The sequence below is a fragment of the Bradyrhizobium sp. AT1 genome, from assembly GCF_001590795.1.
GTDB lineage: Bacteria > Pseudomonadota > Alphaproteobacteria > Rhizobiales > Xanthobacteraceae > Bradyrhizobium.
The window spans coordinates 3,426,524-3,518,737 of the sequence record NZ_JXDL01000001.1 but is presented as its reverse complement, the minus strand read 5'-3'; the positions used below and the strand labels follow the sequence as shown (position 1 = coordinate 3,518,737).

At 62.5% G+C, this 92,214-nt stretch carries 63 protein-coding genes; 37 read left to right on the top strand and 26 right to left on the bottom strand.

What is annotated here, in order from left to right:
* The 4 genes from SE92_RS16415 to SE92_RS16400 form a co-directional block, all read left to right on the top strand.
* On the top strand, positions 1-358 hold a 358-nt coding region (locus SE92_RS16415; RefSeq protein WP_502686764.1), incomplete at its 5' end, for a beta-barrel domain-containing protein.
* Positions 359-796: 438 nt separating this feature from the next.
* Positions 797-1,330 (top strand): toxin-activating lysine-acyltransferase, encoded by a 534-nt coding sequence (locus tag SE92_RS16410; RefSeq protein ID WP_084251827.1) that lies wholly within the window; start codon positions 797-799, stop codon positions 1,328-1,330.
* Between the two features lie 107 nt (positions 1,331-1,437).
* Positions 1,438-1,869: a hypothetical protein gene (locus tag SE92_RS35875; protein ID WP_157095500.1), complete on the top strand. Its 432-nt coding sequence runs from the start codon at positions 1,438-1,440 to the stop codon at positions 1,867-1,869.
* A gap of 167 nt (positions 1,870-2,036) precedes the next feature.
* Positions 2,037-12,758, top strand: a complete 10,722-nt coding sequence (locus SE92_RS16400) for an SPM autocatalytic domain-containing protein (RefSeq protein WP_157095499.1) — start codon at positions 2,037-2,039, stop codon at positions 12,756-12,758.
* 301 nt (positions 12,759-13,059) lie between these two features.
* Here the strand turns inward: SE92_RS16400 and SE92_RS16395 are convergent, their stop codons facing one another.
* Complete coding sequence (locus tag SE92_RS16395; protein WP_063196698.1) at positions 13,060-13,305, bottom strand: helix-turn-helix domain-containing protein; 246 nt, start codon at positions 13,303-13,305, stop codon at positions 13,060-13,062.
* Positions 13,306-13,487: 182 nt separating this feature from the next.
* On the opposite strand from SE92_RS16395, the gene SE92_RS16390 reads away from it, so the two are divergent.
* The 10 genes from SE92_RS16390 to SE92_RS16350 all read left to right on the top strand — a co-directional run bounded on the left by SE92_RS16390 (position 13,488) and on the right by SE92_RS16350 (position 20,981).
* Positions 13,488-14,003, top strand: a complete 516-nt coding sequence (locus SE92_RS16390; RefSeq protein WP_063196697.1) for a hypothetical protein — start codon at positions 13,488-13,490, stop codon at positions 14,001-14,003.
* Between the two features lie 434 nt (positions 14,004-14,437).
* The gene (locus tag SE92_RS16385; RefSeq protein WP_063196696.1) at positions 14,438-15,085 is read left to right on the top strand and encodes a TetR/AcrR family transcriptional regulator; all 648 of its coding nucleotides are present in this window, start codon (positions 14,438-14,440) and stop codon (positions 15,083-15,085) included.
* An 8-nt stretch (positions 15,086-15,093) separates the two neighbouring features.
* Positions 15,094-15,606: a hypothetical protein gene (locus tag SE92_RS16380; protein WP_063196695.1), complete on the top strand. Its 513-nt coding sequence runs from the start codon at positions 15,094-15,096 to the stop codon at positions 15,604-15,606.
* A gap of 68 nt (positions 15,607-15,674) precedes the next feature.
* On the top strand, positions 15,675-17,024 hold the full coding sequence (locus tag SE92_RS16375) for a site-specific DNA-methyltransferase (protein ID WP_349510041.1): 1,350 nt from the start codon (positions 15,675-15,677) through the stop codon (positions 17,022-17,024).
* Positions 17,021-17,194, top strand: coding sequence for a hypothetical protein (locus tag SE92_RS36670; protein ID WP_198172656.1), 174 nt, complete (start codon positions 17,021-17,023; stop codon positions 17,192-17,194). Before SE92_RS16375 ends, SE92_RS36670 begins: the two co-directional genes overlap by 4 nt.
* A 178-nt stretch (positions 17,195-17,372) precedes the next feature.
* Positions 17,373-17,798, top strand: a complete 426-nt coding sequence (locus tag SE92_RS16370) for a hypothetical protein (protein WP_157095498.1) — start codon at positions 17,373-17,375, stop codon at positions 17,796-17,798.
* Between the two features lie 34 nt (positions 17,799-17,832).
* Positions 17,833-18,084, top strand: a complete 252-nt coding sequence (locus tag SE92_RS35020) for a type II toxin-antitoxin system VapB family antitoxin (RefSeq protein WP_084251826.1) — start codon at positions 17,833-17,835, stop codon at positions 18,082-18,084.
* A gap of 416 nt (positions 18,085-18,500) precedes the next feature.
* Positions 18,501-18,920, top strand: a complete 420-nt coding sequence (locus SE92_RS16360; RefSeq protein WP_063196691.1) for a DUF5681 domain-containing protein — start codon at positions 18,501-18,503, stop codon at positions 18,918-18,920.
* A 431-nt stretch (positions 18,921-19,351) separates the two neighbouring features.
* Positions 19,352-19,606 (top strand): AbrB/MazE/SpoVT family DNA-binding domain-containing protein, encoded by a 255-nt coding sequence (locus tag SE92_RS16355; RefSeq protein ID WP_063196690.1) that lies wholly within the window; start codon positions 19,352-19,354, stop codon positions 19,604-19,606.
* Positions 19,607-20,201: 595 nt separating this feature from the next.
* The gene (locus tag SE92_RS16350; RefSeq protein ID WP_157095497.1) at positions 20,202-20,981 is read left to right on the top strand and encodes a hypothetical protein; all 780 of its coding nucleotides are present in this window, start codon (positions 20,202-20,204) and stop codon (positions 20,979-20,981) included.
* A gap of 1,030 nt (positions 20,982-22,011) precedes the next feature.
* Here SE92_RS16350 and SE92_RS16340 read toward each other — a convergent pair.
* Positions 22,012-23,112, bottom strand: a complete 1,101-nt coding sequence (locus SE92_RS16340) for a helix-turn-helix transcriptional regulator (RefSeq protein ID WP_063196687.1) — start codon at positions 23,110-23,112, stop codon at positions 22,012-22,014.
* A gap of 1,021 nt (positions 23,113-24,133) precedes the next feature.
* On the opposite strand from SE92_RS16340, the gene SE92_RS16335 reads away from it, so the two are divergent.
* Positions 24,134-37,237 carry a VCBS domain-containing protein gene (locus SE92_RS16335; RefSeq protein WP_063196686.1) on the top strand — a complete coding sequence of 4,368 codons (13,104 nt, stop codon included), beginning with the start codon at positions 24,134-24,136 and terminating at the stop codon, positions 37,235-37,237.
* A 147-nt stretch (positions 37,238-37,384) separates the two neighbouring features.
* Here the strand turns inward: SE92_RS16335 and SE92_RS16330 are convergent, their stop codons facing one another.
* Positions 37,385-37,648 carry a hypothetical protein gene (locus SE92_RS16330; RefSeq protein WP_063196685.1) on the bottom strand — a complete coding sequence of 88 codons (264 nt, stop codon included), beginning with the start codon at positions 37,646-37,648 and terminating at the stop codon, positions 37,385-37,387.
* Between the two features lie 511 nt (positions 37,649-38,159).
* Here SE92_RS16330 and SE92_RS16325 point away from each other — a divergent pair.
* The gene (locus SE92_RS16325; protein WP_349510040.1) at positions 38,160-38,483 is read left to right on the top strand and encodes a hypothetical protein; all 324 of its coding nucleotides are present in this window, start codon (positions 38,160-38,162) and stop codon (positions 38,481-38,483) included.
* Between the two features lie 80 nt (positions 38,484-38,563).
* On the opposite strand, the gene SE92_RS16320 is transcribed toward SE92_RS16325, so the two are convergent.
* Both SE92_RS16320 and SE92_RS35870 read right to left on the bottom strand, forming a co-directional pair.
* Positions 38,564-39,301, bottom strand: coding sequence for a metallophosphoesterase family protein (locus SE92_RS16320; RefSeq protein ID WP_063196684.1), 738 nt, complete (start codon positions 39,299-39,301; stop codon positions 38,564-38,566).
* 102 nt (positions 39,302-39,403) lie between these two features.
* Entirely contained in the window at positions 39,404-39,814 is a 411-nt protein-coding gene (locus tag SE92_RS35870; RefSeq protein ID WP_157095495.1) for a hypothetical protein, read from the bottom strand.
* 83 nt (positions 39,815-39,897) lie between these two features.
* On the opposite strand from SE92_RS35870, the gene SE92_RS16315 reads away from it, so the two are divergent.
* A complete protein-coding gene (locus SE92_RS16315) occupies positions 39,898-41,328 on the top strand; it encodes an undecaprenyl-phosphate glucose phosphotransferase (protein WP_063196683.1) in 1,431 nt (476 codons plus the stop codon).
* 37 nt (positions 41,329-41,365) lie between these two features.
* On the opposite strand, the gene SE92_RS16310 is transcribed toward SE92_RS16315, so the two are convergent.
* From SE92_RS16310 to SE92_RS16300, 3 genes are all read right to left on the bottom strand, one after another.
* Positions 41,366-41,653 carry a hypothetical protein gene (locus SE92_RS16310; protein WP_063196682.1) on the bottom strand — a complete coding sequence of 96 codons (288 nt, stop codon included), beginning with the start codon at positions 41,651-41,653 and terminating at the stop codon, positions 41,366-41,368.
* Between the two features lie 403 nt (positions 41,654-42,056).
* Positions 42,057-44,288, bottom strand: a complete 2,232-nt coding sequence (locus tag SE92_RS16305; protein WP_063196681.1) for a Wzz/FepE/Etk N-terminal domain-containing protein — start codon at positions 44,286-44,288, stop codon at positions 42,057-42,059.
* A gap of 32 nt (positions 44,289-44,320) precedes the next feature.
* Positions 44,321-44,833: a hypothetical protein gene (locus SE92_RS16300; RefSeq protein ID WP_245324605.1), complete on the bottom strand. Its 513-nt coding sequence runs from the start codon at positions 44,831-44,833 to the stop codon at positions 44,321-44,323.
* Between the two features lie 671 nt (positions 44,834-45,504).
* Here SE92_RS16300 and SE92_RS16295 point away from each other — a divergent pair.
* From SE92_RS16295 to SE92_RS16280, 4 genes are read left to right on the top strand one after another with little or no spacing between them, the layout of a single operon-like run.
* The gene (locus tag SE92_RS16295; protein WP_245324603.1) at positions 45,505-46,707 is read left to right on the top strand and encodes an acyltransferase family protein; all 1,203 of its coding nucleotides are present in this window, start codon (positions 45,505-45,507) and stop codon (positions 46,705-46,707) included.
* 7 nt (positions 46,708-46,714) lie between these two features.
* Complete coding sequence (locus SE92_RS16290; protein ID WP_063196679.1) at positions 46,715-48,052, top strand: hypothetical protein; 1,338 nt, start codon at positions 46,715-46,717, stop codon at positions 48,050-48,052.
* A gap of 9 nt (positions 48,053-48,061) precedes the next feature.
* Positions 48,062-49,168 (top strand): acyltransferase family protein, encoded by a 1,107-nt coding sequence (locus SE92_RS16285; protein ID WP_063196678.1) that lies wholly within the window; start codon positions 48,062-48,064, stop codon positions 49,166-49,168.
* Entirely contained in the window at positions 49,165-50,253 is a 1,089-nt protein-coding gene (locus SE92_RS16280; RefSeq protein ID WP_063196677.1) for an acyltransferase family protein, read from the top strand. Before SE92_RS16285 ends, SE92_RS16280 begins: the two co-directional genes overlap by 4 nt.
* Positions 50,254-50,271: 18 nt before the next feature.
* On the opposite strand, the gene SE92_RS16275 is transcribed toward SE92_RS16280, so the two are convergent.
* On the bottom strand, positions 50,272-51,369 hold the full coding sequence (locus SE92_RS16275; RefSeq protein WP_245324601.1) for a glycosyltransferase family 4 protein: 1,098 nt from the start codon (positions 51,367-51,369) through the stop codon (positions 50,272-50,274).
* Positions 51,370-51,657: 288 nt separating this feature from the next.
* Between SE92_RS16275 and SE92_RS16270 the strand changes: the two genes are divergently transcribed.
* A complete protein-coding gene (locus SE92_RS16270) occupies positions 51,658-53,115 on the top strand; it encodes a lipopolysaccharide biosynthesis protein (protein WP_063196675.1) in 1,458 nt (485 codons plus the stop codon).
* 19 nt (positions 53,116-53,134) lie between these two features.
* A complete protein-coding gene (locus SE92_RS16265) occupies positions 53,135-54,496 on the top strand; it encodes a polysaccharide pyruvyl transferase family protein (RefSeq protein WP_245324599.1) in 1,362 nt (453 codons plus the stop codon).
* 24 nt (positions 54,497-54,520) lie between these two features.
* Here the strand turns inward: SE92_RS16265 and SE92_RS16260 are convergent, their stop codons facing one another.
* The 7 genes from SE92_RS16260 to SE92_RS16230 all read right to left on the bottom strand — a co-directional run bounded on the left by SE92_RS16260 (position 54,521) and on the right by SE92_RS16230 (position 66,806).
* Positions 54,521-55,648: an acyltransferase family protein gene (locus SE92_RS16260; protein ID WP_063196673.1), complete on the bottom strand. Its 1,128-nt coding sequence runs from the start codon at positions 55,646-55,648 to the stop codon at positions 54,521-54,523.
* A 238-nt stretch (positions 55,649-55,886) separates the two neighbouring features.
* Positions 55,887-59,795 (bottom strand): RHS repeat domain-containing protein, encoded by a 3,909-nt coding sequence (locus tag SE92_RS16255; RefSeq protein WP_063196672.1) that lies wholly within the window; start codon positions 59,793-59,795, stop codon positions 55,887-55,889.
* 488 nt (positions 59,796-60,283) lie between these two features.
* Positions 60,284-61,675 carry a hypothetical protein gene (locus tag SE92_RS16250; RefSeq protein ID WP_063196671.1) on the bottom strand — a complete coding sequence of 464 codons (1,392 nt, stop codon included), beginning with the start codon at positions 61,673-61,675 and terminating at the stop codon, positions 60,284-60,286.
* Positions 61,672-62,949, bottom strand: coding sequence for a glycosyltransferase family 4 protein (locus SE92_RS16245; RefSeq protein WP_063196670.1), 1,278 nt, complete (start codon positions 62,947-62,949; stop codon positions 61,672-61,674). Before SE92_RS16245 ends, SE92_RS16250 begins: the two co-directional genes overlap by 4 nt.
* Before the next feature lie 32 nt (positions 62,950-62,981).
* Positions 62,982-64,319: a hypothetical protein gene (locus SE92_RS16240; RefSeq protein WP_063196669.1), complete on the bottom strand. Its 1,338-nt coding sequence runs from the start codon at positions 64,317-64,319 to the stop codon at positions 62,982-62,984.
* On the bottom strand, positions 64,319-65,458 hold the full coding sequence (locus SE92_RS16235) for a glycosyltransferase (RefSeq protein WP_063203567.1): 1,140 nt from the start codon (positions 65,456-65,458) through the stop codon (positions 64,319-64,321). The genes SE92_RS16240 and SE92_RS16235 overlap by 1 nt, the downstream gene beginning before the upstream one ends.
* A 244-nt stretch (positions 65,459-65,702) precedes the next feature.
* Positions 65,703-66,806 carry a glycosyltransferase family 4 protein gene (locus SE92_RS16230; RefSeq protein WP_063196668.1) on the bottom strand — a complete coding sequence of 368 codons (1,104 nt, stop codon included), beginning with the start codon at positions 66,804-66,806 and terminating at the stop codon, positions 65,703-65,705.
* 182 nt (positions 66,807-66,988) lie between these two features.
* Between SE92_RS16230 and SE92_RS16225 the strand changes: the two genes are divergently transcribed.
* Entirely contained in the window at positions 66,989-67,864 is an 876-nt protein-coding gene (locus SE92_RS16225; RefSeq protein WP_063203566.1) for an aldose 1-epimerase family protein, read from the top strand.
* Positions 67,865-67,870: 6 nt separating this feature from the next.
* On the opposite strand, the gene SE92_RS16220 is transcribed toward SE92_RS16225, so the two are convergent.
* Together SE92_RS16220 and SE92_RS16215 are read right to left on the bottom strand one after the other, a co-directional pair.
* A complete protein-coding gene (locus SE92_RS16220) occupies positions 67,871-68,719 on the bottom strand; it encodes an MBL fold metallo-hydrolase (protein WP_063196667.1) in 849 nt (282 codons plus the stop codon).
* Positions 68,720-68,812: 93 nt separating this feature from the next.
* On the bottom strand, positions 68,813-69,973 hold the full coding sequence (locus SE92_RS16215; RefSeq protein ID WP_063196666.1) for an acyltransferase family protein: 1,161 nt from the start codon (positions 69,971-69,973) through the stop codon (positions 68,813-68,815).
* 284 nt (positions 69,974-70,257) lie between these two features.
* Here SE92_RS16215 and SE92_RS16210 point away from each other — a divergent pair, with 284 nt between their 5' ends.
* Complete coding sequence (locus SE92_RS16210; RefSeq protein ID WP_063196665.1) at positions 70,258-71,073, top strand: response regulator transcription factor; 816 nt, start codon at positions 70,258-70,260, stop codon at positions 71,071-71,073.
* A gap of 9 nt (positions 71,074-71,082) precedes the next feature.
* Here the strand turns inward: SE92_RS16210 and SE92_RS16205 are convergent, their stop codons facing one another.
* The 3 genes from SE92_RS16205 to SE92_RS16195 form a co-directional block, all read right to left on the bottom strand.
* Positions 71,083-71,841, bottom strand: coding sequence for a transglycosylase SLT domain-containing protein (locus SE92_RS16205; RefSeq protein ID WP_063196664.1), 759 nt, complete (start codon positions 71,839-71,841; stop codon positions 71,083-71,085).
* Between the two features lie 46 nt (positions 71,842-71,887).
* Positions 71,888-73,036 carry an alpha/beta hydrolase family protein gene (locus SE92_RS16200; protein WP_063196663.1) on the bottom strand — a complete coding sequence of 383 codons (1,149 nt, stop codon included), beginning with the start codon at positions 73,034-73,036 and terminating at the stop codon, positions 71,888-71,890.
* A gap of 85 nt (positions 73,037-73,121) precedes the next feature.
* Positions 73,122-73,325 (bottom strand): hypothetical protein, encoded by a 204-nt coding sequence (locus SE92_RS16195; RefSeq protein ID WP_157095494.1) that lies wholly within the window; start codon positions 73,323-73,325, stop codon positions 73,122-73,124.
* Positions 73,326-73,453: 128 nt separating this feature from the next.
* On the opposite strand from SE92_RS16195, the gene pgm reads away from it, so the two are divergent.
* From pgm to SE92_RS16175, 4 genes are all read left to right on the top strand, one after another.
* A complete protein-coding gene (pgm, locus tag SE92_RS16190) occupies positions 73,454-75,100 on the top strand; it encodes a phosphoglucomutase (alpha-D-glucose-1,6-bisphosphate-dependent) (RefSeq protein ID WP_063196661.1) in 1,647 nt (548 codons plus the stop codon).
* Between the two features lie 320 nt (positions 75,101-75,420).
* Complete coding sequence (locus SE92_RS16185; RefSeq protein WP_063196660.1) at positions 75,421-76,470, top strand: aromatic ring-hydroxylating dioxygenase subunit alpha; 1,050 nt, start codon at positions 75,421-75,423, stop codon at positions 76,468-76,470.
* A 6-nt stretch (positions 76,471-76,476) separates the two neighbouring features.
* Positions 76,477-77,229 carry a GntR family transcriptional regulator gene (locus tag SE92_RS16180; RefSeq protein ID WP_063196659.1) on the top strand — a complete coding sequence of 251 codons (753 nt, stop codon included), beginning with the start codon at positions 76,477-76,479 and terminating at the stop codon, positions 77,227-77,229.
* Positions 77,230-77,238: 9 nt separating this feature from the next.
* On the top strand, positions 77,239-78,219 hold the full coding sequence (locus tag SE92_RS16175; RefSeq protein WP_063196658.1) for a PDR/VanB family oxidoreductase: 981 nt from the start codon (positions 77,239-77,241) through the stop codon (positions 78,217-78,219).
* A gap of 132 nt (positions 78,220-78,351) precedes the next feature.
* Here SE92_RS16175 and SE92_RS16170 read toward each other — a convergent pair whose 3' ends face one another.
* Both SE92_RS16170 and SE92_RS16165 read right to left on the bottom strand, forming a co-directional pair.
* Complete coding sequence (locus SE92_RS16170; RefSeq protein ID WP_063196657.1) at positions 78,352-80,313, bottom strand: putative bifunctional diguanylate cyclase/phosphodiesterase; 1,962 nt, start codon at positions 80,311-80,313, stop codon at positions 78,352-78,354.
* 258 nt (positions 80,314-80,571) lie between these two features.
* Positions 80,572-80,937, bottom strand: coding sequence for a YybH family protein (locus tag SE92_RS16165; RefSeq protein ID WP_063196656.1), 366 nt, complete (start codon positions 80,935-80,937; stop codon positions 80,572-80,574).
* A gap of 100 nt (positions 80,938-81,037) precedes the next feature.
* On the opposite strand from SE92_RS16165, the gene SE92_RS16160 reads away from it, so the two are divergent.
* From SE92_RS16160 to hemC, 3 genes are read left to right on the top strand one after another with little or no spacing between them, the layout of a single operon-like run.
* A complete protein-coding gene (locus SE92_RS16160) occupies positions 81,038-81,628 on the top strand; it encodes a TetR/AcrR family transcriptional regulator (RefSeq protein WP_063196655.1) in 591 nt (196 codons plus the stop codon).
* 53 nt (positions 81,629-81,681) lie between these two features.
* Complete coding sequence (locus SE92_RS16155; protein WP_063196654.1) at positions 81,682-83,307, top strand: GMC family oxidoreductase; 1,626 nt, start codon at positions 81,682-81,684, stop codon at positions 83,305-83,307.
* A 26-nt stretch (positions 83,308-83,333) separates the two neighbouring features.
* Complete coding sequence (hemC, locus tag SE92_RS16150; RefSeq protein WP_063196653.1) at positions 83,334-84,314, top strand: hydroxymethylbilane synthase; 981 nt, start codon at positions 83,334-83,336, stop codon at positions 84,312-84,314.
* Between the two features lie 141 nt (positions 84,315-84,455).
* Here hemC and hemE read toward each other — a convergent pair whose 3' ends face one another.
* Positions 84,456-85,490, bottom strand: coding sequence for a uroporphyrinogen decarboxylase (hemE, locus tag SE92_RS16145; protein ID WP_063196652.1), 1,035 nt, complete (start codon positions 85,488-85,490; stop codon positions 84,456-84,458).
* Positions 85,491-85,597: 107 nt separating this feature from the next.
* Between hemE and SE92_RS16140 the strand changes: the two genes are divergently transcribed.
* Both SE92_RS16140 and SE92_RS16135 read left to right on the top strand, forming a co-directional pair.
* Complete coding sequence (locus SE92_RS16140; protein WP_063203565.1) at positions 85,598-85,813, top strand: hypothetical protein; 216 nt, start codon at positions 85,598-85,600, stop codon at positions 85,811-85,813.
* Positions 85,814-85,986: 173 nt separating this feature from the next.
* Positions 85,987-87,891 carry a sensor domain-containing diguanylate cyclase gene (locus SE92_RS16135; protein WP_063196651.1) on the top strand — a complete coding sequence of 635 codons (1,905 nt, stop codon included), beginning with the start codon at positions 85,987-85,989 and terminating at the stop codon, positions 87,889-87,891.
* A 6-nt stretch (positions 87,892-87,897) separates the two neighbouring features.
* Here SE92_RS16135 and SE92_RS16130 read toward each other — a convergent pair whose 3' ends face one another.
* Together SE92_RS16130 and trhO are read right to left on the bottom strand one after the other, a co-directional pair.
* Positions 87,898-88,116, bottom strand: coding sequence for a SlyX family protein (locus SE92_RS16130; protein WP_063196650.1), 219 nt, complete (start codon positions 88,114-88,116; stop codon positions 87,898-87,900).
* Complete coding sequence (trhO, locus tag SE92_RS16125; protein ID WP_063196649.1) at positions 88,106-88,873, bottom strand: oxygen-dependent tRNA uridine(34) hydroxylase TrhO; 768 nt, start codon at positions 88,871-88,873, stop codon at positions 88,106-88,108. The genes SE92_RS16130 and trhO overlap by 11 nt, the downstream gene beginning before the upstream one ends.
* 210 nt (positions 88,874-89,083) lie before the next feature.
* Here trhO and ggt point away from each other — a divergent pair, with 210 nt between their 5' ends.
* The 3 genes from ggt to SE92_RS16110 all read left to right on the top strand — a co-directional run.
* Positions 89,084-90,670 carry a gamma-glutamyltransferase gene (gene ggt / locus SE92_RS16120; RefSeq protein WP_063196648.1) on the top strand — a complete coding sequence of 529 codons (1,587 nt, stop codon included), beginning with the start codon at positions 89,084-89,086 and terminating at the stop codon, positions 90,668-90,670.
* Positions 90,671-90,887: 217 nt separating this feature from the next.
* Positions 90,888-91,451 (top strand): (2Fe-2S)-binding protein, encoded by a 564-nt coding sequence (locus SE92_RS16115; RefSeq protein WP_245324597.1) that lies wholly within the window; start codon positions 90,888-90,890, stop codon positions 91,449-91,451.
* Positions 91,452-91,455: 4 nt separating this feature from the next.
* Positions 91,456-92,214, top strand: a 759-nt coding sequence (locus SE92_RS16110) for an FAD binding domain-containing protein (RefSeq protein WP_063196646.1), incomplete at its 3' end; no start/stop codon positions are given.

The following is a 92,214-nucleotide window of genomic DNA, read 5'->3' as shown; positions in this document are numbered from 1 at the left end:
GGGCCAGGACGCCGAGATCAAGATCGATACGTTCAACTTCACCCGCTACGGCCTGTTGCACGGCAAGGTCATCAGCGTGTCGCGCGATGCGATCATCAAGGACAAGCCGCCCGGCGGGATGGGTACTACCAAGCAGGGCGGTGCGCTGTCGGAATCGAGCGAGCCCGTGGGCCAGGAATTGCTCTACGCCGCGCGCGTGTCACTCGACGGTACGAAGATGCAGGTCGAAGACAAGATGGTGAACCTTGCACCCGGCATGGCGGTGACGGTGGAGATCAAGACGGGACAGCGGCGGATCATCGAGTACGTGATGTCGCCGGTGTTGCGCTACAAGCAGGAGAGCCTGCGGGAGCGATAGGGGATGGTCGCGACATCGAGGTCCGTAGCGAGATAGTTTGACGGTTGAAACGCTTCGCTAGAACGGGACCGGTGCGGGACGCACCGACGGCATCATGCGACTTTCACTCCGCGGAGCAGATTCGCTTTGTCGGATAGTGCAACTCACGTTGCGACATGCACAGCATGGCTATGGAAGAATTTTCAACGTGGTTTGTTGCCATCGATTCATTTTTCGCTTGCGTCCGTATTGCGGCAGTCTAGGGTGCAACCTTAAGGGGTAGGCGATCGCAATGGCGGTCGTGGGGTGGATGGCATGTTACAGCGGGGCCTCTCGCTGATTGTCAGAGTTCAATCCCGGTATCGAGCGAAGCGGCGCGTCTCGCAAGTGAGCGGGGTACGCCGTGCATTGGGGAAGGTGTTGCTCTAGTATCTGCCGGGTACAGGCGGAGAGCGAGCAATGTCGAAAACGAGCAAGACTGGGCAGGGGGCAGGACCCATGGGCAAGACGGGAGCTGCGAAGCAGGCGGAGCAGCCGCTGCTTGGCGAGGCCGCGTTGACGGCGGCGATGGCGGATCTAGCCGCGGCAGCGAAGGCGTCCGGCACGACGCAAGGTGCCGTCGGCACGGCCGGCGCAGCTGCGGCTGAACCCGCGCCGAAGACCATCTCCCAGCTGCTGGGCGAGATCACCTGGCTGATGACGCAGAGCCCGCGCCACAAGCAGATCCCGATCGGCGATCTCGAATGGCTGGTGATGCCCGCTATCCTACTGCGACAATTTCGCATGTTCTACAAGGGCGAGCAGCCCGTCGGCGTCGCGGTGTGGGCCATGGCCGACGACATCGTCGCCAAGCGCATCGACGGCGGCGAGAAGCGCCTGACCGCGGTGGAATGGAAGAGCGGCCCCAACCTGCGCATCGTCGAACTGGTCGCACCGTTCGGCGCGGAAGGCGAGATGCGCGAGCAGGTCGCGGCGGCGAAGCCGATTTTGTGAAAACCCGGGCTGTGTGGATTGCAGGCCTCTGGTATTCGATGAAGCAATGTATAGAGGGCTCGCCATGGAAAGCTTGTTTCCTCAGGCGCTGGGTGGGCCTCTTTGCGATGCTGGTTACTCTCTTGCCCAATGGAGAACTATTTGCCGGTGTGCATGATTTTGCTTCACCGCAAAGACTTATTCGAATTTTGACGAACGCTGATGGAGATGGAATTGGCTGTCGAAGTGAAGGAACGTCAGAGTACAGTGCGGCCTCGTACTCTATGTTGATGGATTTCCTCGCCTACGATCGCAGCCCTGACTGGATACATGCCTCGGTAATGCGAGCCAAGGTTCAACGCTTTGTGGACAACACGCCTTACCAGTCGGTTAAGTCTGTGTTGAAAGCTTGCGCTCCTCAATTTCGTGAAAAATATCTCGATGCTCAGCCTCTAGGCTCACTAGATGCTCAGTTAACTAGATCGCGCGTCATCATCTATGACCAGCGAGACAAACAGCAGTTCACCCGCGTGATCGTCATGCTTACGGGTCTTCCCTAGATGGATGGTAGATAATTGTGGCAGATAGAATCGTTGTTGCCTTTACTCCGATCCCAGAAACGAGAGTGGCGGTAGGCCCTTGGGAGCTATTCCCTGCATCGTATCATGCGTCAATGCACTACATACATTCCGTTGATGGAGTGGAGCGGCACGATGTTCTCGAGGTAATGCCAGAAATTCGTGCTCCCGATAATGCTGCATTTGAGGTCATACGTTGGGCCAACACTCCGCCGACATCTCAGACGCCATGGGGCCGCCTTGAGGTACACAATCGTCAGGTTTTCGATTCAGAGTTTGATAACGCGCCTCAGCAGGTGTTGCTGGAAGGCACGGATCTGCAAGCGACCTGGAATAACCTCGTCTCGTGCGGACAAACAGTTTCCCTCTTGGGATATTGGTACAATCCGCTAGTTCAAAATTCAAACGCCTTTGTTGGGCAGTGTCTAACATTGGCCGGCCTACCTATTTTGAAGCTCGATGCCCCGGTTACCAACGGGACTGGCGAGCCGATGCTGATCCCGGCGTTGTTGAACGGATTGCATAGCCCGATTTATCCGGATCTAGCGGGCTTGAAGGTCGGCTCCTATACGGTTGGGAGCCCGCGGGTCGAAGGTATCGAATATCTTGACCGGCAAGGCGCAGCCAACCAAGCGGGCGGCAGCAACGGCGTTGGGCGCGGATGGAACGATCCGTTGAATCTCCAAGTGAGTACCATCACTAATCAGTTGACTGGCCAGCCCTTGAATCAAGGCACAATCGGCGCGCCGACGGTTCCCGGGATTGACTTTGTTGATCCCACCAACCCGCTGACCGCCAACGGCGTGATGGAGGGCTACAGCTCCATCAATGAAATGCTTCTCAATACCCAGAGCGGTCAAATCGCCTTCGGAACCACGACAACGAGCGCAAACTGGAGTGAGTTTTCGATCAACAACAACGCTGGCTCCCTCGACTTCAGCAGCCTGAATCAGACGACTTCATCGTCCTGGTACGCCCCATTCATCCAACCCTCCAACGACTACAGCTACAATCCCGGCTTCGGCGCGAACGACTTCGACTACCTCACCGCCAACCCTGTCGTCCTCGATCTCACCGGCGCCGGCATCAACATCACCGAGCTGGGCTCGTCCGCCCAATACATGGACATGACCGGCGACGGCTACAAGAACCGCACGGCATGGGCCGGAGCCGGCAATGGTGTCCTGGTGTTCGATGTCAACGCCAATGGCCTCGTTGATTCCGCGAACGAGTTCCAGTTCACCGCATGGGATCCGACGGCGGCGACGGACATGCAGGCGCTGCGCGACGTCTTCGACACCAACCATGACGGCAAGCTCGATTCGAGCGACACCAATTTCTCCGCCTTCAAGGTGCTGGTCACCAATGCCGACGGCACGACCACGCTGAAGACGCTGGCCGAGCTCGGCATCGCATCGATCAACCTCACGACCGACAATTACCAGAACGTGCTGGCCGACGGCTCGACGATTTCGGGCCGGACCACCTATACCCGCACCGATGGCTCGACCGGCACCGCGGCTGACGTGTCGCTGGCCTATGATGCCAACGGCTACGCGATGCAGCGTGTCGTCACCGTCAATGCCGACGGCTCGACCACCATCGACGTCAAGGCGCTCAATGCCAATGGCAGCCTCGCCAATGAAACCGTCAGTACAACCAGTGCGGACGGGCTTTCGCGTGTCGTGAAGTTCGACCACAACGGGAACGGAATCTTCGATCAAACCCAGACGATTGTGAATGCGGTCGACGGCAGCGGCAACCGCAGCAACACGATCTCAAATTTCGACGTCACCGGCGCACTGCGCGACCGCACCGCCACCACCACCAGCGCCAATGGCCTGACGGTGACGATCGCGCGCGATACCGACGGCAATGGCCTGGATGACCAGACCGAGCAGCGCGTCACCAACGCCAATGGCGGCCGGACCATCACGCTGACCGATCGCAATCCAGATGGATCGGCACGTAGCACCACGGTTTCGACCACCAGCCAGGACGGGCTGACCAAGTCGGTCCAGACGGACCTCGACGGTGTCGGCGGCATTGACCGGACGCGTAGCGATATCACCATCGTCGCCGGAGACGGCAGCCGGGCTGAGACCATCGTCGACAAGAACGGGACCCAGACGGTAGCTACGTCGGTGCTGGCAACCAGCGCGGACGGCCGCGCCAAGACCACCACCAGTGACCTCGACGGCGACGGCGATCTCGATCGCATCACGCAGTCCTCGATCGTGGTGGCCGCCGACGGAAGCTCGGTGACGACGCAGACCGATCGTAACGGCACCGGCACCGTGTTGATCGACAGGATGGTTACGGAATTGTCGGCCGACGGCCTGTCCAGGACCCAGCGGCGCGATGTCGATGGCAATGGCGTCGATGATCTCGTGACGCGCGACGTCACCGTTCGGAATGCCGACGGCAGCGTGACGCAGACCATCACCAGCCGCAGTGGCAACGAGACCGTGCTGCTCGGCCGGACGGTGGAACAGCGCAGCGCCGGTGGCCGCACGCGCACCGTGCAGGCCGACAGCAATGGCGACGGCGTCAACGATCGCGTTGAAACCATCGTTGTGGCGGCTGACGGATCGAGCACCGACACCGTCAGCAATTTCAATGCCGACGGCTCGCTGCGCAGCCGCAGCGTCAGCACGGTCAGCGCCGACGGCCTTTCGACCACGGTGCAACAGGACCTGACCGGCTCCGGCACCGGCTTCGACCACACCCGCATCGACGCCATCGTCGTTAATGCCGACGGCAGCCGCACCGAAACCATCATCGACAACAGCGCCAACGGCACCGTGCTCGGGACAGTGGAGACCGTCACCACCGCCGACGGATTGTCGACCACCACGCACAGCGTGACCACTGGTGGCGACAATGTTACCCGCGCCGACGTCACCGTTCTCAATGCCAATGGCGGCCGGACGGAAACGATCACCGACAGGAATGCCGACGGTTCGAAGCGCGCCGAGACGATCGTTGCGACCAGCGCCGACCGCCTGACGGTATCTACCTCCGTCGATGCCAATGGCGATGGTCATGTCGACCGCATCAGCGGCCAGTCCGTCAATGCCGCTGGCGTTTCGGTCACCGACGTCGCTGACTACAGCGCCAGCGGCGCTATGTTGAATCACTCCGTCACCACCACCAGCGCCAATGGCCTGTCGGTCACGTCGCAGCTCGATGTCAATGGCGATGGCTCCATCGACCGCACGCATAGTGACGTCATCGCCCTCAATGCCGACGGCAGCCGCACCGAGACCGTCACGGACCGCAGCCGTAACGGCGCGCTGCTGAGCAGTGTGGTCAGCATCGTCAGCGCCAATGGTATGTCCGTCGCCACGCAGAGCGACCTCAACGGCGATGGCCTGATTGATCGCTCGCATAGCGACATCACTGTGCTTGACTCCGATGGAGGTCGCACCGAGACCATCGACGATTTGGCTCGCAACGGCGCGCTGCTCAACCGCACCGTCAGTATGGTCAGCGCCACCGGCCTTTCCGTCACAACGAAGCGCGACATCGATGGTGATGGTCTGTTCGACCTGATCCGGACCGACGTTACCCAGCTCAACACCGACGGCGGCCGCACCGAGACCGTGAGCGATCTGGCGCGCAACAGCGCGCTGCTGGGCCGCATCGTCACGACCACTAGCGCCAGCGGTACCAGCGTTTCGACCGCCCGCGATATCAACGGCGATGGCACGACCGACCAGACCGAAACGGTCGCGGTCGATGCCGCCGGCAGCACGGTCGATATCGTCTCCGACCTTAACGCCAATGGTACGCTGAGGGATCGCCTCGTCACCACCAGGAGTGCTAGCGGTCTCATTATCACGACGCAGTTCGATACCAACGGCGACGGCACGATCGACCAGACGCATCGCGACGAGACCGCGGTCAATGCCAATGGCAGCCGGACCCGGACGGTCACCGACCGCAACGGCAGCGCCGCCCTGATCGACCGGACCATCGTCAATACCAGCGCCAACGGTCTGTCGCAGACCACCCAGTGGGACAATACAGGGGCCGGCGTATTCGACCTCACCGAAACGCGCACCGTCACTCTCAACGCCGACGGCAGCCGCGTCGAAATGGTCAGCGAGGTCAACGCCGACAACTCGCTGCGATCGCGCCTGACCACGACGACCAGTGCCGACGGCAAGGCCGTCACGGTGGAACGCGTCCAAGGCGGCACCACCAGCACGCTGGTGACGCAGACCAATGCCAACGGCAGCGTCACCGCCACCGCAACGGACTACAACGCCGACAATTCGCTGCGCGATAAGGTCACCACCACCACCAGCGCCGACGGCTTGACGATCACGACCACACGCGACAGCAATGGCGACGGCCTAGCTGAGGCGACGCGGAGCGATGTCACCTTGCTTAGCACCGACGGCGGCCGTGTCGAGACCGTCACGAACAGCCTGTCCGGGACCGTCGTTGATCGCGTCGTCAGCACGACCAGCGCAACGGGCCTGTCGACCACAGTGGAGTACGACAACAACGGCGACGGAATCTTCGACAAGTTGCGGACGGATGTCGCCGTCCTTAACGCTGACGGCAGCCGCACCGAAACGGTGAGCTACACCAGCGGGAGCGGCGCTCTAATCTCGCGCTTCGCCACGACCACCAGCGCCGATGGCCTGTCGATCACCAAGCAATGGGATACGGCCGGCTCCGGCAGCTACGACCAGACCGCGACCGATACCACGGCGATCAACGCCGATGGCAGCCGTACCGAGACGGTGCGCTCGCTCAACGCCAGCGGCGGCCTGATTTCCGAAGCCATCATCACTACCAGCGCCGATGGATTGACCGAGACAAAGCAGATTTCGGTCCCCGGCAGCCGGTTGCTCAACCAGTCCCAGACCATCGTCAGGCAGCGCAATGCCGACGGCAGTACCAAGGAGACCTTGACCGACTTCGATTCCAGTAACGCGATAAGGGATCGCGCCGTAACCGTCACGAGCGCTGACGGAATGACAGTGACGACGACGCGCGACAACAATGGCGACGGCGTCACCGACCAGGTCGACGTGATCAAGCGGAACGTTGACGGCTCGAGTGTCGAGATCGTCACGGACTATTCCGGCGCCAACATCACCGGCAAGACCATCATCACCACCGCGACCGACGGCCTTACCAAGGTCACACAGCAATATCTGTCCGGCGGGACTACGCTCAAGCTCACCCGCACCGACGTCATCGTCGTCAATCTCGACGGTAGCCGCACGCAAACTGTGACCGATCGGAATCCCAGCGGTAGTTTGCGCCAGCTTGGCGTCATGACGACGAGCGCCGACGGACGCACCCGGACGTTGGTCAAGGACACCGACGGCGACGGATTCAACGATCACACCGAGACCACCAGCTTTGCCGCCGACGGCAGCTCGACCACCATCGCCAGGGACTTCAAGGCTCCCAACATCAAGACCAGCGAGACAATCACGCAGGTCAGCGCCGACGGCCGCAGCAAGACGGCGAGCGTGGATTCCGATGCCAATGGCAGCACCGATCGCACGGAGACCACCCGGACCAATGTCGACGGCACCACGGCGACTACCGTGACAGACCTCAACGGCGACGGCACGGTGAAGGATCACCGGACCATTACGACCAGCGCCGACGGGCGTATCACGGTGACGCTCACCGACACCAAGAATGCCGGTACCTACGACCTGATCGAGACCGACACGACCAATATCGACGGCACCCGCGTGGTGCTCGCCATGGACGCGACCGGCAATTCCGGCCGGCAGGCTTACGATGCTGGTGGCAATCTCGTCAGCGAAGTCTTCACGGCGCCGAACGGCAGCAGCTTGACCCGTACCTATGTCGACGGCGTCGAGTCGCAGGTAGTGTTGCGCAATACGCAGGGCCAGCTCGTGACGGCCAACGGCGACAATATGAAATCGAGCTTCGGTTCGTCGGGCCGTCCGATCGAGGGTGGCTTGAGCGCTTCGACCATGGCAGGCATGTTCTCTTCGCTGTTGTCCAGCGCCGTGAGGGCGGCCTTTCCTCAAGACGGCTCACCGCCCGGCTCCGTCGCTGTCGACCTGGCCCTGACCTTCGGCTCTGCCATAGGTCGTGCGATTGCCGGCAACAACCAGTTTGCGCAACTCGCAGCCGGAACCGTGCTAGGAGCCATCGGCAAGACGTTGGGTCAGGTTCTCAATAGTAACTTGTCTGGAGATGCCGCGACAGCGCTACAGCTCACTTCGGTCTTCAATACGTTTGGCATCAATGTCGCCTCGGCGGGAGCGGGAGCGGTTGCATCGTTCTTGGTGGCGGAATTGGGCACGGCGCTCGGCTTGGACGGCTACGGGGCGCAATTGTTCAACGCCAGCGTCGGCGCATTTGCCGGGAACATCGCCAGTCAGGCAGTCCAGTATGGTTTTGGAATAATCGAGACGATCAATTGGAGCGGTGCATTCAGTTCCGCGGGGGCAGGCCTCGGAGGTGCGCTCGGATCTCTCCTGGCGACCCAGATCGTGCATGCGCAAACCGAGGCGGGTGCGATCGGAGGGCAGATCGCCGGCGCGGTCGGTGCGGCGATCGGTACGGTCCTCGCCCAAGGACTCGGCCTGGCGCTGAACTTCTTGCTTCCCGGCATCGGCTCGCTTTTGGGGACGATCCTGGGAACGTTCCTCGGTGACCTGTTTGGCAGTAAACCGCACCCGTACGCTACAGATTTGATTGCTCCTACCAGCGGAGGTTACGTCAGTAGCGTTTATATCACGCAAGACCAGGGGAATATCGATGTCTCGAACGCGATGGCATCGGCTGTTACCAGCCAAGTCAACGCCTACCTCACGGCAGTCAACGGAGCATCCATTGCTCAGAATGCGGGTCAGTTGATCATTGGGTACAGCGCCACCGATAACGTCGCTACGTACAATTGGTCGTTTCAGACCCACACGCCGACCTTCGGCGAATTCGGTTTGCCGGTCGTGCTCGACGAGTGGGTCTATCAAAATGGTGCCAATGCTCAAAGCATCGTGGACGCAGCTACGGTCCACATGCTACGCGAAACCGAAGTCGTTGGCGGCAATATGCTCTTGAAGCGCGCACACCAACGATCGGCCTATTCCGATGTGATGAGGCTGGCCGGCGATCTGCAGGTGGCGCTAGATTACGAGCGCTATCTCAATAATCGTGAGATCATCAATGCCTTGATGGAAGCGAACCCGAATTCGGCGTTCACGGCTGGCTGGGCGGCGACCTTCGCACGGGTTCAGGAGCTCGGCCTCAACCGATATGGCTCCAGCGATTTCATCGGCGGCCTGGCCGGCTATCTCGACTCGGTCAGGAAGGCAGGTCTGGTTTTTGATCCCGCCAACGTGTCGATCGCGCATCACGCCGACGGCAGCATCACGTTGGAGATCAGGGTTGCCGGCAACGCCGCCGTGCCCGGCGAGTTATCTGCGTTCGCGAGCAAGACTAATGTGATCGATGACGCGACTGGCCGAACCGTCCAGTTCGTGTTTGCCGACGGCCTGGTTGCCGGGGGCGTGAATGCCGACTATCTGCGGGTCGCAGGCAATGACACCTATATGTTCAATCGCGGCGATGGCGTCGCCACGTATTCCGACCATTATGAGTATCAACAGCAGGTCGTTGTTGCGACGTCGGATGAACTCGGCAATATCAGCCATCACTATGAGTATCCGTATCTTCATGGCAACGGCGGTTCAGACACCCTGCTGTTCGGCGCCGGGATCCGCGCCTCCGATGTTACGGTCCGGCTTTCGGGAAGCGATTTAATCGTCGGGCTTAGGGACGCGACGAATGCCAATGTGACGTTCGCGCAGATTGCTGACAAGGTTACGCTGAAGAACTGGACGGACACGCTCGACCGCATCGAGACCTTCCGCTTTGCCGACGGCACTGTTTGGAGCGCTTCCGCCATGATTTTCGGCGGTGTCGGCAACGACACGTTCACCGGTACAGCGGGTGCAGATCTCTTTGTCGGCGGCCTCGGCAACGACACCTACACCGTCAACAATGCCAGTGATGTCGTGATGGAGAACGCGGGTGAAGGCATCGACACGATGCAGACCTCGCTTGCCTCCTATTCGTTGATGGCCAATGTGGAAAATCTGATCGGCACGGCTGTGACCGGACAGTCACTTACGGGCAACGCGCTCGACAACGTCATCAAGGGTGGAAGCGGCAACGACGTTTTGGAGGGCGGCGCCGGCAATGATACCCTGGTGGGGGGCGTTGGAACTGACACGGCTGTGTTTAGCGGTGCGCGTGCCAATTACGTCGTCACCTACAACTCCGGCACGCAAACTTACACTGTAGCCGACCAGCGTGGAGGTGCACCGGACGGCACAGATGCCCTCACCGAGGTCGAATATTTTCGATTTGCGGACGGTACCATGGCCGCTTTCTCGCTGTCGTTCGCGACCGTGATAGAGATGTTTGGAACTACCAGCCTAGTTTCAACAGGTGGCAATTACTATCTCATGTCAGTCGCAAGCGGCACCGGACCCGCCCTAAAGAGGGACGGCGCGGCTGTGGTGGCTGGCAGCTCCGGTGCTTGGTCTCCGGTCGCTGTGGAACAGCTGTCGGGCGGCGGTTATGACGTTGCCTGGAGAAACTCCTCGACAGGTTATGTGTCGATCTGGAGCACGGACAGCAACGGCAACTTCACATCGAATCTTACGGCCGATTTGCCTGGGACCGACATCGCCATTGAGATGCTGGAGTTTACATTCCATCAGGATCTCAATGGTGACGGTAGCGTCGGCGTATCCTTCATCGAATCTTTCGGGTCGACTAATACAGTGTTGTCCGGCGGGAATTATTACCTAGTCAGCAACAGCGCCGGCGCGGGGCCTGTTCTTAAGTATCAAGGCTCTCCTGTCATTGCCGCCGATTGGGGATCGTGGACAGTCATTGCCGCAGAGCAGGTGTCTGGTGGCGGCTACAATGTCGTCTGGAAGAGTTCCGCGAACGCGCATTACTCGGTCTGGAGCACAGACAGTAACGGCAACTTCCTGAACACTCTGGCCGCGGCTCCTGAAGTGCTTGGCAACGATGCATCGCTGGAAGCGCTGGAGTCGGTGCTCCACCAAGACCTCAATGGCGACAAGACGGTCGGTGTTCCCACCACCATCGAGTCGCTGGGATCGACCAGCCTAGTTCTCTCGGCAAACAACTATTATCTGATTAGTCTGAACACGGGAACTGGACCGACCCTGAAGTACCAGGGGTCTCCCGTGCTTGCTGCGGATTGGGGAGCTTGGACCGTCATTGCTGCCGAGCAAGTCGCAGGCGGCGGATACGATGTCGTCTGGAAGCATTCAAGCGGACAATTCTCGGTCTGGAGCACGGATAGTAATGGTGCATACCTGACAACTCTCGCGGCCGCCCCGCAAGTTGCGGGAACGGATCCGTCACTTCAGGCGCTAGAACCAACATTCCATCAAGATCTCAATGGCGATGGCATCATCGGGGTCCCCCCAATTGAATCCTACGGATCGACCAGCCTGGTCCTCTCCGGCGGCAATTATTACCTGAACAGCATCAGCAGTGGTAACGGACCGGTTTTGAAGTACCAAGGTTCTCCGGTCATCGCGGCCAACTACGGAGCGTACAAGGTAATTGCCGCCGAGCAATTGTCAGATGGCGGCTATAACGTTGCCTGGAAGAATAGCTCGACGGGTCTTTTTTCAATTTGGAACACGGATAGCAATGGCAACTTCGTGAAGACTGTTGCCGCGGCACCGGAATTGGGCGGGACAGAAATGTCCCTGAAGGCGCTAGAGCCAATGTTTCATCAAGACCTCAACGGTGATGGTGCGATCGGCCTGCCTTCAGTTGAGCTGAACGGCTCGACCATTACGGTTCTGGATAGCGGCTACTACTTCATGCTGAGCGCCAGCACCGGCACGGGCCAAAGCCTGAAATATCAGGGCTCGCCGGTGATCGCCGCCAACTATGGAGCCTACAAGGTCATTGCCGCCGAGCAGGTGTCGGGTGGCGGCTACGATGTCGTATGGAGGAATTCTTCTACGGGGTATTATTCGGTCTGGAGCACGGACAGCGCTGGTAATTTCGTCACCACCCTCGCTGCCGCTCCTGAAGTGCTGGGGAGCGATCCGTCTTTGAAGGCGCTCGAGCCGGTCCTTCATCAAGATCTCAACGGCGATGGCGTGATCGGAGCGTCTCCCGTCGTTCTTGACCTTGACGGTAACGGCATCGATCTCGTGCCGTTGTCCAGCTCTTCTGCGGCGTTTGACATGGATGGACAGGGACGAGAGCGTACAGCGTGGATATCCGGAGCGGACGGTCTGTTAGCTATCGACCTCGGCGCAAACGGCAGTGCCGCTCCCGACGGGATCATCGATCAGACCAACGAGATCGTGTTTACGGCGTGGGCGCCCGGCACCACATCCGATATGGATGCGCTCGCGCAAGTTTTCGACACCAATCACGATGGTGAACTTTCTGCCGCCGATGCGCGTTGGGACGACTTCCGAATTTGGCAAGATCTTGACGCGGACGGTTTTTCTCGGTTCGACGAGGTTCATAGGCTTTCAGATTTTGGAATCTCGTCCATCGATCTCCACCCGGTCGGTGGCCCATCGGTCCTGTCCGATGGATCAGTCATTCAGGGCTTGTCAAGTTATACGCGAACGGACGGCACGACGGGCATCGCAGGCGATGTTGCCTTTGCAATTGATCCAAGTTCGCGTTTGTCCAATGCGTTTAGCCAATTGGTGCAAGCAATGGCAAGTTATTCGGGTGACCGTGGGTTCGTAACATCACCGGAACCTCTGTCATCTCAGTACGATCATGCGGCTCAAGGAGCGCTGGCGGCGACATGGCGGCCGGCTGCGGCAGGCTGATGGTCGTCAAGACCCTTGTGTTCGAGGTTTCGCGCTTTTTCTGAGGTCTAATCTCGGGAAGCTTGGTTGCACGATTATCTTCGAGGGACCGGTCGGGCTCCAGCCTAGTATGCTGGTGCTGGATGCGCCCAACTGCCAAGAGGCCAAGGCGCTTGGCTTTCTCAAGCCAACGGTTACGTGCCAAGCGGAAGTGCGACCTCATCAAGCCTACCGCTGACAGGCCTTCGCGCCGCTTCGCGTTCCCGGTCGCCGACCGAGATCATAAGTCAGGCCAGGAGGCTCGCCGGATCGCCTTTGAGGGCTATTTCGTCTTCTCTCGCACGAAGCGCCGGAACAGCTTCAGCGGATCGGCCGCTAGTGCCTCCGCGATGGCGATGAACTCAACGACATCCAACCGGCGTTCGCCGCCCTCGTATTTGGCCACAAAGGATTGCGGCTTGCGCAGCTTCTTGGCGAGGGCGTGTTGGCGGATGCCAGCCTTTTGTCGCGTTGCGACAAGAAGGGCGATGAGGCGGGTATATTCGGCGGATTTGAGGGATTTTTCCATGGGCCGCCGGGCAGTTTCGATTCGGCGGCAGTCAATCTGATCCCGGAACGGGATTATCCCAAAAGAGGATCATATTAACTCTCATCTGCGAAGCTGGCTGGCGAGGCGCTCGGTTGTGCTGGACTTGCGCGGCCAGCGGAGCGCAATGGCGGGGTATGACTGCCCCCAAAAGGAGACTTACCATGCTGGTTGAACTGCATCAGGATCCGCTTATTTCGCACTCACACGCGTCGCATATTCGGGAGCAGGCGCTGCTCCATCTCTGGCTCGGTGAGCTGATGTCCGCGCGCTGGCGGCAGGGCCGCCACGATATCGAGGTTCTCAAGAGCGAGGTTGATCGCGGCGGGTACGACCTCGTACTGGAGGCCAACGGGGTCATCCGGCACGTCCAGTTGAAGTCGACCTTTACCGGCTCAAGCGTCCGCCACGTCACCGTGAGCACCAGGTTGTTGGACAAGCCCAGCGGCTGTGTCGTATGGCTCGAGGTCGACCAGAGTACGCTGGCCCTCGGGCGCTATTTCTGGTTCGGCGGCGAGCCGGGGGCGCGGTTGCCTGATCTGGGCTCAAAGGTCACGCGGCATACCCGCGGGGACAGCAGCGGTCAGAAGCTCGAACGTCCCATGCACCGTGACCTCGGCAAGGCCTGCTTCGAACAGGTCGATAATGCAGAGGACTTGCTCGTCAGATTGTTCGGGTAGCTCCCTCCAAGAGAGCAAGCGGCCTGCCAGCCGACGTGTGGTTGGCAAGGCCGCGTGCTCTCGATGCACGCCTGGGCCTCGCGTTTAGCCCCGTGGTCCGGCCGCCCCTCGCGCGAGGGCGGAAAGTTCAAAAAAGCCATAGCCTCGCCAAGCCTCAGGGAAGGCCGTGGAGAGGATTTGTCTACTCCCTGCACCCTGAGAGGTCCGGAATCCTTTAAATCACGCTCTAAGTGAGGCCTTTTGGGGCTGCCCACGTTGGAGAGCGTTGGAAATACCAAATGAAAACAACGTCTTACTGTGTGGCTCAGTGGCCTCAAGGGCCTTCTTTCGGGCTCGCCGGCCAAACGCGAGCCGGTCGCGCCGACTGCCTGACATAGGAGAATTGGCACAAGTCATGCTATAGTTATCTGATACATCATTGCGGAGCCAATTCGATGCACCAGCTTCCCAAAAAGGTACAGCCGCCTTCCCAGTTCGAAAAGCCCGCCAAGGAGCGCATGATTGAGGTCGCCGACACATTATTCCGTATTCTCGGCATCAGGGTCGCAGACGGCTTGATCGCCAAAGAGGCGCATTCAAGCGTGGAGATCTTTTACAAGTATTTTGGCAATGGTGAGCCGCTGATCGGCCGCTTCGTCAAGTCTTTGATTGCGGAAAGCGAAAGTTATTGGCGCGGTCTTGCCGCGGAAGACGAAAACGATCCCGTGGCACAGCTGCGCAAGTGGCTTGCCTACGAAGGACATCAGATTGGTTACATGATGGAACCGCGGGTTTTGCTGTCGCGCACGGCGGCGGAATTGTTCGAGATTCGCAAACACCAGCATCCGTTTTTGAGGGAGATCGAAGAACATTGGCAGGCGGAGCGGCGGCGGGTGGTCGGGCTTTGCAAGGCCGCAAAGCTGCGCGATCCGGTAGAGCTCGCAGATAAACTGCTTCTGCTGGTGCACGGCGCGCGCAACGAGCGAGGGGCTTACGGGTCCTTGAAACCGAGCCGCTTGCTGCAGCAGGCTGGAAACGAGATGATGCTGGCCCATGGAGCCGCCGATAGGCCCGCGATCGACCCCATTACCGGCCAGGATTGAGACTGAGCATGACCAAGACCAACGACGCCGCAGCGGTCGTCTTTACCTCTGAGACGCGGAAAGAGATTCTGCAGCAAGGCGGGTCACGCGGCTGGGTCCTCAGCAAGAAAAGTGTGGAGCAATGTGACTATCTTGTCTGCTGCCGAAGGCAGGATTGGAATAACAAGGCAGAGGGCATTCCGGCCCGAGCTGCATTTTTGGTCGGCCGGATTTCAACGCTGACAGAGATTGACGATTCCGTAAATTCCAGGGGGCAGGCGCGCTTCCGGATTGGAATCTCGGAGTTTGCGGACGTCTTGGTCGCAGATATCTGGCGCAAAGAGCTGCGCAATCCGGTTGCCTATGCCAGCCTGACGGAGCTCGGCATCGTGCATCGAAAGCTGAAGTTTCAACCGATCCCTGACGCCCCGATCGCGAGCCCGGGGGAGGGGGCAGGTCTGACCATTGCGGATGCGAAGAAAGGCTTGGCGGCCACGTTCGGCGTGCGGCCTGAAGATGTCGAGATCACGATCAAGGGATGATCGCGATTAACCAGAGCTCGCTCCCGAGCTGATGTATACGCAAAGTATACTTGAAGTAAGCGGGAGCGATGCGGTATCGTTGTGACCTGTCCCCGAGGAGAGGTCTCATGAGTGATTTCCGCGTTGACCATCTGCCCCTTGCCGAGCTGAAGCCGAACCCTGCCAACGCCAGGCGGCATTCCCGCAAGCAGCTGCATCAGATCGCTGCCTCGATCCGCGAGTTCGGCTTCAACAGCATCGTGGTGGCGGACGAGGAGGGCATGATCCTCGTTGGCCATGGCCGGGTCGAGGGCGCTCGGATGGCCGGGTTGGAGCGGGTGCCGGTGCTGCGGGTCGGCCATTTGACGGCCGAGCAGAAGATCGCGTTTTCGCTGGCTGACAATAAGATTGCGTTGAACTCGGACTGGGACATGGACCAGCTGCGCGTGCTGTGGCGCGAGCTGATGGGAGTCGAGGTCAATTTCGACGTGGAGGTGACCGGTTTTGAGACCGCCGAGATCGACCTGTTAGTGGACGGCGAAACGAGCCGCGGAACGCCTGACCGAAGCGATCTTGTCCCCGCGGTTGGGGCGGAGCCGGTCTCGCGGCTCGGTGATCTCTGGGTTCTGGGGGAGCATCGCTTGCTGTGCGGCGATGCCTGCGATGCCGCCGCCTTTGCGGATCTGATGGACGGCGAACAGGCGCGCCTGGTGTTCACCGACCCACCTTACAATGTACCGATCGACGGCCATGTCAGTGGGCTCGGCGCCGTCAAGCATCGTGAATTCAAGATGGCCTCCGGCGAGATGAGCTCGAGCGAATTCATGGGCTTCTTGGGCGTGGTATTCGGCAATATGGCGCAGGTGAGTGTGGACGGCGCGATCCATTTTGTGTGCATGGATTGGCGGCACATGGACGAGGTGCTGAAGGCGGCCAGCGGCATCTATTCCGAGCTGAAGAATTTGTGCGTCTGGAACAAGAGCAATGGCGGCATGGGCTCGTTCTATCGCTCCAAGCATGAGCTGGTATTCGTCTACAAGGTGGGGCAGGGGCCGCATGTGAACACGATCGAGCTCGGCAAGCACGGTCGCTACCGCACCAACGTCTGGGACTACGCCGGCGCTAACAGCTTTCGTTCGGGACGGGACGCCGAGCTTGAAATGCACCCGACGGTGAAGCCGACCGCGCTCGTGATCGACGCCATCAAGGATTGCTCGCGTCGCGGCGACATCGTGCTCGACCCCTTCTCCGGATCAGGCACGACCATCATGGCCGCACAGAAGTCCCGCCGGCGGGCGCGCGCCATTGAGCTGGATCCGCTCTATGTCGACGTCGCGATCCGCCGCTGGCAGGCTTATTCCGGGCAGGCTGCGACCATGGCTTTGACGGGGGAAACCTTCGCGGAGGTCGAGCAGCGCCGCGCCGACCCGTTGCAATGAGGCCGCTGGGGCGAGGGGCAGGTCACGAGCGGAAATACCTCAACGATGCGCTCATCTATCTTCAGGCGCGGCGCATCGGTGCCAGCCTGTTGACAGGGAATGTCGGCGACTTCGACTTCCTGAATCAACTCCTTCTCGGCGTTCCGATCATTCCGTATCGGCAGGCGTAAAGAAGTATTCCCTTTCGCCAAAGATGCTCGCGGTAGTGCAAGCCCTCCGAGCAAAAAGAAATCAGAAGCATGTCCAGCCCTCACTTGCCGACGCCCGAAGCGATGCTACATTGTCCCCATGGCTCTATGGCAGTTCGTTGTCGACCTTATTCCCGCGTCAGCCGCTACCGGGAATGGCATGGTTGCCGTGCGTATGAACCGCAATCAGCTTGATGCGATCGAACTGAACTTTTCTCAGGCGACCATTGACGCGATTGTCGAAAGCGTCGGAAAGATGTTACCTGAGAAGCAATCTTGGGCACCAAGCTTGCGCATTTGGGGGAATGAGAAAAGCCACGATATTCAGATCGGCTTCCAGGGAACAGCAATCGAGGATGTCCAGTTCCGTATAAACGTCGCCGATTTTTCGTTGACATTGGTAGGTGAGATATGCGCCCTCGCGCGCACCTTCGACTGTGTTCTCGCGACGAGGAGCGGCACTATTATCCGCCCGTATGGCGAGGCTCTCGTTCGCGCGATCACGCAATCCGACGCGGCCCGCTTTGTGAGTGATCCAGAGCGCTATCTGCAGAAAGCCATCCAAAATGACCCAGCGCCTCAATGAGGTGTACGGTCGTCCCCGCGGCTGACGGTCGTTTATGAGTTCACGCCCTCGGAGCCTGGAGCCGCGCGAACTGGCGGCCGAGCTGGCGCGGCTGACCGAGGACTCGCTCACCGTACCGGTTATTGCTATTCGCGAGCGCCTTGACCGGGTTCGTCGCGAGCAGGAAGGCAGCCTTGCGGACCGTCTGTTGACGATCGGCCAAGATTGCGCAAAGCGCTTGAAGGAACCGCGCGGCTCTGTCGATTGCGACGATCTGCTCTACAACGAGCGCGGACTTCCTCGATGACGATCGATGCCTCTGCCCATAGTCGATCTTGCAAGACGAAATTGAGGTAATGCTCCGTGCTGGTGATAAGGTCATACGTTGTTCGAACTTGTCGAGACGGCTTTCGTGATCGATATCGGTCTCGATCCGATAGTAGAGAATTCGTAGGCTGAATCTCGTAGCGGGCACGCTACGCCGATTCGGCCGCTTTGCTTGCTCAATACCGTAAATTGTAGTACAAAGCTCTCGCCTCGCGCGAGAGCCAGGTTGGGTCCTTTTGGGACTTTGCGTGATGCACAAACCCGGCATGTAGAGCGTAGATGACGGCGTGACGCCTGATGGGTCCGAATTCCTGCTTGCAGGGATCTGGTCACCGGAGGCCACGCCATTCTCATTTTGGGTGACCTCCTCGAAGCCACTTTTGAGGAGTTTGAAACATGGATCGTAATCCCAAGGGACAGTTCCCGAAGGGCACCTCCGGCAATCCGAAGGGACGCCCGCGTAAGCAGCCGCACCCCATCTGCGACGATCAGGTTCGCCGCGACTTCTTCGAGGCCGAGGAGGCGTTGGTGCCTATCGTGATCGGAAATAAGCGCGAAATGATCCCAGCGCGTGTGGCAATTGACAAGCAGCTGATCTTTAAGGCGGTATCGGGCGATCCGCGCGCCATGGCACAGTATTATAAGCGCAAGGATCGATTTGTTTTCGAGTACGTCAATCAGCAGCTCGAGAATTTGCGCATCATTGTCGAAGGCGATGATCGTTTGCGTCAGTTCCCAGAAGATGTCACAGACGAATTTAAGAAGGCACTGAGCCTGCTGAAGCAGAGTATAGATAGGCATTACTATCCCCTTTAGCCGTTCCTGACGCAAACCATAGCGCTTAAGGCTGACGGGAAGAGGAGTGCATCACCGCACTCCTCTTTCCTGTTTCGGGTTTGAGCAGATGGTGTCACCAGCCAAACGCTGGTTGGGTTGTCCAGCCCCTCGACGGGAGCACCACGCGCACACTTCTCTATCCTTAAAGGAAAAGCGCTACCGGCGGTGCGGCGATCTCGGCGGCCGATCTTACGTCCCGCTTTCGAGGCGGGGGAATGCGAAGACACACTCAGACCGTTGCGGGCGTGTACTGGAGTTATCGATTGTCGGACCAGTTGCAGTGCATTCATAGAAAGATGTGGCAGCACTCTCCGTGTTAGGTGCAAGGCCTATCGATCGGCCCCCTGACGGCTGTCCTTGACGACCGCCCAACCGGATGTATCTAGTTTGTGTCATTATGTGAGGCGAAGATGAAGGTGGCCTTTCAGAAGTGGGGCGATAGTCTGGCCTTGCGGGTGCCCAAGGCATTTGCCGAAGAGATCGGCGCGCGTGACGGCGAACCTGCAGAGATGACCGTGCGTGACGGCAAGCTGGTTATCGAGATCGCGGCGCGGCGTCGTCGCGGGCGTCGCTATGATCTTAAAAGGCTGGTCGCCGGCATTACGGCAGACAATCGCCATGGCGAAATCGATTGGGGAGCGCCGGTTGGCCGCGAAGTCTGGTAGCTACCGTCCGGATTCGAGGCCGTATTGACGGAGGGCGAAGACCTAAGCGGTGCCGTGCTCGCCGACCCGCCGCGCAGCATTTTCATGGGAAAGGCGGCCGATCCGGCATGGAGGGCGGGCGCCAGATATCGTGGTCACCGACGTGCGTGAACGTTTGGCCGCATTGCTCGGGATCGAGTGAAAGCTTTGAGTGAGTTCCGAGATGCACTTGCTCTGTGGGCAAGCTGTCCATCGGGTGGACGAAAGCTCTGAATGGCGGCTCGTTTCTCGCGGCTATCATTGGACTCTTGAAAGCTGCGAGACGCGCTCAGTCCGTTAGGCGAGCCGGTCAATCATCAGAACTTATCCAGCAAACAGGACTGACGACCGCTTCTGGCCCATCAGCGAAGTAGCAGCGCACCTCGTTGAGGTCCGCTCAGTGAGGCATGGCGGACCAGATTTGCTCAGGTTGAGTTCTTCGCATTTTGACCCATTGCGGACGTCTAGATGGCTTAATCCTAAATTGAGCACATTATCCCCCGTCAGTTGACGAAAATTGTGATTGCAACCAACTTCCAGCTTATAGACCTATGACACATGAAGTCTGAGTGGATCGATGGCCCCGCGAGCGAAGGCAGCAATTTCGGGCCTCTTGGGGATTTGGGTTACCCTGTTCGTCGTGTCGGTGATTTTGGTGTTCGGCTGGTTTGTCCTTGATGGCAGCACGACCCGGTCCCGCGTCGTTCGTTCACGGCTCACAATTGTAGTCGAAACTCCTGAAGGTGAGCGATCAGGTTCTTCCGTTACACAAAGCACCATTAGTTTCCCTGGTGGTCTCACCAAGGCGCAGGGATGGGGAGTGACCGAACAACTCGTGGGCGAGGCAGTTGCAGTTGATCTCGGCGATCGCGGGGTGTTGTTTTCCACCTTTGAAAGACCGTCTGTCCTCTCTCGCAGAGGAGGTGACGCCTATAATGCGGCGTTGGCGCCGTTTCCGCAGGAAAGATTTCGGGGCAATTATGCCTCCAACGCTACCGAAAATGAAAAATACGCGGCTTACCTCGACGAGCTAAACCGTCTCAAGCCGAAGTCGGCGTTGTTGCCTGAAGCCATGCCCGCGTTGGTCCGGTTCGGTGATCGGAACGAGCCGACCAGTATCGCGCTAATCGATCCACACGATCTCGCTGCGAGCTTTGGTAGAGGTGTGATCCTCAAGGGCGCGACTGTCGAAATCACGGACGATTCAGTGACCCAACGAATCGAAGCGCTTTTGCCTTGGCTCAAGTCCAGCAAGCTTGCGGAGTATCTTTTTCCGAATCCGACCCATCAGCCGCCGCCAGATGTTCGAGAAGTCAGACATCTCACTTATGACGATTTCAGGAGACTGCCCCGATGACCGATATCCGCCGGGTGCGTGATGGAGCGTTTTTGGACGTCCGCATGTGGCCCGAAGCCGACTGGCTTGGGGCGAACTAACCGTGTCCGGTCTTGAAGACTGAACGGACAGGGCTCCATCCCCGGGCGGCCTAATCGCGCTTATAGGGTGCAGGGCCAAGTCGGCGCTCTCGAACACCTTCGTCGCATCGAATCCGATGCACCCGTTTCTTTCCGCATCTCCTATCCCGCCCCCCGCTGCACGATGGACCCCTGCTGCAGCCCTGTTCGCCCCCTGTAACGACCCTGATCATCTCCTGTTCTTGCTCCTGTTTCTGGCGTCCCCGCGCGCTGCGGAAGGCTCGTAAGCCGCTTATGTGTCGACGTTTTTCCCGCAAGGTGCTCGTCGGCGACGCCATCGCGCGTATTTATCAGGCCGATCAGGTTTATTAGGGAGCGCAACTCATGCTTCTTGTCCGGACCATTTCGCCAACTCGGCGATTTTCCTCGGCGCGAAGCTCGGGGTCGTAGATGGCGGCTGGGGCACGCAGCGTACCTGCCCGCGCTGATTTTCTTGGCCCCGGCCTAGCCCATTTGGGGGAGGCGCAGCCGGTCCGCTTTGGCATATCGCTTCCAGCGACCGCCCATTGCGTCCAGCGTTCTTGCGTTCGTATGGGACGAGGGTGCCGGCAGATCGTCAAGTAGCGAAATGACGTCAAACACGTTGGGAGACAGTCTAGTGGGCCTGGACGGCTTCTCGTTCTTCGAGCTTGAGATGCGTAAGCGTTCGCGGAGCTGGGAGTGGAGCATCGGCTCCCGCGGCCGAAAGGCTATCATGCGAGGACGCGCGAGGAAGCGCGTGGTGGCGAGATATCAGGCGACCAGCGCGTTGTTTCTCTTGCTGATGAATGTATCCGTGGCGGCTCGGGGCCGAAAATAGAAAGCGGACCGCAAACACGAGGCCGCGCCTTCAGCTGAAACACCTGAAGGCTTGAGGCCTTTCGTTCCTGCTCAGACGAAACATGCGGTCGCCGACGGGCATAAGCCAAATGTCACCCCAACTGCGAAACCAGCGTGACCAGTTCCGACTGCCGATGCGCTCCCGTCTTCGAGAAGATCGACTTCAGATGGTTGCGTGCCGTTTCGCGCGAGATGCGCAAATGTTCGGCGGCGCTGGCGAGCGATGCGCCGGTTGCGAGCAGCGCGGCCAGTCGGGATTCCGCCGGTGTGAGATCGAAGGCCTGGCCGATCAGCGCGGGGTCCGGCGCTGCACGCGGGACGAGGTTGGACAGGATCACCATGGCGCGCGCGCCGAGGAAGACCGAGCGCGCCGCGCCGTCCACCGGCAATGTGCGCAAGACCACCGGTGGCTTGGTCGTCCGACGGATAAGGATCGGAGAGGCGGGAATGGCGGCGGCGTCCGGCGTCGAGCGGATCATGCTGATCAGCTGATCGAACCTCGTCATCGCCTGCTTGTCGCGGAGAACGAGACGCCGATCCCTGATCCGGATCTCGTCGTCGAACCCGCGGTCCGCCACCGCGTTCGTGCGCAGGACCATTCCGTCCCGATCGAGGACCAGTGCGGGTTGTCGAACCCGATCCAGGACGTCGGTCATCGAGGTCAGCGCGGCCCGTCCAACCACAGTCGCGAGCGTGGCAGTCTCGGTCAGGCGGGGCGCCAATTGCACCAGCAATTGCTTGTCGCGCGCCTCGAATGCGCCTTCGCGGCCTGTTCGTTGCAGCGTCAGCGCCCAGGCCGCGCTGTCGGCCCAGAAGCCGATGCCGGCAAACCAGCGGTATCCAAATGGAAACAGCACCTCGTTGTACATGGGATCGGCGCGAATCTGCTCGGGGCTCATCACGTCGAGGTCGGTCACGACCTCGCCCGCCATCATGCGCGGAAAAGCCTTGGCCCGCGGGTCCTTCAAATGCCAGTTGTTCCTGAAATAGAAGTCGGTCGCCTCGGCGATCGATGCCGTGCGGGGAACGTCCGGGGTCCTGACGTCGCTCTGAAGCAGCAGGGCCGCCGACGCTCCGACCGCCCTGCAGATGTCATCCATGATGGCACGCCATGCTTCCGGATTCACGGCGGCCTCGCCAAGTCGATTGAGGACCTTCGACAGCTCCTCATCGTCGATTCTATTGGTCCTCAAGCGCGGTCCCCCTCCGCTGAGCCCCGGGCATTCGCTGCAAGCTGGCCGGCATCTGTGCTGCAAGCCATGCAGAAACACCCCTGACATTGGGGCCTTCCAACGCGTTTCCCTGACCGGTGATGCTTCGTGAGGAGGCGGCTCGACGCAAGCCCTCTTGCCTGTTTTTCCTGGTACGGGGCGTTCGACGAAAGTCTAGCAGGATCGTCCCGGTAGAGGTGGCGCGACCAGGACCCGGATGACCCATTCGGGTCATGCGTCAGGACGCACGCGCGCTATTCCATGGAGGAGGAATAGGCTTCATTCCGGGATTGAGATGACGTTGCCCTGCGCGAGCCCAGTTGGTTTTGGTGCTAGCTCTCCGCTGCCGATATCCGGCAGCGAGACCCGGATGCGTCAGAGTGTCGCAGTCTGCGCAACGGGCCGGGGCGCGAATGGCACGCCGGCGCTATCAGCGGTGGTAGCCCATTTGCTCGGCAGCTTAAGCGATGTCGTGACATCAGGTCGGGCAGGGAAGGCGCTCGCTCCGTTCCACCCCATATTGTGCAGCAGTCCGGCAAAGCGTCGCTCCTTCGGAATGCTCAGGTCGCGCGCGATCACCGATCGGCGACGCGGGCCTTCGCAGCTGCACCGGTCGGTTCACAGCCTGCTTAAGGTTAGCAGCTGTGCTGTCTTGACGCAGTCATGTAACAGTGGAAACAATTTGCAATTATCAGAAAAGTTTTTTCGACGGTCGGAGATTTGCGACTTCGAGAATTCAGGCGATGCCGAGCAACGGCGCTAGGCGTCGAACAATAACAAGACCACGTCATTTCAAACTCGCGCCGTTGGGCTAACGGCGAACCTGGAAAAATCGGGAAGGTTACGGGAGGGGGCTCACCATGAGCGACCGCACGACGTCATGCGTCGCGTCCATATCGCGTTCTGCTTTCGACGATTGAAGATTTCTCCATCCGTATAACGCAAGCCGCTTCCGCGCGCTCGCGAGCGATGCCTGTTGCCATATCGAGAAAGATGAATCGCCATGATCATTAACGGCACCAATGCAAACGATCAGATCACCGGCTCCAGCTCGGCTGACATCATCAATGCAAGGAATGGCGACGACACCGTCGGCGCCGGAGCGGGCAATGATCTCGTTCAAGGCGGCAACGGCAACGACATCATCAATGCCGGTGCGGGCAACGACATCATCGACGCCGGCAACGGCAACGACACGGTGGATGGCGGCACCGGCAACGACATAGTTCTCGGCGGCAACGGCAACGATACGCTGCTCGGTGGTGCGGGCAACGACCTGATCTCCGGCGACAACGGCGACGATGTCATCGACGGCGGCGCCGGCACCGACATCGCCAGCGGCGGCAACGGCAACGACATCCTGATCTATCGTGCTTCAGAGAATGTGGGCTCCGTCGATATCTACGACGGCGGCAAGGGCCAGGACACGCTCCGCCTCGTGGTCACGCAAACGATGGCGAACTCGGCCTCGTTCAGGTCTGATGTTGCGGCCATCCAGGCCCTCATCGCGCGCTATGGCAGCGCGGACTACGCGTTCAGGAGCTTCGACCTCGCCGTCGCCTCGATCGAAAAGGTCGAAATCGTCATCGAGGGCCCGACCAATCACGCGCCGGTCGCGGTCGCGGATACCGCTTCCGTCAAGGAGGACGTGACGACCGTTGCCAGCGGCAATCTGCTCGCAAACGACACGGACGCCGATGCCAGCGATACCCATACCATATCGGCCGTGGCAGGAGGCGCGGACAACGGCACCACGATCACCGTGGTCGGCACCTATGGAACGCTGGTGGTCACCAAGGCGACCGGCGCCTACACCTACACGCTCAACAATTCCAGCTCCTCCGTGCAAGCGCTCGCCGCAGGCCAGCAGGTGACGGAGCAGTTCACTTATACGAATGCCGACAACCACGGTGGAACGGGCTCGTCGACGCTCGCGGTGACCATCACCGGCAACAACGACGCGGCCACGATCACGGTGTCGGGGAGCCAGGACATTTCCGTGACCGAGGCCGGAACCGTGGCCGGCGACCCCAACGCGTCGGGCAAGCTTGTGGTGGCTGATGCCGACACCGGCCAGGATCATTTCGCAGTCCCGCCCTCGCTTGCCGGCACCTACGGTAATTTCACTTTCAATGCGGCGACGGGCGCCTGGACCTATACGCTCGATCCCGTGAAGTCGAACCCGCTCATCGCAGGGCAACAGGTCACCGACACCCTGACGGTCGCTTCAGTCGACGGTACCGCTACCCGCGACATCGTGGTGAACATCACGGGCACCAACGACGCAGCCGTGATCGGCAATCTTGGTCAGCACGATGTCACCGAGGACGGCGTCCTGACGGCGTCCGGCACGCTGTCGATCAACGATGTCGACCTGAATCAGAATTCGTTCCAGACCGTCGTCGCCTCGGCGCCCGGCAATCTCGGGACGCTGACGATCGGCACCGATGGCGCCTACAGCTATGCTGTCGCCAACAACCTCGTTCAATATCTCGGCCAGGGCGAAACCCGCGACGAGACCTTCACCGTCAAGGCCGTGGACGGCACGACCAAGGACGTGACCTTCACGGTCCATGGCGTCAACGACGCCGCCGCCATCGGCGATCCCGACCAGCACGACGTCACCGAGGACGGCCAGCTGACGGCATCCGGCCAGCTGACCATCAGTGATGCCGACCAGAACCAGGCCGCGTTCCAGGCCGGCCAGGTCACGGCATCCGCGAATCTCGGAACGGTGACGCTGCAGGCCGATGGCCATTACACCTATGCTGTCGACAACGCTGCTGTTCAATATCTCGGTGCCAACGACGTCAAGACGGAGGCGTTTACGGTCGCGTCGGTCGACGGCACGACCAAGACCATCAGCTTCGACATTCACGGCTCGCAGGACGCGCCTAGTCTGAACGTTCAAAACTCGTCGGGCGCCGCGGACAGCAACATCACGTTGAATATTGCGGCGACCAAGATCGACCACAGCAGCACCTTGTCGGTGAAGATCGAGGGGGTGCCGTCGAGCTTCACGGTCCAGAATGGCGCGGCGATCGGAGACGGCACCTGGCTGGTGACGGGGGACTCGATTCAGAACGTCGTCCTGATTCCGAATCATGCCGTCGGCAGCCCGGATCCGTTCACCCTGCATGTGACTGCCATCTCCGACGACGGTGTTCATCAGGCGGTGAGCACGGGCTCCCTTCAACTGACCGTGCAATCCGGCGCCAACGAGATCAACGCGCTGGATATCGACGGCTATATCGGCGGTGCGACCGTCTTTGCCGATGCCAACAACAACGGAATACTCGACGCGGGCGAAGCCTACACCACGACGCGGGCCGACGGCAGCTTCACGCTGGCGGGCGGATCCGGTCCGCTCGTGAGCATCGGCGGCGTCGATATCTCGACGGGCTTGCAGGTCGCGGGCGTGCTGAGGGCGCCGGAGGGCTCCACAGTCATCACGCCGCTGACGACGTTGATCGTCGCACTGGTCGACAGTACGGCAAATGACGAGCACCCGCTGACGGTGGACCAGGCCATCGGCGCCATCGCCGCCGCGTTCAACGTAAATCTTGCCTCCGATCCCCAAAACCCCATCGACCTGCTGTCGTACGATCCGGTGCCCGCGGCGGTGAGTGGCGATGCGACCGCGACCGCGGTGCTTGCGGCGGCCATCCAGGTCCAAAGCACGGTCGCGCAGGTGTCGGCAGTCGGCGTGGCGCCCGATGCCGTCATTTCAGCGATTGCAGGGGCCATTACCGCATCGCAGACCGTTCCCAACGCGCCGGCCTTCGATCTGGCGTCTTCGGATACGGTTCAGAGTGTTGTCACGCTGTCCGGTGTCAGCACGGCCGCTGCCGCGACGGTCATCGAGGTCGTTGCTGCCGCGAACGACAGCATCCAGACGGCCACGAACGTCACCGAGCTGGCGCAAGCCGGCCAGGTCGCCCAAGGCGCAGCCGCCGACAAATTGGCGACGACTGACTTTACGGATCAAAGTTCCATCGACCAGCTGACCGACCAATTCGTCGATCATCTCGACACCCAGGTTGCGAATGCCGTGCTGACCCCGATCGGGAGCACCTTGTTCGGCACGCTCGGTGATGACGTGCTGGCTGGCGGAAGCGGCAACGATCTGATCGATGGCCAGGACGGCAACGATCGCATCAGCGGCGGTGACGGGAACGACATCCTGTTCGGCGGGGCCGGCAAGGACTATCTGACCGGCGGCTCCGGCGACGATATTCTCGACGGTGGCCCGGGCTTCGACCGCGCCGTCTATACCGACGCGACCGGCGGCGTCACGATCAACCTCGCGCTGGGAACGGCGTCCGGCGCAGGCGTGGGCACGGACACGCTCGTCAACATCGAAGCTGCCATCGGCAGCAACTTTGCCGATACGTTCAACGCAGCCGGCTTCACCGGCGACGCGCATGTCCCCGGGAGCCCGGTCGGCTATAACGAGTTCGAAGGCAAGGGCGGCGACGACACCATCATCAGCAACACCAACAGCCAGGGAGCGGAGCTGACGCGCGTCTCCTATGTCAGCGCCACCGGGGCGGTGACGGTGGATCTCGCCGCCGGTTATGCGCAGGGTGATGCGTCGGTGGGCCATGACACCCTCGTCGGCTCCGGCTTTAACGGTGCCTGGGGCTCCGCCTACAACGACACGATTCTGGGCAGCAACAACCCGATGTTCACCGCGGAGGTGTATTCGGGCTTTGCGGGCAACGACTACATCGACGGTCGCGGTGGTTATGACCGCGTGGACTACAACGTAGATCCGACCACGACGACGGGAATCACGGTCAATCTGGCCGGCGGCGTCGTGACCGGCGATTCGACCATCGGAACCGACACGTTGCGCGGGATCGAGGCGATCCGCGGTACCAATTTTGCCGATACGTACAATGCCACCGGCTTCGGCTCGGGCAGCGTCAATGCCGGCTCGAACGGGACGTTCAACGAGTTCACCGGCAACGGTGGCAACGATTTCATCACCGGCAACGGCTTCACGCGGCTCGGTTTCAACAACGCGACCGGCGGCGTCCACGTCGACTTCGTCACCGGCATTGCCAGCGGCGATTCATCCGTCGGCACTGATCAATTCACCGGCGTCAATGCCGTCCAGGCGTCGATGTTCGACGACACGCTGCTGGGCGGTGCGACCAACGACACCTTCACCGGCCTTGCCGGCAACGATTACATCGACGGCCGTGGCGGCTTCGATGTCTCGTCCTACAACAACATCTTCTTCACCACAGGAAGCATCACCGTCGATATGGCGGACGGCATCGTCACCGGCGATGCGTCGAACGGCACGGATACGCTGCGTTCGATCGAGGGCGTTCAGGGCACCAATTTCGACGATACTTACGATGCGACCGGTTACGGCGCGGGCGGAGCCAACATCGGTAACAACGGGACGTTCAACCAGTTCGAAGGCCTCGGCGGTGACGACCAGATCACCGGCAACGGCAACACGCGCCTGATCTTCGTCAACGCGACCGGCGGGGTGACCATCAATCTCGCGGGTGGTACCGCCACCGGCGACGGCTCGACCGGCCAGGATGCCTTCACGGGCGTCAACAGTGCGTTCGGCAGCAATTTTGCCGACATTTACGATGCGACGGGCTTCACCGGTCCCAACGCGAATTTCAACTCATTCCAGGGCAATGCCGGGAGCGACATCGTCACCGGCAACGGCAATACACAGATCCAGTTCGGCAACGCGACCGGCGGCGTGAGCGTCAATCTCACCGCGGGCACGGTCGACGGCGACGGCTCGGTCGGCCATGACACCATCACCGGTGGCGTGTTCAACGTGGCGGGATCCAATTTCAACGACACCATCATCGGCAGCGCGGGCAATGACATTCTCTCAGGCAATGTCGGCAACGACATCCTGGATGGTCGTGCCGGCAACGACTCCCTCAACGGCGGCGCCGGCACGGACACTTTCGTCTATGCGACCGGCGGCGGCTTCGACTTCGTCCAGGACTTCGTCCATGGCCAGGACAAGATCGATCTGACCGGCGTCTACGGCATCTACAGCCTCGCCGATCTGCAATCGCATGCCGTGCAGAGCGGTTCCAACACCATCATCACGTTCAGCCCGAGTGAAGGCCTCACCCTTCAGAACGTCACTCTGAGCAGCTTGACGGCGAGCGACTTCCTATTCGGCACGCCCGCGGCGCCGATCGTCGGCGACGGCAATGCGAATACGCTCGTTGGCACGGCGAACGCCGAAACCATCAGCGGCCTCGGAGGCAATGATCGGCTGCAGGGTCTGGGTGGCAGTGATTATCTGGATGGCGGTCTGGGCTTCGACCGAGCGGTCTATACCGACGCGACCGGTGGTGTTTCCGTCAATCTTACAGCGGGCACGGCATCTGGACCGGGCATCGGAACGGACACGCTCGTCAACATCGAAGGCGCGGTCGGCAGCGACTTTGCTGATACGTTTGATGCTACCGGGTTTGCCGGTGACAGCGGAATCCCGGGAGCCGCGATCGGCTTGGCCGAGTTCGAGGGCAGGGGCGGGAACGACACCATCATCGGCTCAGTCAATGCTTCCGGTGAAATCCTGGGTCGGGTATCCTATGCCAGTGCCACGGCGGCCGTGACGGTCGACATCGCTGCGGGAATCGCAGATGGCAATGCTTCGGTCGGACACGATACGTTCAGCGCCGTCAACGCGATCGTCGGCTCCGTCTATGCCGACACTCTGCTCGGCAGCGACAATCCCAGCGGCACTTACGAGCAGTACGATGCACGCGGCGGCGATGATCTGATCGATGGCCGCGGCGGCTACGATTTTGCGAGCTATAATAACGACGCGGCGACGACATCTGGCATAACGGTCAACCTCGCCGCCGGCATTGTCACGGGTGATAGCTCGGTCGGTACCGACACGTTGCGTTCGGTCGAGGCAGTGCGCGGCACCAATTTCGCCGACACCTACAGCGCCGTCGGTTTCAGCGGCGTGAGCACCAATGCCGGCTCGTTCGGCACCTTCAATAACTTCGAAGGTATGGGCGGCGACGATACGATCAGCGGAAATGGCGCGACCCGGGTTCAGTACACCCTGGCGCTCGATGGCGTGACGGTCGATCTTGCCCTGGGAATGGCCCACGGTACCGCGGCCGGCGACATCGCGCAGGTCGGCACCGATCATTTCACGGGTGTCAATGCGGTGATGGGATCGCTGTTTGGCGACGTCATCAATGGAAGCAGTGCCAGCGAAGTCTTTATGGGGCTCGCCGGAAACGATCAGATCGACGGTGGCGCCGGGTTCGACACCGCTCAATACAGCAACCTGACCTTCGTCACGGGTGGCGTCAACGTCAATATGGCGAGCGGCACGGTCACCGGCGATGCCTCGACGGGGACCGATAGTTTGCGTTCGATCGAGGGCGTTCAGGGCACAATATTCGCCGATACCTATGATGCGACAGGCTTTGGTCAGGCTGGCGCACTCAACGTCGGGAACAACGGCGCTTCCAACAATTTCGAAGGCCTTGGCGGAGATGATGTCGTAACCGGCAATGGCAGCACGAGGCTAATCTACGGCAGCGCTACGGGTGGTGTGACCATCAACATGAGTGCCGGCACGGTCACGGGTGATGTGTCCGTCGGTCACGATAGCTTCACCAACGTCAACGCCGTCAACGGCAGCAATTTCGCCGATCTTTACGACGCGACCGGATTCGTCGGCCCGAACAACAATTTCAATATATTCCAGGGCCTGGGTGGCGACGATCAGATCATCGGAAATGGCAACACTCAAATTCAGTATGGCAATGCCACTACCTCGGGCGTGACGGTCAATTTGGCGGCGGGCACCGCGAGCGGTGACGGTAGCGTCGGCCATGACACCTTCACCGGCGTCAACCAGGTTGTCGGCAGCAACTTTGCCGACGTTTACGACGCAACCGGCTTCAACAGCGTCTACGGAACGTTCAACAACTTCATGGGCGGTGCCGGCAACGACATCATCACCGGCAACGGCGATACGCAGATCACATTCGGCAATCCGACAGGTGGTGTTGTCGTCAACCTTGCGGCGGGAACCGTCGACGGCGATGCGTCGGTGGGGCATGACACGATCACGGGCGGCGTCAGGGCCGTCCAGGGCACGATATTCAATGACATCCTCACCAGCGGCGATGGCGACAACACTCTGTTCGGCAATGCCGGCAACGACGTCCTCGATGGAGGTGCCGGGAACGACTATTTGAGCGGCGGTACCGGTGCCGATACTTTCATCTACGCGACCGGCGACGGTGCGGACTATGTCCAGGACTTCCTCCATAGCGATGGTGACAAGGTAGATCTGACGGGCGTCAACGGAGTGTTCAGCCTTGCCGACGTGCAGGCTCACGCGACGCAAAATGGTTTGGACACCAGCCTGGACTTCGGGGGCGGCAATACCCTGTATTTGCAGAACGTCAATCTCGGCTCTCTCACCGCGAGCGACTTCGTGTTCGGAACGCCGATCGTGGGAGACGACAATCCCAATACGCTGGTCGGTACGTCGCACAATGACACGATCGTTGCCCTCGGGGGCAACGACATGCTCGAGGGCGGCGGCGGTCTCGACCTTCTCGACGGTGGATCTGGCTTCGACCGAGCCATCTATGCCGCGGCAACGGGCAGCATCATCGCCAACCTCGCCGCTGGCACCGCCTCGGGGCCGGGCGTCGGAACGGACACGCTCGTCAACATCGAGGGGGTGATCGGCAGCGATTTTGCCGACACGTTCGACGCGGCCGGCTTTACCGGCTCGACCGGTCTGCCCGGCGTCGCCATCGGCCAGAGCGAGTTTGAAGGGCGTGGCGGCGACGACATCGTCGTCGGCAACATCAACGCCCTGGGGCAGATCGTGACCCGGATGTCCTATCTGGGAGCAACCAGCGCTATCACGGCGGACATCGGGGCAGGGACCGCGGACGGCGATGCCTCCGTCGGCCATGACACCTTCTCCAACGTCTCGACGGTCTGGGGCTCGGCGTACAACGACACGATCTACGGCAGCAACAATGCGTCCTTCACTTACGAGACCTATGAAGGTCGCGGCGGTGACGACTATATCGACGGCCGCGGCGGCTACGACCAGGTCACTTACAATTCGGATACGACCACCACGTCAGGCATCTATGTTCACCTCGCCGCGGGCACCGTGAATGGCGATGCGACTGTTGGTACCGACACGATTCGCAGCGTCGAGGCCGCGCGCGGCACCAATTTCGACGACACGTTCGATGCGACCGGCTTCGGCCAGGCTGGCGCGACCAATGTCGGTTCCTCCGGGACCTTCAACGATTTCGCCGGCGCCGGCGGGAACGACACCATCATCGGCAACGGCTCTACCCGCCTGAACTACCAGATCGCGGCCGCGAGCGTCAGCGTCGACCTCGAGACCAGCGTCATCGGAACCACGAATGCGGTCACGGTGGTCGGCAGCGCCACCGGTGCGACAGAGGGCACGGATACTTTCACCGGCGTCAATGCGGTGCAGGGCTCGACCTTCTCGGACACATTGCTCGGGAGCAGCTTCAACAACAACTTCACGGGGCTCGGCGGCGACGATTACATCGACGGCCGCGGCGGCTTCGACACCGCAATCTACAACAGCCTCAGCACGGTCACGAGCGGCGTGACCGTCGACATGGCCGCTGGCACGGCGACCGGTGATGCGTCGATCGGCACGGATACGCTGCGGTCGATCGAAGGCATTCAGGGCACGGGCTATGCCGACACCTATGTGGCGACGGGCTTCAACGGCGTCAGCGCCAACGCCGGCTCGTTCGGCAATTTCAACCAGTTCGAAGGCCTCGGCGGCGACGACCAGGTCACCGGTAACGGCAACACGCGGCTGCTCTACTCGAATGCCACGGGCGGCGTCACCGTCAACCTGATCGCCGGCTCGGTCACGGGCGACGCTTCGGTCGGACATGACAGCTTCACCGGCGTCAACAGCGCCTATGGCAGCAATTATGCCGACACTTACGATGCGACGGCCTTCATTGGGCTCAATTCCTTCCAGGGCCAAGGCGGCAACGACCTCATCACCGGCAACGGCAGCACGCAGCTGATGTTCGCCAACGCCACCTCTGGCGTGATCGTCAACCTCGCGAACGGCACCGTGGATGGCGACGGCTCGGTAGGCCACGACACCATTACGGGAGGCGTGACCAACGTTTCGGGCTCGAACTTCGACGACACCATCACCGGTTCTACCGGCAACGACCAGCTGTTCGGCAACAGCGGCAACGACCTGCTCGGCGGCGGTGCCGGCAACGATAGCCTGAACGGCGGCACTGGCGCTGACACCTTCGCCTATGCCACCGGCGGCGGCGCCGACACCATCGTCGACTTCCTGCAGGCGGACGCCGACAAGATCGATCTCACGGGCGTCCCCGGTGTCTCGAGCCGTGCCGACATTCAGGCACTTGCGACCCAACAGGGGTCGAACACGGTCATCGACTTCGGCAATGGCGACACCCTCACGCTGCTGAACGTGACGCTGTCGAACCTCACGGCTGCCGACTTCGTCCTGGGGCAGGGCGTGCATCTCGTCGGCGACGGCAACGCAAATACGCTGGTCGGCACCGCCTACGCGGACAATCTGAGTGGCCTTGCGGGCAACGATCGCCTCAAGGGCCTCGACGGCAACGATCTGCTCGATGGTGGCCTCGGTTTCGACCGCGCCGACTATGTCGCGGCAACGGGAGGCATTACCGCAAATCTCGCGGCAGGCTCCGTGACAGGTCCGGGCGCCGGCACCGACACGCTGGTGAACATCGAAGCCATCGTCGGCAGCGACTATGCCGACACGTTCAACGCGACCGGCTTTACCGGCGATACCGGCATTGCCGGCACCAATGTGGGCTTCAACGAGTTCGAAGGCCGCGGCGGCAACGACAGCATCACGAGCGCGACCAACAGCCTGGGTGCGCTCCTGACGCGCATCTCCTACGTCAGCGCAACGGGCAGCGTGACCGTCGATCTGGCGGCCCATTCGGCGGTCGGCGATAGTTCAGTCGGCACCGATACCCTCGTGGGCTCGGGGTTCGGAGGCGTCGTCGGCTCGGGCTTTGCCGACCAACTGCTCGGCAGCGCCAACGGCCCCGGCACCGTGGAAATCTTCGAAGGCCGTGCCGGCGACGATTTCATCGACGGCCGGACTGGCTTCGACCGGGCGGACTATGCGCTCGATCCGGCCGCGGTCGGCGGCATCAACGTTCAGCTGGCCGTGGGGACCGTAACGGGCGATGCCACGACGGTCGGCACAGACACGCTGCGATCGGTCGAATCCGTGCGCGGCTCGAACGCCGCAGACGTCTTCAATGCCGGCGGCTTCAGCCAACTCAGCCAAAATGCAGGTTCCAACGGGACCTTCAACGAATTCATCGGCATGGGAGGCAATGACAGCATCACCGGCAACGGCAACACCCGCGTTTCCTTCACCAACGCAACTGGCGCGGTGGTCGTTGATCTGCTGGCCGGCACCGCAAGCGGCGATGCGTCCACGGGCAACGATACGTTCAGCGGCGTCAACGCAGTGATGGCGTCGATGTACAACGACATCATCCGCGGCAGCAATATCACCACGGCGACGGAGACGTTCACCGGCCTTGCCGGCGACGATTTCATCGACGGCCGCGGCGGCTTCGACGTCGTCAGCTACAACAACATCTACTTCTCCACCGGCCCTGTCACCATCGACTTCACGGCAGGCACCGCGACCGGAGACGCCTCGATCGGCAACGATACACTCCGCGGGATCGAGGGGGCCCAGGGCACCACGTTCAACGACGTCTTTACGGCCACGAATTTCGGCGCCGTCGGCTTCCAGAACGGCGCGACCAACAACGTCGGCAACAATGGCAATTTCAACCAGTTCGAAGGCTTGGCCGGCAACGATACGATCACCGGCAACGGCAACACCCGAATCATCTATTCCAGCGCGACCGATGCCGTGACCGTCAACCTGCAGGCCGGCACAGCAACCGGCGGCAGCTCGATCGGGACCGACACCTATGTGGGCGTCAACAGTGCGACCGGCAGCAGTCTGGATGACACTTACAATGCCACCGGCTTCACCGGTGTCACCTCGGCCGGATCGTTCGGCACCTTCAACCTGTTCGAAGGCCTGCTCGGTAACGACACCATCACAGGTAACGGAAATACAAGGGTCTCCTATTCCCAGGCGAGCGGGGGCGGCGTGTCCGTCGACCTTTCGACCGGACATGTGAGCGGTGCGGCGGGTGCTGACGTTATCTTGGGCGGTGTCAACAGCGTCCAGGGTTCGAACCAGGTCGACCTTCTGGTCGGCAGCTCGAACAACGAGTTCTTCTTCGGCGGCGGCAGTGGCGACACCATCAACGCCGGCGGCGGCAATGACGGCGTCACCGGCCAGGGTGGCGATGACGCGATCGACGGCGGCGCCGGCACCGACATGGCGATCTTCTCGGGTTCGCAAGCGCAATACACCGTCACGACCTCGGCGACGATCCAGGTCCAGGACAATGTTGCGAACCGCGACGGCACCGACACGCTGAGCAACGTCGAAGTTCTGCAGTTCAGCGATGGCATCCTGTTGCAATCGTCGGGGACGCTGGGGAGCCCGATCGATCTCTCGACGCAGCAATTCTCCAACTCGGCGCCCGTGATCGGAACGGCCGGAGACGATTATCTCCGCGTCGGGTCCAACATCTTCGGGCACGCGCTCAATCTGGGGGCGGGGACGGGTGACACCGTCCTGCTTAACGGCACCTTCGGCAACGGCTACACGCTCAATCTCGCCGGCGTCGAGAACGTGATCGGCACCGGCAACGACGAGTTCGTCAATCTCACGGCGAACGCCAACGGGCTGGTCGTCGATCTCGGCGGTGGCAACGATCAGCTCAGCCTCGCGGGCGGTGCCAACACGCTCAGCCTGATCGGCGTCGAGAATATCGGCGGAACCGATTACGGCGCGACTCCGGGCGTCAACGACGTGCTCACCCTGTCGACGACGGTCACGGGCCTGAATATCAGCCTCGGCAACGGCGACAATACGATGTACCTCGCGGCCGGCGCCAACTCGTTCGTGAACATCTACGACGTCAACCACGTCAACGGAACGGCGAGCGACGACACCCTGACCGTCACCGGCTCGATCGGGTCGGCCAACGGCGTCGCGATCGATCTCGGCGACGGCCAGGACACGATCGTCCTTGGCGGAAACTTTGCTACATTCGCCGCGACCGGTGTCGAGCACATCAACGGCAATTCGGGCGACAATCAGCTCACCTTGACGAGTGACATCAACGGTGTCGCCATCGACATGGGCGGCGGAAACGATTGGGTGTGGCTCGCCAACGGCGTCAATTCGCTCAGCATCAGCGGCGTCGAAAACCTCAACGGCAGCGACTTCACCGGCAATCTCTTTCCGTCGGACGACACGCTCACGCTGCTGGACACCGTGTCCGGCGTAACGGTCAATCTCGGAGAAGGGACGGCCAACGTCCTCAATCTCGCCGAGGGTAGCAATTCGTTCGACAATCTGTGGAACGTGAACCTGCTCAACGGAAGCTCGTCGGACGACGTCCTGACCCTGCAAGGCAGCCCGGCGAACGTGATCGATCTCGGCGACGGCAACGACACCCTGAACTTCAATTCGAACGTCTACGACATCATCGTGACCAACGTCGAGACCGTCAATGCCGCCGCGAATTTCGACCGGATCACGATCGGCAACACGTCGGGCAACACCACGATTACAGCCGGCGCGGGTGCGGATGAAATCTTTGCCAGCGCGGGACATGACAATTTCCGCTTCCTCAGCACCGCGGATTCCGCCGCGGGGGCGGCGGATACCATTCACAATTTCGATGCGGATAACGACAGCTTCACGTTCTCAGGCATCGGCGTCATCGGCGACCACATCGAGTATGTGGGAGGCGCGGAGCTCCTCGGTGGCAACCAGGCTTCGGCCCATTTGCAGAATGTCGGGCCGGGCAACGACTATCTCCAGATAGATATCGATGGCGACGGAACGAGTGACATGGACGTGAGCCTGCAAAATGCGACGGGCACGCTGCACAATGGCAACTTCTTGCTGGCTTGATCCAGCGACTCACAGGCCTTGGCGGGTCCCGGTCCATCCGGTTCCGGGGCCCGCAACTGGTCCCAAACGAAACTGCCGCCCCCGGGTCGCCGGTAGGGCGGCAGTTGTCAGGCAGCTTGGCTCGGCTCAGCCGAGCGCAATCGAAACTTACCGGACGTACCAATATCCCCACCAGCGCTGGGATACGGGCCGTGCCTGCGCCTTCATGGCTGCGACTTCCTCGACCGGGCGGAGCTGTGGACCATAGACCGCTGGCGGGTAAACGTCGTCCCACAGCACGAGCCCGCCCTGGACCGCGGCTGCCCGATGCGAGGGAGCAAGCGCGAGCTCGGCGGCCGGCGCGGCGGAGACGGTCAGGCTGAGACCAAGGGCGGCCAGGGCAATGGATGGAATAAGGGTCCGGAAGTTCATTGGATTTGAATCCCTCTGAAATGCGATGCGAAATAATGCGTCGGCTGCCGGATGGTTGCAAGGGCATGGCTCGACCGATTTGCTCGAAATTCCTCGTCGCGGATAAGGCCAGCGTGGCACGTCTGGTCGGCCGATATGCGGCCGAGCCGCGAATGCGTCCTGCTCTCTTATAGAGAGTGGTCGCTATACAGAGCGTTCGGTGATCGTCGCCGGTCGAGACAAGAATGCTTCATGCACGCAAGTGATCCAGCTTTGAACAATCTTTCGGCGCCCATGAGGGATCGAGAACCATGATGTCGACACACTGCTCGCTCTTGATGAGAGGCGGACTATCCAGGGCGACTCCATGACTTCTGCGTTTGTCTCCGCTACCATTTCCGGCGCTGGCCTCATCTTTGGATATGCGCTGCGCGCTTGGCGCGTCCAACGAAACGGCGCGAATGCATACGGCGTCTCAACCCAAACGTCCCAACCCACCTCAACGTTCGGCCACGGGCGACGAGCCTTCTAGATGTCGTCCAATTCGCTGCCGGCATCCAGCTTCACTGAAACGACGGGGCATGATGACATGAGCGAGCCCAAGAAGGACGCTCCGCGACGCTACATCGTGGATGGCGCCGGACAGCGCGTGCTCGTTGGTCTGACGATCTCGGAGACCATCGAGTTCGAAACACTGGACAAGCCGGACACCGACTTGCTGGGCGAAGCGGCGCGCATTCGTCAGGCCCAGCACGGCGAACGTTGGGTGGAACTCTACATCAAGCACGAACGAGCCTGGAGCGACTGGATGGCGCAGACGCGTGCGCGGCCGGAGAAAGCGCCGTTGCTCAACTAGGGTTTGAACCGGTTGCCGATTCACCCGGCCGCCCTTGCGATGCCCGCCTCGCGCGTCAGTGGCAGGCGATCGTCGCCACCTTACACCGCGAGCATGCGGCTTCCCTGGATGCTCATCAGGGTGAGATTGCCGGTCGCATAGGCGCCGGTGTCGATGTTGACGCGGTTCGCCAGGAATTCGGCGCTGCGGACCGGCGTATGACCATGCACGATATATTTGTCGAACTGCTCCTCGCTCCGCAGGAACTCTTCGCGAATCCAGAGCAGGTCGCGCTCCGTTTGTTCGGCCAGCGGAACGCCCGGGCGAACGCCAGCGTGGACGAAGAAGAAGTCTCCGCAACTGAAGCTCAACCGCAAATTGTCCAGGAATTCCAGATGTGGGGTCGGCATTGCCCGAATCAAATCGCGCAATATCGATGCCGGATCGTCCCGCTTCAGGTTCGGTGGGGCGAGCCCGTAGGACATCAGCGTCTGGGTCCCACCGAATGCAATCCAATCCTCGAACAATGAGGGATCTTCGAACACCCTCACGAGAAATGCCTCGTGGTTTCCCTTGAGGAAGACTGCGTTGCCCCGCCGGCTCCGTTCGACCAGGACGTCGAGCGTTGCGCGCGTATCCGGGCCGCGATCGATGTAATCCCCCATGAAGACCTCGATCGCATAGCGCGGCCGGCTGCGGGCAACGTCGGCGTCGATCACCCGCAACATGGGCTGGAGCAGATGCGCGCATCCGTGGATGTCGGAGATCGCATAGATGCGAACTCCCTCCGGCAATTGCGGCTTGGGGGCGGGCGGGCGTGGTCGGGCGAGAGATATCATGGGGCTCAATCGATCGGGTCGTCGAAAAACTTTCCCCAAGTCGCCGGCACCGGAGGGCTCCCATCCCATTCGGCGACGGAGCGTCCCTGTTCTCCGGCTCGATCACGCCAAAAGAAGGGCGCGGAAATTTTTGCCCACCCCTCGTCGACGGACAGCGCGAGCGATCGGCCCGCGCGAATGCATCGCTGAAGGCGAGAGCGCGGCAAAGATGCATGCCTGACGAATATCGCTACGCACGCCCAGATAGCAATCTGTCGGAATTCTCGCAAATGATTCATCGCGCGTCATCGATCGATTGCATGCCTGAAAGATGAGCGAGGAGTCGCTCCGCGCGACGATCAACCAACTCTTAGGATGTGGAACTTGATTCAAAATAGGGCAACGCGTTCGCTCGTATGTCATCACTGTGACGAGATTTTCAGCGCGCCGAATTTCGCTGCGCATTTCAACATCGCGCATCATCCGTGCGCCGCAAAAGTTTTGCGTGCAGCGCCACAATCTCGCTGCGATCAAACAACACTTTCCGTGCGGGGAAGTTGACGAGTCTTCAGCATCACGATGAGCGTCACGCACTCTCTCGATTGACAGAGGTTCGAATGGCCGTTGCAACTTATGGTTCTGAAAACGCTCACACGCTTTCGTCGACGCGCGGCAGCTCTCTTCAGAGGCCATTTCAGATCGTCGTCATGGCTGCTGACTTTCTGCTGATCTTGTTGAGCTACGCCGCCGGGGCTTCGCTGTACGGCGCTGCCGTCGCCTCGCCCACCGATGGGGCTTCGGTGGGAGCGGGGTTGTTCGTCGGCGTGGTGTTCGTCGCGGTCGCCTATTTCCGGGACGTCTATGCCACGCACCGCCTGCTCAACGTCGTGTGGCAACTTCGAAAGGCGGTGTTTATCTGGCTGACGTCGCTGACGATCCTCGCCGTTGCGGCCTTCCTGTTGAAATCGACGGATAATCTGTCCCGCGGCACCGTCATCGTGTTCGCCGTGATCGGCGGACTTGGCTTGATCAGTCTCCGCTTCGTCTGGCAGGCGGTGTTCGGCACGAGCTTTGCGAGAAGCCGGCTGGTCGATCGCAAGGTCATCCTGCTCAGCCTCAAGCCGCTCGATTTCACCTCCAGCCGCTTCAAGGACCTGCGGAGGAACGGCTTCGATGTCATGCGCCATTTCGTGCTCGGCGCCGATCGGGACGACGGCCAATGGGAGCGGCAGATCCGCGACGTGATCCGTCAGTCGCGCTCGGCCGACGTCGACGAATACCTGCTTGCGATCGACTGGAACGAGCTGCCGATGCTCCGCAAGCTGAGTCCGTATTTGCGCGCAGTCCCACAGCCGATACGCCTGTTGCCGGACGATCCGGTCGCGGATCTCGTGGCCCGTCCGTTTCTGCCGGTCAGTGGAACCGTCGCGGTCGAAATCCAGCGGCCGCCTCTCACGATTCTCGAACGACTGCAGAAGCGCTGCCTCGACGTTGGCGTGGCCGCATTCGCGCTGGTGATACTGACGCCGCTGCTGCTGACCGTTGCGGTGCTGATCAAGCTCGATTCCCCGGGGTCCGTGATATTCCGGCAGTCGCGCCGTGGCTTCAACGGCAGGCCGTTCGAGATCTGGAAGTTCCGAAGCATGACCGTTTCCGAGAACGGCGAAACGATTGCCCAGGCGACCAAGCGGGATGCCCGCGTCACCAAGATCGGTCGCTTCCTTCGCATGACCAGCATTGACGAATTGCCGCAGCTCTGGAACGTGCTGCGCGGGGATATGTCACTGGTCGGGCCGCGTCCGCACGCGCTGGCCCATGACAATTACTATGACGAGCTCATCAGCAAATACGTCTACCGGCACCACATGAAGCCGGGCCTGACGGGCTGGGCGCAGGTGAACGGGTTCAGGGGTGAGACCCCGACTATCGACCTGATGGAGAAGCGGGTCGAGTACGACGTCTGGTACGTCAGCAACTGGAGCATCTGGCTCGATCTGAAGATCATGGCCCGCACCGCATCCGCAGTGATGTTCCAGGAAGCCTATTAGCTGCGCGATGCCGATCCGGAACCGCAGGCTCGAGCGATCAGGTTCCGTCGCGCGACGACCTTCCGAACAGCCGCATGATCGCATCGCGTAACGCGAGCAACGGCGGCACCAGCACGAAAAAGGCCCCCATCGCGACGGAGGCGATGACATGACGGATCGAGAAGGGTTCGTCCTGCTCGATGTCCCGTTGGCTGGGGTCGATAGGCGCAGGTGCAAGCGTCGTCGCCATCGGCTGCGGACGCGATTTGCGTGGGGGAACCACGATCAACACGAACAGGATGTTGAGCAGGACCCAAATAGTCAAAATCGTCAGGACGATCAGCATTCCGAGCCCGCCGGAAAAGAACTACAAATATGAGCCGAGGTTAGCCTCAGGGAACTCAGAAAGAAAGATGCCCAAAGTTTCGGCATTTTGAAGCATCGAAGACCGGATTGTCTCGTCTTATCGAGAGATGATTGCCAATTGGCGTACTGTCCTCAGGACCACCGCCTTCGTCAATCCTTGCTTTTGGCTAGAGCAATAACTGCAAGTTGTGGATTCCGGACGAATACGGAGGCCTCAGCCTCCGGTACGCGTGGCGCAATCCCCGGCTTCGTGCGCGAAGGCGCAGTGATCGCCTCTCAGCGACAGTTCCGCAAGACACGAAAAAGGAAGATACGAAAAAGGCCCGCTGCGAAATTGGCAGCGGGCCTGAGGTCGTTACAGTTCTGGGCGCAGGGCGCGCCGTCTAGGCATGCTCGACGTAATAGCTGTTGTGGTGCTTGCCCTTGTACGCCTCGATGCGCTTGAGCATCTTCGGGTTGGCGCGGTTGAGCACGGCGCCGAGCAGCTTCTTCTGGAGCACTTCCGACCCGGAAACCGATTCCTGAAGCGCACTTCGTGTCGTCTGTCCCCATTCGATCACGTAGACCATGGCGTCGATCAGGAGGCTGACTGCCTTGGAATCCGCCACCGGCATCACCGGGGCAAGATCGATCACGATGTATTCATAGTGCTCTCGCAGCACCTTGAGCAGCTCGGCCATCGCCTTCGACCCGATGACGTCGGCCGAATTGACCATGCGGGAGGCCACGACGGACGGCAGGAAATCCAGTCCCGTCTCCTTGCTTCGCTGCACGTGGTAGCCGAGGCTCGCGGGGTCGGCGAGGGCCTCCACCAGGCCGCTCTTGGCGTTGGGCGCGAGTTCCCGGGTCAGCGAACGCGTGTGCAGATCGCCGTCGATCAGGACCGTGCGATGCCCGGTGAGGGCGATCAACTGCGCGAAGTTGGCCGCCACCGTCGTCTTTCCTTCCTTGGGAAGGGAGGACACGATGCCGATCACCTTGATCTCGCGGGTCAGGCGCGCAACATCGATCGACACCTTGATGTTGCGCAAGGTCTCGGCGAACCGCGAGAATGGATGATCGACGACGTAGCGGGACAGATCGGGTGAGTCTGTCTTGCCTGACGTCGAAAGCAGCGCGCCGGCCGCCGTCGGCGGTCGAATATCCGGCAGGACGCCGAGGCACTTGACGCCGAGCTCCTCCTCGACCTCGGCGGGGGTCCGCAAGACGTCGCTGAGCATTTCACGGCCAAATGCGACGCCGAAGCCGAGGCAGAGGCCGCCGACGAGACCTCCGACAAGCGCCAGGACCGTGCGCGGCGAACTCTTGCGATCCGGCTTGGTGGCGGTGCTGATGAGGCGCGCCTCGCTGAGCGGGAAGCTCTGATTCTGCGTCGCGCTTTGCAGCTTCTCGAGGAAGTTGTTGTAGAGGTTGCGATAGGTGTCGGCGGCGCTTTCGAGATCGCGCAGCTTGACTGCGGCCTGGCCGCTATCGCCGGCCTGGGCGACGAGTTCCTTCACGCTTTTCTCGAGCGATGCCTCCCGGCTCTTTGCGATCTCATAGTCGCTGCGATAGGCATCTCCGATCCGATGCAGCTCGTCGGCGATGTTCTTGCGCAGCTCCTCCATCTTGTTGGCCAGATTGACCGCCGCAAGATGCTGCTTGCCATAGCGCCGCGACCAATCCGCATATTGCGCCTGAAGGTCGAGATATTGGGCGCGCAGGCGGGTGATGACCGAGTTGTTGAGAGCGTCTGTCACGGTCGATTGCGCAACATCCTGGTCGGAGATCGCGTTGATTCGGTCGAGACGAGCCTTGGCTTCGGCCGTCGCCGCTCGCGCTTGAACCAGCTGCGTGTTCAGGTCCGACAATTGCTGCTCGGACATCAGGCCGCGGCTGGTTCCGACGATGTTGTTCTCGGCCTTGAAGGTTTGCACGGCGCGGTCGCTGGCCGTTGCCTGCTCGCTCAGCTCGATGCTGCGCTGCTGAAGCCATTCGGTTGCCCGCTTGGTGGACTGATATTTGGCTTCCAGGGCGCCGACGAGGTAGGCATTGGCGATGGCGTTGACGATCTTGGCGGCCTTGTCAGGGCTTCTGGAGCGATAGTTCATCGACAAGACATACGTCGTCAGGATGCGTTCCGTTCTCAGGTTCTTCTGAACCTGCTCGACCACGGCGTGCTCGAGACGCTCCTGGGACGCAGGCTCGCCGGAGCTGAACAGCGACATGACCTTGCCTAGGACGATGGACAGCAGGCCCGGGTTGGAGCCATTGAACTCCGGATCGTCCGTCAGCTTCAGGCGACGGACCACCGAGAGAATCAGGTCGTCCGAATTAATGACTTCGACCTGGCTGTCGACGTAGCCGGTATCGATGAGGGCGCTGCTGGCGTTGCTGTCCTTGTCCAGCACCTGCGCCTGACGCGTATCCATCATGATACGGGCATTCGCCGTATACATCGGTTGCGCCGTCACCAGATAGACGAGCACCAGAGCCAGTGCAGCTCCCGTGCACGCCGCGATGATCGGCCACTGCCGGCGCAGGACGTCGGCCACGCGCTCGAAGCTGAGGACGGCCCCGCCGAACTCGATGCCGAATCTGTGTCCCGACTGGAAATGTTCTCTGGGCTGATACATTGTCTAATTCGCTGCCTTTTGACGATCGCTGATCAGTTCGGAAGGGGGACGGGCTTGAATGGGTTGGCGAGCTTGGTCTTCCATTCGCCGTCGAGCAGGGCCCCGCCTCGGGCCGGTTGCGCCTTGCTCTTGTCTTGCGATTGAAGCTGGACGCCCGAGGTGTCCTCTCCTGCGGCGGAATAACCCGCTTGCACGTTGAGATCACCGATCCGCTGCGTGAAATCCCTGATCTTGCGCGCGGCGTCAGGCTTCGTCGACGTGCATCGTCCTTCCGCAATTCTCAGCGCGGCGCCGATGGCCGAACGATCGCTCGAAGCCGAGGCCGAGATGAGCGTCTGCACGGACGGCAACACCGACGGGTTCGTGGCGATGTAGGTAGCGAGCCGAAATCTCAGCTTGTCCTTGTCATTGCGCAGCCGCTCCAGGAGCGAGGAGGGCGATTTCACGAACGTGTCGAGTTCGAGCTGCGAGGCACGATCCGAAAATTCGACGCACTGGGCGCGGCAAGCTCCGATGCTCGCCACGATCAAGGCAGAAGCTGCCAAGACGATCGCTAGCCATCGTGGCCTTGCATGACGAATTGTTGGTCCGCAGCCCATCCGTGTCCCTTCTTCCTCGCCTGTTGCAATAGGAGAACAGGCGAAACCTGGCAGGTAACTGTGTCAATTTTTGTGCGACGCAAAAGTCGTGCGCGTGATCGACGACAACAGATGCATTGCCTGCTTTTCGATCGGTTGCAAAACGAGGAGATGCAATGCATGCGAGATCGGCATCGCGCGCCTAGGAATGTTGCAACCTGAAAACATAACATGCGTTTGCGCGTTCGGATGTTGCAACCGCGCGTCGCAAAACCGACACAAGCGGTCAGCTCGTCATTAGTTCCCGCCCGCGAAAAATTATCGGTGCGAGATGTGCGACGTCGGCATGCAGTAAAATCAGAGTCGTTGCGCTGGCCTTGATCGCAACAGCGTCGAATTTCGCGCACACTTTGCACGCAAATACTCGCGATCATCGCGCCCGAATTGATTTGCGCGCCGACGCACGGCGGTCTCAGGCAAAAAGTGGCGTGAACTTGGCGCTCGCATGTCCGAATGAACTGCGAGCGTTGAAATTATCGTCGATCGTCATGCGTCGAATGCGAGTCCGAGATCGCAGCGATTGAACACGTGCAAGTCCTGATACACACTGCTGCGATGCAATAGTTGGGAATGTTGATGTGACGGAGTTGGTTCATCGTGAGAAGGCGCATGTTCTGCCGCTCGACAGCATTCGGGGGATCGCCGCGACATCGGTGGTGATCCACCATCTCCTGCTGATGCCGACGTTCCTCGCGGCGTTCCCGCACAATGCGTGGATCAACTGCTCGTTCTTCAGGAGCTCATGGCTGCTGGTCGATCTGTTCTTCGTTCTCAGCGGGATCGTCATGTCGCTCAGCTACGTCGAGGGCGATTTCGGGCGATTCTCGCTGCGCGAGTTCATGGCGCGGCGCCTGGCGCGGGTCTATCCGCTGCATATCGTCATGCTGATGGCAAATCTGCTGTTTCGCCTCCTGCGGATCAGCCTGGTCATGGCGGGTGTCGTCGTGGCTGCGCCGGCGGCGTTTGAGGTGAACAATGCCTATTCCTTCGTTCTCAACGTCCTGCTGCTGCATTCGATGGGGTTCGTCGACTATCTCAGCTGGAATGCGCCGAGCTGGAGCATCAGCGTCGAGTTCTACACCTATCTGGTGTTCGGCCTGATCGTGCTCTTTGCCCAGCGCATGCGTTCGCTGTTGTTGTTCTACGTCCTCTGCGGCGCGCTTGCGGTCGGAAGCCTGGTCTTCATCATCTTCGTGCTCGACAAGAGGAGCCTCGGGCTGCAGACCGACTTCGGCATCCTGCGCTGCTTCGTGAGTTTCTTTCTGGGCGTGCTGACGGTCAGGATCGTCGATCGTCTGCCGGCCAGGCCGGGCCCTGCCGTGCAGGGTATGCTGCAATTCGCCGCCATGATCGCCAGCATCGCTCTCGTCTCCCTGGCGGAGAGCAGCCCTGCGTCGACCTTCCTCGCGCCCGTGACGTTCGCGATCTTCCTCGGCAGCTTGCTGGCCTTTCCGGATGCGCTGCTGGTGCCGCGGATGCTGGTGGCGAAGCCGCTGGTCTGGCTCGGCAAACGTTCCTACTCGATCTATATGGTGCACGCGCTCGTGGTGCTGCTCGCCGAATATTTCGTGCGAGCCGTGGGGGCAGGGCGGATCGCCGCGCTCGATTCGGTCTTCGCCGGTTTGCCGGCCACGCTGAACCTCGTGGTCTCATTGGCAGCCGTGCTGGCGGTGTCCCACTTCACTTATCTCTACGTCGAAATCCCCGGTGGCAGGCTGATGCGGAACGTCCTTGGAGGCCGGTCCGGTTTCTCCGCGTCGCCCGCGCGGCAGACGAACTGAGCCGGACATGACGATCCTCGCGCTGCATCGCCCCAAGATCACGCTGATCAGCCTCAACATCGAGGCGATCGCGCTGGGGGCCTATCTGGTCCGCGACGCCTTTGGCGGCATGATCCGCTATTACACCAGCATCTACCACTTGAACGGGCTCTGGTACCTGCCCGACGCCATAGCGTTTCTATGTCTGATCCAGTTCTTCGTGCATTGCATCCTGCGCAATCGCAGCACCCTGGCTCTGCTGGTGTTGGTGCAGATCATGCTGTCACTCGTGCTCGGCTATTTCATGCTGGGGACGGTCAACGCTGCAGTCTCGTCCTTCAAGATGATGCTGCCCGTGTTCGTCGGATTCTGCTTCTGCGATTCGAGCCTCGGCTCGTACCGGAAGCTGCTGTCGGTCATCGCGGTGACCTTTTATCTCTCGGTCATCGGCGTCTTCCTGACGAAATTCTACCTGATGCCCTGGGTGGGCTATAAATACGAGTCCTTCGGCGCGGTGCGCGAGGCGGGCAGGCTGTGGTGGGCTTATGGCGGTGACGACCAGCGCCTCATGGGTTTTGCCGCCGACAATACCATGGCGGCCTTCTTCATTCTGGTGTCGTTCGCAATCACGTCCATTCGCATGAGCACCACCTGGTGTCTCCTGTTCGGATCCATCGCAATCTATGCCACCAAGCTGACCACGAGCAAGACGACCATGATCGTCCTCGTGCTCTACCTTCTCCTGCTGGTACTCGTGCGCATGCTGCCGGAGAGGTCGCGCTTCCCCGCGATCCGGAGCATTGCGCTGTGGTCCTATGCCTCGATCTTCGTGCCGTTCTTCATGATCGTGGTCGCTTCAGGCACCGCGGCGGTGCCGCATTCGACCCTTTTCAGCATCCTCGATCGCATCAACAACAGCTGGCAAAAGCCGTTCATCTACCTGACCCAGCTGATGCCGGTCGGGCTGGTGACAGGCTGTGGTGCGGGTTGCTTCAACTATCCGCAGCAGCTGTTCTCGCCGCTCGCGGCCTATTGGGTGCCCGTCGACAATTTCTACATCGGGACCTATCTGATGTTCGGCCTGCCGTTCGTCGCGTTCATGGTGATGGTGTTCCGGGCGACGTTCGGAGCGACCGACGTGTACAAGCTGACGCTGATCTTTATCGTCAACCTTTTCACCATTACCGTCCTGAACTACGGCCCGGCGTCCGGACTCCTGATCATCGCACTGAGCTTCAGCGAGGTATTCTCGCGGCGTGCGACCTCCGCGCGCGGCGTCGAGACCGTGCCCATCGTCATGCGGCCGCCGATGCCGTCATTGGAAGGCTTCCGCCCGGATATGCCGGCGGCGAGCGGAAGCAGGTGAGAACGAATAATGCATAAGCGGCTCGCATTCATCGACACGTTGCGCGGCATTGCCGTGCTCTCGGTCCTGGTCCAGCATGTCTTCGAGATCATCGTCGAGAAGCACCCGACCGGTGCCTATTACTGGCCCATCCACGATGTGTTCGGCTACTATATGAACTTCGGCCGGTTCGGCGTCGTGTTGTTCTTCTTCGTCAGCGGCTTCGTCATTCCGTTCAGCTTCCCGGACAGCGCCACGCCGGTGCGGGATTTTGCGATCAGCCGCTTCTTCCGGCTCTACCCGGCCTACTGGACCTCGCTCGTTGTCGGGCTCGTGACGATGCAGCTGATGGACTCGAAGGTCTATCCGCTGGGGCAGATCGCCGCGAACGTGACGATGTTGCAGACTTTTGTGAACGTGCCGAATCTCTGGGTCTTCTATTGGACGCTGGCGATCGAGCTGCTGTTCTATGTCGGATGCACCATTCTCTTTGCGATGGGGCTGCTGAACCAGCGCTTCACCGCTGTGACGATTGTCGTTGCAGCCGCCCTGATCGGAACCACCGCTGCGCTGTTTGTTGAGAACAGGGCGGTCTCCTCGGTGATGGAGGTCGGGCTGAACCTGTCGGCGATGTTCCTGGGCAAGATCATCCGCGACACCGTCATCGGCGGAAAGCTGCGATGGAGCCATGTGGCCGTCTGCACGCTCCTGTACGCGGTCTTCGCCGCCACGCTGTCCGATCGGCGGTTCGGGGGCGTCTATCACGAGAACTTCTTCTACAGCTATTCGATCGGAGCCGCCTATGTCTGCGCGGCGCTGGTATTCATCGGCTTTGCCGTGTTCGGCGAGAGGATGGCGTGGCGCCCGATGGCGTTCGTCGGCGTGATCAGCTATTCGGTCTACCTGATGTCGCCGTTCGTGATCGTGTTCGTCCATCGTCTCGTCTGGTTCGGCGACGGGCCGCTGGGATGGTCGATCTTCCTGGGCTTGATCCTGGCGTTGTCGATCCTTGTCAGCTGGATGACTTTCACTTTCGTAGAGAAGCCCAGCATTGCCTTCGGGCACCGGTTCCGTTCGGTGCGCCGAAAGAAGGCGGTGCTCGAGCCCGCGCTCAGCACCCAGGGTGCCGCGGAGTGATCAAGGCACCCCACCAGGTGGGCGCAGCCTACGACGGATCGTTCGTTCCGTCGGTCCAGGGCCTTCGCGCCATTGCGGCGCTGAGCGTGCTGATGGATCATTTCTACGACATGCCGAAGGGGGGCATGTACGACATCCCGGATCCCGGCTTTTTGCCGCCGCTGTGGTCCTGGCTGCAATCGGTAATCAATGTGGGCGGGCACGGTGTCGAGCTGTTCTTCATGATCAGCGGCTTCCTGATCCCGGCGAGCCTGGTGCGGCACGGGTCGTTGCCGCGGTTCTTCTTCGATCGCGTCCTGCGCATCATGCCGGTGTTCGTCGTGCTGCATCTGGCGCTGTTCGCGATCGGGCCGATCGTGGCCTACAAGTTCTTCCGCGGCATCGACCTGACCAGCTATCTCGCCATCTTTGCGGCCAATTTGTTCTTCGTGCAGGACGCACTCGGCTTGCCGATTGCCCAGCAGAACGCCTGGACGCTGACTTATGAGTGGGCGTTCTACATCTGGTTTGCGCTGACATTCTCGATGTGGCGCGCAGGCGGCAGGCTGCTGGCGGCGCCCCTGATCCTGCTGGGTCTGGCCTGCCTGATGCATTGGCCGATCACCGCGTTCTTCTGCATCGGCATGCTGTTCAGCGCGACCGGATTTCGCATCTCCATTCCCGGGCGTCTCGGCCTGCTCGCAGGGCTTGCTTGCGCGGCCGCCCTGTATGCAAGCCTGGTGCTGTTTCACCCCTTCGTCGGGCTCATTCCCGGCTTCCTGCTGTTCGGCATGGTGCTCGCTCCGGATTCAGGCTTCGGCAAGGCTCTGAGCGCGCCGGCGCTGCAATATGTCGGCAAGATCAGCTACAGCCTCTATCTCGTGCATCCCTTCGTGTTGTTTCCTTTGCAGGTGATCGGCCTGAAGCTGGTCGCCGCCGGCGTCGATCGCTGGCTGCTGTGGGCTGCCTTCATCGGGCTCGGGCTGGTGATGTCGTTGGTTGCGAGCGCGATCAGCTATGAGTTGATCGAGGTCAGGCTGCGGCGCCTGCTGGACGGCGCAATCCGCGGCATGTTCTTTCGACGCCAGATCGAGCAATCGGTATGAGAGATCGCCGGGTCGCGGTCAGCTCACGGTCCGGCCGGCGAGCCTGTGATAGGACCCGAGCAGCTGCTCGGCGATGCGGTCCCAGTTCAAGAGGCCGGCCGCGGTCTGCCGTGCGCCTTCGGTCAATGTCGCGGCGAGAGGTTTTGAAGTCAGCACCCGTTCGAGTGCGTCGGCTAGTGCCGTGGCATCGCCGGGAGGAACCAGCAGCCCGTTGATGCCGTCCGTGACGACGTCGGGAATGCCACCGGTGGCGCTGGCAACGACGGGACGAGAATTGCCGTAAGCGGATGCAAGCACGCCGCTCTGTGTTGCATCCTTATAGGGCAGGGCGACCACCGTGGCGGATTGAAACAGCCGTCCGGTATCCGCGGGCGAGATATAGGCGTTGATGGTCTTGACCGTCGACATCGCTTCCATGCGCGCGCCAAGCCGTGTCATCTCGGGGCCGCGGCCGGCGACGATGGCTTCATGGGCCACGCCGCGCTGGGCCAATATGTCGATCGCATCGATGAAGACGTCCAGACCCTTGTAGGCCCACATCCGTCCAAAGAACAGGATCCGCGCGGATTCCGGCTCGGTGAGTGCGCCGCCGGCCGGCGGAACCATGAGCACACCGTGCATGCTGGAAACTGCCTCGCCCTTGAAGTCGGGCGAGGCACGGCGAAAATCAGCGGTGCAGCTCTCGCCATGCGTCGTGACGACAGATGCGGCTGCGCGCATCCGTTCACGCCAGGCATCTTCACGCGGCGAGGTGCCGGAGCCGCCTTCCGAATGCGGAATCGCATCGTGAACCGTCAGCACCAGGGGAATGGCGAGCGGACGGAGCAGCTGGATCAGCTTGGACGTGTAGATCTCCGGAACTTCGTGACAATGAATCACGTCCGGACGAAACGATATTATGTCGATGAAGGACGCGGGGATGCCGATCGCGCCGCCGCGGCGCAGGCTCAGGTCGCGGATGCGTGTCTCGAAGGGCGCGGCTACGGCGATATCTGCAAGTTCCCATTGCTGGTTCGCGTCCTTGGCGTTGAGCACGAGGCGGACGTCGCAATGATGCGCCAATCCCGATGCGAGCCGGTAGGAATATTCCGCAAAATGCGGTGCGTAGATCGCCACGCGCAAACGCCTGGAGTTGCGGAGAGAACGCTGAGCAGGCGAATTCATCAAGGCATCCATTTTGCATCACTTCGCAAAGGTTGATCGGAGTGTAGTCCACGATTTGAACTCACTTCCACTCTAAATGGGAAACGTGACGGCGCTCATCTGATTGCCATCACTCCGTCGTATTGTAGCGAGCATTCAGTACTCCGCCGCGATCGGAGATGGTGACGTCGCGGCAGCATCGCGCCACGTCGTCTAGCCTGCGATTGTGGTTGGATCTGTCGGAATTGGGTCGAATTGTTGATGAACGTCACGCCGGGTAAACAACATCAGGTCGTGGTTGCCTTGTTCTGGTCGCTTGCACAGAATTGGGGCGGCCGGGCGCTGTCGTTCGTCCTGTTCCTGGTGCTGGCGCGGCTGCTCAACCCGGCGGATTTCGGTCTTGCCGCGCTCGTCGCCTTCATCCTGCTGCTGTTGAGTTCGATCGCCGAATTCGGGTTCGGCGACGCGTTGATCCAGCGCCGCACGCTCGAGCCTGCCGACGTGACGCTGCCCTTCTTCTGCTCCTTCGCCGCTTCGACGATTCTGGCGGTTCTGATTGCCCTCCTTGCGCCGGATATCGAGCGTTGGCTCGACGTGAAGGGGCTGGCGCCGCTGCTGACGGCCGCAAGTCTCTCCCTTCCGATCGGCACCGCGACCCTGTTTCAGGAGGCGCTCTACAAGCGCCAGATGGATTTTCGCGTGCTCGCGCTCAGAACCATGGTGGCAACCGCCATCTCCGGCATCGTGGGAATCGCCTGCGCCTATGCCGGGTTCGGCGCTCTCAGCCTCGTGATCCAGGTGGTCGTCCAGAGCGCGATCAGCGGCTTGTGGCTCTGGAGCCAGCCGCGATGGCTGCCGATGCGCGGTTATGATTTGAAGAGCTTTCGCGAGCTCTCCGGCTACAGCGTTCACGTCGTCCTGAACAGGCTGCTGGACTTCGCCATCGTTCGCACCATCGACATGATCATCCTGACGCTCTATGGCGTCGCGGCCCTCGGCATCTACACGGTCGGTGCGCGGGTCTACATCATCCTGATGCAGCTGCTCACCCAGGCGGTGATGGACGTCGCGTTGAGCGCGCTGTCCAGGATCGCGCACGAGCGCGACCGTATTGCCGGCGCCTATTTGCGCAGCGTCAGCCTCGGAGCGCTGGTCGGCTCTCCCATCTTCGTACTGCTTGCGGCGATCGCGCCGGAGTTCTCCCTGCTGCTGTTCGGCGCGAAGTGGAGCGGAAGCGAAGCGGTGATGCGGCCGCTGATGCTGATCGGCGCGATCCAGACGGTGCAGTTCGTCAACAGCGCCTATTTCGGCGCGCTGGGCAAGCCGAACTACGTCTTTGCGCTGAACATCCTCAAATTCTGCGCGGTCGTGCCGGCGATGTTCCTGCTTCCCTCGCGAGATATCGGCCAGTTGGCGACGATCTTCGCATTCGCGCAGCTCGTGGTGACCCCCGTGACATTCGCGCTGGCGCTTCGGCTGCTGGGCCTGAGCTGGAGCCAGTTCCTGCGTCCGATCGCCGGCTGCCTTTGCGCCATCGTTCTTGCCTATGGCGCGGTCGTGCTGTGCCGCGAGGCGACGCCGGACATCAACCCGTATTTGCGGATGGGGCTGCTGTCGTCGTGTTTCGGGGTGACCTATCTCATGAGCATTCTGCTGTTCTGGCGGAAGCAGCTGTTCTCGCTGATCGATTTCGTCGTGAAGCGCGGTGCGACCGCCTGATGAAGACGAGGAGGATGATTTGAAGCAATTGATCCCGGTGCCGGTTCGCAGGCATCTCCGAGGCTGGCTCAACAGCGCGAAGAACACGCCCTTCGCGGTCGATCTCCTCGAACTGCGCAGGTGGCAGATCGCGCGGAAGGACGTCGGCGTCAATGCGGCGCCGCGCAACAATCCGCGCCGTCTCGTGCTGTTGCCGTCGGACCCCTGGAGCATTCATCAGTCACGCGGCGACGAGGCGATGATCGAAGCCACCGTCGGCGAGCTGAAGCGGACCTATCCCGACCTCGAGACCTATATCGTCACCGCCACCAGCGCGGCGAGCGCGGACGTTCGCGCCATGGATTTCAAGCCGCTCGAGATCTGGAGGCAGCCGTTTTCCTACGAGACGGTCGCGCAGGAACTCTCGCTCACCCGTCCGGATTTCGGCGTGGTGCTGGGGGCCGACGTGCTCGACGGCTACTATTCTCCGGTGGATGCGGCGCGGATGCTGCTCGTGGCCGACCTGATGGCGGGATTCGGCGCCAAGGTCAGCGTGCTCGGCTTCAGCTTCAACTCTCGTCCGGCGAAGGCGCTGCGCGAAGTGTTCCGGCTGCTCGATCCGGGCGTGGTCCTCAACCTGCGTGATGCGATATCGCTTCAGCGCTTCGACGATTTCGCCCGCAAACGCGCGCGTCTCGTCGCCGATTCCGCGTTCATGCTGACGCCGCGCGCCGACACCGTAGCGGTAAAGCAGATCGCGGCCACGGTCGCACGGCAGCGTGCGCAGGGCCGCAAGGTGTTCGTCTTCAACATCCATCCGATGTTGTTCAAGAAGCCGGAGCCGGCCAAGCTGGAGCGGATGATAGAGCTGGCGGCGGATGCCATGACGCGCCTGTCACGGCAGCACAATGCAAGCTGGCTGCTGCTGGCGCATGATTACCGTCCCGGAATCGCCGACGACAATTGCCTGCGGCCGCTGGCCGCTCGGCTCAAGCCCGCGCTTGGGGAGCAGGTGCATCATGTCGAGCAGGTTCTGTCGGCGGGCGAGATCAAGGCCGTTGTCGGACTGGTCGACGGCGTGATCACCGGCCGCATGCATCTGGCGATTGCGGCGCTCGGGCAGGGCACCCCGGTGGCAGCGATCACCTACCAGGACAAGTTCCAGGGCCTGTTCGCGCATTTCGGCATCAGCGAACAGCTGCTGCTCTCGCCGGCCCAGTTCCTTGTCGGCGACAGCTTCGAGGCATTTCTGCTGCACTTTCTCGGGACATACCAAGCCGCGGGCGAGCAAGTCCGTCAGATGCTGCCTGAGGTGATGGAATTATCCCGCGCCAATGTCGCGCCGTTGCTGGACGATGGGCCGGCGCGGATCGTGCGGGAGGCCGGCGGCAAGGTCGCCTGAGCATTCAGATGTTTGCGGCGGGCGTCAGTTGACCGCCCGCTCGGGGTTCTCGAAGCGCAGGGACGTCTCGGCCGCCACCGGCCGGACCTTGCGGGAGGATACCAGCCCGGTGTCGGCCAAGCGATTGACGAGGCGCCGTGCCGGATTCTCGAAATAGGCGTAGGTGCGGTCCGCGATGATCGTCAGCACCACGCAGCAGGCGAGGGCGAAGAGGCCGAACTGATCCGGGCCCAGTCCGAGCCAGGTCCACAACGGCTTGAACACCGCAATGAGCAAAGCATCGTGCAGCATGTAGATCGCGTATGATGTGTTGCCGAGCCGCCCAAGCAGGCGGGCGCCGGGGAACTGGACGAAAGCGCTTTCGCCGACGGCGGTCAGCAGGATGGCGCAGGAGAACAGCAGAATGGCAAGGTCCGGCTTGGCGAACACGTTGAGGACGAGCACGGAGATGCCGAACGTGGCGATGCCGGCGAAAACCACCCGCTTCTGCCGGTAGGGCTGCGACATTCGGAACAGGATCGCGAGCAGGATGCCGTTCAGGAAGCTCGGCAGCGCGCGGAGCATGCCATAGTCATAATTGGCGCCGTACATCTGCGACCGCTCCTGCCAGATCGGCAGATGGCCGTGGGCCAGGACCAGATAGAGCGCCGCGACCACGGCAGCGAGCGCCAGCGGATGCAGCTTGCGCGCAAACAGCATCAACAGCGGAAAGATCAGATAGCAGAAGAATTCCGCGCTGATCGACCAGGACGGCGAGTTGAAGCTGAGATGGTCGGTAACGCCCCAGGCCTGGAGGAGAAGGAGGTTGTACAGGAAGTCCAGCGGGGTCGACCGCGCCGTACGCTCGAGGCCGACAGCGATCAGCACGACGAAGATGAGCAGGCTCAAGAGATGCAGCGGATAGATCCGCGCGATGCGGCGGATCATGAAACGGGAATAGGCGCGCACGCCGCGCGCGTCGGACGGATAGGAGTAGGAGATCACGAAGCCGGACAGGATGAAGAACATGTCGACGAACAGGCCGTAGGAGCCGTTCCAGGCCGGCGAGATGCCCGTGTCGATCAGCTTCAGGTGGAAGATGAAGACCCCGAGCGCGGCGACGAAGCGGTAGAAGTCGAGAACGACAAAACGTCTTGCTTCACTGGCTTGCATCGGGCCTCGGAGTCCTTGCGCGGTTCGCCTTTCTTCTAGAGTCGAATTGTGACGCAAGTTCGCTGAGCGCATCGGGCCGATGCGGGCAGTCGCGGCACTGCGTCAGAATTCATGGGACCCATCCAATTGCGGATGGCAGTTTGCTGCCTGCTCATCGATGAGGCAGGTCCCTGGGAAAGCGAACAGGGGCGGGACGTGGTCCCGGCCCCTGCGACGTTGGCGCCCGTTTGGGCAGTGCTCAGACGAATACGAAGTCGTGGCTGGTCAGGCTGGAGACATAGACATTCTTCAGCAGGATCGAATCATTGGCCGAGAATGTGATGAGCGCGTTCGTGCCGGACTGCGTGATTTGCAGGTGGCTGTAGTCCGCGGCCAGCAGTTTCGAGATCTGGACCACGTCGTGAGTCGTGCCATCGCCGGCCTGGAAGTTGAGGATCTGGTCCTGGCCGTGATCGTAGGCGACGGTGGTCGAGTTCGGTGCCGCCGAGAACACGTCGTTGCCGGCTCCGCCCTGGATCGTCACGCCGCTGGCGACGGCCGTGACGTTGTGGGTGCCGTCGGTCTTGGTCTGGTCGAAGAATTGCAACGCGCTGGCGGAGTTGTAGTTCTCGTGCTGCGTCGTGCCGGTCTGTCCGTTGAAGTTGAACAGGAAGACATCCTTCGAGCCGTCGGCGTTGTTGGCGATCTCCTGGGTCTTGGTGCCGGCGCTGTTGTAGATGTCGGTCAGCTTGCTGCCGTCGTCGTGGATCACCTGGGTATAGTCCAGGGTGCCGTCGGCGTGAGTCCGGGTGAGCTCCACCAGCTTGCCTGCGGCATCGAGGTGCTGATGCTGGGTAGTGTAGGACTGCCCGGTGACGTTGTAGTTCCAGTTGTCCGACGTGCCATCGGCGTTCTTGATATAGGCAGCAGTCTTCACGCCGCTGGTATAGACCGTCGTGGAGCTGTAGCCATCGCTCTTGGTCGTCACCTCGCTGGTGATGACGCCGTTGGCATCATACCAGTCGGAGGTCTTGGTACCGTCGGCGCTCTGCTCCAGCGTGAAGGCCAGGCTGTTGTCGGCGTGGGTGCGAACGATGTGAGTGAGGAAGCCGGTCGAATCGTAGCTGTCGTGCTCGTTCGTGTAGGTCTGGCCGACGACGTTGAACTGGAAGACGTCCTTCGACCCGTCGGCGTGGTAATCGGTTTCCGTCTTCTTGACGCCGGATGCATCGTAGTTGGTGACCACGCTGCTGCCGTCGCTGTTGACGATTTGGGTGTAGTCGAGCGAGTTGTCCGCATGCCAGCGGGTCACCTCGGTGGTCTGGCCTGAGGGGTCGAGGTGCTGGTACTGCGTGGTGTAGCTCTGGCCGGTGATGTTGTAGCTGTAATTGTCGTGGCTCTGGTCGGCATTGGTGATGTAAGCCGCGGTCTTCACACCGTTGGTGTACACCGTCGTCGAGCTGTAACCGCTCGGCTTCTGGAACACCTCGCTGGTGAGGACGCCGTTGGCGTCGTACCAGTCCGTCGTCTTGGTGCCATCGGCGCTCTGCACCAGCTTGAACGCCATGCTGCCGTCGGCGTGCTTGCGGATCAGCGTGGTGAGGAAGCCGCTCGCATCGTAGATGTCGTGCTCGGTCGTGTAGTTCTGGCCGGTGATGTTGAAGAGGAAGACGTCCTTGCTGCCGTCGGCGTGATAGTCGGTTTCCTTGGTTCGCGTTCCCGCAGCGTCATAGTTGGTGACGACGCTGCTGCCGTCGCTATTGATGACCTGGGTATAGTCGAGCGTGCCGTCGGCATGCTTGCGGGTCACGGCAGTGACCTTGCCCGAGGGATCGACGTGCTGGATCAGTGTGGTGTAGCTCTGGCCGGTGATGCCGAAGGCGTAATTGTCCTGGCTGCCGTCGGCATTCTTCACATAGGTATTGGTCTTGACGCCGTTGCTATAGGTCGTGGTCGACATAGTGCCGTCCGCCTTCTGCACCACCTCGCTGGTGAGGGTGCCGGCGGAATTGTACCAATCGGTCGTCTTGGTGCCGTCGGTCGTCTGGGTGAGCTTGAAGGCGAGACTGCCGTCGCTGTGCAGGCGCGTCAGGCTGGTGAGGAAGCCGGTGTCGCTGTAGACGTCGTGCTCGCTCGTGTAGTTCTGGCCCGTGATGTTGTAGGTCCAGACGTCCTTGCTGTGGTCGGCATGATAGGCCGTCTCGACCAGCTTGACGCCCGTGGCGCTGTAGGTCGTGATCACGCTGCTGCCGTCGCTGTTGTAGACCTGCGTCGAGTCCAGCGAGCCGTCGGCATGGCTGCGGGTCACCGAGGTGACCTTCCCGGAGGCATCGAGATGCTGAACCTGGGTGGTGAAGCTCTTGCCCGTGATGCCGTAGGTGTAATTGTCCTGCGAGCCGTCGGCATTCTTGACGTAGGCCGCCGTCTTGACGCCGTTGGTGTAGAGCGTGGTGGAGTAGTAGCCGTCCGACTTCTGGACCACTTCGCTCAGCAGGATTCCGGCGGTGTTGTAGGTGTCGGTGGTCCTCGTTGCGTCGGTGCCGACATGAACGAACTTGGTCTGCACGCCATTGGTGTAGCTGATCAGGTCCTTGGAGCCGTCGGTGTAGGCGACGGTCGTCGAGGCCGGCTGCCCGCTTGAATTGAGGCCGGTGTCGGACTTCGACAGCAGCTTTCCGCTGGCGTCGTAGGTCTTGGTGTTGCTCCAGGTCGCGGCCGCATTCGTCACCGAGAATGAGTAGCCGCCCTGGATCTTGGAGAGGGCGCTGCCGTAATGCGCAATCATGTAGTCCATGGTCGCCTTCGAGGCGACCGGCAGCACGTGGGAGCCGGTCAGCGTGATGGTCTGCAGCGCGGTCGACTCGCTCAGGTCTGACAGCTGCGGCACGATCTCGGCCGCCGTGCCGCTGACGGTGGTCCTGGTGTCCGGCGGCGTTGAGGTGGCCGGCGGCGCGTCGATCTCGATGATCAAGGGATGATCGCTGACCGGAATCGTGATCGTGCTGACGTCGGTATAGCTGGCGATCGCCGTGGTTCCCGTCAGGGTGTCGTACACCTTCACCGAATGATGCACGGCACCGAGGTTCACGCTGACCGTCTGGGCCGTGTTGGACACCTCGGTATCGGTGGAATCGTTCCAGAGCTTCGGCTCCGCCCACACGACGAGCTCGTAGGCGCCGTTGCTCTTGCCGAGCACCATGCTGTTGCCGGTGGCCGGCATGTTGCTCAGCGTGTAGTTCAACGGATCAGTCGGCTGCAGGCCGCCTTTGCCGTCGTCGGCCAGAACGGTCGTCAGATTGTGAATGGCCGTCGCGGCAAGCTTCGGCGACCCGTCGGAATTGAACAGTCCGAAATTGGCTTCGGGATTGGTATTGCCGGCGGAGGAGTCGCGGTCGAACAGCTCGTAGAGATAAGTCGCGCTGACGCCGGCCTTGTAGGCATCGACCAGGGTGTTCAGGATCGATTTGGCCTGCACCGTCTCGTTGACGCCGAGATATTGGGTGTTGGCCTGCGTGGTGTAGCCGGTCTCGGTGATGACGACGGGCTTTCCCGGGGCTGCGGCCATCACCGCGCTCAGCGTTGCCGAGATTGAGCTGCCGGTTGTCAGGCTGGTGCTGACATAGGCATGGGCGTTGGCGTAGTCGACCGAGCCCGACATGTTGCCGAGCTGGCTGTAGCCCTGCGGATCGTTGTAGGCCAGTGACAGATTGTAGACGGGGATGCTGCCGAGCGCGGCGTTGGCGTTGACGGCCTGATAGAGCGCGCTCTGGAACTGAGCCGCGGCCGTCAGGCTCGAGCTGCCATTGTAGCTGAAGGGCTGGTGGTTGGCCTCGTTGAGTCCCTCGATGGCGCTGATGCTGCCCGGGTGGCTCGCCACGAACTTCTGGAGCGAGGCGATGTAGTTTTGCAACCCGGTTGTGCCGGTCTGGGGCAGGGCGGACGACACCAGGAAGTCGAACTTGTAGCCGGCGGCGGCCAGGCCGTCGACGACGGGTTGCGCGGCAGGGCTGGTGCCCATCGCGTCGCGGAGGTGGGTGACGCCGAGATATTCGAGGTCATCGACCATCATCGCGAGATTGTTGTAGCCGGTCCACCCGAAGCCGGCATGCGTGTTGACGCCGATGGAGTTGATGAATCCGCTGGCGGACAGGATGGTTTGATCGGGCATTGCACACTCGAGTTTCAGCGCAAGCAAAATTGCTCGCAGGGATTTGCGTTCAAGCTTCTCTGTCGAGTGTGAATTTCAGATAAAAATCGAAGCTACAAATCGCGAGCGAACTTGGGTTCCTTGTGCAGGAACAGAATCGCTCTCTGTGCAGCAGAATAGGAATGCGATGCCAGGGCAGGATGACGTGAGGAAGGCGCTTTCGTGATTTTCAGGAAATGCGGTGCTGAATATATATGCGCATCGCTCGCGAGATGGATTCGTTCGACGATGCGATGCGGCCCGCTTGTCCGCGTTCGGAGTATCTTTGTCTCGTGATTTCGAGCAACGCACCGGTTTTCTTGCATGCGAAGTTCGCAGATGCCGCTTCGATGAGCGGCTATATTTTATAATGTACCCGTTTTGGTTGTAGGTGCCCAGGATTGGTGCAGGCGCTCGTTGCGGAGATTGATCCGGAACTCGATCGGCGTCGCAAGTCCGGATGCGACGAATTAGCCGCGGCGGGCCAGCATCAGAAAATCCCCGCGCCATCCGATGACCGCCGTCGCGAGCGCAGCGATCACGATCTTTCCGGCGAGCCATGTCGCGGGCCCGGTCGGCATCGCAGCGAGCGATCCGATCAGGATGGCGGCCGCCAGGGCCTGCATGACCAACGACCAGCGCGGGAATGCCTCGAACCGCAGGGTCGGACCGAGCGCGGCAAGGATCGTGGCAAGGGTCGCGAGCGCAGCGCAGCCGACGGCCTGTCGCGGCGACAGTCCGGCCCACACCGCGACGAGCGCGACGGCTGCGACGATCGCGAGCTGACCGGCCGCGACGACCACGAGCCGGGTCGCGAGCTTCTCCAGGTGTGGAACCACCGCGATGGTCGCCTGAAGATGCGTGTGCAGGAAATAGAAGGCGGCCACGGTGGGCGCCGTCGCCAGGAAGCCGTCGAGGCTCTCCCGCGGCACCAGGATACGGGCGGCATCCGGAATGAAGCCGACCAGGCCGCCGAGCAGCACGAGGGTCGTGCAGATCATGAATTCGAACATCCGCCGGGCCGATTGAACCGACTTCACGACGGTCCCGTGTTCGAAGTCCTTGACCAATTCGGGATAGCTCACGGTGTGGATCGCGGCGTTGAGGACCCAGAACGGACGTTGCAGCAGGTCGAGCGCGATCGAAAATCCGGCACCTGCACCCGTCGCGCCCAGCCGGCCGATGATGATGACACGGAGCAGCACCGGCACCGACAGATGGATCACGGAGGCGCCCGCCGCCAGCATGCCGTAGCCGGCGAAAATCTTCCAGTCCGCCAGCATCGTCTGCAACGAGGCGCGCTGCAGCGGCGTGCGGTATGCAACGAGCCCGGCGACGAGGCCCAGCAAATGGCCCGCCGCGATCCCCAGCAGCGCAGCTTCAGCCGTCCCTGAAATCACGCCCCCCGCGGCGGCGCCGGCCAGAAGCGCGGTGGCACGCAGCGCAAGGAGAGAAGACGCAACGCCGAGCCGGTCGGACAGACGCACCGACAGGAAGTAGAGGTCGGTCAGGCCCTGAAGCACGGATATGCCAAGGCCCAACGCGATGATTCCCGCCGGAAGCGCGGTTGCCAGGGACGCGCAGCTCCCGACCACGATCAGCGCGCCCGCACTCGACAGGCCCGCCGCAAACAGTGACCGCCTCAGCCGGGCCGCCTCGGTCTCCCCGGCTGCGGCCAGAAAACGCAGCCCGGCGAGCTGCAGCCACTCGAACATCAGCACGCAGAGCAATTGGCTCGAGGCCAGCGCCAGCGAAAAGCTGGTGTAGTCGGCGGCGGGCAACAGATGGCTGATCGCGAAGATCAGGATGATCGCCGCGGCGCTCTGATAGACGTAGCCCGCCATGGCGAGGAGGCGTGTCATCGCGGAATGAGGCGTTCCTCGCCGACGACCGCCGGCCCCTGTGGCGCTTCGGTCGTGGCCGCGCGCAAGTGCGACATCCGCTGTTCGCGCAATTGTTCATACAGGCTCTTGTATGAAGACAGCACGTCGGCAAATATCCACTTGTTGGTATCGGCGATGAGGCGCCGGCTGATCTCGTCGATCTTGTGCGGATCGGCCGCGACCGCCAGCATGCTCTCGGCCAAAGATTCGGGATCGGCTTCGGTCAGCCAGCCGGTGATGCCGTGCTCAATGACCTCGGGCATGCCGCCAAAGCGCGTTCCGAGCAGCGGCCTGCCGGCCGCCTTGGCGTCGGCGACGACGAGCGGGCCGGGGTCGTGCCAGATCGATGGGGCGATCACCACGTCCACTTGCTTGTAGAAATCGTCCGGCACCACGAAGCCCATGAACTCGATCCGCGCATCGGGGGCGAGCGCCCTGAGGCGTCGTTGCTCCTCGTCGCTGACGCGGCCGGCGATCATCATGCGGATGCGATCCGGAGGTAGCAGCGCCAGCGCCCGCATCAGATTGTCGATGCCCTTTTCCTCCGTGAGGCGGCCGATAAATCCGAACGTCACTTCCGTGGTGCAGACCGGACGAGGATAGGGCGCGCGGGGCGGCTCGGTGGAGGCGTTGCGGATCACGGTGCGGATCGGCGTCTCGGCGAACATGCCCATGTCGGTGTGAATGGACAGGACGCGCTCGCTCACGCCGACCACGGCGCTGAGCCAATGCGTGGCGCGCTTGCGATGAAAGGTCAGAAGCTTGCAGCTCGTGCAGGTGTGCTCGCAGGACCGCCCCTTGTCGAAACGGGAGCAGCGCGGGCAGGTCAGATAATAGTCGTGAAGCGTATGAAGCACGGGAACGCCGAGCTGGGCGGCGACGCGCCAGATCGCGGTGGTGAGGCCCGACAAATTGTTGGAGTGCAGCACATCGGGCTTGAAGGCCCGGATGCGTTCGGCGACCAGGGGCGCCTGCATCCGCCAGTCGTCGACGGCGTGCCAGATGCTGCGTAGCGCAACGTTCTTCTGCTCCGTGAAGGGCATATAGATGTTCTGCACCGGTGCGGAATAGACGTTGATGCCGTTGCAGCTTTCGTGCGCCTGCTCGGGTGAGGAGGCAGCCCGGATCACTTCCACCTCGTCACCGCGCTGAACCAGCCCTTCGGCGAAGCGCCGCGCGAAAATCTCTGCGCCGCCGACGATCTTCGGGGCCTGAGGCGTCGGATAAAGCGTGGATGTCAAAAGAACTTTCATCGCGTCAACCTCATGTCTGCAAAAAATCGCATCTACCGCGCCGGCCTGATCTCCAGGGCAGGAACGGCACTGTCATTGGCTGCAATCAGGACCGGTGTGCTCGAGACGGGAATCCAGACCCCGGACGCGGGCCTTGCCGTCTGGTCGCACGGCATCGCGAAGCTTGCGCTTGGCTGATCGCCCTTGAGCCGGATTTCGTAGTGCCGGTCCGGAGCCTCGGACCAGACCGCAACCCTGCCGCCGGAAGCCGTCGATGCGTTGATCGACACGACGCCGCTGGCGAGCTCGCGCCGCTCGGAACTCAGGCTGGAGCGAACGAAGGCCCAGGCACCCTGGGCGGCACAGGCAACAGGCTTCGGCGAATTGTCGAAACGATAGAGCCCGAAATTGTCCTCCAGCTCCGACGGATTCTTTCCACTGTCCTTGAGCTCGTAGAGCCACATGCCCTTGAGCCAGCGCGTCGCGGTCGATGCCCACAGGATCAGCTGCGCCGTATTGTCGGCCTGGGCCTGCTCGCTGACGCCGCATTTGTTGCTGGCCGTGGTCCAGCCTGTCTCGGTGATATAGATTGGGAAGTCGGGGTTTCCGCTCGCCTGGCCGACGAGACGGTGAAACGCCGTGACCCGATCGATGATTTCGGCCGAGGTGCGTTTGCTCGGGCCCATGCAGAAATTGTAGAGATGGATCGAAGCGCCGTCGGCATATTGAAGGATGCCGGTCCGCAGCATCTTCTCCGTCCATATCCAGCCCGGATCGTCGCCGAGCGCGCCGACCAGGAAAGGCGCATTCGGCGCGACCCGCTTGACCGCCGGCCGCGCGACTTGCGCGAGCGCCAGATAGTTCTCCGGTGAGAACGCGGCGTCCTTCTTCGCCGCCAGATTCCACTCGTTCCAAAGCTCGAAGAGCGGATGCTGCGGCAGAACCGATTGCGCCGCTGCCGCCGCGTAATCGGCGAACCGCTGCCGCGCTTCGTCGGTCGTCGGCGGCGAGGAGTTCGGCACCAGATGATGGCCGAAGGCAAGGATCAGCAGAGGACGCGCGACGCCGGATCTGACTTGCGTTTCGAGCCTGGCGAGGCGGGGGGTGAACCCCATGCGGCGACCGCCGACCTCGAAATCGGACCAGGGAAAATCGTCGCGGAAGGCGTTGAGGCCGAGTTGCTTGATCTGGGCGACGTTCTCCGAAGGCAAATATCCGCGCGGGCTCACCGGGCCGCCCAGCCCCTGATGGGTGCCGACACCCAGCAGGAATCGGGCGTCGAGCGGTTGAACCTGCTGTGCGCAGACGGAAACCGGCAGGAGAAGGGATGCGATGAGGCTCGCGAGGCGAAGGCCGTCGCGAACCAAGGTGCGTGGAAGCGGAGGAGCCATCAGAAATTCTTGGAGAGATCCGATTGCAGCGCCGCCTTCGCCTCGACCGGTGTCCCCTCGTCCTGCAGGAGTTCGGCATAGACCTGCTGCAATTGCCCATGCGTCTTCTGAACGTCATAGAGCTGTTTGAACCGGTCGTAGCCGCGCTGGCCCAGCACCTTGAGATCGAAATCGAGCGCCCGCCGGAAACCGTCGACGAGCGGCTGGACGGCGACGGGCTCGCACAGCACGCCGGTGACGCCGTCGACGACGATCTCGGGCAACGCGCCGCTGCGGAATGCCAGAATGGGCTTGGCGGCGCGCATCGCTTCCAGGGCCACGAGGCCGAAGGCCTCCCACCGTGACGGGATCACGACGAGATCGGCGGCCTCGAGCTGGGTCTCGATGGTCGGGCGGTCGAGCCAGCCGAGCAGCGACACGTTGGACGGGACGTCCGGGCCTTCGTATTTGTTGACCACGGAGGCGCCGATCATGCGGATGTCAATCACATCTTCGAGCGTGCGCGCCGCTTCGATCAGGAGATCGAATCCCTTCTGGCGGTCGAGGCGTCCGATGAAGAGAACCTTGACCTTCTCGGTGGTCCAGTCCGCCGCGACGGGCTGCGGCGAGCGCGTCTTCGAGATGCCGTTGTGAACGAGGGTGAGGCGGTCGGCCGGAATTCCCGCGCGGACCGCTTCGTTGAACTCGTCGCCGGAGATGCAGATGATTCGGTCCGACGTCCGCGCGAGAAGGTTCTCCGCTGCCTTCGTCACCACGTGACTGAGGCGGCCGGTCTCGCGTGAAAATGCCCAGCCGTGCGGGCAATAAACCACGCGCGGTCCGTCCGAGCGGGCCGCAAGCGCGGGGCGCAGCACGAGGCCTGCAAACGAGGAATGCAGATGCACCACGTCCGGCTTGAAGGCGTCCAGTGCCTGCATGCTCGCGCGAAACATCTGGAACAGTCCGGCGACACTGCGGCCGGATCGTTCGAACGTCGTAATCTGGTTGTCATCAATCCCGGGAAGATCGCGGCGATGATCCGAGGGCACGACATAGTGCACGTTCTCGGTGCCGAAGCTGGCTTGCTGCTGTGGATGCAACTCGTTCAGATAGCTCGCAATCCCGCCCCGAATCGTCTCGGCGATGTGCAGCACTTTCATCGTTTGCCTCGCATAGGCTTGCGTCGGAGAGCCGGACATCGTGTATCCCTGTTCTGTGTTCGCTAGTGCGAAACACAGTTCCTCGAATACGTAGCGATAATGGGGCAGCGATGTGGTGATGTTGCGCCATGATCATTCGCGCGCGCGATCGCGACAAAAAAATCATGGAACTGCGCGAGAGGAAGCAAGTTGCAAACCGTTTGTGCAAAAACCATTGCGCGCAACAGGCGAGTTGCGCCGATTTTCACGCAGCGCTGGCGACGTTGGCCGGCTCGGCGAGATGATCGAGCAGAGCCTTCGCCGATTTCTTCCACGAATAGAATGCGACGCGATCCTGTTGCCGCATGCGCTCCTGATCGGAGATGGCGCCGTTTGCCAATCTTTCGAGCATGAGTTGCTTCAGCGCGTCGGCATCGCTGGCGCGAAAATACGCAGCTGCATCACCGCACGTCTCAACGACCGCATCGGCCGTCGAGGCGATGACGGGGCAACCGAAGATCATGGCCTCGAGCGGCGGCACGCCAAAACCCTCGTAGAGCGAGGGAAACACGAATGCGGATGCATGCGCATAGAGTGCCGCGATCTCACCGTCCGTCAGGCGTCCGGCCAGCAGCAGGCCGGTAGCCCCGTCGCCGGAATTGTCCTGAAAGACCTTGCTGTTGTCGCCGCCGACGATGACCAGGGGAACGTCGGGGCGATCGAGCAGCTGGACCGCGCGGATCGCCACCGAGAGATTCTTGTTCTTGGTCCTCGAGCCCACATAGAGGAAGAATTTCTGCGGCTGAAGCCCAAGCCTGCCGATGATGCCGGGATCCGGCTTCGTCATGGCGAAGTGCTCTGCGCTGTTGGGGAAGACCGGGATCGCTGTCGCCGGCAGATTCAGCACCTCGGCCAGCTCCTTGCGCGAAAAGGCCGATACGGTTGCGATGCTTGCGTGGCGGGCCAGCAGCCGGCCCATCGTGCGGTGAACTGCCAGATAGCGCCAGTTGAAGAAGTCCGGCCTGCGAAAGACCTGCGCGTCGTGGATCACGACAATGTGGTCGCGATGGAACACCGGGCCGGCATTGGCGAGACTGATCAGGCGGCCTCCCGCAGCGGCACGCGCCAGCTCGATTTGATCCCAGGCGTGCCCGCGCAAGCGGCCGACGGTGCGAATCTTGATTCGCGCGAGGTGAAGGTCTTCGCTTGCATCCACGGGCGTCAGCAACTGCCAGTCTGCGTTCCGCAGCGACGCCGGAGTTTGCTCCGAGGCCAGCTGCGCGTCGATCGCCTTGACGATTTCGGCGGCATAGCGCTGAACGCCGGTGAGCTTCTGCGACAGAAAGCGGCCGTTGATGAAGAATTTCAATTGACTACCACAATGGTTGATCGGAGCTCGTCCCCGGGCCGCGGGACGCAGGCGGTGGACGAACCCGCAAAGGAGCAACCCTTAGGTACAGAAATATGACGCAGCTCCGCACGGTGCCGGCGCGCCGCCTGCATGGCTGGCGCTGCCTTGCTGCATCTGAGGTCGCGGTGTAGATGTCCGCCATGAGCGATGACACCTATACGCTTCGAAGTGGCCAGCTCTCCGCGACCATCAAGGCGCACGGCGCCGAGCTGTGCTCCTTGAAGGATGGCACGACAGAATTCGTCTGGCAGGCGGGGCCGGAATGGCCGCGCCATGCGCCGTTGCTGTTTCCGATCGTCGGGCGCCTCGCTAAGGATGAATTGCGGCACCGGGGCAAGACCTATCGGTTGACCCAGCACGGCTTTGCGCGCGACAGCCGCTTTGAATGGGCGGAGCGCGGCGAGAGCCGCTGCACGCTGATGCTCGAAGACAACGAGACGACGCGTGCGCTCTATCCGTTCCCGTTCCGGCTGACCGCGATCTATGCGCTCGATGATGCCGGGCTCGATCTGACGCTCGCGATCGCCAACAAAGGCAAGGAGACATTGCCGGCTTCGGTCGGCGGGCATCCCGCGTTCAACTGGCCGCTCCAGAGGGGACTTGCCAAGGAGAGCTACGCGCTGACCTTCGCGAGCGCGGAGAAGGCTCCCGTCCGCCGCCTCGATGGCGGTTTGCTGCGCCCGGAAGCAGAACCGAGCCCGGTCAAGGACGCGGTACTGTCCTTGTCCGAAGCCCTGTTCACTGACGACGCCGTCATTTTCGACCGGATCGAGAGCCGTGAGGTTCGCTTTGCCCCGTCCTCCGGCCCCTGGCTCAAAATGTCATGGCGCGGTTTTCGCGAGCTCGGCGTCTGGTCGAAACCATCGGGCGCGCCGTTCCTCTGCATCGAGCCCTGGCGCGGTTATGCCAGTCCCTCCGGTTTCGACGGCGAGTTCAGCGACAAGCCGGGCCTGATGCACATCGCGCCGGGCGCGGAAGAGAGCTTGTCGTTCCGGATCGAGGTCGGATCGAGCTGAGGGCTCTCAGACCTCGATCCGCGTGAGATCCTCACCGAGCACCACAGGACCTGCATAGTCCTGCCTGACATCCGCAAGCAGCGCCTCGAGCATGCCATCGTCGGTGCGCGGGCGATGGTGGGTCAGCGCCAGCTTCTTCACACCAGCCTTGGCCGCGATCTTGCCGACGGTGTCGCCGCAGGCGATCGTGAATTTCGCAAGGCGGCGAAGGTGCTCGTTGTTGATCTCCGGCGTCGCGAGGAAGCAGCACTGAACGAGCAGGTCGGCGCCCTCAGCCAGCCGTTCGAGCCCGGGGCAGGGGACGGTGTCGCCGGAAATCGCAATGACCTTGCCTTCCGCCTCGAAGCGGTAGCCGAGACACATCCATCGCGCGAGGAAGGCCGGCGGCATGTCGAGGCCATCGCCATGCGAGACCAACTCGGCGCTGATCTTCCAGCGCCCGGTGTCGAGAATGGGACCCGGTATGATGTCCGTTGCGAGGACGGGTTTCCAGCCGCCGAAGCTCGGCTCGCCCTGATCGCGCCAGGTGATGTCCTTGTCGTAGACCTGCGTGACCAGCGTATGGACGAGCCGCTCGGTGTCCGGCGGTCCGTAGATGCGCAGCGCGTCCTTGCGTCCGGACATCCATGAATTCAGCATCACATCGTAGAGATCGCCGATGTGGTCGAAGTGATGATGCGTGAGAAAGACCGTGTTGATGGCGCCGAGCGGAACGCCGGCCTTGCTCAGCTGCACCACGACGCCGCGGCCGGCGTCGAACAGGATATTCTCGTCGCCGAGCCTGATCAGCGTGGTCGTCGCCATGCGGCGCGGATCCGGGCGCGGGCCGCCGGTGCCGAGCAGTATGACCTCCATGGTGCCCACTCCAGCGTGAGGAGCCTGCACAGTAGAGTTTAAGGCGGCAATGAAGCAAGCCGCATCGGGGCGGACGTAACGGAGCAGGGGCGTTCAGCGCATGCCGGCCGCGGTGACTGCGATGGTGGGCTGGAGGGTCGACCGGTCCGATCCCGCGGATGTCAGGCGGTGCGCCAAATCCTGCGCGCGCCGTTCGACCAGATGCCATGTCGCGCGTGCCACGAGATAGCTCAGCGCGGCGGTGACGACATAGGCGATCAGCAGCGAGACCAGCCCGTCCGCGAGCGGCCAGAGCGGACGCAGGCCGGCGATCACCGCGAAGTGCGACAGGTACATCGAATAGGAATTGCGGCCGAGCGCCTCGAGCGGCTGGAAGCGGATGGCGAGCTTGATGCAGCCGACCACCAGCGCGCCGAGCACGAGATTGATCGTGAGATAGTTGAACTCATGCGAACCGGTGGCGCGGTCGGCCGCAAAGGACAGCGCGATGAAGACGGCGTAGATTGCGACATCGGATCTGGTGAAGCCGTCGCGCAGCGCGAAGAACAGCGCGCATCCGATCAGGAAGACCGGAAGCTGGTTCAGGAAGCTGATGTGCAGCGTGGTCCAGACGAATGCCTCGTGGCCGGGGCCGTAATAGGCCGAGAACAACGCGAAGGCCCACGGCTTGAACAGGCAGACATTGACGAGATGCAGCACGATCGCCAGCGCGAGATAGAGATGGCGGCGCGATCCGAACGCGGTGATCAGAAGCGGGAAAACGAGATAGAAGGTCATCTCCGCCGCGATCGACCAATCGCCCGGCACCACGCTGTTGACGCTGTCCGGCCAGAAGCCGTGCAGGAAGGTCGCAGTCAGGATCACCTGAACCGGCCCGATGCCATTGGGCGCGTTGGCGCTCGGTCCGGTGCCGTTGATGATGAGGTAAACCGGGATCGCGAGCCAGAACAGCGGCGCGATGCGCAAGAACCGGCGGATGTAGAATTTGCGGGTTGCATTCGTCTCGCCGCTGCGCTGTGTCCACATCAGGCACATCGTCATGGCACTGACGAAATAGAACACGTTGACGCCGGTCCAGCCCAGCATGAAAGCGTAATCGACGGCGTGGATGTTCGACGGAAACGCCTGCGAGACGTGGATTGCCATCACGCCGACAATGCCAAGGCCGCGCAGGACATCGAGCGTGTGCGAACGGCCGAACGGTGCCGTTCCCTGCTCGGTTCGACCGGCAGCCAACCGGGCCTGCCCCTGCATCACGCCTGCTCCGTGGTTTCGCAACTTGCAGGCGGGACAATAGAGGCGCGGCCGGGCCTTCCGAAGCCGAAGACCTTTTTTACGTTAACCGGCGGTTGAGTCCGATGCCGAATGTCCGGGATTGGGCCTTCACGGTCCCCAACGAGGCTATCCTGAGTGATGATGCGCGGATTGAGAATTGTGGGCCAATTCATACTTAATCGTTGCAGACCATGAGCAATATTGTTTGCGCGTCGCAACGCGCCTAATATTCCGGCGGCTAATTTCGGGGGCTCGAACAAGTCGTGAATGTACGTTCACATGACGGCGCATTGCGCGGCGAGATGGATCGCCAGGTCGGGTCGCAGGCACACAGGATACCCAAGACCGTGGTTGATTCCGCACGTCAGGAAGTGCGTCCCGCCGGCCGCGAGCGGCTGATCGTCGTCGAGGACGATCCGGTGACGCGGACCATGCTGGTCGGCTATTTCAGCGAGAACAATTTCGACGTGGTCGGCGCCGGCTCCTGCGCGGAATGCCGCCAGGCGCTGCGCGCGCGCACCGACCTCGTCTTCCTCGACCTGCAGCTGCCCGACGGCGACGGCTTCGAACTCGCCAAGGAAATCCAGGCGACGAGCAACGCCGGAATCATCTTCGTGACGCGCCGCGACACCGACGTCGATCGCATCCTCGGCCTCGAGATCGCCGGCGATCACTACGTCACCAAGCCGATCAATCTGCGCGACCTGCTCGCGCGCGCCCGCAGCGTGCTACGGCGGCGCTCGCTCGACCGCAAGGCGGCGCGCAACCACAATTCGATCGCCTTCGGCGACTGGATCATCGACCTGACCCGGCGCGAATTGCTCGGCAGCGACGGCAAGCCGGTGGCGCTGACGCGCGCCGAATTCGATCTGCTCGCGGCGCTGGTCGGCGCCGACGGGCGGCCGCTCAGCCGCGACTATCTGATCGAGGTCGTCAGCAACCGCCAGGCCGAGGTCGACATCCGCACGGTCGACGCGCTGGTGGCGCGGCTGCGCCGCAAGCTCGTCGGCAGCGGCACGCCCGTGATCGCGACCGTTACCGGCGTCGGCTACAAGCTCGCGCTGAGCGAGCGGCTGTAGAGCCTATCGTCAGCGCGAGGCGACACGCTTCCATCGTGCTTCGATACGCGCCTTGATCTTGCTGACCCTCGCCTCATGCGCGGCCCAATAGGCGCGGCTGGCGGCCGCGCTGCCCTGACGATAGCGGGCGTAAACGGCTTTGGGCTGCACCGCCACCTTCGGCCGGCTCGCCGGTTTTGTCGGAGCCGCCGCCTGAGCTGCGGGCACCGGCGCCGGATCGGGCACGGCCGCGACTTGGGCGTCGAGGGCCTTCGAATTCATGGCGACAAGACGATTACGGGCCCGGTTGCAATAGACCTGCGACCGCGGCGTCATCTCTTCCTCGCCATGGCCTGACCGGTATTTCATGAGGGCGCGGCAGACGTCCCCGCCGGCCAGGCGCCAAGCCTGGCTCAGATAAAGCACCCCGTAATGGATGTTGATGTCGGGTTCGGCGAGTTCCGCATCGCTGCCCCGGAAGCCCAGCATCGCCGCCGTCTCGGGCCGCACCTGCATCAGTCCGATCTCGCCGACGCTGCCGATCACCGCCGAATTGTAGCCGCTTTCGACGAAGACGACGGCTTCGGCGATATCGGCCGGTAAATTGGTCCTTGCGACTTCTCGCTCGATGATCCTGCGGATCAGGGCCCGGGACGACGGCGTTTCGCCTGCGCCGAGCTCAGTGCCGCCGTCTGCGGCGTGCGCGCCGAACGGGGCCGACAACAGCAGGACGACCGCCACGTGCCGCCACGTCGCGCTGAGATTGAAGCGTGCCCGATCCCACAGCATCGCTCCGTCATAAATCGCCGGAGTTAACAACCGGCTTCTCGCGCCGTCACTGTCGCGCGCGGGCGCTCTGGTCGGTGGATGCGGCTTGCGAAGGCCCGGCCAGGCGGTCGTCGATCGCATAGAGCGTGCAGGTGGGCGACCATTTCATGCAGGCCGCCAGCGAGTCACGCTGGGCCTCGTCAGCCGTCACGCGTCCGGCGCGCCAGCCATAGCCGCCGTTCGGCGACACCGCGAAAGCCTTGTGCGGCAGCGTGCTGGCCAGATAACGCGAGAATTCGGCCCGCGCCGCTTCGTTGAGCTGGTGCGGTGGCGGCAGGGCATCGGGCGGGCTCAGGATGTCGCGACCGAGGAGGCCGCGCTCGCGCAGGAAGGCGTCGACATAGGGCGTCCATTGCGGACGGCTCGCCACCGAATAGAGATAGTGACCGTCGTCGCCGAAGGGCGGCGCAGCGATGAATGTCGCGTTGCCGCCACCGGCGCGAAACCCGTCATGGAGGCGGCGGGCGAGGTCGGGGCCGAAATAGGAATCGTTGACCGCATAGACCCAGAGCATCGGAACGCGCGAGGTCTTGCCGAAGCTGGTGAAGGCCTGCACCAGTCCATCCGGATTGCAGACGTCGTCATCGTCGCGCGAGCCGCGGCCGCCGGCGAAATTGATCGCGGCGACGAGTCCGGGCGGGGCCTGCGCGGTGAGCGCGACCGTGGCGAGCCCGCCGGCGGAATGGCCGGCCGCGATCATGCCTGATGTCGTCACGTCAGCCCGGCGCGCCATCGCATCGATCGCGGCGCGCAAATCGGCGACGGCAACTGCGGCTGCCGGAAGATACGCGGCCTTCGCGCAACCGCCGACGCTGTCGACGCGTCCTCCGGGCGAGGTGCCGTAGCCGCGCCGCATCACGATCAGCGCCGCAAAGCCGCGCCGGGCATATTCCAGCGCGATGCCGTAATATCGGTGCGCGGACATGCTCGCGCGGTCGTCGAAGCTGCGCGGCGAACCGTGGCTGAGCAGCGCGAGCGGATAGCGCTTCGCGCCGGCCGGGCGGACCAGAAAGGCCTCCAGTCCTTGCGGCCCCACCTCCGCCATGGGGATGCGGAGGTCCTCGGTGTAAAACTCCGCTGCCACTGCAGACGACGGCCCGCCCGCCGGGATCAGCCAGGCGATCAGCAGGGGGAGCAGCTTGCGCAGGACAGCCATGAGGCGATTCGAACAGCCGGAAGGCCTCGACCATAGCATGATCTCGCAATTTGCATGGCGGTGCCGATGTGTCCGACGCGCGGCGCTAGCGCCCGGTGGATGCGCCGGGGCTGTCCGTGCTGTCGCTATGGAGCTCCCGCTCGAACTGGCGCTTCACCTTGGCGAGGTCATGATCCACGGCTGCGTTGCGCAGCATCGGGTTGAGTTCGACGTCGGTTCGCTCGACGTATCCCGGGGACGAGAGAGCCAAGGAACTGGCGAGCAGCAGGGCCGTTGCGAGAATGGTCATGTCCCCATTCATGGACCCAAATGCGGCCATTTGTTGCCGGCGTCGGCCGACGGCTTTTGGGTTGGCGGGTGCAGGCCCAATGCTATGGTGCAGCAGGACCTCAATTCGACAACGACGAGGATAGTTTAGTGGCTGATGTTCATCCCGCGGCGGGCAAGCAGGCCTCGCCGGACGCGCTCACCAACATTCCGCGGCTGGTGACGGCCTATTTCGCGGGCAAGCCTGATGTCACCGATCCCGCGCAGCGGGTGGCGTTCGGCACCTCCGGCCATCGCGGCACCTCGTTCAAGAACACCTTCAATGAGGGCCACATCCTCGCGACCACGCAGGCGATCTGCGACTACCGCAAGGAAAAAGGCCTGACCGGCCCGCTCTTCATCGGCATCGACACCCACGCGCTGGCCGAGCCGGCGCTGGTCAGTGCCGTCGAAGTCTTCGCCGCCAACGGCGTCGAGATCATGATCGACAAGGACGGCGGCTACACGCCGACGCCTGTCATCTCGCACGCGATCCTCACCCACAACAAGGGCCGCACCAGCGGCCTCGCCGACGGCGTCGTCATCACGCCCTCGCACAATCCGCCGGAGGACGGCGGCTACAAATACAATCCGCCGCATGGCGGTCCGGCCGACACGGATGTCACGGGTGTCGTCGAAAAGCGTGCCAATGCCTATCTCGCCGACGGCCTCAAGGGCGTGAAGCGCGTGGACTATGCCAAGGCGAAGAAGTCCGCGAACGTGCATGCCTACGACTTCGTCACGCCCTACGTCGCCGATCTCGGCAATGTCGTCGACCTCGATCTGGTCAAATCCGCCGGCATCAACATCGGCATCGATCCGCTCGGCGGCGCCGCCGTGCATTATTGGCATCCGATCATCGAGCGCTACGGCCTGAAGGCCACCGTCGTGAACGAGGCGATCGACCCGACCTTCCGCTTCATGACGGTGGATTGGGACGGCAAGATCCGCATGGACTGCTCCTCGCCCTACGCGATGGCAAGCCTGATCGCGATGCGCGACCGCTTCGACGTTGCGTTTGCCAACGACACCGACGCCGACCGCCACGGCATCGTGACGCGCACCGGCGGCCTGATGAATCCGAACCATTATCTGGCGACCGCGATATCTTACTTGTTCGCGCACCGCCCGAACTGGAGCAAGGATGCCGCGATCGGCAAGACCGTGGTCTCGAGCTCGATCATCGATCGAGTCGCCAAGAAGCTTGGCCGCAAGCTGGTGGAGACGCCGGTCGGCTTCAAATGGTTCGTCGACGGCCTGCTCACCGGCGGCTTCGGTTTCGGCGGCGAGGAGAGTGCAGGGGCCTCGTTCCTGCGCCGCGACGGCGGGGTCTGGACCACCGACAAGGACGGAATCATCCTCGGCCTGCTTGCCGCCGAGATCATGGCGAAGACCGGCCGCGATCCCAGCCAGCTGTTCGGCGATCTCACCGCCGAGTTCGGCATGCCGCATTATGCTCGCATCGACGTCGCCGCGACCGGCCCGCAGAAGAACATCCTCAAATCCGTCACGCCCGAGCAACTCGGCCTGAAAGACCTTGCCGGCGATCCCGTCCGCTCAACGCTGAGCAAGGCGCCCGGCAACGGCCAGCCCTTCGGCGGCATCAAGGTCGAGACCGATTTCGGCTGGTTCGCGGCAAGGCCGTCCGGCACGGAGGACGTCTACAAGATCTACGCCGAAAGTTTTCGCAGCACCGAGCACCTGAAGCGGATTCAGGAAGAAGCGCAGGCCGGCCTGGCGAAGGTGTTCGGGGCGTAAGCGCGGGTCCTCTTAACCCTCCTCTGGAGGGGGAGGGTCGATCGCGCGTTAGCGCGAGCGGGGTGGGGTGAAGGTCCCTCCGCGACTAACAGTGCCCGAGGGGAGAGATCACCCCACCCCGCTTCGCATTTCGCTGCGCCCCATGCGAAGCGACCTCCCCTTCAGGGGAGGGTAAGAGCGCGCGCCAATCCCCAAGGAATTAATTTATGTATACAGCTTGTCCGATAAAGGTATTTTTATACGCCAATATGAGGCTTGAACTATTTAGATTCCCCTATATTGTATACATAACGCATACATAAGCCGTGGGAGTGAGACCGATGACAAAGCCCTTCCCGATGAACGCCTGGTACGCCGCCGCCTGGGACGCCGAGGTGAAGCCGGCGCTGTTGCCGCGGACGATCTGCGGTAAGCATGTCGTGATGTACCGCAAGGCCGACGGTTCGGTGGCTGCGCTGGAGGATGCCTGCTGGCATCGCTTGGTGCCGTTGTCCAAGGGCCGGCTCGAAGGCGACACCGTCGTCTGCGGCTATCACGGCCTCAAATTCAACGCGCAGGGCCGCTGCACCTTCATGCCCTCGCAGGAGACCATCAACCCGTCAGCCTGCGTGCGCTCCTATCCCGTGGTCGAGCGGCACCGCTACATCTGGCTTTGGATGGGCGATCCGGCGCTGGCCGATCCCGCGCTCGTTCCGGACATGCACTGGAATCACGATCCGGCCTGGGCCGGCGACGGCAAGACCATCCACGTCAAATGCGACTACCGCCTCGTGCTCGACAATCTCATGGACCTCACCCACGAGACCTTCGTGCACGGCTCCTCGATCGGCAACGAAGCGGTCACCGAGGCGCCGTTCGACGTTACCCATGGCGAGAAGACCGTGACGGTGACGCGCTGGATGCGCGGCATCGAGCCGCCGCCGTTCTGGGCCAAGCAGCTCGGCAAGTCCGGTCTCGTCGATCGCTGGCAGATCATCCGTTTCGAAGCGCCGTGCACCATCGCGATCGATGTCGGCGTGGCGCCGACGGGCACCGGTGCGCCGGAAGGCGACCGTTCCCAGGGCGTCAACGGCTTCGTGCTCAACACCATCACGCCCGAGACCGAGAAGACCTGCCATTATTTCTGGGCTTTCGTGCGCAACTATCAGCTCGGCGAGCAGCGCATCACCTCCGAGATCCGCGAGGGCGTCTCCGGCATCTTCCGCGAGGACGAGTTGATCCTCGAAGCGCAGCAGCGCGCCATGGACGAGAATCCGGACCGCATCTTCTACAACCTCAACATCGACGCCGGTGCGATGTGGTCGCGCAAGCTGATCGACAAGATGGTGGCGAAGGAAACAGCGCCGCAGCGCCTCCAGGCCGCGGAGTAATCAGCCATGGCCGAGCGTGAGGTCGACCGTTCCGTCTCGCAGACCGTGAAGGCGCAGCTCGCATTGCGCGACCAGATCCTGTCGGGCGCCTTGCGCCCGGGCGAGCGCATCTCCGAGCTCCAGGCAGTGGAAACCACCGGCGCTTCGCGCACCCCGGTGCGCATGGCGCTGGTGCGGCTGGAGGAGGAGGGCCTGCTGGAAGCAATCCCGTCGGGCGGCTTCATGGTGAAGGCGTTCTCGGAGCGCGACATCTCCGATTCCATCGAGCTGCGTGGCACGCTCGAGGGTCTTGCCGCACGCTTCGCCGCCGAGCGCGGCGTCTCTGCGCGCGAGCTGGAGCCGCTGAAGGAGTGCCTGGCCGCGATCGACGAATTGCTGCGCCAGGTGCCGATCTCGATCGAAGCCTTCTCGTCCTATGTCACGCTGAACGCGCGCTTCCACGCTTTGCTCACCGAATTGTCGCGCAGCCCGCCCTTGATCCGCCAGATCGACCGCGCCTCGGCCCTGCCGTTTGCATCGCCAAGCGGCTTCGTGATGGCGCAATCGGCGCTCCCCGAGGCGCAGCAGATCCTGATCATCGGGCAGGACCACCACCGCATCGTGATCGACGCCATCGAGAACCGCGAAGGCGCGCGCGCCGAAGCCGTCATGCGCGAGCACGCGCGGCTCGCCGTGCGCAATCTGCGCCTTGCGCTGCGTAACCGGACCCATCTCGATCTCTTGCCGGCGCTCGCGCTGATCAAGACCGCAACCGATTGAGGCAATCCCATGCGCTTCATCGAAACCTGGATTCCCGCGACGCTGGTCTCGACCCGCGATCTCGCCCCCGGCATCCGCGAATTCCTGATCCGGCCCGACCAGTTCGACGTCACCGCCTATCCGGTCGGCAGCCACATCAATGTCAGCGTCACCATCGACGGCCTGCCGGAGACGCGGTCCTACTCGCTGGTCGGCGAAGCCACCTCGCGCGGCTTCAAGATCGCGGTGCGCCGCGCCGAGGATTCGCGCGGCGGCTCGCGCTACATGTGGCAGCTCGCGCCGGGCGCGCGGCTCGACATCACCCAGCCTGCCTCGCTGCTTGCGGTCGATTGGGCGCGCGAACGCTACTGCCTGATCGCGGGCGGCATCGGCATCACGCCGATCCTCGGCGCCGCGCAGGCGCTGGCACGGCGCGGGGCCGACGTCACGCTGCATTATGCGGTGCGCTCGCGCTCCGAAGCCGCCTACCTCGACGATCTCGCCGCGATGCTTGGGGATCGCCTGGTCGTCCATGCCAGCGATGAAGGCAAGCGGCTCGATCTCGACGCGCTGTTCGCCGCACTCCCCAAGGGCGCGCTCGCGCTGTTCTGCGGCCCGATGCGAATGCTCGATGCCGCGCGTCACGCTTGGATCGGGGCCGGCCATCCGCTGCCCGATCTGCGCTACGAGACGTTCGGCTCCAGCGGCACGCTGCCGACCGAGACCTTTCGCGTGCGGCTGAAAGGCTCGGACGTCGAGCTCGAAATACCCCGGGAACGCTCGATGCTGGATGTGCTCAACGCCAGCGGCTTCGAGGTGATATCCGATTGCAAGCGTGGCGAATGCGGTCTCTGCGCCATCGACGTGGTCGGCGTCGACGGCGAGATCGACCATCGCGATGTCTTCTTCAGCGATCATCAGAAAGAGAGCAACCAGAAGATCTGCGCCTGCGTGTCGCGCGCGAGGGGCACCATCACGGTGGACACGCTGCTGCGCGCGGATGCGGTTTGAGGTAGGAAGGATCGTAGCCCGGATGGAGCGAAGCGAAATCCGGGGGCGGTCTTGCTCCGTCGCGCGCTGTCCCGGATTGCGCTTCGCTCCATCCGGGCTACTTCGTCCCAAAGGATGGCCGCGCGGGAAAACCTACGCCGCGAACGTCGCCCGGTACTTCTTCGTCTCCAGCAGCGCCAGCACGCCGTCGGCCGAGACCGGGCGGCTGATCAGATAGCCCTGCACTTCGTCGCAACTGATTTGCCTGAGATATTCGAGCTGGTCGGCGGTCTCGACACCCTCGGCCACGACACCGATGCGCAGGTCGCGCGCAAGGCCAATCACCGATTTCACGATGGCCGCGCAGTCGGGCTGCACCAGCATGTCACGGATGAAGGACTGGTCGACCTTGATCCGGTTGAATGGCAGCTTGCGCAAATAGGTGAGGGAGGAGAAGCCCGTCCCGAAATCGTCCAGCGCCACGGTGACGCCGAGCTGCAACAGCGCGCTCAAGACCGACTCGGCCGAGCCGTATTTCGACAGCAGCATCGATTCCGTGATCTCGATCTCGAGGCGGTGCGGGGCGATCTTCGCTTCGCCAAGCGCCTGCACGACGGTCTGGAGGATGCCGGCGTTGTGAAACTGCGCCGCGGAGAAATTTACGGCGACCCTGATGTCATCAGGCCAGTTTGCAACGGTCGCGCAGGCGCGGCGGATCACCCATTCGCCGATCTCGTGGATCAGCCCGGTCTCCTCCGCGATCGGGATGAATTCGCTCGGCGGCACGAGTCCGCGCTCGGGATGTTGCCAGCGCAGCAGCGCCTCGAATCCGGTGATGCGGCTTTCGTCGAGATCGAGGAACGGCTGGAATACGAGGAAGAGCTCGTTTCGCGCGATCGCGCCCTCGAGGTCCGATTGCAGCGCCTTGCGATCGCGCGAGACCCTGTCGTCGGCCTCCTCGAAGAAGCGGACCGTGCCGGGTCCTGCTCGCTTGGCGCGGTAGAGCGCGGTGTCGGCATTCTTCATGACGTCGAGCGGCGTATTGCCGTCGCGCGGTGCCAGCACGATGCCGACGCTGGTTGCGCCCACCATCTGGCGGCCCTCGATCTGGAACGGCTCCTCGAAGGCTGCGACGAAGCGCTCGGCGGTCTCGAGGGCTTCCTCGGGGCGCGCCAGATTGGCCATCACCAGCGCGAACTCGTCGCCGCCGATGCGTGCGACATGTTCGGCCGCGCGCGTGCAGCGCTGCAGGCGGCTTGCGACCTGGACCAGGAATTCGTCGCCGGCGGGATGGCCGAACTTGTCGTTGACCTCCTTGAAGCGATCGAGATCGAGCAGCAGCACCGCGAACTCCTCGCCGGACAAAGTCAGGCGCTTGAGCGCGGCATCGAGCGTCTCGTTGAAGGCGACGCGGTTGGGCAGATGGGTCAGAGGATCCAGCCGCACTGTCCGCTCCGCCTCGATCTGCCGCATCACGCGACGCGCAAACGAGAACGAATTGACGAACACGCCGCGCAGCAAGACGCTGCCATAGACCACGACGAGGAACGCGATCAGGAGGAACGCCAGATCGCCGTTCCTGCCGAGGCAGATGGCGATGCCGACGAAGATCGGGGCCGTGAAGGCGATGGCCGCGATCGGAATGGTGGCGAAGGCGAGTGCGCCGCCGGCCAACATGCCCGAGCACAGGCAGGTGATGACGAGCTGTCCGCCGGTCGAGGCATCGGGGAAAAAAGCGACCGGGACGATGCCCCAGGCGGAGCCGAGGACGAACGCATTGCGCACCAGCCGGTGCATGGCACGGCGCGAGACGAATTGCGGCTTGATGATGCGGCGCGCGGCGCGGGATTGCAGGCCGAACGCGATCGCGGCGGAGGCCACGGCGGTGGCCCAGATCAGGGCAGGTATCCGGTCCGGCGACTGCCACAACGCGATGGCGAGCACGATGGCGTTGCAGGCATTGGCGAGCATGATGCCGACCGAATAGCCGAGCACGAGCGACATCTGTTCGGCGCGGATATGCCCGGCCGCGGCCTCGTCGGTTGCGGGACCGCCAAAGGCCGACAGATCGCCGGCGAAGAGCCTCGCGACATAGCTGGTCGTTTGAGTCCGCATTCCAGAGCCCGTATGTGCCGTTGGTACGGCTCGATGCGGAGAATTCGCGGCAAACCTTTGACGAACTATGAATTATCCTCGGCTGCGGCACTCGCCGTGACCACTTCTGCGTGTTCGTGAGAGAGTATCGATAACAAATCGATACAAATGCGGGATGGCGAAGAAATGTTGGCAACTCACTCCGCTGTCATGCTCCGCGTCAGCGGGGCATCCAGCAGGCCGCGGCCCGTCAATTCCATCCACCGGCGGCTCGGCGCCTTACCGCCCCAGCTGCTTCGGGTCGTAATAGAACCGCTCCTCGATCAGCTTGTCGCCGCGCCAGATCTGCCACGCGATCTCGTCCAGCGTCCGCGTGACGCCCTCTGCATTCGTGAAGCTGAACTTCCAGCGCGTCGCGACCTGGTCACCCTCGATCAGGCTCGGTCCGAGACGCTCGGCCTTGACCTCCTTGGTGGCCGCCAGCACGCCGCGCTCCTTGGCGACCAACTGGTCGCGTCCGACGGTCGGCGGCGCGGTGTTCTCATAGGTCGCCGCGTCCGGCGCATAGAATTGTTCGATTGCGCCGATGAAGTCCCCGTCCTCCAGCTGCTTCGCAAAGGCTTCGACGATGTCACGGCTCGGCATGGCACACCTCAAGATCAAAACCGACTGTTAGTCGGTAAATACCGACCGGTAGTCGAAAAGTCAACTGGCCGTGCTTGGCGAATTCGATTAGACGAGAGCCATGGCGAAACAGGCGGAGCGGCGCGCGGCAACATCGGAGGCGATCCTGGCCTCGGCACGCCGCCTATTCGGGACGCAGGGCTTTGCCGCCACCACCATGGACGAGATTGCGGAGGCGGCCGCAGTCGCCAAGGGGGCGGTCTATCACCACTTCAAGACCAAGGAGGCGGTGTTCGAAGCCGTCTTCGACCAGGTCTCGCGCGATCTCGTTGTTGAGATCGACGGTGCCGCGCGCGCCGAGAAGGACGTGCTCGCCGCGATGGTCGCCGGCACCCAGCATTACTTTGCCGCGACGGCGAAGGGGCCAACCGGGCAGATCATCCTGCGCGACGGCCCCGCCGTGCTCGGCTGGGAGCGCTGGCGCGAGATCGATGCAAAACACTTCGGCGGCAAGATGCCGCGCGCGCTTTCCACGGCGATGGAGGCCGGGCTGATCGCGCGGCAGCCGGTCGAGCCGCTGGCGCGGCTGCTGCTCGGCGCGGTGACCGAGGCCGCGGTCGCCTGCGCCGGACGCACGGATATCGCAAGGGCGGGGGCGGAATATGCCCGTGCGTTCAAGTCGCTGGTCGAAGCGCTGCGTCTACGCGCATGATTGTGCTAGTGACGAGATGGAAACGCCCACCCCGACAAGAAGAACAGTAGCGCATGAACGCAAACTCGGCCTTCACACCAAGCGATCCCGAATTCGACTACATCATCGTCGGCGCCGGCTCTGCCGGCTGCGTGCTGGCCAACCGGCTGTCGGCGAACGGCAAGCACAGCGTCCTCCTGCTCGAGGCTGGCCCAAAGGATTCCAACATCTGGATCCACGTGCCGCTCGGCTACGGCAAGCTGTTCAAGGAGAAGAGCGTCAACTGGATGTACCAGACCGAGCCGGAGCCTGAGCTGAAAGGGCGGCAGGTGTTCCAGCCGCGCGGCAAAACGCTGGGCGGCTCGAGCTCGATCAACGGACTGCTCTATGTCCGCGGCCAGCACGAGGATTACGATCGCTGGCGCCAGCTCGGCAATACCGGCTGGGGCTATGACGATGTGCTGCCCTATTTCAAGAAGGCGGAAAACCAGTCGCGCGGCGCCGATCAATATCACGGCACGGACGGGCCGCTGCCGGTCTCGAACATGGTCGTGACCGATCCGCTGTCGAAGGCCTTCATCGACGCCGCGGTCGAGGCCGGTCTGCCCTACAACCCCGATTTCAACGGCGCCACACAGGAGGGCGTCGGGCTGTTCCAGACCACGACGCGCAACGGCCGCCGGGCCTCGACGTCGGTGGCCTATCTCGGCCCCGCCAAGGCGCGCGGCAATCTCAAGATCGAGACCGAGGCGCTCGGCCAGCGCGTGCTGTTCGAGGGCCGCCGCGCCGTTGGCGTCGAATATCGGCAAGGCGCGCAAATCCGTCGCGCCCGCGTACGCAAGGAAATCGTGCTATCGAGCGGCGCCTACAATTCGCCGCAGCTGTTGCAGCTCTCCGGCGTCGGCCCTGCCGACCTCCTGCGCAAGCACGGCATCGACGTCGTGCTGGACGCGCCGGGCGTCGGTCACGACCTCCAGGATCACATGCAGGTCCGCATCGTGATGCGCTGCTCGCAGAAGATCACGCTCAACGACACCGTCAACCATCCGCTCCGCCGAACGCTGGCTGGCGCGCGCTATGCGCTGTTCCGCAAGGGCTGGCTGACCATTGCGGCCGGCACCGCGGGCGCATTCTTCAAGACCAGCCCGCGCCTCGCTTCGCCCGATATCCAGGTGCATTTCCTGCCGTTCTCGACCGACAAGATGGGCGAGAAGCTGCACGACTTCTCCGGCTTCACGGCGTCAGTGTGCCAGCTCCGGCCCGAAAGCCGAGGCTCCCTGCGCATCCGTAGTGCGGACCCGACTGTGCCGCCGGAAATCCGTATCAACTACATGTCGACCGAAACCGATCGCACTACCAATGTCGAAGGCATCAAGATCCTGCGCAAGATCCTGAATGCGTCGGCGCTGAAGCCGTTCGTGGTCAGCGAGTACGACCCAGGCGGGAAGGTATCCACGGATGCCGAAATATTGGATTATTGCCGCGAGCGCGGCAGCACCATCTACCATCCCACCTCGACCTGTCGTATGGGCAACGATGCGCTCGCGGTGGTCGATCAGCGGCTGAAGGTGAGGGGGCTCGAGGGCATTCGGGTTGTCGACGGCTCGATCATGCCGGATCTCGTGTCGGGGAATACCAACGCGCCGATCATCATGATCGCCGAAAAGGCATCCGACATGATATTGGAGGATGCGCGGTAACCCGTGATTGTTGAGAGGATCAAAACTTGGCTACGCGACTGAGGATCGGCACACGCAAGAGCGCGATGGCGCTGGCACAGACGGACGAGATCGCACGCCGCCTGATTGCCGCCGTACCCGGTCTCGACGTCGAGATTGTCAAGTTCGACACCACGGGCGATACCGACCAGGTCAGCAAGCTGCTGCCCCATGGCGGCAAGGGCGGCGCCTTCGTGGCGCAGATCCGCGCCGCCGTGCTGTCGGGCGAATTGCAGGCGGCGATGCATTCGCTGAAGGACATGCCGGGTAACGAGGACACGCCGGGGCTCGTCATCGGCGCCACGCTGTCGCGCGATCCGCCCAGTGATGCGCTGGTGCTGCGTGATGGAATTTCGCTCGATGCCTTCCGTCAGTCCGGTGGCAAGGGATTCAAGATCGGCACCAACGCCGTGCGTCGTGCGGCGTATGCCCGGCGGTTATTTCCGGACGCCGAGATCATTCATTTCCGCGGTGCCGCCGACACGCGCGTGCGCAAGCTCGACAATCAGACCAAGCAGCGGCTGCCGGATGGCGGTGAGGTCGGGCCGGCAGATGCGCTGATCATGGCGCGTTCCGGACTCGATCGTGTCGGCCTTTCTCATCGCCTCAGCTACGAATTCACGGCAGCCGAGATGCTGCCGGCGGCGGGGCAGGGCATCGTCGCCGTCGAATGCGCGGCGCAGGACTGGCAAACGCGGCAGATCCTCGCATCGATCGACGACCCCGCCGCGCACGCCTCGGCCGACGCCGAGCGCGAGGTGCTGTGGGTGCTGAACGGCCATTGCAATTCGCCGGTCGCGGGATTCTCGACCATCGCGGGCGATCAGATGTCGCTCACCGCATCCGTGCTCGATCTCTCCGGCAACACCATCATCGAGGCCTCGCGCCAAGGCCCCGCCAATCGCCCGCGCGAGCTTGGACGTGCGGTGGGCCTCGATCTGCTGGCCAAGGGCGCCGCCGAGATCATCGAGCGCAGCCGGCCGCGCTGAGCCTCATTGCGGCTGTTTTGCCCGACGCGCCAAACATCACCGGCGATCGAGTCGCGGCGCGCGAAATTCTTCAATGATTTGTACTGTGCATGGGGTTGTTTTCGCGTTTTTTGTTATCGCCCCTCTGAAGAGACGGGAAAATCAGCCCCGCACGCGCTTGATCATCTGCCCGACATGGGCGATCGGCGTCTCCGGCTGGATGCCGTGGCCGAGATTGAAGATGAAGCGCCCTTGCGCAAAATTGGCCAGCACATTGTCGACCGCGCGGTCGAGCGCGCTGCCGCCGGTGATCAGCACCAGCGGATCGAGATTGCCCTGCACGGCGACCTTGCTCTGGACGCGCTCACGGATGAAAGCCGGCTCCGCGGTCCAGTCGATGCTGACCGCATTGACGCCGGTTGCCTCGACGTAGCCGGGCAGCTGTGCGCCGGCCCCACGGGGGAAGCCGATGATCTTGGCATCGGGCACCTTGGCCCGCACGCCCTCGACGATGCGCCGCGTCGGCTCGACCGACCAGCGCGCGAATTCGGCCGGCGGCAGCACGCCGGCCCAGGTGTCGAAGATCTGCAGGGCATTGGCGCCGGCGTCGAGCTGCGCCAGCAGATATTGAATGGAGCTCTCGACCAGCACGTCGATGATCTCAGCAAACGCTTCCGGATGCCGGTAGGCCATCATCCGTGCCGGCGCCTGGTCCGGCGTGCCCTGGCCTGCGACCATGTAGGTCGCGACCGTCCACGGCGCGCCGCAGAAGCCGATCAGCGCGGTCTTGGGATCGAGCGCGCTGCGCACGAGCTTCAATGCATCGAACACAGGCTGAAGCTTGGTGAGATCGGCGCGCGGCGCCAGCGTCGCGACCTTGGCGGGATCATCCAATGGCTCCAGCCGCGGGCCCTCGCCGACCTCGAATCGCACCGAGCGGCCGAGCGCATAGGGGATCACCAGAATGTCCGAGAAGATGATCGCGGCATCGAAGCCGAACCTGCGGATCGGTTGCAGCGTCACCTCGGCTGCCAGCTCCGGGTTGAAGCAGAGATCGAGGAAGCCGCCGGCCTTGGCGCGCACCTCGCGATATTCCGGCAGATAGCGGCCGGCCTGCCGCATCATCCACATGGGCGGGATGCTCTGGCGCTGGCCGGAGAGCACGTCGATGAAGGGCTTTTTTGCAGATTGGGGCACGAACGTTCCTGAACGGGGTTATGGCCCCTGATACACCGCCTCGGCCCTCAGCGGAACAGGGGAACCAGCGCAGCAGGGCCGCGTTGACCCAGCCGATGGAGGACACCATGGCTGAGACATTCAATCCCGCGCCGCATGACAAGCACGCCGACGATCTGCACGAAGCGCTCGCTGCCGACCGCCAGTCCAAGCTCGACGCTGGGCTGAAGGATAGCTTCCCGGCGTCCGATCCCGTGAGCGCCGCCCAGCCGACGCCCTCGAAGGCCGATGCGGAGGCCGACAATCCCTCGCTCTGGGACAAGGTGAAGGCCATCTTCAGCTAGTGGAGGGGCGACGCCGGATTCCGATCGGCTTGCTAATATCCTGTTAGCGATGCGCAGACCCTTGCGTCCGTAGGACTACGGAAAACTGCGATATTCACGGGTATTGCGGCGGGCACTTCAGAGTTCAATAACAGAAGCGGCAGAGGTTCCGAACCGTCGGAGACCTCTGCCGGATGAGCGCTGCTACTCAACGAACTGGATGGAGCCGTCTGCCGCTGCGCGCGGCGGCGTTCGTTGTGCTGACCTGCGTGACCATCCTCGGCGTCAGCGGTTGGCGCGAATGGACCGCACGCGATTCGGTGCTCAGAGGCGCCGAGACAGAGATGGCGAACGTTGCCCGTTCGCTGACCCAGCATGCCGAGGACAGCCTCGATCTCTTGGATTCCGGCGTCGTCGGCGTCGTCAGCCGGTTGGAGATGGATGGCACCGGCCCCGCCACCCTCACGAAACTCGGCAACGTCCTGGAGGCGCGCAAGAAGGCCGTGCCGCGCATCCACAGCCTCGCCATCATCGACGACCACGGCAATTGGCTGACCTCGCCCGGCACGACCGGCTCGACGCTCAGCGACGATGCGTTTTTCCGCTATCATCAGCTCTCCCCGAAACGGGAGCCCTATGTCGGCCATCCCGTGAAGAGCCTCCTCGAAGGCGAATGGGTGGTCACCCTGTCGCGCCGCTTCAACAAGCCGGACGGCAGCTTCGGCGGCGTGGTGCTCGCGACCATCAGCTCTCGATATCTCGCGCACTTCTATGAGCAGTTCGAGATCGGTCGCAACAGCTCCGCGACGCTGGTGCATGGCGACGGATTGATCATCGCGCGCAATCCCGGCAACGACGAGCTCGTCGGCCGCAGCGTCGCCGACACTGCGCTCTTCCGAGACGCCAGTCTGCAACGGCCGAGCGGCGTCTATCATTTCAAGTCACCATTGGACGGCGCGGAGCGACTGAGCTTCTTCAAACGCTCTGGCCGCTATCCTCTGGTCCTGGTGGCCACGCTCGACAAAGAGGAGCTGCTCGCGCCCTGGCGCGCTGCGGCAATCTCCCGCATGCTCTACGTCGCCGCGTTGGTGATGCTGATTGCGGTCATCGGCGCCGTGCTGGTGCGGCAGCTGCAGCGCGGCCAGCGCATGGCCGCGGCGCTGGTCGAGAAGGAGGCGCATTTCCGCCTGCTCGCGGAAGGCTCCAGCGACATGGTGACAAGCATCGGGCTCGACGAGCGGTTGCGCTATGTCTCGCCCTCGTCCGTGCGGGTCGTCGGCTGGCGCGCCAATCAATTGATCGGCACGCCTGCGCTGGCGGGCATCAATCCGGAGGATCTGCCGGAGGTTCAGGCGATCGTCGACGCCATGAAGCGTGGCGATCGGGAGGAGGCGCGCCTCACTTATCGCAATTCGCACCGGCAGAACGGCGAAGTCTGGCTGGAATCGACCATGCGGGTGACGCGCAAGGACAATGGCCGCGTCGACGGCGTGGTGGCGATCTCGCGCGACATCACCGAGCACAAGAAGCTGGAAACCAGGCTCGAGACGCTTGCGATCGAGGACAGCCTTACCGGCCTTGCCAATCGCCGCCGCTTCGACGAGCGGCTGAAGGAGGAATGGGCGCGCGCCTATCGCGACCGCTCCAGCCTCGCTCTGCTGATGATCGATGTCGATCACTTCAAGGCCTATAACGACGAATACGGCCATCCCGCAGGCGATGCCTGCCTGCGCCTGGTCGCAAAGATCATCGCGGCCGAGACGCAGCGCGCCGGCGATCTGGCCGCGCGCTATGGCGGCGAGGAATTCGCCATGCTGCTGCCGAACACCGATGCCGCCGGCTGCGCCCTGGTCGGCGAACGGATCCGCAAGGCCATTTTCGAGGCCGGCCTCGTTCATAGCGGCAATCCGGCATCTGGATACGTCACAGTCTCGGTCGGCGGCGCGACCGTCCGGCCGGCGCTGGAGCGTACGGCCGGCGTCACCTCGCTGCTCGAAGCTGCGGACCGGGCGCTCTACGACGCCAAGGACGCAGGCCGCGACCGCATGATGATGTCCGGCGAGGTCATGAACCTGCTGCCCAAGGCGTCCGGCCAGTAAGACGGCTCAATAATGCGGCGGAGGCTCGTTCGCTGGCCCGGGCGCATTCGCCTCGGCCTCCTGCAGGCGCTCGCCGAGCTCGGTGATCTTCCGCGTCAGCAGATCGATCTGCTTCCACTGCGCCGTGATGGTCTGGTTCAGCGTCTCGATGGTGTCGTCCTGATAGGCGAGGCGCGTCTCCAGCGTGTCGATGCGCTCGCTCAGACTCTTGATATCATTCGTCACGCATCGCGTCCTTATTCCGTTCGCGCAAACCGTGGCCGAGCGCGACGCGCTCGTCGAACACGAAGCATTCGCCGCGCCAGCGGCTCTGCGCCTCCGGCACCTCTTCCAGATATTTGAGGATGCCTCCCTTGAGGTGGTAGACCTCGGCAAAGCCGCGCGCGAGCAGATGCGCACTCGCCTTCTCGCAGCGAATGCCGCCGGTGCAGAACATCGCGATCCTCCTGTGCTTGGCCGGATCGAGCCGCTCGGCGGTAAAATCCTTGAACTGGCCGAAGCTCCTGATGCCGGGATCGACCGCGCCTTCGAACGTACCCATCGCCACCTCGAAGGCGTTGCGGGTGTCGAGCAGCAGTGTGTCGGGCGCCGAGATCAGCGCATTCCATTCGCGGGCATCGACATAGGTGCCGACCTGGCGGGTCGGATCGGCAGCCGCATCGCCAAGCGTGACGATCTCCTTCTTCAGCCGCACCTTGAGCTTCCCGAACGGCATCGCTTCGGCGGCCGAGAATTTCAACTCGAGATGGTCGAGCCGGCCGCCGAACATGTCGCCATGCGCCAGCTCATGAGCGAGGGCGTCGACCGCGTCCGGCGCGCCGGCGAGCGTGCCGTTGATGCCCTCCTGCGCCAGCAACACGCTGCCTTTCAGCTTGAGGCCGGCGCAAAACGCACGCAGCGGCTCGCGCAGCTCGCGGTAATCCGGGAGGGCGGCAAACTGGTAGAAGGCGGCGACCTTGGTGGCCGAATTCGGATCAGACATGGCGGCTCGTTTAGCAGGCGCGTGCGGCTCAGAAAACCCGCATCGCCGCCGGCTGCGAAAGGTCTATACGCCCAGCGGATGGCAGCCATTTCCCTGGTATGCCAGCATTGCCGAGAGCCGCCGGAATGTGTCATGTAGACCCGGTTTTTCCTAAGACGGCGCGGCGCGCGCATCCACGGCCAAGAGAGCCTAGCGAGAGCAAGAAATTCGATGAGAAACTTCCATTTCCCCGGCAGGTCCACGGTCCACGCCACCAACGCGATGGTCGCGACCTCGCACCCGCAGGCCTCGCTTGCGGCGATCGAGGTGCTGCGCGAGGGCGGCACGGCGGTGGACGCGGCGGTCGCCGGCTCGGCCCTGCTGGGCGTGATCGAGCCGCAATCGACCGGCATCGGCGGCGACTGCTTCGCGCTGATCCAGCCGCGGGGTGAGGGCAAGATCATCGCCTATAACGGCTCCGGCCGCGCGCCGAAGGCGGCGAACGCCGACTGGTATCTCGAACGCAAGATCAAATCGGTCCCGCTGACCTCGGCGCATGCGGTCTCGATTCCCGGCGTGATCGATGCCTTCGCGACCGTCTTGCGCGACCACGGCAAGTTCGGTTTCGACCGGCTGCTCCAGCCCGCGATCAAGGCGGCCGAGGAGGGTTACGTCGTCGCGCCCCGCATCGCATTCGACTGGAAGAACCAGTTCGAGAAGCTCAAGGCCGGCACCAACACCGTGCGCTACCTGCTGCCGGGCGGCAAGCCGCCGGTGGCCGGTGACGTCATCCGCCAGGCCGAGCTCGGCAAGACGCTGCGCGCGATCGCCAAGGATGGCCGCGATGCCTTCTACAAGGGCGAGATCGCGGAAGATATGGTCGAGACTCTCAAGGGAATCGGCGGCCTGCACACGCTCGACGATTTCGCCGCGCACACGACCGAGACGACATCGCCGATCGGCACCATGTACAAGGGCTACGACGTCTGGCAGTGCCCGCCGAACGGCCCGGGCGTCACCGCGCTCTTGATGCTCAACATCCTGTCGCGCTTCGACCTGACCAAATATGCACCCGTGAGCGTTGAGCGCTTCCACCTCGAGGCGGAAGCCGCGCGCATCGCCTACATGAATCGCGAGATGCACGTCGCCTCTCCCGAGCACATGAAGATCAATGTCGCCGAGATGCTCGCGAAGGGGTTTGCCGACGAGTACATCAGCAAGATCCGCATGGACGGCATGCTCGACCTGCCTGATGTCGCGCCGCCGATGAATCCCTCGACCATCTACATCACGGTGGTGGACAAGGACCGCAACGTCTGCTCGTTCATCAATTCGGTCGCGCACTCCTTCGGCTCGGCGATCGTCTCGAACAAGACCGGCGTGCTGTTCCAGAACCGCGCGGGCGGCTTCCGTATCCAGCCCGGCCATCCCAACTGCATCGAAGGCGGCAAGCGCCCGCTGCACACGATCATGCCGGGCCTCCTCACCAAGGATGGCCGCTCCACGATGCCGTTCGCGGTGATGGGCGGCCAGTACCAGCCGACCGGCCAGACCCATCTGCTGACCAACATCCTCGACTATGGCTGCGACGTGCAGGAAGCGATCGACATGCCGCGCGGCCTGCACTACGAGGGCCAGTATCAGCTCGAGGACAGCGTGCCGGCGGCGATCGTCGAAGGGCTGAAGAAGCTCGGCCACAAGACCACCAACGTGGTCGGCCCGCTCGGCGGCGCCCAGGCGATCTGGATCGATTGGGACAAGGGCACGCTGACCGGCGGTTCCGATCCGCGCAAGGACGGCTGCGCGCTCGGTTATTAATCCCCAGCGCGAGTTCCTCGCGCAAGATCAGGAAAAGTTGACGAAGGGCGATGCGGCATTTGCTGCATCGCCCTTTCCCGTTCGGAACGGAGCTCATTGCTTCAGGTTAAGGGGCGATGAGCGGTGCAGGCGTGCGCTGCTTTGAAAATAAGCGGCGGAGGCGTCGATGTCCGATACACCAGGTTCCAAACAATCAGCATTCGATCGGCGCGCCTTCATGGCTGGCGCCGCCGGCAGTGCGCTCGTCCCGCTCACGGCGCGGGCGGCCGCAGAGGGCACGAGTGCGCCGGCCGCTCGGGATCCCTCGCTTCCTGTCGACGTCACCCTTCGGGTCAACGGCAAGGACAAGCGCCTGAGCCTCGATGCGCGCACCACGCTGCTCGACGCGCTCCGCGAACATCTCAAGCTCACCGGCAGCAAGAAGGGCTGCGACCACGGCCAGTGCGGCGCCTGCACCGTGCTGATCGACGATCGGCGCGTGGTGTCGTGTCTCACGCTCGCACTCGTCGCGGAAGGGCAGGAGATCACCACCATCGAGGGCCTCGCCACCGACGACCGCCTGCACCCGATGCAGCAGGCCTTTGTCGACAACGATGCATTCCAGTGCGGCTATTGCACGCCCGGCCAGATCATGTCGGCGATCGCCTGCGTGAAGGAGGGCCATGCCGGCAGCGAGGCCGACATCCGCGAATATATGAGCGGCAACATCTGCCGTTGCGCCGCCTATCCCAACATCGTTGCGGCGGTGAAGCAGGCCGCGCCCGAGATCGTGAAAGGCTAGACGCATGCGACCTTTCTCATATCAAAGGGCAACAGACCCGGCCGTGGCCGTGCAGGCGCTCAGCGCCGCCGCAGCCGCGAACGATGTGCTGACCAAGGCTGCAGCGCAGCCGCTTGCGGGCGGCACCACCTTGATCGACTTGATGAAGCTCGACGTGATGCGGCCCGCCGCGATCGTCGATATCAATCCGCTTGCGCACGCCTGGTCGGCAATCGAGCCGGGCACCGACGGCTTGCGGCTCGGCGCGCTCGCGAAGATGTCGAACGTTGCCGCGCATGACGGGATCCAGCGCCATTATCCGGTGATTGCCAATTCGCTCAAGCTGGCCGCCAGCGCCCAGCTGCGCAACATGGCGACGCTCGGCGGCAATGTGATGCAGCGGACCCGTTGCAGCTATTTCCGCGATGTCTCCTATGAGAACTGCAACAAGCGCAATCCCGGCTCCGGGTGTGCCGCCATGGACGGCGTCAACCGCATGCATGCCGTGCTCGGCGTCTCCGACCAATGCATTGCAACCTATCCCGGCGATTTCGCCCAGGCGCTAGTCGCGCTGGACGCCATGGTCGAGATCACCGGCAGATCCGGCACGCGCAACCTGCCTTTTGCAGAGTTGCACAAGGCCCCCGGCAATACGCCCGACATCGAGACGACGCTGAAGCCAGGGGAGCTGATCTCGGCCTTCTCCATCTCCGGCCGCTGGCCGCGTTCGGTGTATCTGAAGGCGCGCGACCGGCAGTCCTATGAGTTCGCGCTGTCGTCGGCT

Bases quoted from the DNA above. Each gene is read 5' to 3' on its own strand.
- SE92_RS16355 (WP_063196690.1), top strand. From the start codon at position 19,352: ATGAAGGTGGCCTTTCAGAAGTGGGGCGATAGTCTGGCCTTGCGGGTG.
- SE92_RS16400 (WP_157095499.1), top strand. From the start codon at position 2,037: ATGCCAGAAATTCGTGCTCCCGATAATGCTGCATTTGAGGTCATACGT.
- SE92_RS16380 (WP_063196695.1), top strand. From the start codon at position 15,094: ATGACCAAGACCAACGACGCCGCAGCGGTCGTCTTTACCTCTGAGACG.
- trhO (WP_063196649.1), bottom strand. From the start codon at position 88,873: ATGTCTGATCCGAATTCGGCCACCAAGGTCGCCGCCTTCTACCAGTTT.
- ggt (WP_063196648.1), top strand. From the start codon at position 89,084: ATGAGAAACTTCCATTTCCCCGGCAGGTCCACGGTCCACGCCACCAAC.
- SE92_RS16270 (WP_063196675.1), top strand. From the start codon at position 51,658: ATGAACGTCACGCCGGGTAAACAACATCAGGTCGTGGTTGCCTTGTTC.
- SE92_RS16165 (WP_063196656.1), bottom strand. From the start codon at position 80,937: ATGCCGAGCCGTGACATCGTCGAAGCCTTTGCGAAGCAGCTGGAGGAC.
- SE92_RS16325 (WP_349510040.1), top strand. From the start codon at position 38,160: ATGTCGTCCAATTCGCTGCCGGCATCCAGCTTCACTGAAACGACGGGG.
- SE92_RS16245 (WP_063196670.1), bottom strand. From the start codon at position 62,949: ATGAAAGTTCTTTTGACATCCACGCTTTATCCGACGCCTCAGGCCCCG.
- SE92_RS16390 (WP_063196697.1), top strand. From the start codon at position 13,488: ATGCTGGTTGAACTGCATCAGGATCCGCTTATTTCGCACTCACACGCG.
- SE92_RS16360 (WP_063196691.1), top strand. From the start codon at position 18,501: ATGGATCGTAATCCCAAGGGACAGTTCCCGAAGGGCACCTCCGGCAAT.
- SE92_RS16220 (WP_063196667.1), bottom strand. From the start codon at position 68,719: ATGGAGGTCATACTGCTCGGCACCGGCGGCCCGCGCCCGGATCCGCGC.
- SE92_RS16180 (WP_063196659.1), top strand. From the start codon at position 76,477: ATGGCCGAGCGTGAGGTCGACCGTTCCGTCTCGCAGACCGTGAAGGCG.
- SE92_RS16370 (WP_157095498.1), top strand. From the start codon at position 17,373: ATGGTTGCCGTGCGTATGAACCGCAATCAGCTTGATGCGATCGAACTG.
- SE92_RS16170 (WP_063196657.1), bottom strand. From the start codon at position 80,313: ATGCGGACTCAAACGACCAGCTATGTCGCGAGGCTCTTCGCCGGCGAT.
- SE92_RS16395 (WP_063196698.1), bottom strand. From the start codon at position 13,305: ATGGAAAAATCCCTCAAATCCGCCGAATATACCCGCCTCATCGCCCTT.
- SE92_RS16385 (WP_063196696.1), top strand. From the start codon at position 14,438: ATGCACCAGCTTCCCAAAAAGGTACAGCCGCCTTCCCAGTTCGAAAAG.
- SE92_RS16175 (WP_063196658.1), top strand. From the start codon at position 77,239: ATGCGCTTCATCGAAACCTGGATTCCCGCGACGCTGGTCTCGACCCGC.
- SE92_RS16250 (WP_063196671.1), bottom strand. From the start codon at position 61,675: ATGACACGCCTCCTCGCCATGGCGGGCTACGTCTATCAGAGCGCCGCG.
- SE92_RS16350 (WP_157095497.1), top strand. From the start codon at position 20,202: ATGGCCCCGCGAGCGAAGGCAGCAATTTCGGGCCTCTTGGGGATTTGG.
- SE92_RS16185 (WP_063196660.1), top strand. From the start codon at position 75,421: ATGACAAAGCCCTTCCCGATGAACGCCTGGTACGCCGCCGCCTGGGAC.
- SE92_RS16330 (WP_063196685.1), bottom strand. From the start codon at position 37,648: ATGAACTTCCGGACCCTTATTCCATCCATTGCCCTGGCCGCCCTTGGT.
- SE92_RS16115 (WP_245324597.1), top strand. From the start codon at position 90,888: ATGGCTGGCGCCGCCGGCAGTGCGCTCGTCCCGCTCACGGCGCGGGCG.
- SE92_RS16260 (WP_063196673.1), bottom strand. From the start codon at position 55,648: ATGCAAGCCAGTGAAGCAAGACGTTTTGTCGTTCTCGACTTCTACCGC.
- SE92_RS16140 (WP_063203565.1), top strand. From the start codon at position 85,598: ATGGCTGAGACATTCAATCCCGCGCCGCATGACAAGCACGCCGACGAT.
- SE92_RS16315 (WP_063196683.1), top strand. From the start codon at position 39,898: ATGGCCGTTGCAACTTATGGTTCTGAAAACGCTCACACGCTTTCGTCG.
- SE92_RS16410 (WP_084251827.1), top strand. From the start codon at position 797: ATGTCGAAAACGAGCAAGACTGGGCAGGGGGCAGGACCCATGGGCAAG.
- SE92_RS16290 (WP_063196679.1), top strand. From the start codon at position 46,715: ATGACGATCCTCGCGCTGCATCGCCCCAAGATCACGCTGATCAGCCTC.
- SE92_RS16375 (WP_349510041.1), top strand. From the start codon at position 15,675: ATGCGGTATCGTTGTGACCTGTCCCCGAGGAGAGGTCTCATGAGTGAT.
- SE92_RS16225 (WP_063203566.1), top strand. From the start codon at position 66,989: ATGAGCGATGACACCTATACGCTTCGAAGTGGCCAGCTCTCCGCGACC.
- SE92_RS16195 (WP_157095494.1), bottom strand. From the start codon at position 73,325: ATGACCATTCTCGCAACGGCCCTGCTGCTCGCCAGTTCCTTGGCTCTC.
- SE92_RS16205 (WP_063196664.1), bottom strand. From the start codon at position 71,841: ATGCTGTGGGATCGGGCACGCTTCAATCTCAGCGCGACGTGGCGGCAC.
- SE92_RS35020 (WP_084251826.1), top strand. From the start codon at position 17,833: ATGAGTTCACGCCCTCGGAGCCTGGAGCCGCGCGAACTGGCGGCCGAG.
- SE92_RS35875 (WP_157095500.1), top strand. From the start codon at position 1,438: ATGCTGGTTACTCTCTTGCCCAATGGAGAACTATTTGCCGGTGTGCAT.
- SE92_RS16135 (WP_063196651.1), top strand. From the start codon at position 85,987: ATGAGCGCTGCTACTCAACGAACTGGATGGAGCCGTCTGCCGCTGCGC.
- SE92_RS16240 (WP_063196669.1), bottom strand. From the start codon at position 64,319: ATGGCTCCTCCGCTTCCACGCACCTTGGTTCGCGACGGCCTTCGCCTC.
- SE92_RS16200 (WP_063196663.1), bottom strand. From the start codon at position 73,036: ATGGCTGTCCTGCGCAAGCTGCTCCCCCTGCTGATCGCCTGGCTGATC.
- SE92_RS16320 (WP_063196684.1), bottom strand. From the start codon at position 39,301: ATGATATCTCTCGCCCGACCACGCCCGCCCGCCCCCAAGCCGCAATTG.
- SE92_RS16285 (WP_063196678.1), top strand. From the start codon at position 48,062: ATGCATAAGCGGCTCGCATTCATCGACACGTTGCGCGGCATTGCCGTG.
- SE92_RS16160 (WP_063196655.1), top strand. From the start codon at position 81,038: ATGGCGAAACAGGCGGAGCGGCGCGCGGCAACATCGGAGGCGATCCTG.
- SE92_RS16310 (WP_063196682.1), bottom strand. From the start codon at position 41,653: ATGCTGATCGTCCTGACGATTTTGACTATTTGGGTCCTGCTCAACATC.
- SE92_RS16335 (WP_063196686.1), top strand. From the start codon at position 24,134: ATGATCATTAACGGCACCAATGCAAACGATCAGATCACCGGCTCCAGC.
- SE92_RS36670 (WP_198172656.1), top strand. From the start codon at position 17,021: ATGAGGCCGCTGGGGCGAGGGGCAGGTCACGAGCGGAAATACCTCAAC.
- SE92_RS16215 (WP_063196666.1), bottom strand. From the start codon at position 69,973: ATGCAGGGGCAGGCCCGGTTGGCTGCCGGTCGAACCGAGCAGGGAACG.
- SE92_RS16255 (WP_063196672.1), bottom strand. From the start codon at position 59,795: ATGCCCGATCAAACCATCCTGTCCGCCAGCGGATTCATCAACTCCATC.
- SE92_RS16155 (WP_063196654.1), top strand. From the start codon at position 81,682: ATGAACGCAAACTCGGCCTTCACACCAAGCGATCCCGAATTCGACTAC.
- SE92_RS16305 (WP_063196681.1), bottom strand. From the start codon at position 44,288: ATGTATCAGCCCAGAGAACATTTCCAGTCGGGACACAGATTCGGCATC.
- SE92_RS16235 (WP_063203567.1), bottom strand. From the start codon at position 65,458: ATGAAAGTGCTGCACATCGCCGAGACGATTCGGGGCGGGATTGCGAGC.